The organism is Actinomadura meridiana, from assembly GCF_039537545.1.
Taxonomy (GTDB): Bacteria; Actinomycetota; Actinomycetes; order Streptosporangiales; family Streptosporangiaceae; genus Spirillospora; species Spirillospora meridiana.
Genome location: NZ_BAABAS010000007.1, coordinates 1 through 112,738, shown reverse-complemented (window position 1 = coordinate 112,738; position 112,738 = coordinate 1). Strand labels below are relative to the sequence as shown.

At 71.1% G+C, this 112,738-nt stretch carries 109 protein-coding genes (1 of these 109 cut by a window edge); 49 read left to right on the top strand and 60 right to left on the bottom strand.

The window, feature by feature from the left end; genetic code table 11:
• Positions 1-188 carry the final stretch of an RNA polymerase sigma factor gene (locus tag ABD808_RS18445; RefSeq protein WP_344898224.1) on the top strand. 1,027 nt of this gene lie to the left of the window's left edge, so 188 of the gene's 1,215 nt are visible here — the last part of the coding sequence; its start codon lies off the left edge, out of view; the stop codon is at positions 186-188.
• A 223-nt stretch (positions 189-411) separates the two neighbouring features.
• On the opposite strand, the gene ABD808_RS18440 is transcribed toward ABD808_RS18445, so the two are convergent.
• The gene (locus tag ABD808_RS18440; RefSeq protein ID WP_344898222.1) at positions 412-885 is read right to left on the bottom strand and encodes a MarR family winged helix-turn-helix transcriptional regulator; all 474 of its coding nucleotides are present in this window, start codon (positions 883-885) and stop codon (positions 412-414) included.
• A gap of 161 nt (positions 886-1,046) precedes the next feature.
• Here ABD808_RS18440 and ABD808_RS18435 point away from each other — a divergent pair, with 161 nt between their 5' ends.
• On the top strand, positions 1,047-1,778 hold the full coding sequence (locus ABD808_RS18435; protein WP_344898220.1) for an amidohydrolase family protein: 732 nt from the start codon (positions 1,047-1,049) through the stop codon (positions 1,776-1,778).
• A gap of 210 nt (positions 1,779-1,988) precedes the next feature.
• Positions 1,989-3,047, top strand: coding sequence for a S1 family peptidase (locus tag ABD808_RS18430; protein ID WP_344898218.1), 1,059 nt, complete (start codon positions 1,989-1,991; stop codon positions 3,045-3,047).
• Positions 3,048-3,134: 87 nt separating this feature from the next.
• On the opposite strand, the gene ABD808_RS18425 is transcribed toward ABD808_RS18430, so the two are convergent.
• Positions 3,135-3,632, bottom strand: a complete 498-nt coding sequence (locus ABD808_RS18425) for an FBP domain-containing protein (RefSeq protein WP_344898216.1) — start codon at positions 3,630-3,632, stop codon at positions 3,135-3,137.
• 63 nt (positions 3,633-3,695) lie between these two features.
• On the opposite strand from ABD808_RS18425, the gene ABD808_RS18420 reads away from it, so the two are divergent.
• Positions 3,696-4,280 (top strand): TetR/AcrR family transcriptional regulator, encoded by a 585-nt coding sequence (locus tag ABD808_RS18420; protein ID WP_344898214.1) that lies wholly within the window; start codon positions 3,696-3,698, stop codon positions 4,278-4,280.
• Here the strand turns inward: ABD808_RS18420 and ABD808_RS18415 are convergent.
• On the bottom strand, positions 4,264-5,322 hold the full coding sequence (locus ABD808_RS18415) for a maleylacetate reductase (RefSeq protein ID WP_344898212.1): 1,059 nt from the start codon (positions 5,320-5,322) through the stop codon (positions 4,264-4,266). The genes ABD808_RS18420 and ABD808_RS18415 overlap by 17 nt on opposite strands.
• A gap of 74 nt (positions 5,323-5,396) precedes the next feature.
• On the bottom strand, positions 5,397-6,842 hold the full coding sequence (locus ABD808_RS18410) for an IclR family transcriptional regulator domain-containing protein (protein WP_344898210.1): 1,446 nt from the start codon (positions 6,840-6,842) through the stop codon (positions 5,397-5,399).
• Positions 6,843-6,929: 87 nt separating this feature from the next.
• Here ABD808_RS18410 and ABD808_RS18405 point away from each other — a divergent pair, with 87 nt between their 5' ends.
• Both ABD808_RS18405 and ABD808_RS18400 read left to right on the top strand, forming a co-directional pair.
• Complete coding sequence (locus ABD808_RS18405; RefSeq protein ID WP_344898208.1) at positions 6,930-7,679, top strand: CoA transferase subunit A; 750 nt, start codon at positions 6,930-6,932, stop codon at positions 7,677-7,679.
• Entirely contained in the window at positions 7,679-8,308 is a 630-nt protein-coding gene (locus tag ABD808_RS18400) for a CoA transferase subunit B (protein ID WP_344898206.1), read from the top strand. Before ABD808_RS18405 ends, ABD808_RS18400 begins: the two co-directional genes overlap by 1 nt.
• Here ABD808_RS18400 and ABD808_RS18395 read toward each other — a convergent pair.
• Positions 8,301-10,106 carry a collagenase gene (locus ABD808_RS18395; protein ID WP_344898203.1) on the bottom strand — a complete coding sequence of 602 codons (1,806 nt, stop codon included), beginning with the start codon at positions 10,104-10,106 and terminating at the stop codon, positions 8,301-8,303. The two genes, ABD808_RS18400 and ABD808_RS18395, sit on opposite strands and share 8 nt — an antisense overlap.
• Positions 10,107-10,359: 253 nt before the next feature.
• On the opposite strand from ABD808_RS18395, the gene ABD808_RS18390 reads away from it, so the two are divergent.
• A complete protein-coding gene (locus ABD808_RS18390; RefSeq protein ID WP_344898201.1) occupies positions 10,360-11,127 on the top strand; it encodes a class I SAM-dependent methyltransferase in 768 nt (255 codons plus the stop codon).
• A gap of 1 nt (position 11,128) precedes the next feature.
• On the opposite strand, the gene ABD808_RS18385 is transcribed toward ABD808_RS18390, so the two are convergent.
• Genes ABD808_RS18385 through ABD808_RS18375 form a run of 3 tightly spaced genes read right to left on the bottom strand, consistent with a single transcriptional unit; the run spans position 11,129 to position 12,873 of the window.
• Positions 11,129-11,659, bottom strand: coding sequence for a MarR family winged helix-turn-helix transcriptional regulator (locus tag ABD808_RS18385; protein WP_344898199.1), 531 nt, complete (start codon positions 11,657-11,659; stop codon positions 11,129-11,131).
• On the bottom strand, positions 11,649-12,371 hold the full coding sequence (locus tag ABD808_RS18380) for an SDR family NAD(P)-dependent oxidoreductase (protein WP_344898197.1): 723 nt from the start codon (positions 12,369-12,371) through the stop codon (positions 11,649-11,651). The genes ABD808_RS18385 and ABD808_RS18380 overlap by 11 nt, the downstream gene beginning before the upstream one ends.
• Positions 12,372-12,420: 49 nt before the next feature.
• Positions 12,421-12,873, bottom strand: coding sequence for a VOC family protein (locus ABD808_RS18375; RefSeq protein WP_344898195.1), 453 nt, complete (start codon positions 12,871-12,873; stop codon positions 12,421-12,423).
• Between the two features lie 21 nt (positions 12,874-12,894).
• On the opposite strand from ABD808_RS18375, the gene ABD808_RS18370 reads away from it, so the two are divergent.
• Positions 12,895-13,596 carry a CGNR zinc finger domain-containing protein gene (locus tag ABD808_RS18370; protein WP_344898193.1) on the top strand — a complete coding sequence of 234 codons (702 nt, stop codon included), beginning with the start codon at positions 12,895-12,897 and terminating at the stop codon, positions 13,594-13,596.
• Here ABD808_RS18370 and ABD808_RS18365 read toward each other — a convergent pair.
• The gene (locus ABD808_RS18365; protein ID WP_344898191.1) at positions 13,483-14,040 is read right to left on the bottom strand and encodes a hypothetical protein; all 558 of its coding nucleotides are present in this window, start codon (positions 14,038-14,040) and stop codon (positions 13,483-13,485) included. The two genes, ABD808_RS18370 and ABD808_RS18365, sit on opposite strands and share 114 nt — an antisense overlap.
• A gap of 175 nt (positions 14,041-14,215) precedes the next feature.
• On the opposite strand from ABD808_RS18365, the gene ABD808_RS18360 reads away from it, so the two are divergent.
• Positions 14,216-15,469 (top strand): epoxide hydrolase family protein, encoded by a 1,254-nt coding sequence (locus tag ABD808_RS18360; protein ID WP_344898189.1) that lies wholly within the window; start codon positions 14,216-14,218, stop codon positions 15,467-15,469.
• On the opposite strand, the gene ABD808_RS18355 is transcribed toward ABD808_RS18360, so the two are convergent.
• The 3 genes from ABD808_RS18355 to ABD808_RS18345 all read right to left on the bottom strand — a co-directional run bounded on the left by ABD808_RS18355 (position 15,466) and on the right by ABD808_RS18345 (position 17,115).
• Positions 15,466-16,143, bottom strand: a complete 678-nt coding sequence (locus ABD808_RS18355; RefSeq protein WP_344898187.1) for a dienelactone hydrolase family protein — start codon at positions 16,141-16,143, stop codon at positions 15,466-15,468. The genes ABD808_RS18360 and ABD808_RS18355 overlap by 4 nt on opposite strands.
• Before the next feature lie 9 nt (positions 16,144-16,152).
• On the bottom strand, positions 16,153-16,572 hold the full coding sequence (locus ABD808_RS18350) for a hypothetical protein (protein WP_344898185.1): 420 nt from the start codon (positions 16,570-16,572) through the stop codon (positions 16,153-16,155).
• Between the two features lie 138 nt (positions 16,573-16,710).
• Positions 16,711-17,115, bottom strand: coding sequence for a PGPGW domain-containing protein (locus tag ABD808_RS18345; protein WP_344898183.1), 405 nt, complete (start codon positions 17,113-17,115; stop codon positions 16,711-16,713).
• A gap of 184 nt (positions 17,116-17,299) precedes the next feature.
• Between ABD808_RS18345 and ABD808_RS18340 the strand changes: the two genes are divergently transcribed.
• The 6 genes from ABD808_RS18340 (at position 17,300) to wecB (ending at position 25,844) form a co-directional block, all read left to right on the top strand.
• Positions 17,300-18,442: an acyltransferase family protein gene (locus ABD808_RS18340; RefSeq protein WP_344898181.1), complete on the top strand. Its 1,143-nt coding sequence runs from the start codon at positions 17,300-17,302 to the stop codon at positions 18,440-18,442.
• A gap of 195 nt (positions 18,443-18,637) precedes the next feature.
• Positions 18,638-20,104, top strand: coding sequence for an SDR family NAD(P)-dependent oxidoreductase (locus ABD808_RS18335; protein WP_344898179.1), 1,467 nt, complete (start codon positions 18,638-18,640; stop codon positions 20,102-20,104).
• Between the two features lie 103 nt (positions 20,105-20,207).
• Positions 20,208-22,013, top strand: a complete 1,806-nt coding sequence (locus ABD808_RS18330; protein WP_344898177.1) for a CDP-glycerol glycerophosphotransferase family protein — start codon at positions 20,208-20,210, stop codon at positions 22,011-22,013.
• A 94-nt stretch (positions 22,014-22,107) separates the two neighbouring features.
• Positions 22,108-24,090: a glycosyltransferase family 2 protein gene (locus ABD808_RS18325; protein ID WP_344898175.1), complete on the top strand. Its 1,983-nt coding sequence runs from the start codon at positions 22,108-22,110 to the stop codon at positions 24,088-24,090.
• A 42-nt stretch (positions 24,091-24,132) separates the two neighbouring features.
• Positions 24,133-24,750, top strand: coding sequence for an acyltransferase (locus ABD808_RS18320; protein WP_344898173.1), 618 nt, complete (start codon positions 24,133-24,135; stop codon positions 24,748-24,750).
• Positions 24,747-25,844: a non-hydrolyzing UDP-N-acetylglucosamine 2-epimerase gene (gene wecB / locus ABD808_RS18315; protein ID WP_344898171.1), complete on the top strand. Its 1,098-nt coding sequence runs from the start codon at positions 24,747-24,749 to the stop codon at positions 25,842-25,844. The genes ABD808_RS18320 and wecB overlap by 4 nt, the downstream gene beginning before the upstream one ends.
• Positions 25,845-25,883: 39 nt before the next feature.
• Here the strand turns inward: wecB and ABD808_RS18310 are convergent, their stop codons facing one another.
• From ABD808_RS18310 to ABD808_RS18200, 23 genes are all read right to left on the bottom strand, one after another.
• Entirely contained in the window at positions 25,884-26,456 is a 573-nt protein-coding gene (locus ABD808_RS18310; RefSeq protein ID WP_344898169.1) for a hypothetical protein, read from the bottom strand.
• Complete coding sequence (locus ABD808_RS18305) at positions 26,453-27,946, bottom strand: glycosyltransferase (protein ID WP_344898167.1); 1,494 nt, start codon at positions 27,944-27,946, stop codon at positions 26,453-26,455. Before ABD808_RS18305 ends, ABD808_RS18310 begins: the two co-directional genes overlap by 4 nt.
• Before the next feature lie 5 nt (positions 27,947-27,951).
• Positions 27,952-28,491, bottom strand: coding sequence for a hypothetical protein (locus tag ABD808_RS18300; protein ID WP_344898165.1), 540 nt, complete (start codon positions 28,489-28,491; stop codon positions 27,952-27,954).
• Positions 28,488-29,708, bottom strand: a complete 1,221-nt coding sequence (locus ABD808_RS18295; RefSeq protein WP_344898162.1) for a glycosyltransferase — start codon at positions 29,706-29,708, stop codon at positions 28,488-28,490. The genes ABD808_RS18300 and ABD808_RS18295 overlap by 4 nt, the downstream gene beginning before the upstream one ends.
• Positions 29,709-29,711: 3 nt before the next feature.
• Positions 29,712-31,298: a glycosyltransferase family 4 protein gene (locus ABD808_RS18290; RefSeq protein ID WP_344898160.1), complete on the bottom strand. Its 1,587-nt coding sequence runs from the start codon at positions 31,296-31,298 to the stop codon at positions 29,712-29,714.
• A gap of 68 nt (positions 31,299-31,366) precedes the next feature.
• Positions 31,367-32,674, bottom strand: a complete 1,308-nt coding sequence (locus ABD808_RS18285; protein WP_344898159.1) for a nucleotide sugar dehydrogenase — start codon at positions 32,672-32,674, stop codon at positions 31,367-31,369.
• Positions 32,675-32,677: 3 nt separating this feature from the next.
• The gene (locus ABD808_RS18280; protein WP_344898158.1) at positions 32,678-34,288 is read right to left on the bottom strand and encodes a glycosyltransferase family 2 protein; all 1,611 of its coding nucleotides are present in this window, start codon (positions 34,286-34,288) and stop codon (positions 32,678-32,680) included.
• Positions 34,278-35,294 (bottom strand): Gfo/Idh/MocA family protein, encoded by a 1,017-nt coding sequence (locus ABD808_RS18275; protein WP_344898156.1) that lies wholly within the window; start codon positions 35,292-35,294, stop codon positions 34,278-34,280. Before ABD808_RS18275 ends, ABD808_RS18280 begins: the two co-directional genes overlap by 11 nt.
• Positions 35,291-36,403 carry a DegT/DnrJ/EryC1/StrS family aminotransferase gene (locus ABD808_RS18270; protein WP_344898154.1) on the bottom strand — a complete coding sequence of 371 codons (1,113 nt, stop codon included), beginning with the start codon at positions 36,401-36,403 and terminating at the stop codon, positions 35,291-35,293. Before ABD808_RS18270 ends, ABD808_RS18275 begins: the two co-directional genes overlap by 4 nt.
• 1,193 nt (positions 36,404-37,596) lie before the next feature.
• A complete protein-coding gene (locus tag ABD808_RS18265) occupies positions 37,597-37,959 on the bottom strand; it encodes an SDR family oxidoreductase (RefSeq protein ID WP_344898152.1) in 363 nt (120 codons plus the stop codon).
• 54 nt (positions 37,960-38,013) lie between these two features.
• Complete coding sequence (locus tag ABD808_RS18260; RefSeq protein ID WP_344898150.1) at positions 38,014-39,174, bottom strand: CaiB/BaiF CoA transferase family protein; 1,161 nt, start codon at positions 39,172-39,174, stop codon at positions 38,014-38,016.
• Positions 39,156-40,874, bottom strand: a complete 1,719-nt coding sequence (gene hutU / locus ABD808_RS18255) for a urocanate hydratase (RefSeq protein WP_344898148.1) — start codon at positions 40,872-40,874, stop codon at positions 39,156-39,158. The genes ABD808_RS18260 and hutU overlap by 19 nt, the downstream gene beginning before the upstream one ends.
• 14 nt (positions 40,875-40,888) lie before the next feature.
• Positions 40,889-41,767, bottom strand: a complete 879-nt coding sequence (locus ABD808_RS18250) for an enoyl-CoA hydratase/isomerase family protein (RefSeq protein WP_344898146.1) — start codon at positions 41,765-41,767, stop codon at positions 40,889-40,891.
• A gap of 12 nt (positions 41,768-41,779) precedes the next feature.
• Complete coding sequence (locus tag ABD808_RS18245; protein ID WP_344898144.1) at positions 41,780-43,945, bottom strand: acetate--CoA ligase family protein; 2,166 nt, start codon at positions 43,943-43,945, stop codon at positions 41,780-41,782.
• Entirely contained in the window at positions 43,935-45,080 is a 1,146-nt protein-coding gene (locus tag ABD808_RS18240) for an ABC transporter ATP-binding protein (RefSeq protein ID WP_344898142.1), read from the bottom strand. Before ABD808_RS18240 ends, ABD808_RS18245 begins: the two co-directional genes overlap by 11 nt.
• Positions 45,077-45,934 carry an ABC transporter permease gene (locus tag ABD808_RS18235; protein WP_344898140.1) on the bottom strand — a complete coding sequence of 286 codons (858 nt, stop codon included), beginning with the start codon at positions 45,932-45,934 and terminating at the stop codon, positions 45,077-45,079. Before ABD808_RS18235 ends, ABD808_RS18240 begins: the two co-directional genes overlap by 4 nt.
• The gene (locus ABD808_RS18230; RefSeq protein ID WP_344898138.1) at positions 45,931-46,809 is read right to left on the bottom strand and encodes an ABC transporter permease; all 879 of its coding nucleotides are present in this window, start codon (positions 46,807-46,809) and stop codon (positions 45,931-45,933) included. The genes ABD808_RS18235 and ABD808_RS18230 overlap by 4 nt, the downstream gene beginning before the upstream one ends.
• Before the next feature lie 98 nt (positions 46,810-46,907).
• Positions 46,908-48,038 carry an extracellular solute-binding protein gene (locus ABD808_RS18225; protein ID WP_344898136.1) on the bottom strand — a complete coding sequence of 377 codons (1,131 nt, stop codon included), beginning with the start codon at positions 48,036-48,038 and terminating at the stop codon, positions 46,908-46,910.
• Between the two features lies 1 nt (position 48,039).
• Positions 48,040-49,515 carry an amidase gene (locus ABD808_RS18220; protein ID WP_344898134.1) on the bottom strand — a complete coding sequence of 492 codons (1,476 nt, stop codon included), beginning with the start codon at positions 49,513-49,515 and terminating at the stop codon, positions 48,040-48,042.
• Positions 49,512-49,730, bottom strand: coding sequence for a hypothetical protein (locus tag ABD808_RS18215; protein WP_344898132.1), 219 nt, complete (start codon positions 49,728-49,730; stop codon positions 49,512-49,514). Before ABD808_RS18215 ends, ABD808_RS18220 begins: the two co-directional genes overlap by 4 nt.
• Positions 49,709-50,674: a TauD/TfdA family dioxygenase gene (locus ABD808_RS18210; RefSeq protein WP_344898130.1), complete on the bottom strand. Its 966-nt coding sequence runs from the start codon at positions 50,672-50,674 to the stop codon at positions 49,709-49,711. The genes ABD808_RS18215 and ABD808_RS18210 overlap by 22 nt, the downstream gene beginning before the upstream one ends.
• 19 nt (positions 50,675-50,693) lie before the next feature.
• On the bottom strand, positions 50,694-51,704 hold the full coding sequence (locus ABD808_RS18205) for a TauD/TfdA family dioxygenase (protein WP_344898128.1): 1,011 nt from the start codon (positions 51,702-51,704) through the stop codon (positions 50,694-50,696).
• 144 nt (positions 51,705-51,848) lie between these two features.
• Positions 51,849-53,099, bottom strand: coding sequence for an acyl-CoA dehydrogenase family protein (locus ABD808_RS18200; protein ID WP_344898126.1), 1,251 nt, complete (start codon positions 53,097-53,099; stop codon positions 51,849-51,851).
• Positions 53,100-53,246: 147 nt separating this feature from the next.
• Here ABD808_RS18200 and ABD808_RS18195 point away from each other — a divergent pair, with 147 nt between their 5' ends.
• From ABD808_RS18195 to ABD808_RS18175, 5 genes are read left to right on the top strand one after another with little or no spacing between them, the layout of a single operon-like run.
• Entirely contained in the window at positions 53,247-53,930 is a 684-nt protein-coding gene (locus ABD808_RS18195; RefSeq protein ID WP_344898124.1) for an IclR family transcriptional regulator, read from the top strand.
• Between the two features lie 26 nt (positions 53,931-53,956).
• Positions 53,957-54,715, top strand: coding sequence for a hypothetical protein (locus tag ABD808_RS18190; RefSeq protein WP_344898122.1), 759 nt, complete (start codon positions 53,957-53,959; stop codon positions 54,713-54,715).
• Positions 54,708-55,517, top strand: a complete 810-nt coding sequence (locus ABD808_RS18185; protein ID WP_344898120.1) for an alpha/beta fold hydrolase — start codon at positions 54,708-54,710, stop codon at positions 55,515-55,517. The genes ABD808_RS18190 and ABD808_RS18185 overlap by 8 nt, the downstream gene beginning before the upstream one ends.
• A complete protein-coding gene (locus ABD808_RS18180; protein ID WP_344898118.1) occupies positions 55,514-56,689 on the top strand; it encodes a thiolase domain-containing protein in 1,176 nt (391 codons plus the stop codon). The genes ABD808_RS18185 and ABD808_RS18180 overlap by 4 nt, the downstream gene beginning before the upstream one ends.
• Complete coding sequence (locus tag ABD808_RS18175) at positions 56,686-57,030, top strand: Zn-ribbon domain-containing OB-fold protein (RefSeq protein WP_344898116.1); 345 nt, start codon at positions 56,686-56,688, stop codon at positions 57,028-57,030. Before ABD808_RS18180 ends, ABD808_RS18175 begins: the two co-directional genes overlap by 4 nt.
• A gap of 11 nt (positions 57,031-57,041) precedes the next feature.
• Here ABD808_RS18175 and ABD808_RS18170 read toward each other — a convergent pair whose 3' ends face one another.
• The 8 genes from ABD808_RS18170 to ABD808_RS18135 form a co-directional block, all read right to left on the bottom strand.
• The gene (locus tag ABD808_RS18170; protein ID WP_344898114.1) at positions 57,042-57,260 is read right to left on the bottom strand and encodes a hypothetical protein; all 219 of its coding nucleotides are present in this window, start codon (positions 57,258-57,260) and stop codon (positions 57,042-57,044) included.
• The gene (locus ABD808_RS18165) at positions 57,257-58,996 is read right to left on the bottom strand and encodes an FAD-dependent monooxygenase (RefSeq protein ID WP_344898112.1); all 1,740 of its coding nucleotides are present in this window, start codon (positions 58,994-58,996) and stop codon (positions 57,257-57,259) included. Before ABD808_RS18165 ends, ABD808_RS18170 begins: the two co-directional genes overlap by 4 nt.
• A gap of 9 nt (positions 58,997-59,005) precedes the next feature.
• Positions 59,006-60,052 carry an alcohol dehydrogenase catalytic domain-containing protein gene (locus ABD808_RS18160; RefSeq protein ID WP_344898110.1) on the bottom strand — a complete coding sequence of 349 codons (1,047 nt, stop codon included), beginning with the start codon at positions 60,050-60,052 and terminating at the stop codon, positions 59,006-59,008.
• Positions 60,052-61,527, bottom strand: a complete 1,476-nt coding sequence (locus ABD808_RS18155; RefSeq protein ID WP_344898108.1) for an aldehyde dehydrogenase family protein — start codon at positions 61,525-61,527, stop codon at positions 60,052-60,054. The genes ABD808_RS18160 and ABD808_RS18155 overlap by 1 nt, the downstream gene beginning before the upstream one ends.
• A gap of 100 nt (positions 61,528-61,627) precedes the next feature.
• Entirely contained in the window at positions 61,628-62,719 is a 1,092-nt protein-coding gene (locus tag ABD808_RS18150; protein WP_344898106.1) for an ABC transporter substrate-binding protein, read from the bottom strand.
• Complete coding sequence (locus ABD808_RS18145; RefSeq protein ID WP_344898103.1) at positions 62,719-63,855, bottom strand: ABC transporter ATP-binding protein; 1,137 nt, start codon at positions 63,853-63,855, stop codon at positions 62,719-62,721. The genes ABD808_RS18150 and ABD808_RS18145 overlap by 1 nt, the downstream gene beginning before the upstream one ends.
• Positions 63,855-65,627: an ABC transporter permease gene (locus tag ABD808_RS18140; protein ID WP_344898101.1), complete on the bottom strand. Its 1,773-nt coding sequence runs from the start codon at positions 65,625-65,627 to the stop codon at positions 63,855-63,857. The genes ABD808_RS18145 and ABD808_RS18140 overlap by 1 nt, the downstream gene beginning before the upstream one ends.
• Positions 65,624-66,424 carry an alpha/beta hydrolase fold domain-containing protein gene (locus ABD808_RS18135; RefSeq protein WP_344898099.1) on the bottom strand — a complete coding sequence of 267 codons (801 nt, stop codon included), beginning with the start codon at positions 66,422-66,424 and terminating at the stop codon, positions 65,624-65,626. The genes ABD808_RS18140 and ABD808_RS18135 overlap by 4 nt, the downstream gene beginning before the upstream one ends.
• Before the next feature lie 292 nt (positions 66,425-66,716).
• Here ABD808_RS18135 and ABD808_RS18130 point away from each other — a divergent pair, with 292 nt between their 5' ends.
• Positions 66,717-67,472, top strand: coding sequence for an IclR family transcriptional regulator (locus ABD808_RS18130; RefSeq protein WP_344898097.1), 756 nt, complete (start codon positions 66,717-66,719; stop codon positions 67,470-67,472).
• Between the two features lie 11 nt (positions 67,473-67,483).
• Here ABD808_RS18130 and ABD808_RS18125 read toward each other — a convergent pair whose 3' ends face one another.
• Positions 67,484-68,263: an SDR family NAD(P)-dependent oxidoreductase gene (locus tag ABD808_RS18125; protein ID WP_344898095.1), complete on the bottom strand. Its 780-nt coding sequence runs from the start codon at positions 68,261-68,263 to the stop codon at positions 67,484-67,486.
• Positions 68,264-68,332: 69 nt separating this feature from the next.
• Here ABD808_RS18125 and hmgA point away from each other — a divergent pair, with 69 nt between their 5' ends.
• Together hmgA and ABD808_RS18115 are read left to right on the top strand one after the other, a co-directional pair.
• Positions 68,333-69,619 (top strand): homogentisate 1,2-dioxygenase, encoded by a 1,287-nt coding sequence (gene hmgA, locus ABD808_RS18120; RefSeq protein WP_344898093.1) that lies wholly within the window; start codon positions 68,333-68,335, stop codon positions 69,617-69,619.
• Entirely contained in the window at positions 69,616-70,440 is an 825-nt protein-coding gene (locus ABD808_RS18115) for a GntR family transcriptional regulator (RefSeq protein ID WP_344898091.1), read from the top strand. The genes hmgA and ABD808_RS18115 overlap by 4 nt, the downstream gene beginning before the upstream one ends.
• 142 nt (positions 70,441-70,582) lie before the next feature.
• On the opposite strand, the gene ABD808_RS18110 is transcribed toward ABD808_RS18115, so the two are convergent.
• Positions 70,583-71,044, bottom strand: a complete 462-nt coding sequence (locus ABD808_RS18110) for a MarR family winged helix-turn-helix transcriptional regulator (RefSeq protein WP_344898089.1) — start codon at positions 71,042-71,044, stop codon at positions 70,583-70,585.
• A 98-nt stretch (positions 71,045-71,142) separates the two neighbouring features.
• Here ABD808_RS18110 and ABD808_RS18105 point away from each other — a divergent pair, with 98 nt between their 5' ends.
• On the top strand, positions 71,143-71,814 hold the full coding sequence (locus ABD808_RS18105) for a hypothetical protein (RefSeq protein WP_344898087.1): 672 nt from the start codon (positions 71,143-71,145) through the stop codon (positions 71,812-71,814).
• A gap of 107 nt (positions 71,815-71,921) precedes the next feature.
• Here the strand turns inward: ABD808_RS18105 and ABD808_RS18100 are convergent, their stop codons facing one another.
• Together ABD808_RS18100 and ABD808_RS18095 are read right to left on the bottom strand one after the other, a co-directional pair.
• Complete coding sequence (locus ABD808_RS18100) at positions 71,922-72,509, bottom strand: NYN domain-containing protein (RefSeq protein ID WP_344898085.1); 588 nt, start codon at positions 72,507-72,509, stop codon at positions 71,922-71,924.
• A gap of 338 nt (positions 72,510-72,847) precedes the next feature.
• The gene (locus tag ABD808_RS18095) at positions 72,848-75,562 is read right to left on the bottom strand and encodes an ATP-binding protein (protein ID WP_344898083.1); all 2,715 of its coding nucleotides are present in this window, start codon (positions 75,560-75,562) and stop codon (positions 72,848-72,850) included.
• Positions 75,563-75,677: 115 nt separating this feature from the next.
• On the opposite strand from ABD808_RS18095, the gene ABD808_RS18090 reads away from it, so the two are divergent.
• From ABD808_RS18090 to ABD808_RS18080, 3 genes are read left to right on the top strand one after another with little or no spacing between them, the layout of a single operon-like run.
• Positions 75,678-77,018: an MFS transporter gene (locus ABD808_RS18090; RefSeq protein WP_344898081.1), complete on the top strand. Its 1,341-nt coding sequence runs from the start codon at positions 75,678-75,680 to the stop codon at positions 77,016-77,018.
• A complete protein-coding gene (locus tag ABD808_RS18085; RefSeq protein ID WP_344898079.1) occupies positions 77,015-78,367 on the top strand; it encodes a carotenoid oxygenase family protein in 1,353 nt (450 codons plus the stop codon). Before ABD808_RS18090 ends, ABD808_RS18085 begins: the two co-directional genes overlap by 4 nt.
• On the top strand, positions 78,364-78,804 hold the full coding sequence (locus ABD808_RS18080; protein ID WP_344898077.1) for an SRPBCC family protein: 441 nt from the start codon (positions 78,364-78,366) through the stop codon (positions 78,802-78,804). The genes ABD808_RS18085 and ABD808_RS18080 overlap by 4 nt, the downstream gene beginning before the upstream one ends.
• Positions 78,805-78,956: 152 nt before the next feature.
• Here the strand turns inward: ABD808_RS18080 and ABD808_RS18075 are convergent, their stop codons facing one another.
• The 7 genes from ABD808_RS18075 to ABD808_RS18045 form a co-directional block, all read right to left on the bottom strand.
• On the bottom strand, positions 78,957-80,567 hold the full coding sequence (locus ABD808_RS18075) for a solute symporter family protein (protein WP_344898075.1): 1,611 nt from the start codon (positions 80,565-80,567) through the stop codon (positions 78,957-78,959).
• A gap of 148 nt (positions 80,568-80,715) precedes the next feature.
• Positions 80,716-81,099, bottom strand: a complete 384-nt coding sequence (locus ABD808_RS18070) for a DUF485 domain-containing protein (protein ID WP_344898073.1) — start codon at positions 81,097-81,099, stop codon at positions 80,716-80,718.
• Positions 81,100-81,257: 158 nt separating this feature from the next.
• Positions 81,258-82,988 carry a sodium/solute symporter gene (locus ABD808_RS18065; RefSeq protein ID WP_344898071.1) on the bottom strand — a complete coding sequence of 577 codons (1,731 nt, stop codon included), beginning with the start codon at positions 82,986-82,988 and terminating at the stop codon, positions 81,258-81,260.
• The gene (locus ABD808_RS18060; protein ID WP_344898069.1) at positions 82,985-83,416 is read right to left on the bottom strand and encodes a DUF485 domain-containing protein; all 432 of its coding nucleotides are present in this window, start codon (positions 83,414-83,416) and stop codon (positions 82,985-82,987) included. Before ABD808_RS18060 ends, ABD808_RS18065 begins: the two co-directional genes overlap by 4 nt.
• Positions 83,417-83,448: 32 nt before the next feature.
• Positions 83,449-84,225 carry a LytR/AlgR family response regulator transcription factor gene (locus ABD808_RS18055; protein ID WP_344898067.1) on the bottom strand — a complete coding sequence of 259 codons (777 nt, stop codon included), beginning with the start codon at positions 84,223-84,225 and terminating at the stop codon, positions 83,449-83,451.
• 93 nt (positions 84,226-84,318) lie between these two features.
• The gene (locus ABD808_RS18050; RefSeq protein WP_344898065.1) at positions 84,319-85,503 is read right to left on the bottom strand and encodes a sensor histidine kinase; all 1,185 of its coding nucleotides are present in this window, start codon (positions 85,501-85,503) and stop codon (positions 84,319-84,321) included.
• An 80-nt stretch (positions 85,504-85,583) separates the two neighbouring features.
• Positions 85,584-86,258 carry a response regulator transcription factor gene (locus tag ABD808_RS18045; protein WP_344898063.1) on the bottom strand — a complete coding sequence of 225 codons (675 nt, stop codon included), beginning with the start codon at positions 86,256-86,258 and terminating at the stop codon, positions 85,584-85,586.
• A gap of 550 nt (positions 86,259-86,808) precedes the next feature.
• Between ABD808_RS18045 and ABD808_RS18040 the strand changes: the two genes are divergently transcribed.
• The 20 genes from ABD808_RS18040 (at position 86,809) to ABD808_RS17945 (ending at position 108,054) form a co-directional block, all read left to right on the top strand.
• Positions 86,809-87,042: an acyl carrier protein gene (locus ABD808_RS18040; protein ID WP_344898061.1), complete on the top strand. Its 234-nt coding sequence runs from the start codon at positions 86,809-86,811 to the stop codon at positions 87,040-87,042.
• A 16-nt stretch (positions 87,043-87,058) separates the two neighbouring features.
• The gene (locus ABD808_RS18035) at positions 87,059-87,922 is read left to right on the top strand and encodes a cupin domain-containing protein (RefSeq protein ID WP_344898059.1); all 864 of its coding nucleotides are present in this window, start codon (positions 87,059-87,061) and stop codon (positions 87,920-87,922) included.
• The gene (locus ABD808_RS18030; RefSeq protein ID WP_344898056.1) at positions 87,919-89,217 is read left to right on the top strand and encodes a beta-ketoacyl-[acyl-carrier-protein] synthase family protein; all 1,299 of its coding nucleotides are present in this window, start codon (positions 87,919-87,921) and stop codon (positions 89,215-89,217) included. Before ABD808_RS18035 ends, ABD808_RS18030 begins: the two co-directional genes overlap by 4 nt.
• A complete protein-coding gene (locus ABD808_RS18025) occupies positions 89,214-90,455 on the top strand; it encodes a beta-ketoacyl synthase N-terminal-like domain-containing protein (RefSeq protein WP_344898054.1) in 1,242 nt (413 codons plus the stop codon). The genes ABD808_RS18030 and ABD808_RS18025 overlap by 4 nt, the downstream gene beginning before the upstream one ends.
• A complete protein-coding gene (locus ABD808_RS18020) occupies positions 90,452-91,339 on the top strand; it encodes a cyclase family protein (RefSeq protein WP_344898052.1) in 888 nt (295 codons plus the stop codon). The genes ABD808_RS18025 and ABD808_RS18020 overlap by 4 nt, the downstream gene beginning before the upstream one ends.
• Positions 91,336-92,748 carry a B12-binding domain-containing radical SAM protein gene (locus ABD808_RS18015; protein WP_344898050.1) on the top strand — a complete coding sequence of 471 codons (1,413 nt, stop codon included), beginning with the start codon at positions 91,336-91,338 and terminating at the stop codon, positions 92,746-92,748. Before ABD808_RS18020 ends, ABD808_RS18015 begins: the two co-directional genes overlap by 4 nt.
• Positions 92,745-94,115 (top strand): coproporphyrinogen-III oxidase family protein, encoded by a 1,371-nt coding sequence (locus ABD808_RS18010; RefSeq protein ID WP_344898048.1) that lies wholly within the window; start codon positions 92,745-92,747, stop codon positions 94,113-94,115. Before ABD808_RS18015 ends, ABD808_RS18010 begins: the two co-directional genes overlap by 4 nt.
• Before the next feature lie 77 nt (positions 94,116-94,192).
• Positions 94,193-95,566, top strand: a complete 1,374-nt coding sequence (gene hemW / locus ABD808_RS18005) for a radical SAM family heme chaperone HemW (protein WP_344898046.1) — start codon at positions 94,193-94,195, stop codon at positions 95,564-95,566.
• Positions 95,567-95,583: 17 nt separating this feature from the next.
• A complete protein-coding gene (locus ABD808_RS18000; RefSeq protein WP_344898044.1) occupies positions 95,584-96,807 on the top strand; it encodes a flavodoxin family protein in 1,224 nt (407 codons plus the stop codon).
• Positions 96,804-97,667: an alpha/beta fold hydrolase gene (locus ABD808_RS17995; RefSeq protein WP_344898042.1), complete on the top strand. Its 864-nt coding sequence runs from the start codon at positions 96,804-96,806 to the stop codon at positions 97,665-97,667. The genes ABD808_RS18000 and ABD808_RS17995 overlap by 4 nt, the downstream gene beginning before the upstream one ends.
• A gap of 30 nt (positions 97,668-97,697) precedes the next feature.
• A complete protein-coding gene (locus ABD808_RS17990) occupies positions 97,698-98,996 on the top strand; it encodes an MFS transporter (protein WP_344898040.1) in 1,299 nt (432 codons plus the stop codon).
• Positions 98,993-99,664, top strand: a complete 672-nt coding sequence (locus ABD808_RS17985) for a DNA alkylation repair protein (RefSeq protein WP_344898038.1) — start codon at positions 98,993-98,995, stop codon at positions 99,662-99,664. Before ABD808_RS17990 ends, ABD808_RS17985 begins: the two co-directional genes overlap by 4 nt.
• Positions 99,665-99,699: 35 nt before the next feature.
• On the top strand, positions 99,700-100,779 hold the full coding sequence (locus ABD808_RS17980; protein ID WP_344898036.1) for an LLM class flavin-dependent oxidoreductase: 1,080 nt from the start codon (positions 99,700-99,702) through the stop codon (positions 100,777-100,779).
• The gene (locus ABD808_RS17975) at positions 100,776-101,936 is read left to right on the top strand and encodes an alpha/beta hydrolase family protein (RefSeq protein ID WP_344898034.1); all 1,161 of its coding nucleotides are present in this window, start codon (positions 100,776-100,778) and stop codon (positions 101,934-101,936) included. Before ABD808_RS17980 ends, ABD808_RS17975 begins: the two co-directional genes overlap by 4 nt.
• Entirely contained in the window at positions 101,917-102,183 is a 267-nt protein-coding gene (locus ABD808_RS17970) for a hypothetical protein (protein ID WP_344898032.1), read from the top strand. The genes ABD808_RS17975 and ABD808_RS17970 overlap by 20 nt, the downstream gene beginning before the upstream one ends.
• Positions 102,180-102,554: a VOC family protein gene (locus tag ABD808_RS17965; protein ID WP_344898030.1), complete on the top strand. Its 375-nt coding sequence runs from the start codon at positions 102,180-102,182 to the stop codon at positions 102,552-102,554. The genes ABD808_RS17970 and ABD808_RS17965 overlap by 4 nt, the downstream gene beginning before the upstream one ends.
• Positions 102,555-102,660: 106 nt before the next feature.
• Positions 102,661-103,233 carry a hypothetical protein gene (locus ABD808_RS17960; protein ID WP_344898028.1) on the top strand — a complete coding sequence of 191 codons (573 nt, stop codon included), beginning with the start codon at positions 102,661-102,663 and terminating at the stop codon, positions 103,231-103,233.
• A complete protein-coding gene (locus tag ABD808_RS17955; RefSeq protein WP_344898026.1) occupies positions 103,230-105,722 on the top strand; it encodes an Hsp70 family protein in 2,493 nt (830 codons plus the stop codon). Before ABD808_RS17960 ends, ABD808_RS17955 begins: the two co-directional genes overlap by 4 nt.
• Positions 105,719-106,561, top strand: a complete 843-nt coding sequence (locus ABD808_RS17950; protein ID WP_344898024.1) for a hypothetical protein — start codon at positions 105,719-105,721, stop codon at positions 106,559-106,561. Before ABD808_RS17955 ends, ABD808_RS17950 begins: the two co-directional genes overlap by 4 nt.
• Positions 106,558-108,054 (top strand): hypothetical protein, encoded by a 1,497-nt coding sequence (locus ABD808_RS17945; protein WP_344898022.1) that lies wholly within the window; start codon positions 106,558-106,560, stop codon positions 108,052-108,054. Before ABD808_RS17950 ends, ABD808_RS17945 begins: the two co-directional genes overlap by 4 nt.
• Positions 108,055-108,099: 45 nt before the next feature.
• Here ABD808_RS17945 and ABD808_RS17940 read toward each other — a convergent pair whose 3' ends face one another.
• From ABD808_RS17940 to ABD808_RS17925, 4 genes are all read right to left on the bottom strand, one after another.
• Positions 108,100-108,810 carry a class I SAM-dependent methyltransferase gene (locus ABD808_RS17940; protein WP_344898020.1) on the bottom strand — a complete coding sequence of 237 codons (711 nt, stop codon included), beginning with the start codon at positions 108,808-108,810 and terminating at the stop codon, positions 108,100-108,102.
• Between the two features lie 139 nt (positions 108,811-108,949).
• A complete protein-coding gene (locus ABD808_RS17935; RefSeq protein ID WP_344898018.1) occupies positions 108,950-109,516 on the bottom strand; it encodes a glycine-rich domain-containing protein in 567 nt (188 codons plus the stop codon).
• A gap of 57 nt (positions 109,517-109,573) precedes the next feature.
• A complete protein-coding gene (locus ABD808_RS17930; protein WP_344898016.1) occupies positions 109,574-110,827 on the bottom strand; it encodes a helix-turn-helix domain-containing protein in 1,254 nt (417 codons plus the stop codon).
• 67 nt (positions 110,828-110,894) lie between these two features.
• Positions 110,895-111,098, bottom strand: a complete 204-nt coding sequence (locus tag ABD808_RS17925) for a DUF397 domain-containing protein (RefSeq protein ID WP_344898014.1) — start codon at positions 111,096-111,098, stop codon at positions 110,895-110,897.
• A gap of 109 nt (positions 111,099-111,207) precedes the next feature.
• Between ABD808_RS17925 and ABD808_RS17920 the strand changes: the two genes are divergently transcribed.
• Positions 111,208-111,417 carry a hypothetical protein gene (locus ABD808_RS17920; protein ID WP_344898012.1) on the top strand — a complete coding sequence of 70 codons (210 nt, stop codon included), beginning with the start codon at positions 111,208-111,210 and terminating at the stop codon, positions 111,415-111,417.
• A 46-nt stretch (positions 111,418-111,463) separates the two neighbouring features.
• Here the strand turns inward: ABD808_RS17920 and ABD808_RS17915 are convergent, their stop codons facing one another.
• Both ABD808_RS17915 and ABD808_RS17910 read right to left on the bottom strand, forming a co-directional pair.
• Positions 111,464-111,784 (bottom strand): MerR family transcriptional regulator, encoded by a 321-nt coding sequence (locus ABD808_RS17915; protein WP_344898010.1) that lies wholly within the window; start codon positions 111,782-111,784, stop codon positions 111,464-111,466.
• A gap of 79 nt (positions 111,785-111,863) precedes the next feature.
• Positions 111,864-112,256 (bottom strand): ATP-binding protein, encoded by a 393-nt coding sequence (locus tag ABD808_RS17910; protein WP_344898008.1) that lies wholly within the window; start codon positions 112,254-112,256, stop codon positions 111,864-111,866.
• A gap of 207 nt (positions 112,257-112,463) precedes the next feature.
• On the opposite strand from ABD808_RS17910, the gene ABD808_RS17905 reads away from it, so the two are divergent.
• A partial coding sequence (locus ABD808_RS17905; RefSeq protein ID WP_344898006.1) for a helix-turn-helix domain-containing protein occupies positions 112,464-112,738 on the top strand: 275 nt, incomplete at its 3' end.

Sequence of the window (112,738 nt, the reverse complement as noted above, 5' to 3'; positions counted from 1 at the left end):
ACCTGGACGCCCTCCCGTCCACCGACCGCAAAACCCTGGAGCACTACCCGCTCTACCACGCGACGCGAGCCGAACTCCTCCGCGCCCTAGGCGACCCCAAAGCCGCCCACACAGCCGACCAACGGGCTTTGGCCCTCACCACCAACCCGGCCCAGCAGACCCTCCTCGAAGAACGCCTCACCGAATAGGCGGGTGAAACCGCGCCAGATCGCTCCCGAACCCGACGATCAGGTCACCGTCACGGGTCACGGTCAACGTGTTCGGTCTGCTCGGCAAGAGGAGCGGGCGGCAGAGTTCTTCGCCGGTCTCCAGATCGGTCAGGGCCGGATTGAGCCCTGGGAGCAGCCATACCTACGCCGTTCGCGCCGTCGACCCCTACCGGTCCGCTCGAAGTGAGCCCGTGCAAGCCGGTTAGGGAAGGCCGGGACGGTCGGCGAGGCGGCGAAGTAGGCCGACGAACCCGTCACGTTCTGGCGGGGCGAAATCACCGAAAAGGTGGTCGCCCACGTCGATCGCGACCTGGCGGCCGTTGGTCAGGGCGCGTTCGCCGTCGTTGGTCAGGGTGATGGAGTACGCGCGCCGGTCGTTCGGGGCGCGTTCGCGATGGACCAGGCCGCCGGTCTCCAGGTCGTCGATGACCCGCACCATCGTGGACTTGTCGATGCCGGACAGGTCGATCAGACGGCGTTGGCTGGACGGCCCGTACAGCTCCAACGCGATCAGCATGCACAGGCCGCGCACGTCGATCCCCAGGGGACGCAACCCGGCGTTCATGATCTCGCGGGCGCGGTCGTGCGCGGACGCCAGGAGCATGCCGAGGCCCACGTGCCGGAGGGCCGGGTCGTCGTCCTCGGACAGCACCCGTCCGAGCAGGTCGTCGAGCATGGCTTCCATGGTAGGGCCAACTGATATACTCTCATCTGAGACTTTCTCGTCAGGTCCGAAGTGGGCGGCTTCGACTATCCAGGGGAGACCCATGTCCGAGCTGTCCCGTCGACGCGTCCTCCAGGTGTCCGCCCTGACCCCGGAAGACCGCCGTCACGGGGGTGCGGGTGTGCAACGAGTCGCTGGCGGATCTGGTGCGCGACCACCCGACGCGGTTCGGCTTCTTCGCCAACGTCGCGATGCTGCACACGGATCTGGCGCTGGAGCAGATCGCCCACGCCTTCGACGTTCTGGGGGCGGACGGGGTCATCCTCAACACGTCCGCCGACGGGCTCTACCTGGGTGACCGCCGGTTCGAGCCGCTGTTCGCCGAGCTGGACCGGCGCCGCGCGGTCGTGTTCACCCATCCGTTCGCGCCCAAGGACGCCGCCGAGGTGCCGGGCGTCGGCGACTGGCTCGCCGACTTCCTGCTCGACACCACGCGCACCGCGCTCAGCCTCATCTCCGCCGGGACGCTCGACCGGTACCGGCGCGTGTCGGTCATCCTGTCGCATGGCGGCGGGTTCCTGCCGTACATGGCCGGACGCGCCGAACGCTGGGGCCGCGAGGACGACGGGCCCGACCCGGCGAAGGTCCGGCAGGCGCTGCGGCGCTTCCACTACGACACGGCCCTGCCCATGTCGCCGTACGCGACGCCGTCCCTGCTCGGCGCGGTGGGCGCCGACCGGGTGCTGTTCGGCACCGACTGGCCCGCCAACTCGGCGCGCGAGGTCACCCTCAACACCGTGGCGTTCGACCGTGACCGGGGGCTGGACGAGCGGGCGCGCCGCGCCATCGACCGGGGCAACGCGGAACGGCTGTTTCCACGGCTCGTCAAGCGGGTGGCTCACTGAGCGGAAATTCATGGCCTTTCAGGATGGACTGAAATTTCAGTTACGGCTTGAAATCTGTTGCCAATACTTTCCCCGAAGTACCTTGCTCCCACGCGATGCCTCTGTCACGTGACTGGTACCAGCGCGCTCACGTGACGGGGCCATGCCCCCCGCCAACCCCCGAGAATGCCGCCGCCCCCACAGGTGACCGGTGGCGAAAGGTGGACCAAAGTGAACCGTCGAACGCACCTCAAACGGGTGGTGACCCCACTGTTGAGTGCTGCGGCGCTGATCACGCTTCCCGTGGTCGGGACCGTTCCGGCAACGGCCCAGACCGCTCCCACGGGGACCGTCCAGCGCGCCTACCTCCCCCTCGCACAGCTGGCCGACCGGGTCACCGGCCAGCTGGGCGCGCAGCACGCGGGCTCGTACCTCGACGCCAACGGCAAGCTCGTCGTCAACGTCACCAACGCGGCGGCCGCCAGGCAGGTCACCGCCGCCGGTGCGACGCCCCGCATCGTCAGGTACGGAATCAAACCGCTCACCGACACCCAGACCAAGCTCGACCGGCTCGCCGGGACGTCCGGCACCACCGGTCTGGCCTGGGGCGTCGACGTCATGTCCAACGCCGTCGTCGTCCGGGTGCCGCAGAGCGACAACGACGCCGCCACCAAGGCGTTCGTGAAGCGCGCACGCGCCATCAGCAAGACCGTCCAGATCAAGCGCGTGGCCGGGACGCCGCACGTCGCGCTCGCCCCCGGCGACGCGATCCTGACCGGCGGCTCGCGCTGCTCGGTCTCGGCGATCGCCACCGGTGGCGGCACCGAGTACGTCATCACCGCGGGCCACTGCACCAACATCGGCTCCACCTGGACGGACCGGAGCGGCCAGCAGGTCGGCACCACGTTGACCGGCAGCTTCCCCGGCAACGACTACGGGATCATCCGTAGCTCCGGCCGCGTGCAGCTGGACAACGCCCAGCTCACCCAGGTCGGGCAGCCGCCGGTCGGCAGCCAGGTCCAGAAGAAGGGCTCCACGACCGGCACGACGTCCGGCAGCATCAAGGCCTACAACCAGACCGTCAACTACCAGGAAGGCGCGGTCACCGGACTCATCTCGACGTCCGCCTGCGCCCAGCCCGGCGACAGCGGCGGCTCGCTCCAGGCCGGAAACACCGCCATCGGCATCACGTCCGGCATCGCCACCTCGTCCTGCAGCGACGGCGGCTTCGAGTCGTACTTCCAGCCGCTGGACGAGGCCCTGCAATCGCAGAACCTCACCCTGAAGTGATCTGAGCTCCCCGCTCATGTGGGGCTCCCGGTTCGCCGGGGGCCCCACTTTCTGCCCGGTGATCCTGTTCTGTCCGGTGACCCTGCTCTATCCGATGACCCGGTCGATGAACGCGGTCAGGTTCGTGCGCGTGCGGACGATCTTCTCGTCGGTGGACAGGCTCTCGTCCAGGTCCTGCGTGGCCGCCGTCTGTTTCCTGCCCCGGACGTAGAGGGAGCAGGCGAGGTCGGCGCAGAGGTAGTGGCCGACCGTGTTGCCCTGGCGTCCGGCGTCACCGGCGCGGCGCGCGCTCATCAACGTCACGCCGCCGCCGGAATGCGTGGTCAGGCACAGCGAGCACATGCCGCGGGACGTGAAGCCGCGCGCGGTCCCCTTCACCGCTCGCAGCGCGAGGCCGACGAGGCGCCCGTCGCGGTCGGCGACCAGGTAGGCGCGGTCGGGGGCGCCGGGATCTCGCCAGCCGAGGAAGTCGAGATCGTCCCACGGGCGGGCGTCGAGGTCCTTCGGGACGCCGAGCCGCGCCGCCTCGCCCTTGGAGCAGTTGACGAACGAGCGGCGGACGTCCTTCTCGCTGATCGGTCTCATTGCCCCCAGGCTAGCTCGCCTAATATAATTAGGCAATTGGCTTATTTAGTTAGGAGAGACCGGATGGCGCGCGCTCGCATCACGCCCGAACATCTCGCCCGGACGGCGGCGGAGCTGGCCGACGAGATCGGCTTCGACCAGCTCACCGTGTCGGCGGTCGCGCGCAGGCTGGGCGTGCGTGATCCGAGCCTGTACGCACACATCGAGAACGCGCGGGAACTGAAGGTGCGGGTCACGTTGCTGGCTCTGGAGGAAATGGCCGACAAGGTCGCGGACGCGGTGGCAGGACGCGCGGGCCGGGACGCCTTGGCCGCGTGCGCCGACGCCTACCGCGACTACGCGCGGAGCCACCCCGGGCGGTACGCCGCGGCCAGGTCCGAACTCGACCCGGAGACCGCGGCGCGGAGCGCGGGCCCCCGCCACGCGGCGATGATGCGGGCGGTGCTGCGCGGCTACGACCTCGCGGAACCGGACGAGACCGACGCCGTGCGCTTCCTGGGCAGCGTGTTCCACGGGTACGTGAGCCTGGAGTCGGCGGGCGCGTTCCGGCACACCGCGCGCGAAACGGACGCGTCCTGGTCGTGGACGCTGGACACCGTCGACGCCGCGCTGCGAAGCCGGGGGCCGCAGGTCACCACGCCTCGTTGAGCAGCTCCGTCACCGCGTCGACGGTCGGCTGACGCGGGTTCGGGTACGGCGCGGCGACGACCCGTTCGGCGACGTCCCGCAGTTCCGCGCGGGGAACCCCCAGGTCGGACAGGCGGGTCGGGCCGTCGTGGGCGCGGGCCAGGGCGGCGACGGTCTCGGTCGGATCTCCCCCGGTGACCCGGGCCAGCCGGGACGCGGCGGCGGGCGCCGACGGCAGGTTGAACCTCATGACATGCGGCAGCAGCAGCGTGTGCAGCTCGGCGTGCGGCAGGTCGTAGGCGCCGCCGAGGACGTGCGCCAGCTGGTGGTGCAGGCCGGTGCGGATCTTCGACAGGCAGAGCCCGGACAGCCACGCGGCCGACAGCAGGCGGGCGCGACCGTCCGGTCCGGTCGGGTCGGCGAGCACCTCGGGCAGCGCGGTCAGGATCCCGGCGGCGGACTCGGTGGCCAGCGCGTCGGAGAGCATGGTGGCGTCCGGCGACCACAGGGCCTCGACGGCGTGCGCGAGCGAGTTGACGGCGCTGGTCCTGGTCAGGCCCGGTGGCATGGTCAGGGTGAGGTCGGGGTCGTAGACGATCGTGCCGGGCGCCACCGCGAGGGCGTGGTGGGTCGTCTTCACGCCGTTCTCCGTCTCGCCCACGACGGCGGTCGTCTCGGAACCCGAGTACGTGGTCGGGACGGCGATCTGCGGCATGCCCGTCCGCCTCGCCACGGCCTTGCCGAGACCGATCGCGGACCCGCCGCCGATCTCGATCACGCAGTCGGCGCCGGTGTCCTCGACCAGCGTCATGGCCTCGGCCGTCACCTCGACGGGGACATGTTTCACCGGGCGTCCGAAACGTCCGGCCAGCCGGGCGCCCAGCGCCGCCGAGACCCGGTCGGCGGCCGTGGCGGCGGACGGTGTCGAGACCAGCAGCACCCGTCGGGCGTCCAGCCGCGCGGCCTCGTCGGCGACCTGCCCGACCGCGCCCCGGCCGATCAGCACGCGGGACGCGAGGGTCTCGTTGACGGTGACGGACGGGTCGGTCTCGGTGGTTCCCATGGGGTCAGCCTCCCGGCGAGGTCATACGAGGACGAAACCGCGCAACAGACCGACCGTAACCCGTGTGCCCTTGGTCAGAGCGGGAGGGGCTGGTGGCGGGTGAACGCGGCGACGTCCGTTTCCAGGGCGCGGGCGGTGGCGAGCAGTTCGGGCAGGAGGCGCTCGGTCATGCGCTCGACCGTCTCGCGGGCGGCGGGCGCGGCGATGTTGAGCGCGGCGACGACCCGTCCGGCGGCGTGGATCGGCACCGCGATCGACCTGAGCCCCAGCTCCAGCTCCTGGTCGACGACGGCGTGCCCCTCGTCGCGGGCGACGGCGACGGCCTGTTCGAGTTCCTCCGCGCCGGTCATCGTGCGGTCGGTGAAGGTGCGGCGGTCGGAGCGGGCGATCAGGTCGGACGCCTCGTCCGGCGACAGTCCCGCGAGCAGGACGCGACCCATCCCGGTGGCGTAGGCGGGGAAGCGCGTGCCGACGGTGATGTCGACCCGCATCAGCCGGGACGCCTGGGCGCGAGCGACGTAGCGGATGTCGGTGCCGTCCAGCACCACGACGGACGCCGAGTCATGGACCCGCAGCACGAGATCGCGCAGGTGCGGGCGGGCCAGCTCCTCGAACGTCAGCCCGCTGACCTGCCCGTATCCCAGGTCGAGGACGCGCGGCAGCAGCCCGAACCGGCCCCGGCCCTCGCGCGCGTAGCCGAGCGCGGTCAGCGAGAGGAGGGCGCGGCGGGCGGTGGCGCGGGGCTGTCCGGTCGCGGCGGCGGCCTCCGAGATCGTCAGGCCCTCGGACCGGGTGCCGATCGCGTGCAGGACGGCCAGGCCCCGGTCCAGCGACTGGAGGAACTCCGCTCCGAGCCGGACCTTCGCGTCGCCGTCCGCGCGGGCGGCCGGGCTCTCGACCGGTTGCGAAGGCCGTGACGCGGCTCGCTCCATGTCGGCGACGCACGCCAGCACGGACGGCCCCGCCCGCTCCCGCAAGGACACGGCCGTGTGGCGGCTGGTGTGGCTGACCACGACCAGGTCCAAGGGCCCGGCCGCGGCCCGGACGGGGCGCGCGACCGCGACGAGGCCCGGCTCGATGAACTCCTCGTCGAGCGTCCAGCCGGACGTCTCGAAGGAGCATCGCAGCAGGTCACCGACCCTGAACGCGATCGCGAGCGAGCCTCGGGGCCGGGCCTGGCCGACGATCCTGACACCGTCCCGGTCGGGGACGGCGAGCACGACCGACTCGTCCAGGTCGTCGGCGAGCCGGGCGATCAGTGCTGCCAGCAGCCCGTCCGGGTCAAGGCCGGAGAGGTAGAGGTTGCCGACGTCCATCGTCCGGGGCGTCGCGACCACGTCCCGGCCTCGCCAGCGCAGACAGCCGGTCTCGGTGAGCGTGCTGAGCACACGGTCGACGGTCGAGCGGGCCAGTCCGGTCGCCCCCACCAGGTCGGCCGGACGCAGCGGACCGGCGCGTCCGACGGCCTCCAGCACCGCCAGTCCGCGCTTCAGCGGGCCGACCGGGTCCGCTCCTACCATGGGTACTCCTGTTGACATCGTCGACACGACCACCGACACTTCATCTGCGATTATGAAGCAAAGTTCACTAGGCGAACAGGATCCGGCATGGACAAAGTGGTGACGAGCGCCGCGTCCGCCGTCGCGGACATACCGGACGGGGCGTCGCTGGCCGTGGGCGGCTTCGGGCTGAGCGGGGTGCCGAACGTCCTCATCGAGGCGCTGCACAAGGCCGCGCCCGGCGGGCTGAGCGTGGTGTCCAACAACTGCGGCGTGGACGGCGGCGGCCTCGGCATCCTGCTGGAGGCGGGCCAGATCGTCCGGGTGACCGGGTCCTACATCGGCGACAACAAGACGTTCGCCCGCAAATACCTGGGCGGCGAGGTCGAGGTCGAGCTGATCCCGCAGGGCACGCTCGCCGAGCGGCTCCGCGCGGGCGGCTGCGGCATCCCCGCCTTCTACACGCCCGCCGGTGTCGGGACGCCCGTCGCCGAGGGCGGCCTGCCATGGCGGTACGCCGCCGACGGGACGATCGCCGTCCCGTCCCCGGCCAAGGAGGTCCGCGACTTCGACGGCACCCCCTACGTCCTGGAACGCGGCATCCACACCGACTACGCCCTCGTCAGGGCGTATCGGGGCGACCGGCACGGCAACCTGGTGTTCGCCAAGGCGTCCCGCAACTTCAACCCGCTCGCCGCGATGGCGGGCCGCGTCACGATCGCGGAGGTCGAGGAGCTGGTGGACGCCCTCGACCCGGACGAGGTGCACCTTCCGGGCGTGTTCGTCCAGCGGGTCGTGGAGCTGACGCCCGAGCAGGCCGCGGCCAAGGAGATCGAGAAGAGGACGGTGCGCGCCTGATGGCCTGGACCCGCGACGACATGGCGGCCCGTGCCGCGACCGAGCTGACCGACGGTTCGTACGTGAACCTCGGCATCGGGCTGCCGACCCTCGTGCCCGGCCATGTGCCGCCCGGGGTGCGGGTCGTCCTGCACTCGGAGAACGGGATCCTGGGCGTCGGCCCGTACCCGCTCGACGACGAGGTCGACCCCGACCTGATCAACGCGGGCAAGGAGACCGTCACCGTCCGTCCCGGGGCGTCCTACTTCGACTCGTCGCTGTCGTTCGGGATGATCCGCGGCGGCCACATCGACACCGCGATCCTCGGCGCGATGCAGGTGTCGGCCGGGGGCGACCTGGCGAACTGGATGATCCCCGGGTCGCTGGTCAGGGGCATGGGCGGGGCGATGGACCTCGTCCACGGCGCGCGGCGCGTGATCGTGCTGACCACGCACAACGCCAAGAACGGCAAGCCGAAGATCGTGGAGCGTTGCGACCTGCCGCTGACCGGCCGGGCGTGCGTCGACCGGATCATCACGGACCTGGCCGTCCTGGACGTCACCCCGTCCGGCCTGACGCTGGTGGAGACGGCCCCCGGCGTCGCCGTGGACGAGGTCGTGTCCCGCACGGGCGCCAGGCTGATCATCTGAGGTCGGCGGATTCCGCGCAGCCGCCCGAGGCGCACCTGCCGAGCCATTTTCGCCAGTCGTCGTCGTAGCGGCTGCCGATGGTGGTGGTCAGGAACGTCCGGGCGGCGTCCCATTTTCCGGTCCGGTAGTAGCCGAGCAGTGTGGCGATATCGTCGCGGTGCTCCTCGAACAGGTACCGGACGGCGAGGTAGCCCCACGAGTAGATGCGCGCGCCGTCGTGCTTGGGCGTGGTGTTCCACAGCGTGCTCAGCGCGTACGTCTTCTTGGCGGCCTCCGCGATGGCCGAATGGTTTGTCACCTTGCGAAAAGAGTAAGAGGCGTACTCGGCGAACCCTTCGACCCACCAGAAGGTCGGCGTACTGAGGTCGTAACCGCCGTACAGGTCGAACCGGCCGTCAAGGTAATGCGCGTACTCGTGACCGAGGTTCCGAATCTGGAATTCGGGACGCGCCCCCTCCGCCTCGTACGCGATGAACCGCGCCTGGTTCCCGGGCGCGGACGGGTCACCTTCCAGGTACATCCCACCGCTGTCGGTGTCGATGCCGAAAATCACACCCGCGTAGGTCTTGTAGTCGCCGCTGGAGTCGAAGACGCAGATCTCGACGGTGGTGTTGTTGTCGTTGGCGACGGGCTTGTTGTCGTCTTTCACGAGGCTGTGGAAGTGGGCGTCCTGCTTCTCCAGGCTCGCACACGTGTCGGACGCCTGGTCGGCGGTCATGTCCTGCGCCCGAATCCTGACGGCGGAACCACACGCATGGTCGACGGTCAGGACACCTTTCTCCAACTGCTTCTTCAAATCGCACGTGCCGTAATACCCGCAACCACCACGGTCATAGTGGTCGGCCATCTCGGCGACACCGACCCACAGCCGCGCCGTCCGCCCGGTCATGCTGCTCTTGCCGAGCAACCCCTTGAGTAACGGCCTCATTTTGACTCGTAGCGATCCATGCTGCAAGAAGCGCCCAAGCTCGCGCCCCGCGTTAACCGTCAGGGACCCACGATCTGTACCGAGCAAACCAAGATGACCGGAAGCGAACGATTCGAGCGAACCAAGCACCCGCGAATCGGACTCGACCGCAGACACGAACTCCGGCAACTGATGCCCGCGAAACAAGACCTGGTAGACGTTGTTGACCGCGTCGAGCATCGACCGGTACTTGTCGTAGGAACTGCCATAACCGTCCAGGAGCCTCCGGACGACATACAGATAGCGGGCGTTCTCCTGCGCACTGTCCACCAGTGTGACCGCCTCCGCCAGAACCTCCCCGTTCGCCTCACTCACCACCGACGACTTCGGGTTCTCAAAGAAGGCGTCCAGCGCCGACCGCATGGCGTCCTTCAACACGGCCCCATAAGCCCCCACAGCGGACGGGTGATACCACTGGACGTAGTACCCAGCACGCAGATAAAGCACAATCTGGACAGTGTTCTCCCTATTGGCCCCCTCATAATGGACGCCGTCATCGCGCAACGCCCGAGCGACCGTGACCATCTGGCTTTCACTGAACACCCGATGGGCGTCATCCCCGCTCAAGTCGAACAACGTGCCAATACACCTCGTCGACGCCCCTCTGACCTGCTGGACCAGCGCGTCCCCCGACAGCCCCGCGAAGTCGCCCGGCTCGCATGTCTTGACCGTCCTCGACACATGCGTCCCCGGCACGACATTCGCAGGCGAGACCAGGAACCCGACCGCCAGCAACGTCGGCGCCCACAGAAATTTCACGAAATGACGTCCACGCGCATGGCCACCCACCCCGTCCCCATGCCCTCTCGCATTTCCTGCACCACGCCACACGAAACCCGCCGACTATCAGGGTGAAGTAGCGGGAAGCGCCAGGTTTGGGAAGATTTCGCGACCCTCACCACGGCCGTCATTTGCGCTGCCGCCGCCGTTTTGCTCGCCGCGAACGCGATGTCGGTCACCGCGACCGCGGCCGGTCCACATCTCGTTCGCGGGCCGGACCGCTCAGCGGTGGTTCGTCGCCGCCGCGACAGCGCCATGTCACCCTTTGTCGGTGACGTGCGTCACGGCACTATTGTTGATCATTATGGCGACTCCTTCCGACTGGCGCGCGGTCAACCGGGCCAACTGGGACGAGCGCGTCCCCGTCCACTCCGCCGGGGCGTTCTACGACCTGCCCGGATTCGTCGCGGGACGGGACACGCTCCGGGGCTTCGAGGCCGCGGAGGTCGGCGACGTCGACGGCCGGACGCTCCTGCACCTCCAGTGCCACATCGGGCTCGACACCCTGTCGTGGGCGCGGCACGGAGCCGCCGTCACCGGCCTCGACTTCTCCGAGCCCGCGCTGGAGACGGCCCGCGAGCTCGCCGCGCGGATCGGCGTCACCACGGCGCGCTTCGTCGCCGCCGACGTGTACGACGCCGTCCACGCGCTGGACGCGCGGACCTTCGACATCGTCTACACCGGCATGGGCGCCCTGTGCTGGCTTCCGGACATCAACCGTTGGGCGCAGACCGCCGCCGCGCTGGTCGCGCCGGGTGGTTTTCTCTACGTGGCCGAGTTCCATCCGGTCGCCGACGTCCTCGGCGAGGACGGCCACACCGTCGAGCACGACTACTTCCTGCGCGACCCGATCGTCGTGGACGAACCCGGCTCCTACGCCGCCCCCGACGTGCCGACGACCGAGACCCTGACGATCGAGTGGCGGCACGGCGTCGGCGACGTCGTCAGTGCCGTGGCCGCCGCCGGGCTGCGCGTCGAGTTCCTGCACGAGCATGACAACGGACACTTCCGCCTGCCCGCCGGGCTGGACGTCCCGCTGGTCTACTCGCTGCGCGCGCGGAAACCCGCGTAGGTCAGTCGCCGACCTGGCCGGACGGGGCGGGGCCGCCGAGCCCGGCCAGCAGTTCCCGGAGCAGGTCGGCCAGTTGCTCGCGGCGTTCCGGGGCGAGATGCGCGATGAGGTCGTCCTCGGCCGCGAGCAGATCGGCGACAACGCGATCGAGCAGGTCGTTGCCCGTGGCGGTGAGGGTGACCGCGCGGGCGTGGTAGCCCGTCCCGGCGGTGGTCCGTTCGACCAGGCCCGACGCGGCCGCCCGCTCCACGCGCTGGGTGATCGCGCCGCGCGTCACCATGCAGGCGTCGGCCAGCTCGCCCGGGCTCATCCGGTACGGCGGGCCGGAACGCCGCAGCGTGGACAGCAGGTCCAGGGTGGCGACGTCCACGCCCAGGCGCGCGAGACGGCGGCGGCGCTCGTCGCCGAAGACCTTGGCGGCCCACCAGATCCGGGTGATGACCCCGATCGACTCCACCGAGACGCCCGGCAGCTCGCGCCGCCAGGCGTCCTGGATGGCGTCGGCGCCGTCGCGCGGCGGCTCAGCGCCCACGCTCGGCGCCGCCGTTCACCTGGACGATCTGCGCCGTGACATGCCCGCTGCCCGGCGAGGCGAGCCAGTGCACGGTCTCGGCGACGTCCTGCGGCGTCCCGGCCCGGCCAGTGTGGGTCTGCGCGACGAGCAGCGCGCGGCGTTCGTCGTCGAGGGTGGCGCCGAAGAACTCGGTGTCCTGGATCAGTCCGGGCGCGACCACGTTCACCGTGATGCCACGCGGCCCGAGCGCGGCGGCCAGATCGAAGGCGTACGGGTGCAGAGCCGCCTTCATCGGCCCGTACGAGGTGCCGCCCGAACCGCGATACGCCGCGACCGACGAGATGAACACGACCCGTCCGGACGGGTTCAGCAGATCGCGAAGCGCCTCGGTCGGCAGCACCGCCGTCAGGACGTTGGCCCGAAAGTTGCCCGTCCACCGCTCCGCGACGCCCCCGCTCACGCCATGCCGTTCGACGTTGCCACCGGCGTTGTTGACGAGCACGTCGACCGTCCCAAAACGCTCGGCCAGCTCCCCGCGCACGCGCTCGACCTCACCCGGATCACTCAGATCGGCCTGGATCGCCGTCCCGCCGATCTCCTTGGCCGCCGCCTCCAACGGCTCGGCACGGCGTCCGATCACCACGACCCGCTCACCATCCGCCGCGAACCGCGCCGCCACCGCCTTCCCGATGCCGGTCCCCCCACCACTGACCACAACCGTCCGCGCCACGCCGACCCCTAACTTTAGACCTAAAGTCAGCATAACCCCCGGACCGAGGTCAGGCGGCGCAGAATTCGTTGCCTTCGGGGTCGCGCATTACCCACCAGTGGCCCGCCGGGCCCTTGTTGACCTCGTTGACGCGGGTCGCGCCGAGGGTTTCCAGGCGGGAGACCAGGTCGTCCAGGCCGCCGGGGTCGCTGTGGACGTCGATGTGCAGGCGGTTCTTCACGGTCTTGGGTTCGGGGACGTCCTGGAAGAGGAGGCGGCGGCCCTTGCCCACGCCGCTGGTCGCGTCGAACGGGTCGTCGGGGTGGCGGATCGCGGCGAAGCCGCGGAAGTTCTTGCGGCCTCGATGTTCGATGACCGCCTGGTCGGGGAGGTGGCCCGCGGCGAGCAGTTGTTCGATGAGCGCACTCGGATCCTCCACCTCGTAGCCGAGGGCCTCGGCCCAGAAGTCGGCGAGCGTGGGCGCGTTCGCGCTGTCTATGACGAGTTTCCATCCCAGTGCCATGTAACCCGTTATATTGGTTACATGGCCTCCACCGCAAGCAGAGGGTTGGTGCTGCGTGCTCGTTCCGGTGCCACCTACCGGTTCGATCCCGGGGCGTTGTGCCTGGAGCTGCTGACCACCGGCGGGCCGGGGGTGTACCGGCACTACGAGGTTCTGCACCAGCCTGCTGATCTTGTGGCGTGGGCGGAGCGGTCCCGGTTGGAGCCGACGCCGGAGTTGGAGGTCAGCGACGCGGAGGTCAGTGAGGCGCGGAGGTTGCGGGACGCTCTGTTCGGGGTTGTGCTCGTGCACTTGCGCGGGGAGCCGTATCCGGGCAAGGAGTTGGACGTCATCAATGCGGTGGCCGCTCGGCCCGCGCTGGCTCCGGCTGTCGGGGTGGACGGGGAGCGGGCGTGGGCCGGGGTCTCCAGCGGCACGCAGTTGTTGGCGACCGTCGCGCGGGACGCCGTCGAGTTGCTGACCGGGCCGTTCGCGCATCGGATCCGCGCCTGCGCCGCCGACAACTGCCAGCTCGTGTACGTCGACACGTCCCGGCCCGGACGTCGCCGGTGGTGCTCCATGGAGCACTGCGGCAATTTGCACAAGGTGCGGGCCATACGGGCGCGGCAGTCATCGGCGAGTGCGGCGGACGCGGCGGATTCGACCCCAGGGCTTGGCGACCGCGAGGACGGTCGCCAGCGTCAGCGCCGTCAACGAGACGGCGGGCGGGAAGACCAGGTCTGAGATGACGGCCGGTTCGGACGCGCCGTTCGCCAGGTCACGGCCGTAGTCGCCGACCTCGTCCATCCCGGGCTGGAGCGCCACCAGGATGAGCGTGCACAGGACGAGGTTGAGCGTCAGCTTGACGAGCACCCACCAGTAGCGCAGCAGGCCCCAGCGGGTGCCGAGGCCCAGTGCCAGGCCGGTGACCAGGCAGAGGAGGCCGCTGACCAGCATCGGCCACACCACGAAGGTCGCGAGCGCCTGGTAGGCGAGGCCGCGCACCTCGTCGGTGGTGCCGAACCTGCCGGTCAGCACCAGGATCGCGACCATCACGTCGATCCCGATCCACGCGCCGGCCGACACGATGTGGATGACCAGGACCGTCCTGCGCCAGCGGCGTCCGAGCCGGAACCAGCCGTCCCCCTCCCTGGATCTCGGTACGGGGTTCGCCTCGCGCACTGCCATGTCGTCACGTCCTTCTCGGCACTGGAAACAGCACCAACGACGATCCCGGCTCGCAGCGCGGATGCCGTCCGCCGCGCGGCTACACCGGGGGTACGACGACCGGCGCACGCCACCGTCCCGCGGCTACGCCGGGCGCGGTACCCGAGGCGGGCGCGAATCCGGCGGGGATGCCAGGATGACGATCATGTCTTCCGCCGAACGCCCAGGCCAGAAGCCGACGACGAGCCACTGGCCGATCCGCGTGCCCGACGCCGTGCTCACCGATCTGCTCGCGCGGCTCGACTCGACCCGCTGGCCGGACGACGTCGGCAACGACGACTGGTTCTACGGCGTGAGCCGCGCCTACCTCCAGGAACTCGTCGACTACTGGCGGACGGCGTACGACTGGCGCAAGGCCGAGGCCGCGATCAACGCCTACGAGCAGCACCGCGTCGAGGTCGACGGCGTGCCGGTGCACTTCATGCGCAGGGCGGGCAAGGGGCCCGCGCCGGTGCCGCTGGTCCTCACGCACGGGTGGCCCTGGACGTTCTGGCACTGGTCCAAGGTCATCGACCCGCTGGCGGACCCGGGCGCGCACGGCGGCGACCCGGCCGACGCCTTCGACGTGATCGTCCCGTCGTTCCCCGGGTTCGGGTTCTCCGGGCCGCTGCCGAACAACCCGGACATGAACTACTGGAAGGTCGCCGACCTGTGGCACGTTCTCATGACCCGCGTCCTCGGCCATGAGAAGTACGCCGCCGCCGGATGCGACGTCGGCGCCCTCGTCACCGGGCAGCTCGGGCACAAGTACGCGGACGAGCTGTACGGCATCCACATCGGCTCCGGCCTGCGGCTCGACTTCTTCAACGGCGACCGGGCCTGGGACATCAGCCGTGGCCGGCCCATCCCGGACGGGCTGCCCGCCGACGTGCACGCCCGGATCGTCGAGCTGGAGAAACGGTTCGCCGTCCACCTCACCGCGCACATGCTGGACCCGAGCACCCTCGCCTACGGGCTGTCCGACTCCCCCGCCGGGATGCTCGCCTGGATCCTGCGGCGGTGGGCGAGCTGGAGCGACGACGGCGGCGACATCGAGTCGGTGTTCGGCAAGGACGACCTGCTCACCCACGCGATGATCTTCTGGGTGACGAACTCGATCGGCACGTCGATCCGGACGTACGCCAACAACAACCGCTATCCGTGGACGCCGTCGCACGACCGGTGGCCCGTCATCGAGGCGCCCACCGGAATCACCTTCGTCGGCTACGAGAACCCGCCGGGAGTGAGCACCGCAGACGAGCGCGTCCGCGATTTCATCGACAGCGACCGCGCCGCCTGGTACAACCACACGAATCTCACGGCGCACGACCACGGCGGCCATTTCATTCCGTGGGAGATCCCCGGCGAATGGGTCGACGACCTCCGCCGGACGTTCCGCCCCCTGCGTTAGGGAACGGCGGCGTGCTGCGTCAGGTAACGGTCGAACCAGCCCACGGCCAACATCGTGACCTGTTCCAGCGCGCCGGGTTCCTCGAAAAGGTGCGTGGCTCTCGGCACGACCTCCAGGCGGTGGACGGCGCCGCCCGCCGCCAGAGACAGGCGTCCGGCCGCGTCCTCGTTCAGGCGCAGCACCTGCGGGTCGCGGGCGCCCACGATCAGCAGCACCGGCGCGGCGACCCGTCCCAGGGCGTCGCCCGCGAGGTCCGGGCGGCCGCCGCGTGACACCACGGCGCCGACCCGTCCTGGACGTTCCGCCGCGGCGGCCAGCGCGGCGGCGGCGCCGGTGCTCGCCCCGAACAGGCCGATCGGATATCCGGACGTCTCCGGCGCGGCGGCGAGCCAGTCGATCGCGCCGACGAGCCGCCGCGTCAGCAGGTCGATGTCGAAGCGGAGCTCGGCGGTGCGCGCGTCCCGTTCGTCCTCCTCCGCCGTGAACAGGTCGAACAGCAGTGTGCCGAGGCCCGCCTCGGCGAGGCCGGTGGCGACGGCCCGGTTGCGGGGGCTGTGCCGGGAACTCCCGCTGCCATGCGCGAAGAGGACCACGCCGCCCGGTTCGTCCGGCAGGGCGAGGTCGCCCGGCAGCGCCGCGCCCGGGAGGTCGATCGTCACTCGCGCGGTGTCCATACCGCGTGGTTACCCGTCCTCCCGCCCGCCATTCCGGGACCGGTGGACGGTGAAGAACCCGACCAACGAGGCGAGCGCGGCGACGAGTTCCCCCGCCAGGCTGATCGACTTGTCGGCGTACCAGGACGGGTCGTACATCCGGGGAATCGGCCCGAGCCGCCCGAAGTCGACGGAGTAGTAGAGCAGGACGGCCCCGGCCGCGCTCGCCGCGACCACGAACGCGATCGCATAGGTCCACCTGCGCGCCCAGAAGAGCACGAGCAGACCCGCCACGGCGGCCGCGACCGCCTGTCCGCGAAAGAGGTCGTCACCGGCGATGGTCCCGCTCGGCGTGTGGGGCCCGGGCGCCATGTCGGGCGCGAACCGCCAATGGACGACGGCGTCCGCCGCCAGCCCCCCGGCCACAAGAAGACGAAGAACAATGCCCATGACCATGGCACGGGAGTACCCGCTCCACGGATCAAATCCGCCGAACGAATCCCCGAAATAATTTCGTTCCGTTCAGAACGGCCGTTTCGCGCGGAACCCTGTGTGCCACGTGCGTCTCATGGCGGCGTAAAACGGCCGTCAGGTGGTGCGGGCGGATTTCACTCGGCGGTAGCTCCAGTAGAGGAGGGCGAAGAGGATGATTCCCGAGAGGATGAGGCCGGAGCCCGTGCTCCAGCCGGAGAGCGGGAGTTCCTCGACGACGCCCCAGGCGACGCCCGCGGCGAGGAGGGCCAGGCCGGTGAGGATCGAGCCGGTGAGGCGCCACCAGGAGGTCACGCTGTCCTCGGCGGCCTGGACGGCGCGCTCGCGGACGGGTTCGACGTAGCGGTCCAGGGTCGGGAACTCGCGGGCGAGGATGAGCAGGCCCGCGAGCACGAGCAGCAGCCCCGGGCCCGGCAGGACGAGCAGCGCGACGCCGGTCAGCAGCACCGCGCCGCCGACGACGATCATCACGCCGCGCTTGGCGTGCCTCGTGTACCCCATTGGTCGCCCTCCGTCCGATCCGGCCCCCAAGCGTAGATCCACAACGGCCCTGGACGGGCGTCCGGGGTGGCGGCGGTGCCTCGTGTCGCGCGCCCACCGCCGCCCGGGGTGACCGGCGGATTCACGGAATGCGGCGAATTTGGTCCTATATGCTCCGGGTTGCCCCTCTCAGGATCAGAGGTCGATGACACAGACACCCGAGACGTCCGTCGCGGGCCCGGCGTCCGGCACGGGTCCGGCGTCCGGCACGGGTCCGGCGTCCGGCACGGGCCCGGGGACGGCGGAGCCCTCGTCCGGACGTCCGCCGGAGACGCGGCGGGCGGCGGGCGGCGCACCGTCACGGGGACGCGACCCGCACCTGGACAACGTGAAGTTCGTCGCGATCCTGCTCGTCGCGACCGGGCACGGGATGGCGGGGCTCAGCGACGTCCCGCTGGCCGCCACGGCCTACTACTTCTTCTACATGTTCCACATGCCGGTGTTCGTGATGATCAGCGGCTATCTGGCCAAGCGGTTCACGCTCACCGACGACCGGGCCGTCAAGCTGGTCGGCGCCACCCTGGCCCCCTATGTGATCTTCCAGACGGCGTACAGCCTGTTCGCCTGGGCGGCCAGGGACCGCAAGTTCGAGATCGCGCTGCTGAACCCGTACTACATCACCTGGTTCCTGCTGGCCCTGTTCGTCTGGCGGCTGCTCACGCCGGTGTGGCGGCGGGCGCGGTTCCCGGTGGCGGGGGCCGTGCTGGTGGCGCTGCTGGCGTTCATGGGCGACCTCGGCGGGACGCTCGACATCTACCGGATCCTCGGGCTCATGCCGTTCTACGTGCTCGGGCTCACACTGCGGCCGGAGACGCTGGCGCTGGTCCGGCGGCCCGCCGCGCGGATCGCGGGCGCCGTGATCCTGGTCGCCGGGTTCGCCGCCACGTACGTCGCGTACCCGCACATGGACCCGCGCTGGGTGCGCTGGACGGACTCCAACGCCGACATGGGCGTCGGCGAGGTGCCCGGCACGCTGATGCGGATGGGGCTGCTGCTCGCGGGCCTGGTGCTCATCGCGGCGTTCCTGGCCGTCGTCCCGTCCCGGCGGACCTGGTACACCGACCTCGGCGCGGCGACCCTCTACACCTACCTGTTGCACGGGTTCCTCACCCGGTCGTTCACGTTCTCCGGGTGGAACGAGGCCGGGTGGCTCGACACGATCCCGGGCGTCCTCGTCATCGCGGGGGTGTGCTGCGTCGTCGCGACGCTGTTGAGCACGAGCCCGGTCCGGCGGGTGACGCGGTGGGCGGTGGAGCCCGATATCCAGCGACTTTTCACCAAACAGTGACTCTTCGGTCACCAACCGTTCTCGCCGGTAACGCGCAGATCACGGCAAACCGCAAGATCGCTGAAACCGTCACATAATCCTACAGACCGGGTACAGTTAAGCCGCAGTTCATCCCCGTGTGCATCCATAGCCCTGCTCTGCGCCGCGGCCCCGTCGCTCCCATGGATCTCACCCGGTGACTGCGCGGGTGTCACGATGGCGGTCGATACGACCGTCAAACGGAAAAGGATGGTCGTATTGGTCATGGCGCCGCAGGGCGAGCAGCGCACCGTTGCCGTCATCCTTGCGGGTGGCAGCGGGCAGCGAATGGGCCTCAGTACTCCCAAGCAGCTCCTCAAGATCGCCGGGAAGACGATCCTGGAGCACACGTTGTGCGTCTTCCAGGAGGCGCCCGACATCGACGAGATCCTCGTCCTGATGAACCCCGGCTTCCTCAACGACGCCGCGGAGTGCGTGAAGAAGGCCGGCTGCTCGAAGGTCACGGCCGTCCTGCCCGGCGGGACGTCGCGCAACGCCACCACGCAGCTCGCGCTCGACGCGCTCGCCGACCACCCCGCCGACAGCACCAACGTGCTGTTCCACGACGCGGTGCGCCCGCTGCTGTCGCAGCGCATCATCCGCGACTGCGTGACCGCGCTCCGCGAGCACCTCGCCGTGGACGTCGCCATCCCGTCCGCCGACACGATCATCCAGGTGGACGAGGACGTCATCGTGGATGTCCCGCGCCGCGCGAACCTGCGCCGCGGCCAGACCCCGCAGGGCTTCCGGCTCGCCACCATCCGCGCCGCCTACGAGAAGGCCTGGCGGGACGACGGGTTCGAGGCCACCGACGACTGCTCGGTCGTGCTGCGGTACCTGCCCGGCACCCCGATCTACGTCGTCCCCGGTGACGAGCACAACATGAAGGTCACCGAGCCGGTCGACATGTTCGTCGCGGACAAGCTCTTCCAGCTCGCGTCGTCCGACGCCCCCGACCTGACCGAGGACCAGTACGCCGAGGCGCTCACCGGCAAGACCGTCGTCGTGTTCGGCGCGAGCAAGGGCATCGGCGCCGCCGTCGCGAAGCTGGCCCAGCGGTTCGGCGCCCGCGTCTTCGGCTACAGCCGGGGCGCGACCCGTACGCACGCCGAACGTCCCGACGACGTCGCCGCCGCTCTCGCGCAGGCGTACTCGGCGACCGGACGGGTCGACTTCGTCGTCAACACGGCGGGCGTCCTCCGGATCGGAAGGCTCGACGCGATCGAGCCCGAGGCGATCGAGGAGGCGCTGCGGGTCAACTACCTCGCGCCGATCCACATCGCCCGCGCCGCGTTCCCCTACCTCGCCAAGACCGGCGGGCACCTGCTGCTGTACACGTCCAGCTCCTACACGCGCGGACGCGCCGACTACAGCCTGTACTCGTCGGCGAAGGCCGCCACCGTGAACCTGACGCAGGCGCTGGCGGACGAGTGGTCGTCCGACGGCGTGCGGATCAACTGCATCAACCCGGAACGGACGAGCACCCCGATGCGGACGAATGCCTTCGGGCAGGAGCCGCCGCACACGCTGCTCAGCGCCGACCAGGTAGCGCGAACGTCGCTGAACGTTCTGCTGTCGGATCTCACCGGCCAGGTCATCGACGTCCGCCGCGACGACCCGCTCACCGGCGCACGCACCGGCTGACCGGGCCCCGCCCTCGCCCCTCGCGCACCCGCCGTCCCCGGCCCGGGTGCCCCCGACCCCTCGCCGCCGCCCCAGGGCCGCGCTGACAAGATGGAGGTGTACCGTGCGGCGACTCGTCACCCGGTACTCGAAGCTCCTGCGGTTTTCCACGGTGTTGCCCCTGCCCGTCACGCACGCGCTGATGATCCTCGCGGCGGTGGCGGGAGCGCCCGGCTGGTTCCTCGGCGCCGCGGTCGCCTCCTATGTCGCCGAGCCGCTCGTCTACCGGTACTTCCAGGACGCGGACCGGCCGCTGCGCCTGGGCGAGCTGGGCGCGGCCGCGCGGGTGCTGATCCGGCAGGGCTCGTTCGTGCTGCTGCTCGTCGAGGCGGGGGGCGTCGGCGACGCGACCGTCGCGACGGCCGCCCTCGGGTTCTTCCTCCTCAACGGGCTCCGCGCCGGGGCGCTGATCGGCTCGGCCGTCCTGCGCCGCGCCAACTCGCTCCCGTACGCCACCCGCAACCTCGGTGCGGGCGAGCCCGCCCACCCCCCGGCCGAACCGGCCTGGCACGTGCGGCTCGTGACGCTGATCGAGGGGTACGCCGACCTCCCGCCGCTCGCGCTCGGCGCCGTCGGGCTGCTGGCCGACGTCCCCGCGCTGGTGATCGTCGGGCTGCTCGGCTCGGCGGCGGGCACGCTGGTCTCCTACGCCGCGCAGATCCCCCAGCTGCGCCAGATGCGGCGCCTGTTCAACGGCAGGCGCGTCGGGAAGGACGTGCAGCGCCGCGTGGCCGGCTACGGGCCCGAGGTCGTCCTGTACTTCACCGGCATGGCCGTGAACTGCTACCAGGCCAACATGTGGCTGGAGACGCTGGAGCGCCTCGACCGCAAGGCGCTGGTGCTCGTCCGGACGCCGGAGGTCGTGGCCGCGCTCGCCCCCACGCGGCTGCCGATCGTGTGCGTCAGCCGGGCGGAGGACATGATGAACTTCGACTGGTCGACCGTCCGCGTCGCGCTCTACACCGGGAACACCGGCAAGAACCTGCACCTGCTCCGCGAGCCGGACATCAAGCACGTCTTCGTCGGCCACGGCGACAGCGACAAGGACTCCAGCTCCAACCCGGTCAGCAAGGTCTTCGACGAGGTGTGGGTCGCGGGCCCCGCCGGACGCGACCGCTACCGCAACTCCGACGCGGGCGTCCGCGACGAGGCCATCATCGAGGTCGGCCGCCCGCAGCTCACGGGCATCACCACCGGGCCGACCGGGAACGACGTGCCGACCGTCCTGTACGCGCCGACGTGGGAGGGCTGGGACAGCGAGCACAGCTACTGCTCCCTGCTCACCATGGGCGACAGGATCGTCAGCAGGCTGCTGGAACAGGGCGCCGGGCTCCGCGTCATCTACCGCCCGCACCCCTACACCGGGACCCGCATGGCCGCCGCGCACGCGGCGCACAACCGGGTGATCGCGATGATCGAGGCCGCCAACCAGGCGGGCGGCGCGCACCGGGTCGTCACCGGTGCCGAGGCGTCCCTGCACGACTGCTTCAACCAGTCGGACATGCTCATCACCGACATCTCCAGCGTCATCTCCGACTACATGCCGAGCCTGAAGCCGTACGTGGTCACCAACCCGCACGCCGCCAACGACGTGACGTTCCGCACGGACTTCCCATCCGCGTCCGCCGCCTACCTGCTAGGCCCCGACTGCGCCGAACTGACCGACATCATCGCCGTCGCCGCGTCCCCCGGCGCCGACCCCCTGGCCGACGAGCGCCACAGGCTCCGCGACTACCTGCTGGGCCCCGAACACCCGGACGCCATGACCCGCTTCGCCACCGCCGTCGACACCCTCGCCGCCGCAGGCCCCCGCTCAACCCTCCACACCCACGGCGACCCACGGCGAACCGCTCCCGCCGAACCCGCCTAGTTCCTCTCCTCGGGCTAGGTACATTTCGGGCACGGTGGGTACTCGATCCCGCTTAGAGTGTCGGTCGATACTCGAACGACTCTGCTGAGGCATTATGACGCAACCGTTGGTCAGTGTGATCACCGCGGTCTACAACTGCCGGGAGACGGTGGCCCGGGCGGTGGACTCGGCGTTCGAGCAGTCGCTGTCGCCCGAGCTGGTCGAAGTGATCGCCGTCGACGACGGCTCGACCGACGGCAGCGGCGAGGTGCTGGACGAGCTGGCCCTCGTCCACGACCGGCTGACCGTGCTCCACCAGCCGAACTCGGGGGGTGCGGGCGCGCCGCGCAACCGGGGCCTGGAGCTGGCGACCGGCACGTTCGTGTTCTTCCTGGACGCCGACGACCGGCTCGGTCCGGAGGCGCTGGAGCGGATGACCGCGATGGCGGAGCGCAACGACACCGACATCGTCATCGGCAAGCAGGTCGGGACCGGCGGCCGCAGGACGCCCCAGATCTTCGACGAGACGGTCGAGCGCGCCCACGTCCTCGAACCGGGCTCCACCCTGTTCTGGCGCATGTCGATGGCCGCGTTGCAGCTGTTCCGCCGTTCCCTGATCGAGGACGCCGGGTTGCGGTTCACCGAGGGCCTCCTGTCGCACGAGGACCAGCTGTTCACCGCGGGCGCCCACCTGCGCGCCCGGGGCGTGTCCATCCTCGCGGACTACGACTGCTACTACTGGGCCGCCCGTGAGGACGGCACGAGCAGCACGCAGGTCGGTGGCGCCCGCGCCGCCGACGTCTACGCGATCACCAGCGAGGCGCTGGAGCTGACCGCGCGGTACGCCGAGCCCGGCGAGGTCCGCGACCAACTGCACCGGCGGTACTTCGACCAGGAGGTGTTCGGACGGCTGCAACGCCGCTTCGTGGACGCCCCCGACGACGAACGCAAGATCACCTACGCGGCCTGCCGCGATCTGCTGGAGCGGTGGCTCACCCCGGGGCTGCGGGGGCATCTCCCGCCGCTTTACCGCGTGGCCGCTCATTGTGTGCTCAATGATTTCGCCGAAGAACTCGATACTGTGCTCCGGCATTTCCAGGAGTTCGGGCGTCCGCGCCTCCATTTGGAGGACGGGCGGAGTTACCAGAAGCTTCCGTTCTTCCGGGACGCGGAGGCGGCCATTCCGGACGACTGCTACGAGGTCGAGACGCCGCCGACGATCGTGCACAACCTGAACCGTCCCGAGTGGACGGACGGCGTGCTGGAGATCAGCGGCCTCGTCACGGTGCGCGGGACGGACGAGGGCACGCCCGAGCTGAGCCTGACCGTCACGGACGGCGACGGCGTCCAGCGTCGCGTCGCCTGCGAGGTCGGTCTGTCGGAGCTCACCGACGCGGGCATGGCGACGTCCTACACCGCCGGGCTGCGCCCGGTGTCCGAGGAGTGGCCGGACGGTCTCTGGGCGGTCGCCGTGGACGTCGCCATCGGCGGGTACCAGCAGACCGTCACCCTTACCAAGCCTGCGGGTATGGAGATCCCCACCGTGATCAACGCCCGTGCGGCGGGCGGCGCGCGGCTCGTCCGGGCGCTGCCGGTTCACGGTCGGGGCGATCTCGTGCTGGAACTGGGCGGCGAGCCGGAACCCGCCGATTTCCCGGCCGCCGAGGCCAGTCTGGAGTCCGGGAACCGGCTGCGGGTGCGGATCGCTGCCCCGGCCGTCTTCGGGGCCGGGTCCGCGCCTATCATGAGCGTCGTCCTTTGCCACCCTGGTAAGGGGAGCGCCGAGATTCGCGCTGTGCTGGAGCCGGACGGGGCGTCCCACCTGCGGGCCGATCTGCCCGTGGCACGTGCCCGCACCGGGCGGTGGAAGGGGTTCCTGGAGGTCGACGGGGTGGGCGAGCCCGTCCGGCTGCGGCTTCGTGAAGGGGCGGGTGCGCTGGGGCCGGTGACGGTGTCGTGGGTGCCGCCGCGCCGTCTGCGCGTCCGGCTCGACGACAAGTGGCTGGCGGCGGTGGTCACCAACCCGGTGCGGCAGCGGGCGGGCAGGCTGCTGCGAGTGCGGGGCCTTCCGCGACGGCGGTCCGCGGACCCTCGATAATGGTCGAACGCCAGACCATCGAATCCGCCAGGAAGGCACCGAATGACGCACCGTATCCTCCCGAGCGCGCAGGTGGACTCGTCCGCGCGGCTCGGTGACGGGACGACCGTGTGGGATCTCGCCCAGGTCCGTGAGGACGCGACCCTCGGCGCGAACTGCATCGTGGGCCGCGGCGCGTACGTCGGCGCGGGCGTGCGGATCGGCGACAACGTCAAGCTCCAGAACCACGCGCTCGTCTACGAGCCAGCCGTCCTGGAGGACGGCGTGTTCGTCGGCCCCGCCGTCGTCCTCACCAACGACCGCGAGCCCCGCTCCGTCGACCCGGACGGCAAACTGAAGCGCGGCGGCGACTGGGAGGCGGTCGGTGTGCACGTCGCCGAGGGCGCGTCCCTCGGGGCCCGCAGCGTCTGCGTCGCGCCGGTGCGGATCGGGCGCTGGGCGATGGTCGCCGCGGGCGCCGTCGTGACCCGCGACGTCCCCGACTTCGCCCTGGTCGCGGGCGTCCCGGCCCGCCGCCTCGGTTGGGTCGGCCGCGCCGGGGCCCGCCTGACGCAGGGTCCGGACGGAACGTGGGAGTGCCCGCGCACCGGTGCCCGCTACGTCGAGACACCCGCCGAGAACGATTCCGAGAAGACGGTCCTCATCGAGAGGGAAGCATGAGCCTGAAGGTCCTCAGCGTCGTCGGCGCGCGCCCGCAGTTGGTGAAGCTCGCTCCCATCGCGTCCGCCCTCGCCTCGGCGGGCCAGCGGCACGTCATCGTGCACACGGGCCAGCACTACGACGCCGACCTGTCGGACGTGTTCTTCTCCGGCCTCGGCATCCCCGACCCGGACGTGCACCTCGGCGTCGGCTCCGGCAGCCACGGCGTGCAGACCGGCGCCGTGATGGCGGCCCTCGACCCGATCCTGGAACGTGAACGCCCCGACTGGGTCCTCGTCTACGGGGACACGAACTCGACGCTCGCGGGCGCCGTGTCCGCCGTGAAACTGCACCTGCCCGTCGCGCATCTTGAGGCGGGACTGCGTTCGTTCAACCGCCGGATGCCGGAGGAGCACAACCGCGTCCTCACCGACCACGCCGCCGACCTGCTCCTCGCCCCGACGGAGGAGGCGATGCGTCACCTCGCCGCCGAGGGGCTCGCGGAACGGAGCGTCCGCACGGGCGACGTGATGGTGGACGTGTGCCTCCGCGTCCGTGACGCCGTCCGCGCCGGGAGCGTCGACGCCCCCGTCCTGCCCGACGGGATCGACCCCGAACGGCCCTACCTGGTGGCCACCGTGCACCGGGCGGAGAACACCGACGACGCGGCACGGCTCGCCTCGCTCGCCGACGCGCTCGCCGACCTGCCCGTCCAGGTCGCGCTGCTGGCCCACCCCCGGCTGGTCGCCCGCGCCGAGACGCACGGCATCAAGCTGGGACGCGGCGCCGTCCGGGTCGGCCGTCCGCTGCCCTACGCGGGCCTGGTCGCGGCCGTGCTCGGCTCGCAGGGAGTGATCACCGACTCCGGCGGCCTACAGAAGGAGGCGTTCCTCCTCGAACGTCCGTGCACGACGCTGCGGACCGAGACGGAATGGCCGGAGACCCTGGCCGGGGGATGGAACGAACTGGTCGCCGACCCCGCCGTCCTCGGCCCCGCCCGCTGGGCGGCGACCGCGACCCGGCCCGCGCCCGACGCCCCGCGCGGCACCCCGTACGGTGACGGGCACGCGGCCGAGACCGTCGCGGCGATCCTCGCCGAACGCGCGAGCCGGTAGACCGAATCCTTCCGCCCGCCGGTAGGCCGGGCCTTCCGTCTAGGGCTGGAGCGTCCGCTCCTGCCGCGTCGTCACGGTGAGGTCCGGGTACCGGCGGGCCAGCCGCCACGCGAACGGCACCGACGTGTAGTCGATCACGATGACGCGGCGGACCTCCGCCATGTCGATGTCGCGGTCGACGCACCGCCGGACGATCCGCATCAGCAGAAGCGGCCGGACGTGCCGGTAGAAGCGCAGGAACACCCGCTTGTGGACGATCCCGGACACGCGGGTCTGCGCGCGGTCGAGAAACCTGCCGACGGGTCCGAGCGGCTTCAGCGGCCGGACGAGGAGCCTCGGCACCCTGCTCACGACCGTGCGCTCCAGCCAGGGCAGCGGATGCCTGGCCTCGGCCTTGTCGAGCATGTGCAGGCGCGCCCGCTCGTCCAGCAGGTCCCAGCCCCGCGGCTCGGCGGTGACCACGTCGACGTTGGCGCCCTCCTCGTCCAGGAAGTGCCTGGCCAACCCGTCGACCCGCTTGAAGCTGCGCTTGTGGCTCCTCGGGTCGAGGACCAGGATCAGCACCCGGGGGGCAGCCCCGTCGTTCACGTCTTCGTCTCCCAGCTCGGTCATTCGACGTCGGCACCTCTGCGAGCGGCCAGTTCGTTCAGCCGCCGCACCAGCGGCTCAAGCGACGCGGTGCGTTCGAACCGCTTCGCGTACTCGTACGCCTCGGCGATCTGGCGCTGGTCGAGCCCCGCCGCGGCCTTGGCGGCCTCGACCATCGAGGCCGCGATGGCCTCCGGTTCGAGCCCGCCCGGGTTGAACCACAGCGGATAGTCCCGCAGGACCTCCTCCGCCGCCGACCCGGACGCGTGGACCGACACGATCGGACGTCCCGCCGCCATGTACTCGAAGATCTTCCCCGAGGTGACGTACCGCGCGCCGCCCGCCAGGAACACCAGCACGTCGGAGTTCCGGTAGACCTCGAACAGCTCGGTCTTGGACACCGGTCCGCAGTAGTTCACTCCCGGCGCCAGATCCTGCCCGCCCTGCTCGCTCACCGTTTCCTGCTTGTCCGGCGAGACTGGCGCCGCTTCCTGGCTCTGCGCGGCTTCCTGGCCTTGTTCGGTCTCTTGGTTCTGCTCGCCCTGCTCGCTCTGTTCAGCTTCGGCCGGTTCGTCGGGACGGGACGTGAGCCGGTGGAGGAGGTTGACGTCGGCTCCCTTGAAGAAGCCGAGATACCCGTGCAGGTCGAGTTGCGCACCGGCGAGGTCCGGGTGTTCGCGGGCGCGGCCGAATCCGTCGATCATCGCTTCGATGGGCTGCTTGCCGGTCAGCGTGCCGACGTAGGAGAAACGGGGGCGGCGCTCCTCCTGCCCGTCGCGGATCTTCGCGGGCGGCTCGGGCGCGCCGACGAGGGTGTCGGAGTCCCAGCCGTTCGGGACGACCAGCATCCGGTCCGCCACGCGCGGATAGCGCTCGGCGTGCCAGGACCGCAGCGCCTCGTTGACGAAGACGGCGTTGGACGCCGATTTCAGCACCCGCCGTTCCCAGGAATAGGCCGGGTGCCCGTCCTCGAACGCGGGTTCCTCGCTGAAGAGGTCGAGTGTCCAGGCGTCGCGGTTGTCGACAATGTAGGGAGTCCGGGTCAGCCTGTTGAAAAGGTAGGCGGCCGCGAACGACGCGAACGGATTCCCCGTCGCCAGCACGACGTCGAATCTCTTCCGGGCGTGCAGGCGCAGCGCCCGCCGGACGCTCGCACGGGCCCAGGACGAGTAGTTCTCGGGAAAGACGTGCTTCTGACCCCAGTTGTACATCCAGTGCGCGAGGTGCGGGAACGTCCCGCGGAACCTGCTGAAGTCGCGCACGTCCCGCTTCCACATGAACTGGTTCAGGTTCGGCCGCACCACATTGATCCGCGGATCGACCGAGTCGAGGAGCTTCTCGTCGAACGAGCCGATGGCGTCGCGCAAGAACGGCAGCGGCGCCGCGAAAACGGTGACGTCCCATCCCTTCTCGACCAGCAGGTTGGCCGTCGCCCGGGGACGGTAGACACCGCTGGCCCTGGACGGCGGGAAATAGAAGGCGAGATACAGCAGGCGCGGACGGCGGTTGCCCATGCTCTTCATCCTTTAGCGTGGCCGGCCGGAGACAGTTCGTGAGCGACGGAGTAGGCGAGCCTGGCGCCCGAGTCCACGAACACGTCCCGCAGTTCGGACGCGGTGACCATCGACTCCGCGTCACCGACGACGACGAGGTCGACCGGCCGCCGGGCGAGGACGTCACGGCGCATGGCGCGCTCGCGGATCTCGGCGGGGTTCCGCCGGTAGAGGCGGCCGAGGCGGCGATGGATCGGGTTGGCGACGCGGCGCCGGTAGAACGACTGGAGGCGCCGCCCGAACCCGCTCAGCGGGCCGCGCAGGCAGACGCGCATCAGGAACAGCGGGATCCGGTCGATCAGCAGCCGTACCGCGGCGGGCCGGTAACGGCGTTCGAACGCACTCCAGTCGACCATGTCGGCGCCCTCGGGCAGCGGGTCGTTGTTCCACTTGGCGGGTTTGCCGACGAGCACGGTCGCGGTTCCGCCCGCGTCGATGACCTGCCGGGCCTCGGCCACGATCACGTGCCGCCGGGAGCCGCCGATGGCGAGGAAAAGGACGTTCACGAATCCCCCTCTCCGTTCGCACCCGTCTCCGGGAACCAGTGCCGGTAGTGGGCCTCGGCCACGGTGCCGTAGCCGAACCGCGACTCCAGCACCCGCCTGGCCTCGGGCAGATCGAGGTCGTCCGGGAACCGGTCACGCAGCCGCCGGTACCCCTCGATGATCGAGTCCGCGTCCTCCCTGACCTCGATCATCTCCCCCACGGCGCTCTCTATGCCGGCGAGGGTGCGTTCGGGGCCGCCGCAGCGGGTGACGAGCAGCGGCAGGCCCGCCGCCACCGCCTCGATGATCGACACGCCGAACGTCTCCCAGCGGGCCGCGTGCACGAGGAGGTCGTGCTCACGCATGAGCCGGGTGCACTCGTCCGGCGGGACGGAGGGCAGGAACGTCACCGCGTCCATGACCTGGAGTTCGGTGGCCCGCTCCGCGAGCCGCTCGGCCAGCTTGCCCTCGCCGACCATCGTCAGCGTCAGCTCGGGGTCTTCGGCGTGGCACTTGGCGAACGCCTCCAGCAGCCAGTCGACGCCCTTGCGCTCGATGAGGCTGCCGACGTACAGCCAGCGGCGCAGTTCGGTGACCGGCCGGGGACGGGTCTGGGCGAACGAGATCGGGTTGGAGATCACCTCGATCTTGTGCGCGTGCGCCGGGAACGCCTCCACCAACTGCTCGCGGAGCGCGTCCGTCACGGCGAACAGGCCCGTGCAACGGTCGAGGACCTGCTCGTACAGTTCACGCGAGTCGGGCTGTTCGAGGACCTGGTGCAGGTAGGAGGCGTGCTCGGTGATGAACACGCGGGCGTCCGGGCGGGCGTTCTCCAGCGCCGTCCAGCCGCCGCGCAGGCCGACGTGCGCGTGCACGACCTTCGCCGGGATCGGCTCGCCGTTCAGGGCCCAGCCGAGCCCCCTCGCGTGTTCGACGGACTGTGACCCGAAGGTGCGCCCGCGCATCAGAATCGGGACGCGCACCAGCGAGGCGCCCCCAACTGTCGGAACGGGACGCAGCAGCTCCGGCAGGAGGCGCCGGTGCGCGTCCTCGGCCGCGTGGTCGTCCTCCGGTGCCCGCAGCCGCCAGCCGTCGGTGTGGTAGAGGGTGACGTCGCCGCAGCCCGGCGCGATCGCCTCCACCATCGCCTGGACGAAGGCGCCCGAGAACTTGTGGTGCGGAGAGGGGTACCAGGGCGTGAGGACGGCCACGTCCCTGTCGGCGGTTTCGCTCATCATCACCTAGACCTTCTCCGGAGCCGGCTTCGCGGCGGCGGGCAGCAGCTCGGTGTAGACGCCGTCCAGGATCTCGGCCTGCGCCTCCCAGCTCCAGGCGCGCAGCAGGTCCGGCCGGTCGTCGTACACGGCGCGGTACCGCTTCGGGTCGGTCAGCACCGCCTCGACCGCGCGCACGTAGTCGTCCTCGTCCTCGGCCCGGAACACCTCGCCCTGCCCGGTGTCCCGCACCACCTCGCTCATGGCCTTGACGTCGCTGACCACGATCGGCAGCCGCGCGTGCGAGTACTCGAAGAACTTCGTGATCAGCGCGATCTCGTGGTTCGGCCAGTGGTGGATCGGGATGACCCCGAAGTCGGCGGCCGACAGGAACGGGACCACATGGTCGAACGGCACGTACGACAGGATGTGCACCCGGTCGCGGACGCCGAGTTCGTCGGCGCGCCGCAGCAGCCGCGCCATCTCGGAGCCGTCCGGCCTCGGCACGACCAGGGCGACGTGCAGTCCGGGCAGCCGGGGCAGCGTGTCGATCATGATGATCAGGCCGCGGTGCTGCGGGGAGCCGCCGCTGTAGACGGCGACGGGCGTGTCCCGGTCGACGCCGCACAGCTCCCGCAGGTCCGGGACGCGATCGCCGCTGGACGGCTCACCGTCGATGATCGGGGCGTTGAGCACGACGGCGGGCTTGTGCCTGAGGCCGTGGTGCTCGACGAGCATGTCGCCGAGCGGTTCGGAGACGGTCACCACCGCGTCGGCCGCGCCCGCGTACTCGCGTTCGTACGCGCACACGGCCGGATGCCAGCGCACCTCGTCATGCCAGGGGCGGATGCCCGGCAGGAACTCGTGCGCGTCCCACACGAGCTTCACCTCGCGCCCCTTGGCGCGCGCCCGCCGCACGGCGCGAGCGCCGACGCCGAGCATCCGGAAGTCGTTGGCATGGATGATGTCCGGTTCGAGCTTGTCGATGGTGCCGCGGTAGGCGCTGTCCCAGTCCCACAGACCACGGTCGAGAACGCGCCAGGACCGGTCGCCGAGAAGCTTCTGCCAGAACGCGATGGTGAACCGTTCCAGGGGGGAGTTCCGGTTCAGCCGGGCTTTGGCCAGGGACTTCGTCTGGCGCCCGCGCAGCCTGACCCAGAACCACTGGGCCTTCGCCGTGACGCGCCGTGCCGCCAGCCAGGCCGTCCGCGCCGGTCCGCCGAAGCCGGGCGCGAGCCGGGCCGCGGCGATGTCGGCGCGCCGGTTCTGGACGAGCCGCCGCCGGTACGCCGCGACCTCCGGGTGCGGATACGCGAGCGGGCGGCGGAGCGTCGACCGCACGATGCTGAACCTCGGCCCGACATGGCGGGGCGGCTGCGGGACGAGCACGACGTTCGCCCCGCCCAGCGTCCAGCGCTTCTTCCTGCGGGCCTGGACGCAGCCGACGAGGTGCACCTCCCAGCCCGCGGCGGCGATGGAGGCCGCCGCCTTCTGCACCCGGGAGTCTCCGTTGACGCCGTTGTCGACGAGCATGACGATACGGCCGCGCGACTCCGCGGCACACCCCTCGCCGGGACCGCCCTCCTGGGGGCCGCCATCGTCTTCGGTCTGCATTCGGTCTTCTCCACTCGGTTCTGACGAGGTCATCCGGGATCGAGGCCGGTCGAGCGTGCGGCGGGGGGTCAGCGGGTGGTGCCGCCCTGGTCGGGTGCGCCGATGACGGTGTGGGCGACGCCGGCCCAGCGGGCGGGGTCGGTGATACGGCGGCCGTCCACCATGGCCTTGACGCCCGGGAGGGCGTCGGGGGTCAGGTCGCGGTACTCGACGTGGTCGGCCTGCACGATCGCGGCGGTCACCGGTTCGCCGCGGTGTGCGGGGAGGCCGAGCGCCTCCAGCTCCTCGGGCGTGTACATCGGGTCGGAGACGTACGGGACGGCCCCGCGCTCGCGCAGCGCCTCGACCGTGGGGAAGACGCCGGAGAACGCCGTCTCCTTCACGCCGCCCCGGTAGGCGGCGCCGAGGACGAGGACGGGCGCGCCGGTGAGGTCACCGTACGTCCCGGCGAGGAGGCCGACGGCGTAGGCGGGCATGGCCACGTTGGCGTCGCGGGCGGCGGCGACGACGGTCGCGGCCGGGTCGTTCCACAGGTACATCCGCGGATAGACCGGGATGCAGTGGCCGCCGACGGCGATGCCCGGCCGGTGGATGTGGCTGAACGGCTGCGTGTTGCAGGCCTCGATGACCTTCATGACGTCCACACCGACGCTACCCGCGTAGCGGGCGAACTGGTTGGCGAGGCCGATGTTCACGTCGCGGTAGGTCGTCTCGGCGAGCTTGGCGAGTTCGGCGGCCTCGGCGGAACCGAGGTCCCAGACGCCGTTCGGACGGTCGAGGTCGGGCCGCTCGTCGAAGTCGAGGACCTGCTCGTAGAACTCCACGCCGTGCCGGGCGGACGCCTCGTCCACGCCGCCGACGAGCTTCGGGTAGCGCCGCAGGTCGGCGAACACCCGGCCGGTCAGCACCCGTTCGGGGCTGAACACCAGGTGGAAGTCGGTGCCCGAGGTCAGGCCCGAACCCTCGGCCAGCATCGGCGCCCAGCGCTCGCGGGTGGTGCCGACCGGCAGCGTCGTCTCGTAGCTGACGAGGGTCCCCGGACGCAGGCCCGCCGCGATCGAGCGGGTCGCGGCGTCCATCCAGCCGAAGTCGGGGGTGCCCGCCTCGTCCACGAACAGCGGGACGACCACGACGACCGCGTCGGACTCGGCGACGGCCGCCGGAGTGTCGGTCGTCGCCGTCAGCAGACCCTCCCGGACCGCCTCCGCGAGGTGGACGTCGAGATCCGCCTCGCCGGGGAACGGTTCGCGACCGGCGTTGACGTCGGCGACGACACGTTCGTCCACGTCGGCGCCGATCACTCGGTGGCCCTTGCGGGCGAACTGCACCGCCAGCGGCAGACCGATCTTGCCGAGCGCGACCACGCAGATCCGCATGTGCTACTTACCTCCAGGGAACGTCGCGCGCCGGAGCCGCCTGGCGGCGGCCCGGACCGGAACGGACGGGCGGGTGTCGATCGCCATGGTGCCGCGCCCGTCGCGCCGCACCGACAGCCGGAAGGGCCGGGCCCCGCGCCAGACGAACGCCTTGCACGGGCCGGACAGGTCGGCCGGTACGGCGGCGTCGTGCGTCTCGCCGGACGCCCGGACGACGACTCGTAAAGTCCGTCTGTCCTTGCCGGACGCGAACAGCCGTGCCGTCGGGATCCGCGCGGTCAGGGTCACGCCGTCCTCGCCGAGGGTGCGGTGGACGTCCGTCACGGGGACGCGCTTGTCACGTCCGCGCACGGCCAGCGCGAGGCCGACCTTCTCCGCGTCGGGACCGATGATCTGCGTCTGGACGGTGATCGCCAGGGCGTCGCCGTCGAACACCGCGACGACCGCGCGGGACGCCTCGGTGAGGCGGCGGCGCAGGCCCTTGGTGATCTCGTAGAGGTCGTCGGGGAGGCCCTGGCCGTAGCCGTGGTAGGCGTAGTAGACGCGGTCGTCCTTCAGCACGACCGGGTACTCCTGGCCTGCGGCGTCGGCGCGGATCGACTCGCACAGGGCGTCCGCCTCGCCGCGCTGCGCCAGGCGCAGCCGGACCTTCCGCCGGATGGGGAGCAGGTCGAGCACGTGGTCGGGCACGTACCGGTCGACGAGGGCGCCCACGCGGTCGCACACGTCGCGGCGCCCGGCGTCGTCGAGGTCGAGCAGGCTCTCCCTGATCGGCTTGGTCAGCTCCCACTTGGCGTGCCGGTGGACGATGGCGTCCCGCTGGGGGCCCGGCTCCAGCAGCCCGGCGACGAACTCGAACAGCCGCTCGGCGCACTCCAGCCGGGTGTAGATCTCCACGGTGCCCTGGGTGATGTTGCCCCCGTCGTCGCGGAGCCGCGCGTAGTAGCAGGTGTAGTCGGCCAGCACCGAGATCCGTTCGGCGCGGACGCACGCCTCGATCGTGAACGGCTGGTCGCTGCCGATGCGCATGTCCTCGGGGAAGCGGAGCTTGTGCCGTTCGACCAGTTCGCGGCGGAACAGCTTGCAGTTCGACAGCAGCCACGGGAGCGGCGAGTCGTACAGGTCGACCTCGGGCTGGTTCGCGGCGAACAGGTCCTGCTGGACCTCGCGCCCGTTGACGCCCTTCATCCTGCCGACCAGGACGTCCGAGCCCCACTCGTCGGCCGCCGCGACCATCCGTTCCAGGGCCTCCCGGCCGAGGTGGTCGTCGGCGCCGACGAAGTACACGTAGCGCCCGGACGCGATGTCCAGGGCGCGGTTGCTTGGCACGGCGGGGCCGCCCGAGTTGGCCTGGTGCAGCACCCGCACGATGCCGGGATACTCCTCGGCGAACCGGTCGAGTTCGGCGCCACCGCCGTCGGTGGAGCCGTCGTCGACCGCGACGACCTCCATGCGCTCCGCGCCGATGCTCTGCTTCACCAGCGAGTTCAGGCAGTCGGTCAGGTACGGCATCGTGTTGTACACGGCGACGACGACCGTGACGTCGACGCCATCCCGCTCCCCGGTGGGGGGGCGACCCCCCACACCCCCCGGGACGTCCGCCTCAGACGGCACCCAGCACCCCTGAGGGCCGGAGCGAGACTGTTTCGCCGCGCTTCGCTGATTCCAGGACCGCCGCCGAGACCTCGACCGTCCGCAGGCCCTGGCGCAGCGTCACGATGTCGCCGCCGCCGTCCCTGAGCGCGTCGCGGAACCGTTCGTGCTCGACCAGCAGCGGCTCCCGCTTCGGGATCGCGTAACGGATCATGTCGCCCTCCGAGACGCCGCGGAACGCCCGCAGCGCCTCCCATTCGGTGCTGACCTCGCCGTTGGCGTAGAACGTCAGGTCGGCGGTGAGCGTGTCGGCGACGAAACAGCCGCGCTCGCCCGTGACGACCGTCGTGCGCTCCTTCAGCGGGCTCAGCCAGTTCACCAGGTGGTTGACCATGGACCCGTCGGCGAGACGCCCGACTGCGGCGACCATGTCCTCGTGCGGACGGCCGCTGCGCGCCACGGTGTGCGCGGTGATCGACACGTAGTCCTGGCCGGTGACCCACGCGGTCAGGTCGATGTCGTGGGTGGCGAGGTCCTTGACGACGCCGACGTCGGCGATGCGGTGCGGGAACGGGCCCTGGCGGCGCGTGACCACCTGGAACACCTCGCCCAGCTCGCCCGCCTCCAGCCGCGTCCGCATGCTCTGGAGCGACGGGTTGTAGCGCTCGATGTGCCCGACCCCGGCGACCAGGCCGCGCGACTCGAACGCCGCGACCAGCCGTTCCGCCGCCGCCACCGACTCGGCGAGCGGCTTCTCGATCAGCGCGCTGACCCCGGCCTCGGCCAGCGCCAGCCCGGTCTCCTCGTGCAGCGCGGTCGGGCAGGCCACCACCGCGTAGTCGATGCCGAGCTCCAGCAGGTCCGGCAGGGACTCCAGCAGCGGGACGCCGTGCGGCGCGCGCTCCGGTTGCCCGGCGGGGTCGACGACGCCGACGAGCTCGACGCCGTCCAGCCCGGCCAGGACGCGGCCGTGGTTGCGTCCCATCACGCCGAGCCCGATCAGGCCCGCCCGCAGCGGCGCGCTCACGACCCCGCCTCGTTCACGGCCTCGTTCACGGCGTCGGCGACCCGCGCGAGGTCGTCCTCGGTGAGCTTCGGGTGCACCGGCAGCGACAGCACCTCCGCCGCGGCCCGGTCCGTCTCCGGCAGGTCCCAGCGGGGGTCGGGCGCACCGTCCTTCAGGAACGGCCGCAGCCGGTGGACGGGCGTCGGGTAGTAGACCGCGCAACCGATCTCGCGCTCGACCAGGTGCCGCTCGACGGCGTCCCGGTCGGGCACGCGGACGGTGTACTGGTGGTAGACGTGCCGCGCGCCGTCCGCGACCGGCGGGGTCACCGCGCCGGTGATCTTCGCGTCCAGGAACCGGGCGTTGGCGATGCGGCGCTCGGTCCACTCCGCGAGCCGCTTGAGCTGCTCGCGGCCCACGGCGGCGGCGACGTCGGTGAGCCGCATGTTGGCGCCGACGATCTCGTTGGCGTAGCGCTGCTCCATGCCCTGGTTGCGCAGCAGGCGCAGCGTCCGCGCCGTCTCCGCGTCGGCCGTCGTGATCATGCCGCCCTCCAGGGCGTGCATGTTCTTCGTCGGGTAGAAGCTGAAGCAGCCGACCGTCCCGAGCGCGCCCGCCGGGACCCCGTCCACGGCGGCGGCGTGCGCCTGGCAGGCGTCCTCGACGACGGCGAGCCCGTGCCGCTCCGCGAGCGGCCCGATGCGGTCCATGGCCGCCGGGTGCCCGTACAGGTGCACCGGCATGATCGCGGCGGTGCGCGGGCCGATCGCGGCGGCGACGGCGTCCGGATCGAGGCAGAACGTCGCGGGGTCGATGTCGACGAACACCGGGTCGGCGCCGACCAGCCGGACGGCGTTGGCGCTGGCCGCGAACGTGAACGACGGGACGATCACCTCGTCACCGGGTCCGAGGTCGAGCGCGAGCAGGCTGAGATGCAGGGCCGACGTTCCCGAGTTGACCGCCACGCAGTGCCGGCCCGCCACGACCTCGGAGAACTCCTCCTCGAACGCGGCGACCTCCGGCCCCTGGACGACCCGTCCGCCGCGCAGCACGCGCACGGCGGCCTCGATCTCCGCCTCCCCGATCACGGGACTCGCCGCCGGGACGAGCCCTTGGGATTCCACGGGCATGCACAGACTCCTTAGCGAAAACGGTGAACGTCAGGCTTCCTCACGGGAAACGGAGCGCGACATCATGCTCACAAACGCGGAAGCCCCCGCCTAACGGACGAATTCTAGCCAAGTCAGACCGTTGCGAAGACGTTAGTCGATCATATGCCGCCGCGCGCCAGGACTGGCGGAACACCCACGTTGTCACGATTCATCTCCGGTTGGACAAACCGTTTCGGGCGACTGACGAACGTGGCACAGATCATGCCGCGCCCCAGCCAGGGCCGCCACCGGCGCCCCCCACGGCCTCTACGGCATGAGCGCATGCGCCAACAGCACCCCGGACAGGCCCCGCGAGAAGGCCCCCGAGCCCGTCATGGGCCGACCTGCGGCCAGCAGCGGGACCCCGACGCACATACGGGCGCCGTCAGGTCCAGCAGTTCGGGCCAGCCGAGTCCGCCTCGGCGGCGGTTCGGCGCCTGGGGGTGGCATGGACCAGCCAGCCATCTCCGTCGGGACCCGCGCGCAGGGTGCCGTCGGCCCCCGGCCACGCGCTCGTGCGTGCCCCCGTCGAGAAACGCGGCCAGGCTGGGCCCCACGAGAACCTGGCTCATCCGGAGGACGGGGGCAGGACGGCGTCACTCACCAGTGGCCGCCGTCGCGCCGCCGTCCGGCGTAACAAGAGCGCTGAACATTGGATGCCCATCGGTCGGCCCTAATCTCGGGCCACTCGGGTCGATATCGGCCTTGAGAAGGCAGATGTCTCCGCCCGGGGGCGAACCTTTGCTCGCCCCCCGGTCCGATTATGGTCCGTTCCAATTCGGGGGCACGGACGACCCCCGCCCGATTACGGATTTCGGCGTACCACCTGATCAGGATCGGGGCCTCCGTGGAGACCACGGCCGAGGCGGGCCCCCGGCTGCCACAGCGCCGTGTGACCCCAGATCGGGCACGGCGGGCCCGATCTGGGGTGGCCCCGCACGACCCGACGCTCGTTCGTTCACCGCCGGAGAGTTCAAGAGCGGAGTCAGGTTGTCCACCAGGTCGTACTCGGCCTTTGGCAAATGAATTCGGGGCCGGAGACCGGGCTCGGGATCGCGAAAGGAATCAGGGAATCCATGGAGTGACTGCCAATGAATGTGGAACGGGACGTGAAATCAGCCGGGGCCGCGTATCGGTGATCGTCCTGCCGATTTCGGGGGTTCGGTCAAGGGTCACAGGGCCGCGCCGCCGCTGACGTCGACGACACGGCCCGTCATCCAGCGGGCGTCGTCGGAGGCGAGGAAGGCCACGACGCCGGAGATGTCGTCGGGGCGTCCGACGCGGCCCAGCGCGTGCAGCGCGGCGGCGTGGGCCTCGGCCTCGGGGTTTCCGCGCAGCCAGTCGCCCCGCAGGACGCCGGGATCGCGACCTTCCTGCGGGGCATCCGCGCCGCCAACCTCCGCGACTTCGAGGCGCGGCTGGAGGCGGCGCGTGACCGGGGTGAGTTGCCCGCGGCGACGGATGTCCGCGCCCTGGCCCGCTTTGTCGGCACTGTCATCCAGGGGGATGTCGCAGCAGGCCAGGGACGGCGCCACCGAGCAGGATCTTGTCAAGGTCGCCGACCAGGCCATGAATGCCTGGCCTGAGGGCTAGTCGGGCTGGGACGCGAGGTCGGCCGGGACGGGGTCGGTGCCGAGGATCTCGCCGGTGTGCTGGCCGACGGAGGGTGGTCCGGCGGAGTAGGCGGTGTCGATCACCGGGAGGGGGGAGCCCGGCACGAAGACCTCGCCGGGGCCGCTCTCCAGGGGGATCGACCGGACCATTCCCCGGTGCTGGACGTGCGGGTCGACGGCCAGGGCGTCCACGGTGAAGATCGGGCTGCACGGTACGCCGACCTCGCCCAGCCGCGCGACGATGTCGGCCACGGGGTGAGCGCGGGTCCATTTCTCGATGACGCGGTCGAGTTCGTCGCGGTGGTCCAGGCGGATGTCGGTGTCCGGGTCGGTGAAGTACGGCAGTAGTTGTGGGGCTTCGACGACGTTGGTCAGGGCCGTCCACATGCGCAGGGTCATTGGCGCGAGATACACGTAACCGTCGGACGCCGTGTAGGTGCCCGCGTAGGAGCGCCGGACCTTGCTGCCCACCCGCATGGGGCTCACGCCGAGTTGGAGCGCCTCGGCCAGGCAGGGGCCGAGCAGCGACATCATGCTGTCGAGCATGCTCAGGTCGGTGAACGAGCCCTCGCCGGTGCCCTCGCGACGGCTGAGCCCGAACATCGCGGCGAGCGCCGCGTAGAGGCCGGTGACGTGGTCGGGGACGAACAGGCCCGCCTGCATCGGCATGCCGTCCGGTTCGCCGGTCAGGTGCACCAGGCCCGACATCGCCTGGATGATGCCGTCGAACGCCGGGCGCTTGGCGTACGGGCTGTCGTTGCCGAACCCGCTCACGTGGACGTAGACGAGGCGCGGGTTGATCTCCCTGACCTGTGCATAGCCGAAGCCGAGGCGTTCCGGGATACCGACCGCGTAGTTGGTGACCAGCACGTCGGCCGTGCGGAGCAGGGTGACGAGGGCCTCCTGGCCGCCGTCCGACTTCAGGTCGAGCATGACGCTGCGCTTGTTGCGGTTCAGCGCGTGGAAGTAGACGTCGTTGTACGACAGGGTCTCGGTGCCCCGGCTGGCGTCGCCCTCCGGCGGCTCCACCTTGATCACGTCGGCGCCCTGGTCGGCCAGGATCTGGCTGCAGAACGGTCCGGCGATGTAGTGGCCGAACTCCAGGACGCGGATGCCGCTCAGGGGCGCGTCGTCCATGACTCCTCCTCCGTCGCGGCGTCCAGGCTCGGCATGCGGATGCCCTGCTCCGCGGCGAACTCGACGGCCCGCTGGTATCCGGCGTCGGCGTGCCGGACGACGCCGCTGCCGGGGTCGTTGGTCATCACCCGGTCGAGGCGCAGCGCGGCGAGGGGCGTCCCGTCGGCGATCACCACCATCCCGGTGTGGACGGACCGGCCGATCCCGGTGCCGCCGCCGTGCTGCACGCCCACCCAGGTCGCGCCGCTGGAGGCGTTGAGCAGCGCGTTGAGCACCGGCCAGTCGGCGATGGCGTCGCTGCCGTCCAGCATGCCCTCGGTCTCCCGGTAGGGGGACGCGACCGAACCGGAGTCGAGATGCTCGCGGCCGACCGCGACCGGGGCCCGCACCTTCCCGTCCCGGACGAGGTCGTTGATGATCCTGCTCGCGCGGGCACGTTCGCCGTAGCCGAGCATGCAGGTGCGCGCGGGCAGGCCCTGCACGCGGACGTGCCGCGCGGCGAGCCGCAGCCACCGGGTGACCGACTCGTTGTCGACGAACTCCTCCAGCATCGCGGCGTCGATCACGGCGATGTCGGCCGGGTCGCCGGACAGCGCGATCCAGCGGCAGTGCCCCTTCGCCTCGCAGAACAGCGGGCGGATGTAGGCGGAGATGAAGCCGGGGAAGTCCATGGCCCGTTTGAATCCGCCGAGGTCGGCCTCCACGCGGATCCCGTTGCCGTACTCGAACACCTCGGTGCCCCGGTCGAGCAGCTCGCAGAGCGCCTTCACGTGGTCGGCCATGCTCGTGCGGGCGTGCATCACGTACGTCTTCGGGTCGTGGACGCGCAGGTCCGCGGCGTCCTCCGGCGACAGGTCGGGGACGGCGTACAGCAGCGGGTCGTGCGCCGAGGTCTGGTCGGTGGCGATGTCGACGGGCACGTCCCGGGCGACGATCTCGGGCAGGGCCTCGGCGGCGTTGGCGAGCAGCCCGACCGACAGGGCCCGGCGCTCGTCCCGCGCCGCCAGCACCAGGGACAGAGCGTGGTCGAGATCCTGGGCCTGGACGTCGAGATACCCGAGCCGCATCCGTCTGGTGATCTTCGCCTGGTCGACCTCCAGGCACAGGGCCGCGCCGCCGTTCATGGCGATCGCGAGGGGCTGCGCGCCGCCCATCCCGCCGAGCCCGGCGGTGACGGTCAGCGTCCCGGCGAGCGTCCCGCCGAAGCGTTTCGCCGCGACGGCCGAGAAGGTCTCGTAGGTGCTCTGGAGGATGCCCTGCGACCCGATGTAGGCCCACGACCCGGCGGTCATCTGGCCGAACATCGTCAGCCCGGCGTCCTCCAGGCGGCGGAACTCCTCCAGCGTCGCCCACTCCGGGACGATCATCGCGTTGGAGATCAGCACCCGGGGCGCCCACTCGTGCGTGCGGAACACCGCCACCGGACGGCCCGACTGGACGAGCATCGTCTCGTCGTCGTCCAGCCGCCGCAGCGTGGCGACGATCGCGTCGAAGTCCGCCCAGGACCGCGCGGCCCGGCCGTTGCCGCCGTAGACGACCAGGTCGTCGGGACGTTCCGCGACGTCGGGATCCAGGTTGTTCATGAGGAGCCGCAGCGCCGCCTCCTGCGCCCAGCCCCGGCAGGTCAGCTCCGTGCCGTGGGGCGCCCGGACAGGCCGCGCCCCCGCCCTGCCAACCTTCGGCTCCGTTTCGTCCGCCATCGGATCTCCCCCGCTCACTTGGTGCCGTCGTCTGGTTTCGCGGACTTCGGCCCGAACGGCTCGGGCCTGAACGGCTCGTCGCGGGCGTTGAGGAACGCCCGCAGCCCGCCCTCCGCCTTCGCCGCGTTGAGCCGTTCGCGTTCCGGCCCGTAGGACGAGTGGGCCAGCGCGTTGAGCGCGCCGTTCAGCAGCAGTCCGCTGTCGATCCCGGCCGCGCGCAGGCCCTGCATGGCGATCGCCTTGTTCAGCCGCACCGACGCCTCCGGGACGAGCGCGATGCGACGACCGAGGCGACGCGCGGCGGGCAGCAGATCGTCGGGCTCGACGACCTCGTTGACGACGCCGATGCGCAGCGCCTCGGCGGCGTCGAAGTGGTCGCCGGTCAGGGCGTAGCGGTTGGCGTTCTTCCATCCGCACAGCGCCGCGAACAGGAAGATGGAGCTGGACGTCATCCGCACCTCGGGCTGGGCGAAGACCGCGCCGGTGGAGGCGATCGTGATGTCGCTGGCCAGGGCGTACCAGAAGCCGCCGCCCATGCACCATCCGTTCACCGCCGCGATCACCGGCTTGGACAGGCTCCAGATGTCGCGGAGGTGTTCGAGTTCGTCCTGGTTGCGCTCGTACCAGGTGGCGATGACGTCCGCCGGATAGCGGTCCGCCTGGTCGGGCGCGTTGCCGCCCTCGACGGCGCCCATGTCGTAGCCGGAGCAGAAGGCCCGTCCGGCACCCGTCAGGACGACCGCGCGCACTCCCGGGTCGGACCCGGCGCGGCGCAGGGCGTCGTGCAGTTCCCGTTCCATGTCCGCCGACAAGGCGTTCATGACGTCCGGCCGGTTGAGGGTGAGGGTGGCGACGGCGTCGTCCACCTCGTACAGGATCGTTTCGTAGTCCACTATGGAGCGTTCCTAACGTTTCTGTGGTTCGGGGACGTCGGCGGGGACGATCCGCAGGTCGAGCACCCGCACGCCCTGCCCTCGCGGGAGCACGGCGACCGGGTTCAGGTCGATCTCCACCGCCGCCTCGCGCAGGTCGGCGGCCAGCCGCGCGACCCGCTGGACGAGGTCGGCGAAGGCGTCGGCGTCAGCGGGCGGGGAGCCGCGATACCCGGCGAACAGGCGCGCGAGCGGCGTGGCGTCCACCAGCGTGCGAACGTCGTCCGGCGACACCGGTGGCAGCGCCAGGGCCGGGTCGGGTTGGAGTTCGACCAGCGTCCCGCCGACGCCGAGGGCCAGGACCTGGCCGAACACGGGGTCGAGCCCGCATCCGACGAACGCCTCCACGCCGCCGGTGACCATCTCCTCCACCACGACGCGCGGGGACGGCTCGCCGAGGTGACGTTCCACCGACGCCGTGACGGCCGTGTAGGCGTCCCGCACCTGCGACGGCGTGGACAACCCGACCGCGACGCCGCCAACGTCGCTCTTGTGCACCACCCGTGGTGACGCGGTCTTGAGCACCACGGGGAAGCCGATCGACTCGGCCGCCGCGACGGCGCGGGCGGCGGACGCGGCGGCGGCCCGGCGCGGCAGCGGCAGCCCGTACTCCTCGGCCAGTTCCGCCAGCACGTCGTGCGGGACCTGCCCTGCCGGTGCCTCGTCCAGCGCTCGCCGTACGGACTGCGCCGACGTCACGTCCGGCCGGGATTCGTCCTCGCGCGGGACGTGGGCGTGCGTCGCGACCGACGTCACGGCCGTGATCGCGGCCATTCCCGCGCGGGTGCCGTGCACGACGGGGATGTCGGAGCCCGCCAGCGCCCCGGCGGCGAACGGGTGCAGCCCGCCGCCGTAGTTCGACAGCACCATGATCGGCGTGCCGCTCCGCTCCCGGACGCCCGGCAGCGTCGCCAGCAGGCGGGTGTAGGACGTGGCGAGCCGTCCGCCGAGCGCGGGCGGCGCGTCCAGGACGACGGTGAGCAGATCGACCCCGGGATCATCGGCCAGGGCCGCCGCGAGCCGCCCGAACCGCTCGGGATCGCCGACCAACTGGCCGGTGCCGTCGAGCGGGTTCGCGACGGTGGCGAAGTCCGGCAGGATCCGCGCGATCTCGTCCCGGGTGCCCGGCGACAGGTCCGCGAGCCGCACCGCACCGGCGGCGTCGGCGACCAGCCCGATCTCGCCGCCGGACAGGCCCACGAACGCGACGCGGTCTCCGCTCGGCAGGTCGCGCAGGGTGGACAGCGCGGCCAGCGCCTCGGTCAGCTCGTCGAAGTCGGTGACCGGCACGATCCCGGCCCGGCGGCAGAACGCCTCGTAGGCCCGCGCGTCCCCGGCGATGGCTCCGGTGTGGGACGCGACGTTGCGCGCACCCAACTCCGTCCGCCCGACCTTCAACGCCACGACCGCGACGCCGTTCTCGTGCCCTTTCCGGACCGCGTCCCTGACGGCGTCGGCGTCCCGGAGCCCCTCGATGACGAGCCCGACCGCCCGGGTGGAAGAGTCCTGGACGAGATAGTCCAGATAGTCGGCCAGCCCTGTCACGGTCTCGTTGCCACTCGAAATGACGTAGGAGAACCCGAGCCGTCCGGAGCCCGCGAGCAGAATGCACCCCGACCCCGACTGCGACACCACGGCGACCGGCCCGGGACGCAGGTCCGCACCGAAGTCGGTACCGGCCAGCCACAGTTCGCGCCCCGGGTTGAACACGCCCAGGCAGTTCGGCCCGACCACGCTCATGCCGTACCGGCCCGCCAGTTCGCGCAAACGGTCGGCCCGCGCCGCGCCGTCCGAGGTCTCCTCGAACCCGGAGGCGTAGACGACCACGCCCCGGCACCCCTTCTCCCCGGCCTGCTCGACCAGCCCCGGCACGGTGTCGCCGGGCGTGCAGATCAGCGCGACCGCCGGGGTGTCCGGCACGTCGGCCAGCGACGGATACACCGCGACCGACTCAACGTTCCGCCCGCTCGGGTGCACGCCGTAGACCGCGCCGACGAAGTCCGACCGCCGCAGGTTCTCCAGGATCCGGCGGCCCGTCGACCCGGCGCGCGCCGACAACCCGACGATCACGATGCTCTTCGGGTTCAGCAGGTCGTGCAGCGCGGGCTGGCGGTACGTCCGGTCCTGATCACCGGTCATGGGGCACCGCCGCCACCAGCGTCGTGTCGAGGTAGGCGGTCACGGTGCCGCCGTGCCGGATCGCCTCGCGGGCGTCCCTCGGCAGGATGGCGCGCAGCGTCACGCCGTCGTCGGTGCGCACGGTGACGCGCACCCCGTTGCCCAGGTACAGGTCGTCCAGGACGTGCAGCTCAAGGCGGGCGGGTGCCGCCCCGGCCGGTTCCAGGCTCAGCGCCTCCTCGGGGATGCTGAGGCCGACCCGTTCGGCACGTTCCAACGGCTGCCCGCACGCGACCTCCATGTCGCAGCCCGCGAACCGGGCGCGGGCCCGGTCGCCGGTGAGCCCCACCATGGTCGCCTCGGCGACGTTGTGCCCGCCGAAGAAGCTCGCGACGAAGCCGGTGCGCGGACGGGTGTACAGCTCCTCGGCGGTGCCGACCGCGTCGATGCGGCCGTCGTGCATGATGACGATCCAGTCGGAGAGGGTCAGCGCCTCCTCCCGGTCGTGGGTGACGTAGACGGTCGTCGCGGCGGCCTCCTGGTGCAGGCGGCGCAGCTCCACGGCCATCCGCATGCGCAGCTCGCGGTCGAGGGCGCCGAGCGGCTCGTCCATCAGCAGGAGCTGAGGTCGGAACGCCAGCGCCCGCGCGACCGCCACCCGCTGTTGCTGCCCGCCGGACAGCTCGCGCGGCAGGCGTCCGCCCAGCTCGTCCAGGCCGACGAGGGTCAGCATCTCGGCCACCCGGCGGTCCCGGTCGGCCTTCGGCCAGCGGCGCATCTTCAGGCCGTAGGCGATGTTGTCGGCGGCGGTCATGTGCGGGAACAGCGCGTAGTTCTGGAACACCATCCCGATCTCGCGCGCGGCCGGGGGCATCCGGGTGACGTCGCGGCCGTCGATGAGCACCTCGCCCAGGTCGGCCGCGAGGAAGCCCGCCACGACCCGCAGGATCGTGGTCTTGCCCGAGCCGCTCGGGCCGAGGACGGTGACGAAGTTGCCCCGGTCGGCGACCAGGTCGATGCCGCGCAGCGCCTCGGTGCCGCCGAACCGTTTGATCAGCCCGCGCAGTTCCAGGCCCGCCGGTGCGGCCGTTCCGGAAGCGGGGTCGGGCCGAGCCGCGGCCTGCTGCCGCGGCTCCTTGCGTGCCCTGACGTTCATACCTTCCTCCGCAGCATGAATGCGAGCGAGCCGACGACTCCGGTGCCCGCCATGAGCAGGGTCGCGATCGCGGTGATGTTGGGATCCAGTCCGGTCTTGACGTTGTCGAAGATGGCCTTCGGGAGCGTCACGGTCCCCGGTCCGCCGAGGAAGTTGATCAGCACGGCCTCGTCGAACGCGGTGATGAACGCGAAGATGTAGGACGCGCCGATCGCGGGCAGCAGCTGCCGCAGCGTGATCCCGACCATGGCGCGCGGCCGGGACGCGCCCAGCGTCATCGCGACCAGCTCGGTCTCGGCGGGCAGCCGCGCCATCGCCGACCCGAGGATCAGCAGGACGAACGGCAGCCCGTGCACCGCGTACGTCAGCACCAGCGCCGCGAGGTTGCTGGTCAGCCTGAACTGCACGAACAGCGTGTACAGCGCGACCGCGTACGCGACGCCCGGGATCACCAGCGGGCTCAGGCCGATGGCCTGGAGCAGCCCCTTCAGCGGCAGCCGCGACCGGTGCAGCGCGAACACCGCCGGGATGCCGATGAGCAGCGCGATCGCCGCCGACACGATGGCCAGCTTGAACGACAGCAGCATCGCGTCGATCCAGACGTCCGAGCCGAAGAACGACCGGTACTGGCGCAGGCCCCACTCCTTCGGCGGGAACTGGAGCACCTTGGCGTTGGAGAACGACAGCACGACGACGCACAGGATCGGCACGCCGAGGAAGAGCACCGCCGCCACGCGCACGACGAGGTCGGTCACCCGCGCGCCATGGGCGAGGACGCGGCGTCCCACCGTGTTGGGCACGGCCCGCCGAGCCGTCTCGGGCGGGACGGACGTGTTCAGGGTGTCGGTCGTCATCCGAGGGCCCTCCGCATCCGCTCCTTGCCGACCAGGCGCCATCCGATGAGGATGACCAGGCCCGCGACGACCAGCAGCAGCACCGAGGCCACCGCCGCCTGCGCCGGGTCGAACAGGTTGAAGATGTCGTCGGCGATGAGGCTCGCGGTGAACGGGGCCGTCGCGCCGCCGAGCAGCACCGGCGTCAGGTAGTAGCCGATGCAGATCACGTAGACGATCACCGTGGAGGCCAGCAGGCCGGGCAGGGCCAGTGGCGCGACGACGTCCCGCAGCGCCCGGATCCGGGACGCGCCCATGCTCTCCGACGCCTGGATCAGGTTCAGGTCGATGGTCACGTACACCGCGTACATCGGCAGTACCGCGTAGGGCAGCATCTGGTACGTCATCCCGGCCACCACCGCGAACTGGGTGCGCAGCAGTTGCATGGGCTCGTCGATGACGCCCAGCCAGGTCAGAGTCCGGTTGACGACTCCGAACCGCTCGAACAGGACGGTGAAGGCGTAGATCTTCATCACCGCGCCCATCCACAGCGGCATGAACACGGCCATCGCGATCACCATCCGGACCAACCGGCTCCTGGTGGTGCGCAGCGACCAGGCCAGCACGGCGCCGACCACCACGACGATCACCGTGACGATCAGCGAGGTGAAACAGGTCGTCCACAGCGTCTTCCGCGCCGCCGGGCTGTCGAAGAAGTCGCCGACGTTGCCGAGGCCGTTCGGCTCGCCGAACGCCGTCCGCAGCAACTCGACGAACGGGTAGCCGATGAACACCACGGCGACGGCGAGGAACGGCGCGATCAGCGCCAGCCCGACCGGGCCGGAGAACGTCGACTGCCAACCCTTGTTCCGTGGTCGGCGCCTTATCCGGGGCATGCGCTCATCTCCTGCTCATCTCCCACCGTGCTAGTTCCGCGCTCGTCGCGGGCGGGCGTGCCGGTGGAACCCGCGGGGGCCCACCGGCACGCGCCCCGTCAGCCGACGAGGACCTCGCGTAGCCTTTTGCCGAGTTCCAGCTGCTGTTTCGCCCCCGACTTGCCGTCGACGAGCGTGACTCCGGTCTTGTTGATGGGCAGGTTCTTGACCACCTCGGGCGACAGGTACTTCTGCATGTCGCGCCCGCCGGTGCCGCTGTAGATCTTCTCCGTGAACTTCGCCTGGAGTTCCCGGTGCTCCGCGTACCACTTGACGAACGCGAACGCGGCTTCCTTGTTCTTCGCGCCCTTCGGCACGCACCAGCCCTCGTCGAAGAGCAGGCCGCCGTCCCAGAAGAGCTTCAGCTGCGGGACCTCCTTCATCGCGGAGATGAGCACCGTGTTGGGGGCCTGCATGATGCCGACCTCACCGTCCACGACGGCCTGCTGCATCTGCGCGGGGCTGGTGGACCAGACCTGCACGTTCGGCTTGATGCGCTTGAGGGCGTTCATGGCGCGGTCCACGTCCACCGGGAAGTACTGCTGGGGCTGGACGCCGTCGCCCGCCAGCGCGAACAGGCTGGTGAAGATGGGGTTGTTCGCCGTGATGCCCCGCGTCCCGGGGAAGTTCTTCACGTCGAAGAACTCGCGCGGGTTCGTCGGACACTTCTTGATCAGCTTGGTGTTGCAGCCGATCAGGTTCACCGTGCCGCCGTGGTCCAGGTAGTAGGGCTCGGACGGCCCCGGCCTGATCGCGCCGTCGGCGACCAGCGGCGTGATCTGCTGGACGAGCGACGCCGGGAACTTCTCCAGGTTCCCGTCCAGGACGAGCTTCGAGGTGTCGCCGCCCGGCGCCTCCAGCAGGTCCCACTCGATGTTGTTCCCGGCGCGCTGCGCGGCGACCTTGGCGGCGAACCCGCCGCCGGGCGTCGCGACGGTCACCTTGATGCCGGTGTCCTTCTCGAACTGGTCGTAGAAGAACTCCTTGTTCGCGGCCGTGAACGAGCCGCCCCATCCGGCGACGACCAGGGACTTGGAACCGCCCCCCGAGCCGGAACCGGAGTCGGAGTCGGACCCGCAGGCGGCCGCGGTGGACGCGACGGCCAGGGCGAGCGCCCCGACCATCAGGGCCGCGAGCCGCGCAGGTCGCTGACGCCCGCCGCCGCTGGCGTGCGTTCTCTGGGAAGACATGTCATCCTCGCCCTTCTCGTGGATTGTGCGATGACCGTGCGACCCTCTGGTGTGCGGGCTCGTGCGATGGCGGCACTCTGAGATGCCAGTCGGTGTGGTGCTGGTAGGTGTCGGCGGCGCGCAGCACCGCGCTCTCCGCGAACGGCGGGCCCACCAGTTGGAACGACAGGGGGAGCCCCGCCTCGGTGAACCCGCAGGGCACGGCGGCCGCCGGGAGTCCGGCGGCGTTCCACAGGCCGTGGAAACCGGGCCGGAGCAGTGCCGCGGCCATGTCCGCCGACGCGATCGGCGCGGGAGGCATGAGCGCGACGGGGGTGAGCAGCAGGTCCACCCGGTCGAAGACCTCGGCGAGTTCCCAGCGGAACAGTGCCCGGACCCGCTGGGCCTGGACGTAGTCGGCGCCGGTGAAGAACGCCGCCCGCGCGAGGAGCTCGCGGGTCGTCCTGCCGTAGTCGTCCCACCGGTTCGTCAGGTTCGCGCGGTGGTAGGCGTACGCCTCGGAAAGGAACGTGATGTTGTTGGCGTCGTTCGCCTCCTGCGCGTGGGGCACGGTGACGTCGGTGACCGTCGCGCCCGCCTGTGCCAGCACGTCGGCGGCGCGCAGGACGCCGTCGCGCACCTCGGCGTCGAGCTGCGGCGCGTCCAGGAAGTACCGCGTCGGCACGCCGATCCGCAGCCCCTCGACGCCGCCCCGGCGCGTGTCGTCCGCGTAGTGGTCGGGCGCGACCGGCGAGGAGTACGGGTCGCTCGGATCGTGGCCCGCGATGGCGTCCAGGATCAGCGCGCAGTCGTAGGCGCTGCGGGCGATCGGGCCGACGGTGTCGGCGCTGAACGCCAGGGGGACGACGCCGCTCTTCGGCACCCGGCCGAAGGTGACCTTCAGCCCGGTGACGCCGTTCGCGGCGGCCGGTCCGCGCACCGACCCGCCCGTGTCGGTCCCGAGACCGCCGAGTGCGAGGCCCGCGCTGGTGGCGATGGCCGTCCCGGAACTGGACCCCATCGGCGTGTGGTCGGGGTTCCACGGGTTGCGCGGGAACGGGAAGCGCGCCGTGCGGTCGGGCAGGCCACAGGCGAACTCGTTCGTCGTGGACTTGCCGAGCAGGACGCTTCCCGCCGCGCGCAGCCGAGCCACGGCGGGCGCGTCCGTACCGCCGCCCCAGCCCGGATCGAGGACCTCGCTGTTGGCACGGGTCGGGGCGTCGTGGGTCGCGATGATGTCCTTGACGACCAGGGGGATGCCCTGGAGGGGTGACCTGTCGTGCCCGCGCGCGAAGTCCGCGTCGGCCTTGGCCGCGGCGGCGAGCGCGCCCTGCTCGCAGACGGTGACGTACGCGCCGAGGTCGCCGTCGAGCCGGGCGATCCGGTCGAGCACGGTCCGCGTCAGGGCGGCCGAGGTCACCGCACCGGCGCGCAGCGCGGCGGCGGCGTCCTCGATGGTCAGCGGCAGCGTCGACGGCCGGGACAGGGGCAGGGTCATCGTGGGACTCCCCCGCTGGACAACACCGTGGTCAGGGACATGGCGACGGGGTCGACCGGCGGGTCGTCGCGCAGGTCCAGCGCCGACAGCGCGTCGGCCTTCGCGCGCAGCACGGCGTGGTCGGCGGCGAGCCGGGCGATCTCGTCGGCGGACAGCGGCAGGCCCGTCGCGCGCAGCGCGCACTCGGCGGTGTTCACGAGACCCCGGCCCGCCATCGGCGCAGCGCTGGGACGAGCGGACGCCCGGCGGCGCCACGGCTGATCCACAGCCGGTGCAGGCGGCGCCGGTGGTCGGCGTCGTCGACGAACCCGGTGCGCGAGTGGATCACCGCGTGGTTGTTGACGAACTCCATGTCGCCGGGCCGGGGCTCGACGTGCACCGCCGTGCCGGGACGCCGCAGCAGCGACTCCAGGTACATCAGGCACGTCATCTCCTCGGCGCCGAGCCGGGGGACGTCCTCGAACCGCATCGCGCTCATGATCCGTTTGGGCGACAGCGAGCAGGTCAGCGCGTCGTCGACGTAGGAGAAGATCGGGCGCGGGCTCCAGCCCGGTTCGCCGGTCGGCTCCTGCCCGTCCCAGTCGGTGGCGTACTCGCGGTAGACGAGGTCGAGCCATTCCGGGTGCTCGCGCACCAGGGCGTTGTAGACCGTCGCCGCGCTGACCAGGACCCGCGCGCCGCCGCTCGTGGGCGTCGCCAGGCAGAGGTAGCTGACGATGTCGGTGGGGTCGGTGTGGAACGGCGCACCGGCCTTGCTGGCGTACGTCCCGCCGGGCTGGGCTGGGTGGTGGGCGTCCTCCAGGACGCTGACCAGGTCGCCGTCCCGGTTCTGCGGGACGATCTCGCCGAGCCGCCGCGCTATCGCCTGGTGGACGCGCGCCGCCCGCTCGGGCGTGTGGCGCGTTCCAAGCGGCAGGCCGCGCAGGACCGCATAGCCGACACCGTTCTCCAGCCGCTCGACCAGGTCTTCGACCACGCCCTCCAGGCCGGAGTCGGATGCCTCGTCGGCCGCGTCGTCGGCCGCCTTGTCCGCGGCCGCGTCGGCGGCGTCGAGTTCGGCGGCGGTGAGGTGCCGCACGTACGGCTCGCCGGACTGGAGGTCGGCGGCCGTCCACGCGCTCGGGCCGCTCACGGGCCGGGTCAGTATCTCCGTCGTCACGATGAACTCCTCCCGGGCCTCAGGCGGACCGCGCCCAGTCGAGGCGGGCGATGCCGCCGCGCCAGTAGTGGTATTCGGGGCACACGACCCGTCCGGTGTCGGGACGGCTGACCCACAGCCGCAGCAGGTGCCGCTGGTACCACGGGTCGTCGGGGTCGTCCTCGAAGCCGGTCCGGCTGTGCACCGTCACGAAGTTGTTGACGAACTGGATGTCGCCGACCTCCAGCGTCATGTCCAGCGAGATCCCGGGACGGGTCGGGATCTCGTCCAGGAACAGCAGGCACGCCACCTCCCGCGCGGTGAGCCTCGGCACGTCCGCGAACCGGGTCGCGCTGAGGATCCGGCCGGTGCGGTACGCCGCCGACAGCTGTCCCTCCACGGCGGAGTAGAGCCGCGAGTAGTACCAGCCGGGGCTGCCGGGCGGTTCCTCGCTGACCCAGTCGGTCGGGAACCGCTTGTAGAGGATGTCGAGCCATTCCGGGTGCTCGTCGAGCACGATGTTGTAGGCGGTCATCGCGCTGGCGACGAGGCTGATGCCGCCGCTGCGGGCCTGGTTCAGGCACATCAGGCCGACGATGTCGGTCTGGTCGGTGTGGAACGCGGCGGCCGAGGCCGTCGCGAACCCCCGCGCGTTGTGACCCTTCGCGCCGAGATTCTGGATGTGCCCGATCAGGTCGCCCCTGCGGTTCTGCGGCACCAGTTCGCCGAGGTGCAGGCCGATGGCCCAGTAGATCTTGGTGGCCTCCTCGACGCTGTACCGGTCGTGGATGGGCAGGCCGCGCAGCAGCACGAACCCGGTGCCGTGTTCGAGCTCGTCCAGGGTGTCCTGGATCTTCTCGGCGAAGGTCGGCAGCGGGAAGTCGCGCTTGGACAGCTCCTGCGCCGACCTGTCCCGGACGCCCCCCAATGCCCGGTCGAACTCCTCAAGGTCGTCTTCGGTGAACCTGCGCGCGTAGGAGTCCTCGCCGCCGATGTCGGTCGCCGTCCACACGCTTCGGCCGGTTATCGGTTCCGTCAGTTGCTCTGCCATTACGCGAACTCCAAGTGGAACGGTCGCCAAAGTCACGAGCCGACCCGCGTCGCCCCTGGGACGCGCTCGGTCTCGTCGCTTCGGATGGGTTTCGTAGAAGTGGCCGTCGCCTCGCGCACAGCCGGAACCGGTGGTGGCTTGTGGCTACACCACGGTTCCGTGCTTGTCGTGGAGACGGGCCAGGAGTTTCGCGATGGTGAGCAGCTGGATCTGCGAGGTGCCTTCGTAGATCCGGAAGATCCGGCAGTCTCGGTAGAGACGTTCGATCTCGCTCTCCTTCACGTAGCCGTAGCCGCCGTGGATCTGGAGTGCCTTGTCGACGGACTGGAAACAGTTCTCGCTCGCCACGTACTTGGCGATCGACCCTGCCCGCCGGACGTCCTCGGACCGGTCGCGCAGCGCCGCCGCGTGGTAGGCGTGCAGGCGCCCGGTCTGGACGAGTGTGTCGATCTCCGCGAGCATCATCTGGATCGCCTGGAGATCGCGGATGGGACGGCCGAACTGGACGCGCGTCGCCGCGTATCCGGTGGCGAGGTCCAGTGCCCGCATCGCGACCCCGTTGGCCAGGGCCGCCACGTCGATGCGGGCGCTGTTGAGGACTTCCAGGGCGATGCGTCCGCCGCCGCCGATTTCGCCGAGCACGGCGTCACGTCCGATCCGGACGTCGTCGAGGGAGATCTCGTAGGCGTGCTCGCCGCGGATGCCCAGCTTCTCGATGGGTGCGGAGAAGCCGAGTCCGTCCGCGTCGGTCGGGACGAGGAACGCGGTGATCCCCTTGATCCCGGCGTCGGGTTCGGTCATGGCGAACACGACGAGCGCGTCCGACTCGCGGGCGTTGCTGGTGAAGGTCTTGCCGCCGGTCAGGGTCCAGCCCTCCGAGCCGTTCCGGGGGGCGTGGGGGGTCGTCCCCCCACAAGAGAGGGGCCCGGCGGTGGCGCGGGTGCGGATGCGGCTGATGTCCGAACCGGCGTCGGGTTCGGTGAGCGCGAACGCGAGCCGGAACGACCCGGCGGCGAGGCCGGGCAGATACCGTTCGCGCTGCTCGGACGAGCCGAACACCCGCAGGGCCTCCATGCCGAGGTAGTGCCCGGCGAAGACCGACCCGAGCGAGGCGTCGGCGTAGGCGACCTCCTCCATGGCGAGGACCTGGGTCACCATGTCCAGACCCAGCCCGCCGTACTCCTCGGGGACCGTGATCCCCATCAGCCCCATGTCGGCCAGCCGGGCGACCAGCGCGGCCGGATACTCGGCCTCGGCGTCGCGCCTGGCCGCTCCCGGAAGCACTTCCTTGCGGCAGAAATCCCGCAGTGTGTCGCGGAAATCCCGCCTCTGCTCATCGAGCAGAACCGGTGCTCCGGTGCTGGACAGCTCGCCGCTCATCTGCAACCCTGTCATCTAGTAAAAATCGAAGGTCACTAGATGAAAGCACACGACCGAGGGCCTGGCAAGACTCGGTCGACCACGACCGACACAGCGACAGACACAGCGACAGACCCCGACAACAGGCACGACAACAGGCGACGACGACGGAGGACGAAGAGGGTGTCGACAGACAACGGTCCAGCACCGACGCGCACGGTGGAGCGGGCTCTCACGCTGCTGGTGGAGGTCGCCACGAACGACGGCCTCGGCCTGGTGGACCTCGCGCGACGGGTCAACCTGTCACCGGCGACCGCGTCCCGGCTGCTGCGCACGCTGGAGGCGACGGAGTTCGTCCGGCGCGACGACGACGGCGCGTACCACGGCGCGAGCAGGCTGATCCAGGTGGCGGTGACGTTCATGGGGAGCGTCCCGCTGTACCGGGTCGCCGAACCGCACCTGGCCGCGCTGCGCGACGAGGCCGGGGAGAGCGCCTATCTGGGCGTCGCCGGTCCGCAGGAGACGGTGCTGTACGCGCGGATGGCCGAGAGCGACAAGTCGATCCGGCACAGCGGCTGGCTCGGCCGGACCGTGCCGATGAAGGACACCGCGATCGGCACGGCGCTGCTCGACCGCTGCGGCGAGCAGGGCTACGTCACCGCGAGCCACGCGCTGGAGGACGGCGTGACCGCCATCGCGGCGCCCGTGCACCGGGCGGACGGCGGCGTCGCGGCCGCGATCAGCGTCGTCGGCCCGACGTTCCGGATCTCCGACGAGCAGGTCGAGGTGATCGGGAAGCTCGTCGTCGCCCGCGCCCAGACCATGTCGCGCGAACTCGGCACGCCCGACTCGACCGCCGACGTCTAGCCGTCCCGACCCCCGAGGGGAACCAGATGTCCGAGGACGCCGCGCCGCCCGTGGGCACGCGCACCCGAAGCGCCCGCCACACAATGATCAAACCCGAACTCCCGGAGTTGCTGCCGCTGCTGGAGCAGGTGCGCCCGCCCGGCGCAGCGGAACTGGTGGCGCTCCACTGGGACCGTGAGGGCCCACCGCCCGACGCGGGTTCCGTTCACTTGGAGGCCACGGTCACCAGGCGGGTGCCCGGCGGCGGGCGGGCGCACGCGACGATCCACCAGTCGGTGCACGTCGTGGACGACGACGACCGCGTCCGGTCGCGGACGTCGGTGGCCTGGCGGCTGCCGGTCGCGCTCACCCCGAGCGCGGCCGCGGAGTGGGAGGCCGCCGACTTCGCGTCGGTGCGCTGGGGCCAGCGGCTGCGCGACGGTCTGACCGACGACGCCCGCTTCGCCCGCGCCACGCGCGGCTTCGACGGGACGATCGCGTTCGAGGCCCGGGACCGCCAGGTCCATTTCCGCATCTATCGCGGCGCGGTGATCGACGTCGCCCGCAAGTCGTTGGACGGCGCGACGTTCACGGTGGAGGGCACCGACCTCGCATGGGTCGAGCTGCTCGCCGCCGACTCCAACGACTTCGTCCGCCGCACCAGCGACGGCAGGTTCCGCGTCCGGGGCAGCGGCTACCAGTACCTGCGCATGATCAAGGCAATCATGATCATGATCGACCATGCCCGTGAGCTGGCCCGCGACGGCGCGGGCAAGCTCGAAGGCGGGGAGGCCACCCGTGCATAGCGCCGACTACCTCGAACTCGACGGCGGTCTCGCGTTCGTCGAGACCTGGCCGGGACGACGCGAGACCGTCCTGTGCATCCACACGGCCGGGCAGAGCGGGGTGCAGTACCGGCGCGTGGCGTCCGGCCTGGCCGAGCTGGGCTTCGGCGTGGTCGTGCCCGACCTGCCGGGCCACGGCCGGTCCGAACCGGCGCGGGGCGGGCCGATCAGCGACCTGTCCTGGTACTCGAACTGGTGCATGCGGCTGATGTCCGAGCTGAACCTGGAGCGTCCCTATCTGCTGGGCTGCTCGATCGGTGGCAGCATCGCGTTGGACATCGCGACGCGGATCTCCGACGAACTGTCGGGCGTCATCGCGCTCGACCCCTCGGGGGTGCTGGGCAGCGACGGCAGCTCGCCACGGCCGCCCGTCCTGGAGGACTCCGGCTCGCCGAGCATGCGCGACCGCACCTACTTCGGGACGATCGAGGCGTGCGGACGGTCCGTCCCCGCCGAGCGGGCCGAACTGATCGCGCAGATGCACTGCCGCGAGGACTGGCACATCACCGTCAGCGACGTGCACGGCGCGCTCACCCACGACATCCGCGCTGCCCTGCCCGACATCACCTGCCCGGTGCGGATTCTGACCGGCGAGGACGACTACTTCGTGCCGCCGTCCCGCGTCCGGCGCATCGCGGACCTCGTCCCGCACGCCGCGTTCGAGCTGCTGCCGGGCATCGGCCACTACCCGATGGAGGAGATCCCGGACTTCGCGGCCCGCTTCGACGGCTGGGTGAAGGACTTCGCCGGAGTCGCGTCATGAGCGCCATGACGATCCGGCGCAAGGCGTTCATCGTCGGGGCCTACGAGCATCCGCGCCGCGAGATCCCCGACCTGTCGGTGGCGGAGATCCAGGCCGAGGTGGCGTTGGCGGCGCTCGCCGACGCCGGGCTGCGGCCGTCCGACGTCGACGCCTACTTCTGCGACTCCGACGCCCCTGGCGTCGGGGCCCTGTCGATGGCGGAGTACCTGGGGCTGCGCTGCCGGTACATCGACACGACGGAGACCGGCGGGGCGTCGTATCTGTCCCATGTGGGCCATGCGGCGGCGGCTATCGCGCTGGGCAAATGCCAGGTGGCGCTCTGCGTCATGGGCGGACGCCCGCGCAGCCTGCGCCAGGCGTCCGGGCCCGACCTGTCGGGTGCGCCGGAGACGCCCTACGAGACGCCGTGGGGGATCACGGACACCGTCCACAACTACGCGCTGGCGGCCATGCGGCACATGCACGAGTTCGGCACCACGTCCCGGCAGCTCGCCGAGGTGAAGGTGGCGGCGTCGCTGCACGCGCGGCACAACCCGAACGCCTTCCTGCGCACGCCGGTCACGGTGGACGACGTCGTGAACTCCCCCATGATCAGCGACCCGCTGCACCGGCTGGACTGCTGCGTCATGACGGACGGCGGCGGCGCGGTCGTCATCGCGTCCGCCGAGGTCGCCCGGCGGCTGTCCCGCCGGTCGGTCGCGGTGCTGGGGCACGGCGAGGCCGCCAAGGGCACCGGCAACGGCCGTCCCGACGTGACCTACACGGCGGCGGTGTGGTCGGGCCCGGCGGCCTTCGCCGAGGCGGGCGTGACTCCCGCCGACATCGACTACGCCTCCATCTACGACTCGTTCACCATCACCGCGTTGATGGCGCTGGAAGACCTCGGCTTCTGCGAGAAGGGGAAGGGCGGTTCGTTCGTCCAGGACGGCGCCCTTCTCGCCCCGCACGGCCGACTCCCCATGAACACCGACGGCGGTGGGCTGTGCAACAACCAGCCCGACAACCGGGGAGGGATGGCACGCATGATCGAGGCGGTTCGTCAGCTGCGCGGGGAGGCGGCCGCGCCCGTCCAGGTGCCCGACTGCCGCCTGGCGGTCGTGCACGGCTCGGGCGGCCGACTCGCCACCCGAAGCTCGGCGGCCACCCTGATCCTGGGCCGGGAGGACGCATGAGGGAAGAGCAACTGCTGCTGTCGCGCTGCGAGTCCTGCGCGACGGTGATCTGGTACCCGCGGCCGTTCTGCCCCCGCTGCGGTGGACGCGACGTCATGCGGTTCCCGGCGTCGGGTGAGGCGACCGTCTACACCTACACGGTCGTCCGCAAGGCACGCGGCGAGTACCGCGACCGGACGCCCTACGTCGTCGCCTACGTCGAGCTGGCGGAGGGCCCCCGCGTCCTCACCAACATCATCGACTGCGACCCCGCCGAGGTCCACATCGGCCAGCCCGTGACCCTGACCTTCGACACCCCCTCCGATGGGCCCGGCCTGTACCGCTTCCGCCCGAGCACCTGAGACGCGTCCGCTCAGGCGTGCGGGAGGGTCGGCGGCGGCGCCTCGGACGGACGTTTCAGGGCGGCCGGCTCGGGTGGACGGGCCCGCCGCACGCAGTCCAGGGCGGCGGGCAGGTCCAGGCGCTGGGCCAGGAGCAGGATGAGCCGGTCGCGGAACAGGTCGGGGTCGTCGCTGCCGGTGAGGCCCCTCGCGATCGCGAGATACACCTGGTCGAACTCGTCGGGACTCATCGGCTCGTCAGCTCCTCTGCGCGTCCGGCGAGCATGCCCGTGAGGACGGCGGCAAGTTCGGCACGGCCGGGACGGGCCCAGCGCGCGGCCACCACCCCGTCCGGCCTGATCAGGTAGACGGCGCCGCCGGTCGCGCCGTAGTCGGCGGCCACGGCCCCGCCGGGATCGTAGAAGCAGGAGTCGTCCTCGCACCCGTCGGCGGAGTGGACGACCAGCAGGCGCACCGGGCCGGGCGCCGTGTCGGCGATCTCCTGGGCCGCCGCCAGCGAGGACGCGGCGTCCGGGTGGTCGAACACCAGGAGCGTCAGCCCGCCGCCGAACAGGTCGGGCAGGTGGCGCACCTCGCCGTCCGCGCGTGTGAGGCGGCCCCGTCCGGCCCGCTCCCCTGGCGCGTATCCGCCGTCCATCGCGTCGTCGCCGGGGACGCAGACGATCGACGGCCCGTACCGCATCGGCCGGAACGGGCGGTGCCTGCCGAGCCCGGCCGTGAGCGCGTCGCCCTCGGCCGCCAGCGTGAGGGCGGCCCGCCGCAGCTCCTCCGACTCGGGCGAGGTCGGCGTCATGAACTCGGCGGCCCGGGTCACCAGATCGAGGTTCACCCGGACGGCCGCGACCCGCTCGTCGGAATAGGTGTCCAGCAGCTCCACACCGGCGAGCCCCTTGCTGACCAGGGCCAGCTTCCAGTGCAGGTTGTCGGCGTCGTCCACGCTGGAGTTGAGGCCGAACCCGCCGAAGATCGGCACCAGATGGGCGGCGTCACCGGCGAACAGGACGCGGCCGTGCCGGTACCGGTCCAGGGACAGCGCCCGCGCCTGGTAGGTGCTGATCCAGATCGGCCGGACCTCGTCGGCCTCGTGCCCGATCGCCTCCAGATGCGCGCGGACGAGGGCCGCCACGGCGCCGGGTTCGGTCGCCCGCTCCAGGTCCGAGCCGATGGGGAACTGGAAGTCCATGCGCCAGATGCCGTCCGGCGACATGTGGCGCAGCAGCAGCCCGCCGGGCAGGTAGTCCGGGTCGAACCACACGCGGCGGATCGGCGGCGGGTTCGGCTCCGGGCCGTCCACTTTCACATCGACGATCACGAAGGTCACGTCGTAGGCGAGGCCGTCCATCCGCAGGCCGCAGGCGCGTCGCACGGCGCTGCGGCCCCCGTCGGCGGCGACCACCCACGGCGTGCGGAGACGGTAGGGACCCTCGGGCGTCGAGACGGTGAGTTCGACCTCCTCGGGCCCCACCGCGACGTCGGTGACCGCGTGCTGCCACCGCACCTCCGCCGCACCGGACGCCTCGACCTCCTCCACCAACCCCGCCTCGATGTGCCACTGCGGAAGGTAGTTGTTCGGCGCGAACCGCGCGTCACCGGACACCTTGGGCGGCGACTGGGCGAGCACGAGCCGCTCACCGAAGAACGACTCGCTGCCGAGCGTCGGGATGGACCTGGCGGCCAGCAGGTCGCCGCGCCCCGGCGCCACCCGGTCGATCGTCTCGAACGTCCGGTCGCTGATCCCGCTGGCGCGGCTCGCCCGGCACACCGTGTCGCCGGACTCCAGGACGACGGTCCGCACCCCGAACCGGGCCAGCCCGGCGGCGACGGTCAGACCGGTCGGCCCCGCACCGACCACCACGACGTCGGGACGGGACGGGTCGGCCCCGTCCTCCCCGAGCGGCGGCCGAGGCGTCTCGTGCACGACCCAGGTGAAGTCGATGCCGTAGTCGGGCGCGGTCTGTTCCCCCATGGTTCCTCCTCAGCCGATGTCGAGGACGATCTTCATCGCCCGGCGGGCGGCGAACAGCTCGTAGCCGTGCGGGCCCTCCGCCAGCGTCATCCGGTGGCTGATGACCGCGCCCGGCGCCAGCCGTCCCGCCTCGACGGCCGCCATCACCTCGCGCCAGACCCCCTGGACGTTGCACGGCCCGCACATCTGGAGGTCGATGCCGCGCCGGAACATCGCGCCGGACGGGATCTCCATCGACTCCTCGCCGTGCACGCCGATAACGGAGACGGTGCCGCCGTCGCGGACACACTCCAGCGCGTCCAGCAGCGCGGCGGGCAGCCCGGCCGACTCGATCACCACGTCGGCCCTGGACGGCACGAGCGCGCCGAACGCGGCCGGAAGGCTCTCCGGACCGACCGCGACGGTCTCCGCGTCGACGATCTCGCGCGCCTGGACGAGGCGGTCGGGCACGGTGTCGGCCAGCACGACCCGGGCGGCGCCCTGGGCACGAGCCGCCATCGCGCACAGCACCCCGACCGGGCCCGCGCCGACGACCAGCACGACGTCTCCTTCGGCGACGCGGCCACGACGGCAGGCGTACCAGGCGGTGCTCATGATGTCCCCGACGAGCAGCGCGTCATCATCGCTGACACTCGCGGGCTTGGCGAGCAGGTTCACATCAGCATCCGGGACGAGCACCAGCTCCGCCTGAGTACCGCCGCAGTCACCGAACAACGGCCCGAACCCGTACCCACGACCCGACGCACAATGGTTGAACCGCCCAGCGGCGCAATGCTCACAGCTCCCACAGGCGAGGGTGAAAGAACCCACCACCTCGTCGCCGGGACGGACGGACGCGACGTCCTCCCCAACCGCGACGACTTCGCCCATGTACTCGTGCCCCATCGGCATCCCCGCGTAGAGACCCGGCACATGGTCGTTGTAAATGTGCAGGTCGGACCCGCAGATCGCGGACAACCTGACCCGGACGACCGCGTCACGCGGCCCGCCGACCCGAGGGTCGTCGATGTCCTCCACCGCGACCGAGCCCGGCCCCTTGAACACGAGCGCCTTCATTAGTTCTCCCGTCCGGTGGTGTCGGCACGATCGAGCAGATGCGTCCAGACGCCCTTGACCTCGGTGTAGGCGTCGAGTGCGTAGCGGCCCATCTCGCGGCCCCAGCCGCTGGCCTTGAACCCGCCCCACGGCGCCGCCACGTCGGGCACGTGCAGCATGTTGATGAAGATGGCGCCCGCCCGGATGCGGGCGGCGAGCCGGTGCGCGGTGGAGAGGTCCTGCGTCCAGATGGACGCGGCGAGCCCGTACTCCAATGCGTTGGACCGCTCCACAACCTCGTCGTAGTCGTCGAACGGCATGATCGGCACGACCGGCCCGAAGACCTCCTCGCGGGCGAGGGTCATGTCGTCGGTGACGCCCGTGACGACCGTGGGCTCGTAGAACGACCCGGCCGCGAGGGCGCCTCCCGCGCGCTGCCCGCCCGTGACGACCTCGCCGCCCTCGTCGATCGCGGTGCGCACGTAGCCGTCCACCCGCGCCAGATGCGCCTCGGAGATCAGCGGGCCGAGCCGGGTACCGGCGTCCATGCCCCGGCCGAGCGGCATCGCGGCGGCGGCAGCGGCGAACTTCTCGGTGAACTCGTCGAGGCGCCGCCGGTGGACGTAGAGGCGGGCGAACGCGGCGCAGACCTGGCCGCTGTTGAACATGGCGCCCGCGACGTTGCCCTGGACGGCGGCGTCCAGGTCCACGTCGTCGGTGATGATGCTCGGGGCCTTGCCGCCGAGTTCGAGGGTGAGGCGCTTGAGGTTGCCCGCCGACGCGCGGACGATCTGCCGTCCCACCTCGGTGGAGCCGGTGAACGACACCTTGTCCACGCCGTCGTGCTCGACGAGCAGCCGACCGGTCGCGGGGCCGCCGGTGAGGATGTTGACGACGCCGTCCGGCAGCCCGGCCTCGCGGACCAGCTCGCCGAGCCGCAGCGCCGACAGCGGCGTCTGCTCGGCGGGCTTGAGGATCACCGTGTTGCCGCAGGCCAGCGCGGGCGCGAGCTTCCAGCACGCCTGGAGCAGCGGGCCGTTCCACGGGACGATCAGCGCGCACACCCCGACCGGTTCGCGGCGCGTGTAGTGCAGGGTGTCGGGGAACGCGACCGGCGCGACCGCGCCCTCGATCTTCGTGCACCATCCGGCGAAGTAGCGCAGGTGCTCGGCGGCGGCCGGGACGCCGAACGCCCGCGCGTCGCCGACCGGCATGCCGTTGTCGCGCGACTCGATCTCGGCGAGTTCGGCGCAGTGCTCTTCGAGGAGGTCGGCGAGCCGCCACAGCATGCGCGCGCGGGCGGCCGGGGGCAGGTCGCGCCAGGCCGGGTCCGCCAGCGCGGCGCGGGCGGCGGCGACCGCCGCGTCCACCTCGGTCGCGCCCGCCTCGACGCAGACGGCCAGTTCCGTGCCGTCCGCCGGATCGGTGGTGACGAAGGTGGCCGCCGACGGCGGGGAGACCCACTCACCGCCGATCAGCAGTTTGGTGTCGTCCACAGGATTCCTCCGATGTAGGTGGTCTGGCGTTGGTCGGCGGCGTGCCGGGTCCGGACACGGCCGGACGAGCCCGGCCCGGCACACCGCGCCTCGGCGCGGCTCAGCCGCCGTCGCCGAAGATCGACGTCAGGTTCTTCTGGGCCGAGGAGAGATCGGCGGCGGGCAGGTCCATGTTGATGATCTTCAGGTCGGGCAGTCCTGGCAGGCCGCCCGCCGGGGCCGGGGCGTTCGGCGTCGTGCCCTGGAGGCCCAGCTCACCGATGCCCTTCTGCGCCTCGGCGGTCAGCAGCCAGGCGCTCAGCAGCATCGCGGCGTTCGGGTGCCGCGCCTTGGCGAGGACCGCGTAGCCGGTGCCGGTCGCGGGCGTGCCGTCGTCCAGCGTGAAGTACTTGACTGGGGCGCCGCTCCCGCTCGCGTTGTTGATGAGCTGGTAGGCGGCGAGCAGGCCGATCGGCTTCTGCCCGGTCGCGACGGCCTGGATGGCGGCGGGCACCGTGGCGTACTTCGTGGCGTTGTCCGCGAGGGACTTCAGGCCCTTGTCGTCGATGACGCCCGCCTTCTGGGCCGCCGCGAGCGACTGCGAGGACAGGCCGGGGATCGCCGGGTCGGGCAGCGCCAGCTTGCCCTTCCACTTCGGGTCCTGGAGGTCGGCCCACGTCTTCGGCAGGCCGGCGGGCTGGACGGCGCCGGTGTTGTAGAACATGGTCGCCTCGGCCAGCAGCGGCTCGACGTAGAAGTTCCCGGCGCCGACGTACTTCTGGTGGAGCGCGGCGGAGCCGTCCGGCTTGTACGAGGTGAGCCAGCCCTTCTGCGCGTAGAGGCCGAGGTCGACGGGGCCGGTGGCGAGCAGGTCGGCGCCCACCTTCCCGGTCGCGGTCTCGGCCTGGAGACGCGCGGTCAGCGGCGGCCCGAACAGGTCGGTCGTCTTCACCGTGACGCCGGGGTACTTCTTCGTGAACTGGTCGTACAGCGGCTTGTACGTGCTCTGGAACGGTCCGTACACCATGACGGTGCCCTCGGACTTGGCCGCGTCGTACAGCTCAGAGGCCGCCTTCGCCTGCGCCGTCCTCACCGTGGCGGGCCCGCTCGGACCCCCGCCGCACGCGGTCATCGCGAACGCGCTCGCCACGCCGATCACGCCGGCCGCCCACCGCAGTCCTGTCCGGCGCCGCCCCATCCGTTGTCTGCCCATCAGTGGCTCCTGTTCCTTGATCGGGCTGATCCCTCTTCGGCGGGGAGCACGACGAGTTCCGCACAGCTCACGTGGACGTGCCGTCCGCGTTCCATCGGTGTGTCCTGGTCCAGGCCGAGCACGGCGACGACCGTCCCGACGCCGGGAAGGTCGACCTCCACCTCGACGCCGTCGCCGAGCCGCGAGACCGCAGTGACGCGGCCGGTGCCCAGCACCCCGGCGTCATCGGCGTTGGCGTCGTCATCGGCGGCGGGTCGGACGGTCAGCGCCCGTCCGCGCGCCGCGACCAGCACCGGACGGTCCGGCCCCGTCACCCCGACGTGGGGGGCGCGGACGCGCCGGTCGGCGACCCGGACCTGGCAGTCGGCGCCGTCCACGGAGACCGCGACGCCCGGAACGAACACGTCGAACCCGACGAATTCGGCGACCTGCCTGGACGCGGGCAGCGTGAACACCTCGCGCGGGGTGCCGAGCTGCGCGACGCGTCCGCCCGCCAGGACCGCTACCCGGTCGGCGAGGCCGCCGATCTCGTCCTGGTCGTGCGTGACGTACAGGGCGGTGGTCCCGGTCCGCTCGTGCAGGGCGCGGATCTCCCGGCGCAGCAGGCGTCGCAGGTTGGCGTCCAGGTTCGACAGCGGTTCGTCGAACAGCAGGACGCTCGGCTCGGTGACGATGGCGCGGGCGATCGACACGCGCTGCTGCTGACCGCCCGACAGTTGGCCGGGACGGCGTTTCGCGGCGTCCGGCAGTCCGACCAGCGCGAGCGCCTCGGCGACCCGTCCGGTCAACGCGCTGCCGCGCACCCCGCGCCGCCGCAGCGGGTAGGCGACGTTCTGCGCGACGCTCAGATGCGGCCAGAGCGCGTAGTTCTGGAAGACCATGCCGAGGTTGCGGGCCTCCGGCGGGACGAAGCGGCGGGCGGACGGGTCGGTCATCGTCCGGTCGCCGATGGAGATCCGGCCCGCCTGGGGCCGGTCCAGCCCGGCGACACACCTCAGCAGGGTCGACTTCCCGCAGCCGGACGGCCCGAGCAGGCCGAGCAGCTCGCCCTCCTTGACGTCGAGGTCGATCCGGTCGAGCACGACGTTCGCCGCCGAGTACGCGCGGGTGAGCGCGGTGATGCCGATCTGCGCCACTAGAGCCTTCCTTCGTCCGGGACGGTCGCGGACGTGCCCCGCCGCGCCGACCATGTCCTGATCCCGACGACCACCGCCCCGAGCGCCCCCGTCAGCAGCAGGAAGAACGCGAGGGCCGTGCAGTAGAGCGCGGCGGCCGGGGCCAGCCCGCCGTTCTGGAACAGCGAGTAGCTCACGGTCGAGACGGTGCCGGTGCCCGTCTGGGCCAGCAGCAGCGGGACGTCGAGCGTGCCCGACATGACGAACACGACCAGCACCCACGCGGACGCCAGCGCGGGCCACATCAGCGGGACCAGCACCCGCCGGACCTCCCCCGCGAACGAGTCGCCGCTGACCCGCGCCGCCTCCTCCAACTCGCCCGACACCTGGACGAGCGAGCTTTCCAGCGCCCGCACCGCGAACGGCACCACCGAGACGAGCAGGCCGATCAGCAGCGGGAACGGCGTGCCGAACAGCTGGTTGAGGCCGGGCACCACGGCGTAGACCCACAGCAGCGCGAGCCCGAACACCAGCCCCGGCATCGTCGCCGGAACCCACGACCCGAGTCGCGCGAACAGCGCGAGCCGTCCACGCCCGCGCACGAAGACATAGGCGAGGCAGAACGACAGCAACACGCTGATGGCCCCGCCGACGGCCGATCCGACAACGGTGACCAGGATCGCCTTGCGCGTCGCCGGGTCGGCGAGCACCGAGCGGTAGTTGCCGATCGTCCAGCCGTCGAAGACGCCGAAGTAGGACTGGAACGATCCGACCAGCATCTGCGCGAACGGCAGGGCGATTGTCACGACGATCCAGGCCGCGATGACAGCGGTCAGCGCCCACCGCCACGGGCTTCGCGTGGCCGTCCGGTCGGCGGCTGCCCGGCCCTGCACGGTGGCGAACGCGCGGTCGCCCAGCATCCGGATCTGCGCCGCGACGCACAGCAGCACCAGCAGGACGAGGATCATCGACGCCGTCGAGGCGGCGCTGTAGTCCGGGCCGAGCGGGTCCTGGAGGTAGGTGTAGATGGTCGTGGAGAACACGCGGATGTTCGCGCCGAGGCCGAGGATCGCGGGCACCTCGAACTCCTGCATGGTCAGCACGAAGCCCAGCAACGTGGTGCCGAGCAGCGCGGGTGCCAGGCTCGGCACCTCGATCCCGAGGAACGCGCGGACGGGGCCCGCCCCGCACACCCGGGCCGCCTCGACGCTCGACCTGGCCGCCGCCCGCAGCGGCCCGAGCAGCAGCAGGTAGGCGATCGACGCCGTCTTGATCGTCGAGACCGCGATCACGCCGTACCAGTTGTGCGTGGAGAAGCCGTGCGCGAGCCCGTCGGCGCCCGCCGCGGCCAGCCCCTTGTTCACCAGGCCGCCGTCGCCCGCGCCCGCCATCGCCCAGGCCAGCGCGTAGTACGACTTCGGCACGGCGAGCAGGATCACCATCGACGGCGTGATCGCGCGCCGCATCGGGGCCAGGCTGCGTTGGGAGATCAGCAGAAGACCGATGGCGGCGCAGGTTCCGAGCGAGGCGACGGCCGCGCTGTAGGCGACCGTGATGCCGAGGATGCGCCAGATGTAGGCGCGTCCGAAGACGCGGGTGACGCCGTCCAGCGTCCAGTCCGCGACGGGGAACGGGGAGGTTCGGACGGCGCCGTAGGCCAGCATCAGCAGCGGCAGCACGAACAGCCAGACGGTCACCACCGTGATCAGCACCGACGGGACCCACGCCGCCCAGCGCCGTAGATCGCGCCCGGACGTCCGCGTGGACGCCCCGGCGATGGTGCCCTCGGTCATCGCGCCGCTCCGATCGTCCCGGACAGGAAGCTCGCGACCGCGTCCAGCACGAACGGGCGGTGGAACGCCGCGTCCTCGTGCCCGGCGTCGCCGAGGAGCAGGAGCGTCGACTCGACGCCGTGGGCCCCCAGTTCGCGGTGCATGGCGGCGCTCTGGTCCGGCGGCACCATCCGGTCGCGGTCGCCGTGGACGAACAGGAACGGCGCCGCGCCGGAGTGGACCGCCCAGCGCGGGCTGGCCTGCCGTCCGCGCGGGTCGGCGCGGTCGAGTTCGGTGACGCCCAGCAGGTCCAGCTCGCGGGGAGGCGGGAGCAGCCTCGCCTCCAGGTCGCTGCGGCGGGCGAGGTCGATGATGTCGGTCGGGGCGAACCAGGCGACGACCGCGTCCGCGCGGTCGCGCGGGTCGCCGGTCGCGGTCCCGAGCAGCGCGGCCAGATGACCGCCCGCCGACGCGCCCCACGCCCCCACCCGGTCGACCCGGAGCCCCAGTTCGGCGCCGTGCTCCCGGATCCAGCGCAGCGCCGCGCGGGCGTCGTCGAGCTGGGCGGGGAACCGCGCGGACGGGACGAGTCGGTAGTCAGCGGTGGCCACCGCGATCCCACGCCGGGCCAGGGCGAGCGCGCGGTGGTCGGCGTGGTCGGCGCGCGTCCCGGCCGCCCAGCCCCCGCCGTGCAGGTAGAGCGTGACGGCCGGGCGTTCCACCGTTTCCGGGACGTACAGGTCGAGCAGCAGGCGGTGCCCTCCGGGAGCCGCGTACTGGAACGTGGAGACGGCGACCCCGTCACCCGGCACGACCATCTGCCACCTCCGCGACGTTCCGAAAACGTCCGATTAAAGGAACCAAGCTGTTCGATTAACGGGTAACTTAGGTCTACGATGTCGGGATGTCAACGGTGCGGACGCGACAAAATCGGACGATACCAGCGGGAACACGCCACTGGCCCCGGAGCGAGCGGCGTTCTATATTCGGACGGATCGCACCGAAGTTGATCCAATGTTGCGCCGGGACACCGGTGACGCCAGGGTCGGAGAGGCGCGGCGCCCCTCGCCGCCCCCGGACACGAGGAGGCACCGGACGTGAGGCAGCGCGATGAGTGAGATCTCCAAGACCGCGGACCTGGCTCTGCGCACCCTGATCGTCCTCGGCGAGGGCGGTCCGGCCACCGCGGCCTCGCTCGGCCGCGAGCTGGGCGTCAACCGCACCGTCGTGCACCGGATCCTGACCACGCTCCAGGGCCGCGGGTTCGTCGAGCGCCGCGACCGCACCTTCGCGCTCGGCGGGACGCTGCGCTACCTCGCCAGGAACGCGGCCCCCGACCTGCGGGCCATCGCCCGTCCCGCGATGACGCGGCTCCTCGAGACGGCGGGCGAGACCGTGGTGATGCACGCGCCGGAGGGCTCCGAAGCGGTGGTGATCGAGCAGATCGTCGCCGACCACCACGTGCTGAGGGTGGACCATCCGTCCGGTTCGCGGCACGCCCTGCACCGGGGCGCGAGCGGCCGGGCGATGCTCGCGTTCATGGACGACAAGACGATCGACGCCGTCCTGCGCGACCAGCCGGACGCCGACCGGACGCGGACGCGGCTGCGCGAGGTGCGCGACCTCGGCTACGCCCTCTCGTTCGACGAGTTGCAGCACGGCGTCCACGGCGCCGCCGCGCCGGTGCTCGACGGCGGCGGCACGGTCGTCGCCAGCGTGGCGATCCTCGTCCCGGCGACCCGCACCGCGAACATGACCGCGCACCTGGACGACCTGCTCACCGCGGCCGCGGAGATGGGCGTGCTGCTGCGGGCGGCGTCCCAGCCCGCCGGCATCCCGCCCGCCTCCGACTCGGTCGCCGGTTGACGACCCCGGGGTTAGAGGTGCCGACCGCCGTCCACCACGATGCTCGTGCCCGTCGCGAGCCGCAGGTGCGTGACGGCGCCGAGCACCGACAACGCGATGTCCTGCGGGTCGGCGACGATCCGCAGCGGCGTTCCCGCCGCCTGCCGTTCGATGGCCGCCGCGTCCCGGCCCGGCACGAAGTCGGTGTCGACGGCGGCGGGCGCGACCGCGACCACCCGGACCTCGGGTGCCAGGACGCGCGCCAGCGACACCGTCATCACGTCCATGGCCGCCTTCGACGCGCAGTACGCGATGCTGCTGCCGAGCCCGGTCGACCCGGACACCGAGGAGACGTGCACGACCACCGCGTCCGCGTCGGGCCGCGCCTTGAGGACGTCGGCGAACTCACGGACCAGCGCGAACGAGCCGCGCACGTTGGTCCGCAGGATCTGGTCGAACGTCTCGTCGTCCAGGGCCCGCAGGTCGGAGTGCGGAACCGCGGCCGTCACACCGGCGGCGTTGACGAGCACATCGCACCGCCCATGTCGTTCCGCCACGAAACGGGCGGCCTCGGCCAGCGTCGCGCTGTCCTCCAGCGGCAGCCGGATGATCTCGTGGCCCGTCCCGGGAAGATCGTCCCGGACCCGCGCGGCGCGGTCGGCGCCGCCGTGGTACCCGACCACGACCGTCGCCCCGGCCTCCGCGAACACCCGCGCGCAGGCCGCGCCGATCCCACCGCTGCCGCCCGCCACGACGACGATCCGTCCCGCCACCTCGTAGCGGCCGAGGCCGCCCCGCCTGAGCTCCGCCATGGGCCCGTCCTCCTCAATGATATGTTTGAGCATATCAATCAGATGTAACCGTCGTCCGGGAGGGACGCCATGGGTCTGAGCTACCTGTCCGGGTTCGGGAACGAGCACGTCAGCGAGGCGGTGGAAGGAGCGCTCCCGAAGGGGCGGAACTCCCCGCAACAGGCGCCTCTGGGCCTCTACGCCGAGCAGATCAGCGGCACCGCGTTCACGCAGCCGCGCGCGGTCAACCGCCGCACCTGGCTCTACCGCATCACCCCGTCGGCGAAGCATCCGCCGTTCCGCCGCGTCCCCGACGGGCTGCTGCGGACCGCGCCGTTCACCAACGCGGTCACCGGCCCGAACCGCCTTCGGTGGGATCCGATCGCCCTCCCCGACGCCCCGACCGACTTCGTCGACGGCCTGTTCACCATCGGCGGCAACGGCGACGCGCTGACCCACGCCGGGATCGGCGTGCACTGGTACCGGGCCGACACGTCCATGACCGACCGGTACTTCGTCAACGCCGACGGCGAGTTCCTGATCGTCCCGCAGCTTGGCGACCTGCACCTGCACACCGAGCTTGGCCGCCTCCGGGTCGCGCCGGGAGAGATCGCGGTCGTGCCGCGCGGAATCAGGTTCCGCGTCGAAGTCACGGGCCCCGTCCGCGGCTACATCTGCGAGAACTACGGGGCGCCGTTCACGCTGCCCGAACGCGGGCCGATCGGCTCGAACGGGCTGGCCAACGAGCGCGACTTCCTCGCCCCGACCGCCGCCTACGAGGAAGGGGCGCGGGACGTCCAGGTCGTCCAGAAGTTCGGCGGCACCCTCTGGGCCGCCGACTACGACCACTCACCGCTGGACGTCGTCGCCTGGCACGGCAGCCACACCCCGTACAAGTACGACCTGGCGAACTTCATGGCGATCGGGACGATCAGCCACGACCATCCCGACCCGTCGATCTTCACCGTGCTGACCTCGCCGACCGACTCCCCCGGCCTCGCCAACGCCGACTTCGTGATCTTCCCGCCGCGCTGGCTCGTCGGCGAGAACACGTTCCGTCCGCCCTGGTACCACCGCAACATCATGAGCGAGTTCATGGGCCTCGTCCGGGGCGTGTACGACGCGAAGGCCGAGGGGTTCCTGCCGGGCGGCGCGAGCCTGCACAACAGCTTCACCTCCCACGGCCCGGACGCCGACACCTACGCGCGGGCCAGCACCGCCGAACTGGTCCCGCAGAAGCTGGACGATACGCTGGCGTTCATGTTCGAGAGCCGATGGATCATCCGGCTCACCGAACACGCCGCGTCCAGCCCCACCCTCCAACCCGACTACGACGCCGTCTGGAACGGGCTGCGCCCGCACTTCACCCGCCCATGACGCTCGAAGGCCTCCAGCCGCTCTCGCAGGCGGCCGACCACCGGCTCCCGCTGTGGGTCCAGGTCGCCGAGAGCCTTCGCGAGTTCGCGGCGCGGAACACGTCCAGCGCCCCGGTCCGGCTGCCGACGGAGATCCAGTTGGCCCGGCACTACGCGGTGAGCGTGTCGACCGTCCGGCAGGCGCTGACCGCTCTGGAGACCGAGGGCCTGCTCACCCGCAGGCGGCGGCACGGCACGTTCCTGACGGCCCGCGACGTCCAGTCAAGGCCACTGCATCTGACCGGTTCGCTGGACGACGTCGTCCACCAGCAGGCCAGCGACGAAACAACGATCCTGTCCCGGGCCATCACGTCGGTACCGGACGACCTGCGCGACGCCTACCCTGGCGCCAGCGAGGTCGTCGAGTTCCAACGCCTCCGCCTCGCTGACGGCGCGCCCCTGAGCTACGCGAAGAACTACCTTCCCCAAGACATCGGCACGCGCATCTCGCCCGCGAGCCTCCAGACGGGCTCGATGACCCAACTCCTCCGCGACGATCTCGGCCTGAAGCTCAGCCGCATCGACAACGAGATCCAGGCGACCGCCGCCAACACGCAGATCGCGGAACTCCTGGACGTGGAACCGCGAACCCCCGTCCTGCTGTCCCGCAACCTCACCTACGACGCCCACGGCACCGTCGTGGACGTCGCCCTCATCCACTACCGCGCCGACCGCTTCCGCTTCGCCCTGACCCTCACCCTCGGCCCGCCGGACGAGGAACGGACGATGGAGGAGCCGGCCCCCGCCCCTCCATCACGCCCCCGTAACCCTCGTCAGAAGTAGACGGTCTCCGTCTCCTTGGTGCTACAGAACGGCCCCCAGGCCGCCTCCCACTTGCACGCCTTCACGACGACCACCAAACCCACCACATCCCCTAACAACTGGCTTGACCGCAGGCGTTGTCCTCGGCGCGCGTCGAGCCGGGTCAGTGTTGTGGGTTGATGAGGCGGGAGAGCAGGGTGATGAGTTGGCGGCGTTGGGCGGGTGTCAGGGGTGCGAGGAACTCGTCCTGGACGCCGTCGATGACCTTGTCGAGTTCGAGGAGCCGTTGGACGCCGTCCGCGGTGATCGTGACGATCTTCCGGCGTTTGTGTGCGGGGTCGACGGAGCGCTCGATCAGGTGGTGTGACTCGAGGTCGGTCAGGGCGGCGGTCACGTCACTGCGGTCGATGCCGGTCTTGCGGCCGAGGTCGGCCTGACTCGCGGGCCCCCATTCCTCCAGGGCGGCGAGGAGTCGGTAGTGGTAGCTGCGCAGGCCTTGGCCGTGGGTCTCGAAACCGGAGCCGAGGAGCCCCGAGGAGCGCGCGTACGCGCGGCTGACGAGCCAGGTCGCGCGTCCGTCGAGCCGCGTCGGAACACGGCCGCCGTCGTGCTGGGGCGTGGGCACGCTCCAAGCATAGCCATTGTGGGTCGAGCCAACACTCGCTATGTTGGTGACACCAACATTAATCGGCCGTGGTCCACGGCCCGTCAAGGAGACTCACAATGAACACATCGCCAGGATCCGCGCGGGTCCTGATCGTCGGCCGCAGTCCGAGCGTGCTTCTCGCCACCGTCGACATTCTGCGGGCCAAGGGCTTTTCCGCGGACGCCACGAACCAGTTCGACCAGGTTCTCGGCGACTATGACGTCGCCGATCTCGACCTGCTGGTCTTCGGCGGGATGGTCCCCGCTGACACGAAGCGACGGCTGCGCGAGGACATCTCCCAACGCAATCCGCACGTGAGCTTCCTCCAAGGGCTCACCGGGATCGCGGGCCTCATCGCCGCCCAGGTCCAAGCCGCCACCTCGCCTGAACGGCCCGGCGGTGGCGAAGTCGTTTATGACGCCGTACAACGCTCGGTGCAGTTGACGCTCGACGGGCTCGTCAACGTCGCCGTTGAGGCATGGTGGATGACCTCCTTCGTCCCGCCGGAGCCCAAGAGTGCGTCGACGCGCGTGTTCGACGGCCGACTCGACGCCGGGTCCCACGCCATTTCGCTTCCAGATCAGGTGCCGTCCGAAGCGTCCTTCGCCGGTGTCACCGTCGGGTCGTCCGTGCGCGTGTTCACGGTTGGTCCCGTCCCGGATGCCGTCAGTCGGATGGCACCGACCTCGCCGACGGACCAGCGGCTTCCCCAGGTCAGCCGGGTCACGACGCACGGCGATGACCGTTAACGCGAGGACGGCGGGCCTCTCGTGGCGCCGGACGAACCTCCGCCGTGTCGGACGCACTCGTCCACGGGCACAGCGAGCGTGACGTCTTTCGGCAGGCCTAGCGACGCTTACGAGCGAAAGTCGCTCCAGTCGTCGACGACGTTGGTCCAGTCGTCCCTGCTGAGGAAGTGGCAGTAGGGCAGTCGCGAGTTCGGGAACCGTAGCGGTCTGTGGCCCGCCCAGCAGACGACCTCTACATGGCACAGCCGGAGTTGCTTGATCGCCTCGATGGCCGGCATGAGGTCCGTATCCCCGGAGAAGAGCACTAGAGCGTCGTGCTCCCCGCGGAAGGCGAGGTGCATGAGATCGACGGCGATGGCGACGTCGATGCCCTTCTCGTGCGGCGGCTCCTTGGGCCAACCGCGATAGTTCAGCAGGCGACGGATCACATCGACCCGAGGATCACGCGACCACTCTGCGGCCTGGGCGTCGTTGGCCGACGATGGCGTCGGTTGGTGATGAGGATCAGGTCTTCCCCGGTAGACGCGGACGTCGGTGACCTGGCTCGTCCGAAGACGACGTTCCTGGATGATGGCCGCGAGCCGCACCGGATCGGGGACGCAGCAATAAGGCGGAGTGCCAAAGCTCTCAAAAAGCCCATGTCCAACCAAGTGGACGTTCTGGAAATCGAGGAACAGAGCTACTCGCTCGCTCACCGAGGCTCTCCAAAAAAGAAAGCCCCGCCGTCCCGGAGGATCGGCGGGGAGTAATGGTTAGAGTCTACTGGGCTCAGTCGCTAGCGTCAAACGCTGGCTTCTGGGGCCCACCACCCCTACGCGGGCGGGCCCAGCGTAGCCGTCGACACCGTCTGTTGTCTGGCACTTACGTAACGTCGCCGATGGGGGCTCTGTCTGCGAGGGGCTGCTTACTATTGCTTAGGCACCTACTTTTCGTGCTGCCCGTCCTGGTCACGGTGCGGCGGGTCCCGGTCGTCGAGCCCGCGCCGGGACGGCTTGACGTCGAGCCGCTCCCCATGGACGACGCCCTTCGCTGATCAGCGGGGGCGGTCCTGGAGCTCGGGAAGGTTTCGCAGTTCGCGCCGGGAAGTGATGTCCAGCTTGCGGAAGATGTTGCGCAGGTGGGCGTCGATGGTGCGGGGGCTGAGGAACAGGCGGGCCGCGACGTCCTTGGTGGTGGCGCCCGTGGCGACCAGTTGGGCTATGTGGACCTCCTGCATGGTGAGGCGGTCATAGCTGTGTGGGGCTCGGGCCTGGGCGCGTTCGCCGGTCGCGCGCAGTTCGCCCGCGGCACGGGCGGCGAAGGCCTCGGAGCCTATGGAGGAGAGGCTTTCGTGCGCGGTCCGCAGGTGGTCGCGGGCGTCGCGGCGGCGGCCCTCGCGGCGGAGCCATTCGCCGTACAGGAGGTGCGCGCGGGCACGTTGGACGGCGGTGCGGCTGCCGTCCAGGCGGTCGATGGCCTGGCGGTAGGCGTCCTCGTCGCCGGTGACGAGGGCGCGGGCGCAGCATTCCACGCCGAGGCCCCACGGGGTGGCGGCGGCTCGGGTGCGTTCGGTCAACGAGTCCAGGGCTTCGGCCGCTGTTTCGGGCTCGTCGCAGCGGACGGCGGCTTCGACCAGTTCGGCCAGCGCCAACCCGGTGAGGCCGAGGTCGTCGTCCACGATGGCTTGGCGGGCTGACTCGAACGCCGTGCGGTAGTCGCCCAAGCCGTTGTGGACGACGGCGTTCGCCCAGTGCACGCTCAGGGTCATGCGCTGGTCCGCGGCGAGGACCTCCGCGAAGAGTTGGGTGGCCTCGTCGCGGCGTCCGCGCAGGGCGGCGAGGTGGACGCGCGGATACACCAGCGGCGCCGCACCGGTGACGTCCGCGACCGTCTCACCTTCGGTGATCATGCCCATGGCGGTGGCGAAGTCGCCCGCGTGCGCGGAGGCGGCGCCCAGCATCGCCAGGCCGATGGGGAGGGCGTGGAACGAGCCCGTTTCCCGGCCCGTGGTGACGGTGTGGGACGCGAGGCCGATCATGGCGTCGAAGTCCCACAGTTCTGTCGCGAGCAGCATCCCCAAGGAGGGGTGGCGGCTCCACACGGGAGCGTGGACGTCGGCGACGACCGACCGCAGTGCCGAACGGCCGTCAGAGTTCAGGATCAGCGCGACCGTGGCGTCCAGGACGGTGTCGGTGCTGTGGTGCGGGGCCGGTGGGAGTGCCTCGCGGGCGGCGGTCGCGATGTCTCGGAGGCCGCCGCCGATGAGGACGCCCATCTCGATGGCGTCCAGGTAGCAGGCGCGGGAGCGGGCCGGGTCCACGGCGGCGAAGCGTCGGGCGGCGCGCAGCACGTGGGTGGTGGGCGTCTCACCGCCGCGATGCAGGACGAACGACAGGCGGCCGCGCAGCAGGTCGATCCGGGCCAGGTGGAGTTCGGTGAGCGGGCCCGTCTGGATGCCGGTGAGCAGGTCGGACGCGACGTCGAAGGCCCCCGCGTCGAACTTGGCGTGGGCGGCGTCGAGACCGCGTTCGACGCGCGACTCCGCGTCGATCGACAGCGCGGCGGATCGTTCGAGGAACGCCGCGGCGGCCGCCACTCCCCCGCGGGCCCAGGCCCGCGCCGCGGAGCGCTGCAACTCGGCCGCCACGTCCGCGTCCGGTCCGGCGGCGGCCAGGGCGCGGTGCCAGGCGAGGCGGTCGGGGTCGGTGTCGGGGTCGGTGGCCGCCGCGAGGGCGCGGTGCGCGGCGCGGCGCTGTTCGGGGTCGGCGGCGCGGTACACGGCCGAGCGGGCCAGCGGGTGCGGGAAGCGGACGCGGGCGCCGAACTCGACGAGGGACGTCGCCTGCGCCGGTCCGGCGGCCGACGCGTCCAGGCCCAGGATCTCGGCGGCCCGCCACAGCAGGGCCGGGTCGCCGGTGGGTTCGGCGGCGGCGACCGTGAGCAGTTGGCGGGCCGGTTCGGGCAGTTGTTCCAGGCGGGCCTGGTAGCCGCGTTCGATCCGTCCGGTCAGGGGCGCGGCGTCGGGCGGGACGAAGCCGCCCGCCATGCCGGTCAGGCCGACACCGCGGGGCAGTTCCAGCAGCGCCAGCGGGTTGCCGCGCGCCTCGGCGAGGACGCGGTCGCGGACGCGCTCGTCCAGCGGGGCCCGCACCTCGGCCGCCAGGAGGGCGCGCGCGTCGTCCTCGCTCAGTCCCGCGACGGTCAGGCCGGGGAGTCCGTCGAGGTCGGACGGCCCGTCCAGCGGACGCGTCGCGGCGAGCACGACCATCTCCTCGGCGCCGACCCGGCGGGCGAGGAAGGCGAGCGCCCGCGCGGAGGCCTGGTCCAGCCATTGGGCGTCGTCGATCGCGCAGAGCAGCGGACGGTCTCCGGCCGCCTCCGCGAGCAGCCCCAACGTGGCGATGCCGACCAGGAACGGGTCAGGAGTACCGGTGTCCAAGCCGAACGCGACCTCCAGGGCCCCTCGGTGCCGGACGGGCAGCGCTCCGAGATGCTCCAGCACCGGCGCGCACAGCTGGTGCAGCGCGGCGTAGGGCAGCTCCATCTCGAACTCCGCCCCGGACGCCCGCATCACCCGGAACCCGGACGCCATGTACTCCGCGTGCCGGAGCAGGGCGCTCTTGCCGATGCCCGCCTCTCCGCGCAGGACCAGCGCTCCGCCCTCGCCACGGCGTCCGGCGGCGATCAGGGCGGCCAGCCGCCGGGTCTCCTCCCCCCGGCCGAGCATGGGGGTGCTCTCCCAGGGTGGTCGCCCGATTCCGCCGCGCATGACCCAACAGTGTCATGATCGCCTCCCTGCCGCCGCCTCACCTAGGCGGGATCGGCGGCCGTCTAGGTGATTTCCACCGACGCGAACGACGACGTCCCGGCGCGATCTTTGCGTTATGAGAAGCGCGCAGACCGTGGCCGCAGGACGGTCCAGCCCATGGCTGGCACTCGGGGTGCTGGCGACCGCCCAGTTCCTCGTGGTGCTGAGCACGTCGATCGTCAACGTGGCGCTCCCGCAGATCAGGACCGGGCTCGGGCTCGGCTCGGCCGGGCTGTCGTGGGTCGTCAACGCCTATGTGCTCGTGTTCGGGGCGTTGCTCCTGTTCGGCGGACGGTCCGGGGACGTCTTCGGGTTGCGTCGCGTGTTCCTGTCCGGCGTCGCGTTGTTCGCGGTGTCGTCGCTCGCCGCCGGACTGGCGCCGGGCGCGGGCACGCTGATCGCGGCGCGGGCCGTGCAGGGTGTGGGAGCCGCGTTGCTGGCGCCGACCGCGCTGGCGCTGGTGCTGACCCGGTTCACCGACGCGAGGGGACGCGGCGCCGCCCTCGGCGTGTGGGGCGCGGTGTCGGGGGCGGGCGGCGCGGCCGGGGTCCTGCTCGGCGGCCTGCTGACCGGGGCGTTCGGGTGGCGCGCGGTGTTCTTCCTGATGGTGCCCAGCGCGGTCGCCGTGCTGGTCGCCACTTGGCTGCTGCTGCCCGCCGACCGTCCGCGCGGTGGACGCCTGGACGTCCCCGGCTCGGTCACCGCGACGGCCGGGCTCGTCGCCCTGACCTACGGGCTGTCCGACGGGAGGTGGGTCGCGGTCGCGGCGGGCGTCCTGCTGCTGGTCGGGTTCGTGGTGCTGCAACGGCGGGCCGCCGATCCGCTGCTGCCCGCGCGGATCCTCCGCGTCGGGTCGGTGACCGCCGCGAACGTCCTGATGACGCTGCTCGGCGCGGTGTGGCTCGGCCTGTTCTTCTTCCTGCCGCTCTACCAGCAGCGGACGCTCGGCTACGGCCCCGTCGAGGTCGGCGCCACCCAGCTGCCGCTCGCGTTGATGATCACCGTGTCGTCGTGGGCCGCGCCCCGGCTCGCCGGACGGTTCCCGCCGCGCGTCGTCCTCGCCACCGGGTTGCTGCTGCTCGCGGTGGGGCTGGCGTGGCTGTCGCCCGTCCCGGCGGACGGCTCGTTCCTGCCCACCCTGCTCGGCCCGTCGCTGCTGATCGGCACGGGGGTCGGGACGGCGTTCGTCCAGCTCACCGCGCTCTCCACGGCGGGCGTACCGGCCGCCGACGCGGGGCTGGCCGGGGGCCTGGTCAACGCCACCCGGCAGATCGGCGGGGCGGTCGGGCTGGCCGCGCTCACCGCGATCTCCGACCGTGGCGGGTACGGGCCCGCGTTCCTGACGACCGCCGCACTCGCCCTCCTGATCGCACTGCTGTCCATCGTCGCCATCTCCCGAAAGGAACCCACGTCATGACACCCGCGCCGTACATCAGCGGCCACTACACCCCGGTGACCGACGAGACGACCGCGACCGAACTCCGGATCAGGGGCGACCTCCCGCCGGAGCTGGACGGCCGGTACCTCCGCAACGGCCACAACCCGAAGCCGGGCATCACCCCGTCGCACTGGTTCCGGGGCAGCGGGATGCTGCACGGCGTCCGGCTGCGGGACGGCCGCGCCGAGTGGTACCGCAACCGCTGGGTGCACACCCCGGCGTTCGAGGACGACGCGCCCCTCATCCGCGCGGACGGGTCGCTCGACCTGACCGCCAGCGTGGCGGGCACCCACGTCATCGAGCACGCCGGACGCTACCTGGCCCTCCAGGAGGCGAACCTGCCGTTCGAGGTCACCAGCGAACTCGACACCGTCGGCCCGTTCGACTTCGGCGGCAAGCTCAAGACCGCGATGACCGCACACCCCAAACAGGACCCGGTCACCGGTGAACTGCACTTCTTCGCCTACTCGCCCGTCCCGCCGCACTTGGTGTACTACGTCGCGTCCGCCGCCGGTGAGCTGGTCCGGACGGAGGTCGTCAACGGCGCCGGACCCTCGTTGATGCACGATTTCGCCATCACCGAGAACCATGTCGTCTGGCTCGACCTGCCGGTGGTGTTCGACCCGTCCGAGCACTCCGGCATCCCGTACAGCTGGAGCGACGACTACGCGCCGCGCATCGGCGTCATGCCCCGCAAAGGCCCGGCCGTCCCCGTCTGGTTCAGCGTCAATCCCGGTGCGCTCCTGCACGCCTCCAACGCTTTCGAGGACGCCGACGGACGCATCGTGCTCGACGGCCCGCGCTACGACCGCGCGTCCTGGGAGTCGAGCTGGAAATGGTGGACGGGCACGCCCGGCTACCCCACCGTCCCCGTCACCGGCGCGATCAACTATCGGTGGACGCTCGACCCGTCCACGGGCACGGCGACGGAGGAGGCGCTCGACGACCTGGTCACCGAGTTCCCCACTATCAACGAGGACCACCTCGGCCGCACCAACCGCTACGCCTACGCGCTCGCGTTCCCCGGCACCGGCCTGGACGAGTTCGCGCTGGTCAAATACGACTCCGCGACGGGAACCCGGCAGCTCCGCCGGGCCCACCAGGACGTGATGCCGGGCGAGGCGGTCTTCGTGCCCGCCGAGGGCGCCACCGCCGAGGACGACGGCTACCTGCTGACGATCACCAGCGACCTGAGGCACGACTCGTCCGAACTGCTCGTGCTCAACGCCGTCGACCTGAGCGAGGTCGCCGCGGTCGAACTGCCCCGCCGGGTGCCGTCCGGCATCCACGGCTCCTGGATACCCGCCGAGCGGGAGGACCAGTCATGATCACCGGGATCGACACCGAAGCCCCGGTCATCGTCCGCCGCGCCACGACGATCGACGCCCCGATCGGACACGTCTGGGCCCGGCACACCGACATCAACGCCTGGCCCGCCTGGCAGCCCGAGATCACCGCCGCCCGCGTCGACGACCCGCTGCGGCCGGGGACCGTCTTCCGGTGGACCACCGCGGGCCTGGAGATCGCCTCCACCGTGTACGCCGTGGAACGTCCGCGCCGCATCCTTTGGGGCGGGGACGCGCACGGCATCACCGGCATCCACCTGTGGACGTTCGACGAGCGCGACGGCGTGGTGCACGTCCACACCGAGGAGTCGTGGGACGGCGGACCGGTCCGCACCGACGTCGAGGCCATGCGGATCGCGCTGGACGGCTCCCTCGCCTCCTGGCTCGACCACCTCAGGAAGGCCAGCGAGGGCGGCTGACGGCGCTGCCTCCAGACCGCCCCCATTCGCGTCCCCCTGACGTCCGCTGTCGTCAGGGGGACGCTCGTGGGAGGCGGCCCCGTCCAGGGAGGTGGGCGGACGGGGCCGCGGGGGCCGCGCGGGGACGGGGGACGGTCCCCGCGCGGCAGGTGTCAGTGCTCGGTCGCGGCCTCGGCGCCCGCCCCGGTGAGGGAGCGGACCTCGATCTCCGCGTACTTCTCGGCGTTGTGCTCCTTGCTGAGGATCGTCCCGAGGAACCCGCACAGGAACCCGAACGGGATCGAGATGATCCCCGGGTTCTCCAGCGGGAACCAGTGGAAGTCCACGTCGGTGAACAGGGCCTTCGGCGTCCCGGACACGACCGGGGAGAACGCGACCAGGAAGATCGCGGAGCCGAGCCCGCCGTAGATGGCGGCGACGGCGCCCGCCGTGTTGAACCGCCTCCAGAACAGGCTGTAAAGGATCGCGGGCAGGTTCCCGGACGCGGCCACCGCGAACGCCAGCGCCACGAGGAACGCGACGTTGAGGCGCTGCGCGTAGATCCCGAGGACGATCGCGACGGCGCCGATGACGAACGCCGAGATACGGGCGACGCGAATCTCGTCGCGTTCGGTGGCCTTGCCCCTGCGGAACACGTGGGCGTACAGGTCGTGGGCGAACGACGACGACGAGGCGAGCGTCAGCCCGGACACGACCGCGAGGATCGTCGCGAACGCGACCGCCGCGATGACCGCGAGCAGGATGGTGCCGCCCGCGTCACCGAAGACGAGGTCTCCGATCTTCTCCGCGAGTTGTGGCGCTGCGGTGTTGCCCGCCGGATTCTCCTTCGCGATGTCCTTGCTGCCGACGAGGGCGGCGGCGCCGAAGCCGAGGACCAGGGTCAGCAGGTAGAAGCCGCCGATGAGGCCGATGCCCCACAGCACCGACTTGCGGGCGTCGCGCGCCGTCGGGACGGTGTAGAACCGGATCAGGATGTGCGGCAGGCCCGCCGTGCCGAGGACGAGCGCGAGCCCCAGGCTGATCAGGTCGAGCTTGCCCTCAAGGCCGCTCGCGTCGGTGCCGTAGCGCAGCCCCGGCTCCAGGAACTTGTCGCCCTTGCCGCTCTGGTCGGCGGCGTCGTTCAGCAGCGACGACAGGTTGAAGTTGAACTCGCCCAGCACGAGGATCGTGATGAGGATCGCGCCGGTCAGCAGCAGGCACGCCTTCACGATCTGCACCCAGGTGGTGCCCTTCATCCCGCCGAACACGACGTACACGATCATCAGCACGCCGACCAGCGCGATCGTGGCGCCCTTCGCGAAGTCGCTGTGGAACCCGAACAGCAGGGACACCAGCGCGCCCGCGCCGACCATCTGCGCCAGCAGGTAGAAGATCGACACGATGATCGTGGAGACCCCGGCGGCGGTGCGGACGGGACGCGGGCTCATCCGGAACGCGAGCACGTCCGCCATCGTGAAGCGGCCCGAGTTCCGCAGCAGCTCCGCGACCAGCAGCAGCGCCACCAGCCACGCGACGAGGAACCCGATCGAGTACAGGAACCCGTCGTAGCCGTAGAGGGCGATGAGCCCGGCGATGCCGAGGAACGACGCGGCGGACATGTAGTCGCCGCCGATCGCGAGCCCGTTCTGGACGCCGGTGAAGGACCGTCCACCCGCGTAGAAGTCGGTGGCGTCCTTGGTGTTCCGGCTCGCCCAGACGGTGATCGCGAGCGTAGCCGCCACGAACGTCAGGAACAGAATGATCGACAGAGTCTCGTTACTCATCGGACCCCACCCTTCTGGGGGACGATCCCCAGACCCCCGGACAGGACGCCCGAAGATCCTCGCTCCGCTGCGGTCATCGGGCGTTCCTTCTGGGGGGCGACCCCCAGACCCCCGGACAGGACGCCCGAAGATCCTCGCTCCGCTGCGGTCATCGGGCGCCCTCCGCCTCGGGTTCACCGGCGTCGTCGGACCCGGTGGCCGCCGTGCCGTCGCTGAGGACCTGCCCGCGGATCTTGTCCGCGAGCGGGTCGAGGCTGCGGGCGGCGTGCCGCGAGTACAGCCAGGCGATGACGAACGTCGACAGGAACTGGAGGAGCCCGAACACCAGCGCGACGTTCACGGCACCGAACAACTCGGTGCCCATGAAGCCGCGCGCCCACCCGGACATGACGACATAAAGCAGATACCAGCTGAGGAACGCCGCGGTCATGGGGAATGCGAATCGGCGGAATCTCCGCCGGAGTTCCTGGAATTCCGTGCTGCCCTGGAACCGTTCATAGACGGTGCCGGAGGCGCCCTTATCGACGGACACGACCGCCCCTCCTCTGTTGTGACGGTAGTCACGCGCCACGGTAAGGAGGGTGTCCCGGACGGGCGAAGAGGGCTGGCCGAGGGGTGCGGTCAGCTGCCGCTCATCGTCGCCGGTCTGCGTGCCGTGTCGGTGAACGGTCCATTTGACGCGACGAACGGTCAGACCCTTTTCGGGCGCCAGGTGCCCCGGTCGACGTCCAGCGACTCGGGAGTGTGCAGGCGCACCATCATCCGCGCGACGCCCGGCGGCACCCGGCCCGGCGTGCACCACGACACGACGATCATGACGGCGAACGCGACGGGCACCGTCCAGGCGGCGGGCTCGGCGAGCATCGCGCCGAGGAAGCCCGCCGGTGGCCCGGCCGCGATCGTCACGATGACGGCGGTGCCCGCGAGGATGCCGCCGACGGCGAGCCCGGCGAACGCGCCCGGCACGGTCAGCCGCCGCCACCACACGCCGAGGACGAGCAGCGGGCAGAACGTGGACGCCGCGACCGCGAACGCGAGACCGACGACGTCCGCGACCGACAGGGACCGCGCCGCGATGGCGAGGGCCAGCGGGACGATCAGCGCGAGCACCGTCCCGGCGCGGAACGAGCGCACCCCGCCGCGCAGGATGTCCTGCGCGAACACCCCGGCGACCGACACGGTGATCCCGGACGACGTCGACAAGAACGCCGCGACCGCGCCACCCGTGACGAGCGCGCCGAGCAGGTCACCGCCGACGCCGCCGATGAGACGCCCCGGCAAGGTGAGGACGACGGCGTCCGCCCGTCCCGTCATCAACAGCTCAGGCGTGTAGAGGCGTCCGAGCACCCCGTACAAGGCGGGAAACAGATAGAACGCGCCGAGCAGCGACAGCACCAAGACGGTCGTACGCCGCGCGGCCCGCCCATCAGGGTTCGTGTAGAAGCGGACGAGCACATGCGGCAACCCCATCGTCCCGAGGAACGTGGCGAGAATCAGCGAGTACGTCGCGTAGAGGGAGTGTTCGCGGCCGTCCAACGGCAGCGCCCACTCATGGTCGGTAGTAACGGGCCCGCCACTCACGTGCGGGACTTGAGCACCCGCCGGGAAGGTGACGGACGTGTCCTGGTCGATGTCGTACTGCCCGACGTTCAGGGTGAGCGGGACGTGGTCGTAGTCGCGGCCGTCGACGCGCCCGTCCACGACGACCTGGACGGGCTCCGTGACGTCCACCGTGACCGCCATCCCGACCGCCACCGTGGTCCGCTTGTCGAACGCGGGCGGGGCGTCCGACGACAGGCCGGGCGCGCCGTCGTACCGCCACGCCAGCAGCAGGAACACCAGCGGGACCGTCAACGCCGTCAGCTTCATCCAGTACTGGAACGCCTGGACGAGCGTGACACTCCGCATCCCGCCGACCAGCACGTTCACCGCGACGACGACCGCGATCAGGACGCCGCCCGTCCACACCGGCGCACCCGTCACCGTCCGCAGCACGAGCCCGGCGGACTGGAACTGCGGCAACAGATACAGCCAGCTGATCAGCACGACGAGGACGCTCGCCGCCCGCCGCACCAGCATCGACTCCAGTCGCGCCTCGGCGAAGTCCGGCAACGTGTACGCGCCGGAGCGGCGCAGCGGCGCCGACACCAGCACCAGCAGCACGAGATACCCGCCCGTCCAGCCGACGGGCAGCCACAACATGTCGGCGCCATAGACCAGAATCAGGCCCGCGATACCGAGGAACGACGCGGCCGACAGATACTCGCCACCGATAGCCGACGCGTTCCGCAGCGGCGTGACCGTCCGGGACGCGACGTAGAAGTCGGACGTCGTCCGGGAGATGCGAACCCCGAGCACCCCGATCAGGACGGTGGCGACCACCACCAGCAGAACGCCCGCGAGCCCGTACGCCGCGCTCACGGCGCGTCCGCCCGGTCATCAGACGACGGCGACCGGTCATCGGACGACGGCGACCGGTCGACGAGTTCGGCGAAGTCGTCCTCGTTGCGTTCGGCCTGCCGGACGTACCACCAGCCGCAGGCGACGAACCACGGGTAGATCAGCCCGCCGAGCACGAGCCACGGCAGTGGCACGCCCAGCACCTCGCGCTCGCGGATCTCGGGGAGTGTCGCGAACAGCAGCGGCAGCCCCGCGACCACCACCGCGAGGACGAGGCACAGCCGCAGCGCGAGCCGCAGTTGCGTGCGCACCAGCGACCGCATGTACGCCTCGCCGAGCCCGGTCTGCTCGTCGATCTCCCGCGTGACCGGGTAGCGGGGGCGGCGGACGGCGCGCGTCCGCGGCCCCGTGACCAGCACCCGGCCCCTGCCCGTCGACCCCTTGACCACGGGCGGCCGGGTGCCCGGTTGCTCGCCCGGACTCAGGGTGACCGCCTCGCCCGGCGCACCAGCAGGTCCCGCAGTTCCCGGACGTGCCGTCGACTCACCGGCAGTTCCACCTCGCCGACGATGACGGTGCAGCGCCCCGAGTCCAGCCGCAGCTCCCGGATCGCCGACAGCGCGACGAGATGGCTGCGATGCACCCGGACGAACCCGGCACCGTTCCACCGTTCGCTCAGCGCGGCCAGCGGAATGCGGACCAGATGGCTGCCACCGGACGTGTGCAGCCGCGCGTAGTCGCCCTGCGCCTCCACGTACAGCACCTCGGCGGGCGTCACGAAGCGGGTGACGCCGCCCAGCTCGACGGGCATCGGCTCCGGCTCGTCCGATGACGACGGCGAGGGCGGCGGGCCCGTTCCGCCGTCGTCCATCCATTCCTCCGTCGCCTCCGACACGCGCCGGATCGCCTCGTTCAGCCGCTCGGGCCGCACCGGTTTGAGGATGTAGTCCGTCGCCTTGATCTCGAAGGCGTCGACGGCGTGGCCCTCGTACGCGGTGACGTAGACGATCTGCGGCGCCCGCGCGAACTGCGCCAGGACGCGGCCGAGGACGGTGCCGTCCAGGCCCGGCATCCGGATGTCGAGGAACACGGCGGCGACGGGCCGCCCCTCCGCGAGGGCCCGGTCGAGCTTGCGGAGCGCCGCCGCGCCGTCCCGCGCCGTGTGGATCTCGCCGATTCTGGGGTCGGCGCGGAGAAGGTGGACGAGGTCGTCCAACGCGGGCGCCTCGTCATCCACCGCCAGGACACGCAGGCTCACCGCAACCCCGCCCTTCGTGTGCCGCCCGCCACATTCCAGTAAACAGACGTCCACGAGTCAAGGGGTCAGCCCCGGGACTCGTGGGATCGGAGTTCAGGACGCGGTCACTCCGTCCCGGTATTTCGGGACCCGGACGGTCACCTTCGTGCCCGCGCCAGGCCCGGTTTCCACGGCGAGTCCGTACTCGTCGCCGTACACCTGGCGCAGCCTCCCGTCGACGTTGGCGAGGCCGATCCCGGCCGCCTCGCCGTCGTCGCCGACCCCGCCGCGCATCTCCCCGGCCAGCAGCCGCCGGACGTCGTCGGGGTCCATCCCGATCCCGTCGTCGTCGACGCTGATCACGCAGTCCGACCCGGCGTCCTCCGCGATGATCGTGATGAGGCCGGGCGCCGACCTGTCCTGCAACCCGTGCCGGACGGCGTTCTCGACCAGCGGCTGGAGGCACAGGAACGGCACCGCGACCGGCAGCACCTCCGGTGCGATCCGCAACGTGACCCGCAACTGCTCCCCGAACCGCGCACGCTGAAGAAGCAGATACCGGTCGATCGACCGCAGCTCCTCCGCCAGCGTCGTGAAGTCACCGTGCCGCCGGAACGAGTACCGCGTGAACCCGGCGAACTCCAGCAACAACTCCCGCGCCCGCTCCGGGTCGGACCGGACGAACGACGCGATCGTCGTCAGCGAGTTGTAGATGAAGTGCGGCGAGATCTGCGCCCGCAGCGCCCGCATCTCCGCCTCCATCAGCAACGTCCGCGAATGGTCGAACTCGGCCAGTTCGAGTTGCGCGTCCACCCACTGCGCGACCTCGTCGGCGGCGCGGATCAGCCCGGCGGGGACGTCCTCCCCGTACGCGGCGAGCGTCCCGACGACATGGTCGTCGGTGGCGAGCGGCACCACCACGACCCGGCGGATCAGGCAGTCGAGCCGGTCGCACGGGACGTCGTGCACCTGGGTGCGGCCGCTCGCGAACGTGACCTCCGCGTGGCGCGGACCGTCCACGGCGTGATGGTCGTGCTCACCGTCCCAGGCGAGCAGCCGCTCCCCGTCGGTGATGGCCAGCGCCGAGCAGCCCAGCAGCGTCCGCAGATGCCGCGCCGCCTTCTGCGCGCCCTGCTCGGTCAGCCCCGCCCGGAACGCGGGCGCCGCCCGCGACACGGTGTGCAGCATCTCGAACGTCGCGCGCCGCGCGGGCCCGCCGAGATCACCTCCCTGACCGCGTCGCCGCCACCACACCAGCGCCGGAACCCATGTCAGCACCAGCGTGCCGAGAACGGCCATCCCCACATTCATACGGCGAAAGCTACGCGGTACCCCCACCACGCGGGAGGGCGCGTGTGTCACTCACCCGTTCAGCCGTGTCACGAACATCGGGAGTGGAGGGGGAGGCCGTGTTCGTGGGCGTAGATGACCAGTTCCGTGCGGTCGCGGACGTCCAGCTTGTGGCAGATGTTGCGCAGGTGGGACTTGGCGGTGCTCTTGCTCAGGGTGAGCCGGGCGGCGATCTCGTCGTAGCGCAGCCCGCGCAGGAGTAACTCCAGGACGTCGCGTTCGCGCGGGCTGAGGACGTCGAGACACCCGTTGCTGGTCGCCGCGCTCGCGCAGGTGCGGGAGAACTCGCTCACCAGGCGTGTCACCGCCCCCGGAGACAGGCCCGCCTCACCCCGGTGGACGCGGTGGATGCAGTTGATCAGTTCGTCGGGAGAGGCGTTCTTGCGAGCGAAGCCCAGGACCCCCGAGCGCAACGCCCTGAACAGGTGCTCATCGGAGTCGGACTGTCCGTACATGACGATGCGGACGCCGGGGACGCCGCCCGGTCCGCAGATGGCCTCGGTCGCCTGGAAACCGTCCATGACGGGCATCGAGGTGTCCATGAGCACGACGTCCGGACGCACGGACCGGCACAGGGCGAGGGCCTGGGCCCCGTTGGACGCCTCCGCCACGACCGCGATCGAGGAGCGCCGACACAGGGTCGTGCGCAGACCGGCGAGGACCATCGGTTCGTCGTCCGCGACCATGAGTCTGACCAGGCTCATCTGTCACCACCACTCTCCGCGCCACCGAAGGTGCGCTGCCGCCTTGCCCCGGGCACCGCGGCCGGTGAAGGGATTGGCGTGAAAACGCCATCTGAGCCGCACGGAGGTAGCGGGAGTTCCTTCCCGTTTCGGGAGAGTGATCGGCCGCGTTCGGCCCCCCGTGTGCGCCGTGCCCGCTTCCTCTGAGAGTTTTCTTGATCGTCTTTTTGGAAACAAGATCGTTGTCCAAGGTTGGACACAAGCGGACCGGGTCACCATTTTCGGACCGGCACCATTTCGCGGCGACACGCCTGGCATCGCGGTTATCCGCATTCGTCCGGCGTCCCCGAACCGGCCGAAGGCCAGCACTTATCGCGCAGCGTGCCCGTCACATCACGCTCCGAACGCGAGCCCGGGGGCGGTTACCGGGATGAGGCGCGCCTAGCCCTGAAGACGAGCCGCGCATGAACCAGATGGGCAGGGCACTTCCGGCTTCCGGGCGATGTCGCGGCCGGGGACCCGAACCTACGCTCAACTGTGCGAAACGGCCCACTCGCCAAAGGAGGGTCAGTTGTCAGGTATCAGCGGGTCGGAGGCAGGCAGGCTACTGGTCGCGGTCGGCGTGGAAATTACCGACGCCCAATGCGAGACGGCCTTTGAGGAACTCGGCGTCGACTCCCTGGCGCGGGCCGAGATCGCCGCGCGTGTGCAGGAGCGATTCGGGGTCGACATCGAGGATGAACTGCGGGAAGAGACCACGCCCGCCGATTTGATGAGGTTTCTTTCCGGCGTGACGGCTGAATGAACGAGGGGCGACGGTCATGGGACACACCGACAACTGCGTGGAGATCGAGGCACCGATCGGATACGTCTGGGAACGGACGAACGATCTGAACTCCTGGCCCGAGCTGTTCACCGAGTACGCCAAGGTCGAGATCCTCGCCCAGACCGAGAAGCGGGTCGAGTTCCGGCTGACCATGCACCCCGACCGGGACGGTCACGTCTGGTCCTGGGTGTCCGAGCGTCTGCTGGACCGCGCCGCCTGGACCGTCCGGGCGCGCCGTATCGAGACGGGCCCGTTCGAGTTCATGAACCTGTGCTGGACGTACGAGCCGCTCGGGCCGGACCGGACCCGGATGCGCTGGGTCCAGGACTTCCGGATGCGTCCCGACGCGCCCGTCGACGACACCGGCATGGAGGCACGCCTCAACAATGGGTCGCGGGAACAGATGCGCGTCATCGCCGGGCGGATACGCGCCGACCGGTCGACGGTGCGGTCGTTCGACGCGACGCGGTCGAACAGGCAGCGTGGCGGTGACATGCGGACCATGCTCAGCCCGGTGACGGTGGGCTGCTCGACCGGGATCTCCGGAGCGGTCGAGCTGATGCCGGGCGAACGGGTCGGCGAGCACTACCACCCCTACTCCGAGGAGCACCTGTTCCTCGTGGAGGGGACCGTCAGGGTCGACCTGGACGGCGTGCCGCGCGAGTTGCGCCCCAGGGACGCCGTGCTCGTCCCGCGGAACGTGCGCCACCGCGTCACCAACGTCGGGTCCGCGCCCGCGCTCATCGTGTTCGCCCTCAGCCCGCTGGCGCCCAGGCCCGAGCTCGGGCACGTCGTCACCGAGACCGACGACGAGACCGGCGCCGAAGCCGAGGACGCGCGGCCGGGAGGGGCCAGGTGACTCGGCGCACCGCCGTGACGGGGGTGGGCGTGGTGGCGCCCGGCGGCCCGGACCGGGAACGGTTCTGGGCGCGGCTGCTCTCCGGACGCCCCGCGATGCGTGTGATCAGCACGTTCGACCCCGACCCGTTCCGTTCGAGGATCGCCGCGGAGTGCGACTTCGACCCGCGCACGCGTGGCCTGACGCCACGGGAGATCCGCCGGAACGACCGCTTCGCGCTCCTCGCGATGGCCGCCGCCGACGAGGCGGTCGCCGACAGCGGCCCGGACGCGCCGGACCCGGACCGCACCGGCATCTGCCTCGGCAGCGCGGTCGGGGCCACGATCCGGCTGGAGGAGGAGTACGTCGTCGCCAGCGACGGCGCCCGGGACTGGACGGTCGACGCCAGGCACCGCGCCCCCTTCCTCTACCAGGCGCTGGTGCCGTCCTCGGCGGTGGCCGAACTCGCCGTCAGGTTCGCCGCCGCGGGGCCCGCCCAGCTGATCTCCACCGGCTGCACGTCGGGCATCGACGCGATCGGCGTCGCGCACGAGATGATCGTTGACGGCGAGGCCGACGTGATGATCGCGGGCGCGGCCGACGCGCCGATCTCCCCGATCACGGTGGCGTGCTTCGACGCGATCCGCGCGACGACGCCGTCCGACGACCCGGAGACGGCGTCGCGCCCCTTCGACGCGACCCGCGGCGGGTTCGTCCTCGGCGAGGGCGCCGCCGTCCTCGTGCTGGAGGAGGCCGAGCGGGCCCGTCGGCGCGGCGCGCGGATCTACTGCGAGGTCACCGGCTACGCCGGACGCTCCAACGCCTTCCACATGACCGGGCTGCGCCCTGACGGCAGGGAGATGGCCGAGGCGATCACGGACGCGATGGGCCAGGCGGGGCTCGACCCGTCCGACATCGGATACATCAGCGCGCACGGCTCGGGCACGAAGCAGAACGACCGGCACGAGACGGCGGCCTTCAAACGGTCGCTCGGCCCGGCGGCGACGGCCGTGCCGATCAGCTCGATCAAGTCGATGGTGGGGCATTCGCTGGGCGCGATCGGCGCCATCGAGATGGCCGCCTGCGCGCTGGTGATCGAGCGCGGGACGGTGCCGCCCACCGCGAACCTCACCACCCCCGACCCGGAATGCGACCTGGACTACGTGCCGGTCACCGCCCGCCCCCGGGACGTCCGGCACGTCCTGTCGGTCGGTAGCGGGTTCGGCGGCTTCCAGTCCGCCATGATCTTCTCCGCCCCGGGAGCCGCCCGCGACGACGCCGTTGACGACACCGCCCCCGGGGAGGCCGCCGCATGACACCCCGGTTCGCGATCAGTGGTGTGGGTGTCGCCGCGCCGACCGGCATCGGCGTCGGGGCGCACTGGAAGAACACCCTCGGCAGGCGCGGCGGCCTGCGCCGGATCGCCCCGGAGGTCCACGGCGGAACCGGCCTGCGCGTGGCGGGGTCGGTGCCCGACTTCCGGCCGGAGGAGTTCGTGTCCCCGCAAATACGGGTGCAGACGGACCGGTGGACGTGGCTGGGCATGGCCGCCGCCGAACTGGCCCTGGCGGACGCCGCCCTCCCCGAACCGGACGCCGACCGGTCCCGCCTCGCGGTGCTGACGGCCGCCGCCACGGGCGGGAACGAGTTCGGCCAGCGGGAGATCCACGCGCTGTGGGGCAAGGGCCCGCGCGCGGTGAGCGTCTACCAGTCGATCGGCTGGTTCTACGCGGCGCTGTGCGGGCAGACGTCCATCCGGCACGGCGTCACGGGACGCTGCGGCGTGACGGTCGCGGAGGGCGCGGGCGGTCTCCAGGCCGCGGCCGCGGCGCTGCGACTCCTGCGCCGCGGTGGCGCCGACCACGTCCTGCTGGGCGCGGCGGAGGCGCCGCTGTCGCCGTTCGCCCTGGTCTGCCACCAGCACGACACGCTCAGCACCGGCGCCGAGCCCGCGGCGGCGTACCTGCCGTTCACGCGCCGCGCCCGGGGCGGGGTGCTCGGCGAGGGCGCGGCGATGGTGGTGGTCGAGGACGCGGACCTGGCCCGCCGCCGCGGCGCACAGGTCTACGCCGAACTGGCCGCCGTCGCGTCCACCCACGACGCCCACCATCCCGAGGAGCCGCCGCCGGACGCGGGACGCCTCGTCGCCGCCGTCCGGTCGGCGCTCGACCGCGCCGACGTCGTGCCCTCGCAGGTGGACGTCGTGTTCGCCGACGCCTCCGGCGACCCGCGCTGGGACCGGCTGGAGATCGAGGCGCTGGAGGCGGTCTTCGGCACGGCGGCTGCCCCGCCGGTCGCCGTGCCGAAGACGCTCACCGGGCGCCTCAACTCGGCCGGGGCCCTGCTCGACCTCTCCTGGGCCGCGCTGTCGCTCTTCCACGACGTCATCCCTCCCGCCGCCGACGGCCTGGACGGGATCCCGTTCCGCGGCGCGCTGGACGTGGTGCGAACCCCGCGCCGCGACACGGGACTGGGCACCGCCCTCGTCATCGCCAGGGGAGCCGGCGGCTTCAACGCGGCCGCCGTCCTGCACGCGCCGGGAGGCCACCGATGAGCATGACCGACCCCCACGCCCGGGCGGTCCCCGCCCTGCCCGCCGGTGCCGCGCTGATCGACCTGAGCATGCCGATCGAGCCGAACCCGTTCGACCCGGCGGTGCTGCGCAGGCAACTGTGGCGGCACGAGGACGGCGGTCGGCGGATCGGCCGCAAGGCGGCGTTCAACCGCCGCCTGCCACTGTGGACACGGCTGTCACGCGCCGCCGCGTACGTGACGCGCCGCCGCAGGATCGACGCGGGTTGCTTCCCCGACCACAGTTTCCTGGGCAACGAGCTGTTCACCCTCTCGGTGCACGCCGGTTCCCACATGGACGCGCCCTTCCACTACGGGCCGCTCTGCGAAGGCCGGGACGCGCTCCGCATCGACCAGATCCCGCTCGACTGGTGTGTGGGGAACGGCGTGCTGCTGCGCCTCACGCACAAGAAGGCGTGCGAGGAGATCAGCGCGGAAGACGTCGCCGCCGAACTCGACCGCATCGGGCACGTCCCGCGGCAGGGCGACATCGTCCTCATCCAGACCGGATCGGACGAGCTGTGGCCGGGGCCCCGCTACTTCGGCGCGCATCCCGGCATGAGCGTCGGCGCCGTCCGCCATCTCACCGACCACGGCGTCAAGGTCATCGGAATCGACACGGCGGGGTTCGATCTGCCCGCGCCCGTGATGATCGAACGCTTCTACGCGACCGGCGACCCGTCCTGCCTGTGGCCGTGCCACCTGTTCGGCCGGACCCGCGAGTACCTCCAGATCGAGCGGATGGGCGGTCTCGCGCGCCTCCCGCGCCAGACCGGCTTCACCGTCCTGTGCCCGCCGATCCGGGTGACGGACGCGGGCGCCGCATGGGTCCGTCCCGTGGCCGTCGTCCCCGAGGAGACCCCATGAGAGTCCTGCTCATCGCGACCAACCGGGAGGCACGGCCGTCGTACGCGGTGCCCGCCGGTGTCGCCTACCTCCAGACCGCGCTGGTGGAGGCCGGGCACGAGGCCCGGATCCTCGACCTGTGCTTCGAACCGGACGAGCGGCTCGCCCCCGTAGTGGCCGAGGCGGTCGCCGGGTACCGGCCGGGTCTGATCGGGATTTCCGTCCGCAACATCGACAACGAGACCTACCTGCGGTACCGGGGCAACCTCGGCGACGTGAAGCTGGTCGTCGACACCTGCCGGGCGTCCTCGTCCGCGCCGATCGTGCTCGGCGGGTCCGCGTTCTCCCTGATGCCCGCCGAGATCATGCGGCTCCTGGACGTCGACCTCGGCGTCAACGGGGAGGGCGAACCGGCGATCGTCGCGGTCGCCGACGCCCTCGCCGAGGGTCGCGCGCCGGACGGCGCGCCCGGACTGTTGCGGCGGGACGGCGACACCGTGACCACGGCGCCCGCCGCCCGGGTCATCGACCCCGGCTCGATCGTCGCGCCGCGCTACTTCGTCCCGGACGAGCGCTACTTCAGCACCAAGGTCGTCGGCCCCCAACCCACCTACGGCATCCAGACCAAACGGGGGTGCGCGTTCCGGTGCTCGTACTGCCCGGTCCCGTCGATCGAGGGCAAACGGTTCCGGCTGCGCAGCCCGAAGCACATCGTCGCCGAGATGCGGCAGGTGCGCGACCACTCCGGCGTCACCCGGTTCTTCATCACCGACAGCATCTTCAACCTGCCACGACGGCACGCGGTCGCGGTCTGCGAGGAAATGGTCGCCGCCGACCTCGGCGTGACGTGGATGGCCTACACGAACCCGCTCCAGTACGACGACGGCCTGACCGCCCTGTTCAGGCGGGCCGGGTGCGAGACCCTCAACTTCGGGCTGGACGCGGGCTGCGACGAGATGCTGACCAGCCTCCAGAAGGACTTCACCGAGGCCGACATCGTGAACGCCACCGCGTGCGCGCGGCGCTCCGGGGTCCGCATCGTCCACTCGCTGCTGCTCGGCGGCCCCGGCGAGACGAAGGACACGGTGGCACGGACGCTGGACACGATGCACCGCTGCCCGCCCGACGTCCTCACCATCGCCTTCGGCATCCGCGTCTACCCCCAGACACCCCTGTGGGAAAGCCTCGGCGGCGACGGTCAGCGCGCCGACGTCGACATGCTCCAAGCCCTGTTCTACGTGGACGAGGCGCTCGGCCAGGCCGACTGCGAGGCGATCCTCACAATGATCGAGCAGTTCATCGCCGACCACCCGCGGATCCTCGTCCGGATGAACTTCGACCCAGAAAGGCTGGCCGCGGAGGTGGCCGGCAGCTCGCTGCGCGTCTCGGCGCAGGACCGCGTCTCCGCTCAGGAAGGACTGCTGGGATGACCACCGTTTCGGCACTGCCACGTGAACTTCCCTATACCTCCCGCGACCGTCAGCCCGTGATGTGCTACCCGATGCCGTGGGCGTCCCCCGTCCACGGGGAGATCGCCGCGAACATGGGCCTGGACGCGCCGAGCCACGCGCCCCAGCCCGCGGCGATGTACATGCACATCCCGTTCTGCGAATACCTCTGTGGCTTCTGCCCCTTCGTGAAGTACCTCAAGGACGAGGACCGGGTGCGCGCCTACGTCGCGGACCTCAAGCGCGAGATGACGTTCTACGCCGAGACGCCGTACTTCCGGAGCACCTCGTTCGGCTCGCTGTACATGGGCGGCGGCACGGCGAGCTCGCTGTCCCCCGAGCAGCTCTCGGAGGTCATCTCCCACGCCCGCGCGGTGTTCCGGTTCCTTCCGGACGCCGAGATCACCCTGGAGACCAGCCCGATCACCGCGACCCCGGAGAAGTTCGCGGCGGTGCGGGCGGCGGGCGTGAACCGGGTCAGCTTCGGGGTGCAGACGTTCGACGCCGAGGTCGGGGCCGCGTCCGACGTCGCGCAGGACGGCGACACCTCGCTCCGCGTCATCGGCTGGGCGCAGGAGGCGGGCATCGACAACGTGAGCATCGACCTGATCTACAACCTGCCCGGCCAGACAACCGCGCACCTGCTGACCGACCTGGACATCGCGCTGGACGCCGGGGTCGGGCAGATCACCCTGTTCCCGCTGTCGGTGATGCCCCACACCAAGCTGTTCCGCGAGGTGAACGACGGGAAGGTCGCGGGCATCGGCGACCTGCCCCACGAGCTGGACCTGTGCAGGCGGGCGGGCGAGCGGCTGGCCGAGCTCGGGCTGCGGCAGACCTCCGTCCCGGACTACTCGGTGCCGGACGCCGACTACCGGCACGCGCGGATCCACTTCCGCGACTTCGGCGACCTGCTCGGGCTCGGCGCGGGCGCGATGGGCACCGTCAACGAGTACACCTACGTCAACGTGGCCGAGCTCAAGCGCTACACCGAGCTGAACGGGCGGCGGGTCCCCCCGATCAACGCCGGCCAGCTCACCCCGGCGGAGGAACGGCCGCGGGCGACCATGGCGATGGGGCTGCGGATGCTGTCGCTGAGCCGCCGGACGTTCACCGAGCGGCACGGTTGCGGTCCCGAGGACGTCTTCGGCCCCCTGCTGGACGACCTCACGAGCCGCGGGCTCATCGAATGCGGACCCGACGAGATCCGCCTCACCGAGTTGGGGGCGTTGTTCGGCTACGACGTCGCCAAGGAGTTCTACTCCGACGCCATCCGCGCCCGCGGGCAGAAGCTCGCCGAGGCGCTGGCCCGTAAGCGCGACGTCCCGCAGGTCAAGCCCGCGTCCTGACGTCCGTGCCCGAGGCGCGCACGTCCCGCCTCCCCCACTCCACTCCGAGACCCACCTCCGAACGAAGGAGCCCGGCCGTGTCGATCGTCGTGACCAATCCGTACGAGAAACGGGAACGGATCTGCGTCTCGCACTACCCGCTTCCGGCGGAACCACCTGACCCCGCGGCGGTTCCCGGACTGATGAGCCTGGACGCTCCCGCCCGCCGCGGCGGCGAGAAGGCGATGTACATCCACATCCCGTTCTGCGACAAGATCTGCAACTTCTGCCCGTTCAACAAGCAGCTCATGGACGAGGAGAAGCTCAACCGGTACGTCACCCGGCTCAAGCGGGAGATCGACGACTACGCTCGGACGCCGCTGGTGTCGTCCTTCACGTTCGGTTCGCTGGCGATCGGCGGCGGCACGCCGAGCTGCCTGTCCGCCGACCAGATGCACGACCTCATCACCCACTGCAGGACCGTGCTGAGGTTCGGCCCCGAGGCCGAGATCGGCATCGAGGGGAACCCGTCGAACTTCGACGCCGAGAAGCTGGCCGCCGCGCGTGAGGCCGGCGGCAACCGGATCAGCTTCGGGGTGCAGACCTTCAACGACGACTTCGCGTCGATGCTGGAGATCCCGCAGGAGCCGGAGACGTCGCGGCTCGCCACGCGGGTGGCGCGGGACGCGGGCTACGACAACGTCGGCATCGACCTGATCTACAACCTGCCGGGCCAGACGCTGGAGCAGTGGCGCGCCGACGTCAGCGAGGCGATCGACTGGCGCTACGACCACGTCACCCTGTTCTCGCTGATCATCCCGCCGTTCACCCGGCTGTTCTCGAAGATCGACAAGGGTCGGCTGGACCCGCCCGGCGAGCACGACCACGAGATCTCGATGTACCGGATGGCCGCGCAGATGCTCAGGGAAGCGGGCTACGAGCAGTACTCCGTCTACGACTTCGCACTGCCCGGAAAGATCAACAAGCACGCGGTGCTGTACTTCTCCGACCAGGCCGACCTGCTCGGCGCGGGCGCCGCCGCGTTCGGCTACCTCGGCGGCTACATGTACGTGAACAAGGGGCCGCTCACCGAGTACCAGGAGGCCGTCGACCGGGGCGACAAGCCCGTCCTCATCGGCTCGCCCGCCGACCGCGACGAGGAGATGTGCGGCGCGATGGCGAAGGGCCTGCGGCTGTTCAGCGTGCGGCGGCCCCGGTTCCGCGAGCTGTTCGGCGTCGATCCCACCGATGTGTTCGGCGAGAAGATCGAGCGGCTGGCCGACCAGGGGCTGCTGGAGGTCACCGACGAGGAGATCCGGCTGACCGAGGACGGCGTGTTCTGGGGCAACAACGTGTGCCGCGAGTTCTTCTCCGCCCGGTACGCCGAGATCGAGGCGATCCCCCGCGAGGTCCTGGCGCGCGGACGGCTGATGAAGGCCGGGCAGGCCCCGCCCCGCCGAATCCGCGACTGATCCGGAAGGTGAGCGCGATGCGAACCAAGAATGTGCTGGGGATCTGCGGATCCCCGAAGACCACGGCCAAGAGCGCCAGCGAGTTCCTGTGCCGCCGGGCGCTGGACGGCGCCGAGGAGGTCGGCGCCGAGACCCGGCTGGTGCGGCTCGTCGACTTCCCGATCGCCGACTGCGACGGCTGCGGCGACTGCATGAACCGGACCCAGTGCCACCTGTTCAAGCGGCCCGACGACCGTTACACCCGGCTCTACCGGGAGATCCGATGGGCGGACGCGTTCGTGTTCGCCTCACCCGTCTACGCTCTCGGGCTGCCCTTCACCTGGAAACAGTGGCTCGACAGGTGCGAGCCCGCCGACGAGGACGACCTGGAATACCAGTACTACAACTACGAGGTGGCCGCCGACGTCAAGGGCAAGGCGTTCCAGGGCAAGGTGGCGGGCCAGATCGTCACGTCCGGGGGGATCGGCCAGGAGTGGGCCATGGCGAGCCTGATGCCGCTGTGGACGAACGTGAAGCTGTCGATGGTCGCGAGCGTCGGGCTGAGCCTGGTGGAGTTCGACGAGCAGCCCGGGATACGCACCAAACCCTGGGGCGTCGGCGTCGACAAGGCCGACTTCGCCATCGAGATCGCCCGGCAGGTGGGCAGGCGCGTCGCGTCCGCCATCGGGTTCTCGACATTCAACCTGCACGGAACCTCCCCGCGCCTCGGCGGCGGGACCGAGGGACGCGACTGCCGGGACGAGCTGGCGCTGCTGTCGGACCTGTCCGACCGCCCGATCGACACGACCACCGGGACCGGGCCGATCGTCCTGGTGGTCGCCGGGCAGCACAAGAGCGAGGAGGCGGCCCGTCGAATCGAGGCCATCGCCAGGCGCTCGCCCGGCATCGACCTGCGGCTCGTCGCGGTCGTCGACCAGTTGCCGCACTTCATCACCCGCGACTTCGTCAAGGAGAAGATCACCGAACAGCGGCATCCGGTGCCGGTCGTGATCGACTGGGACCGCCGGTTCGGGGAGGCGCTCGACCTCGCCGCCAACGTCGACCCGCACGTGCTGGTCCTGACCCGCGAGGCGCGGCTGCGCCGCACGATCACCGGCACCAACACGACCCGCGACATCGTCACCGAGATCGAAGAGATCGTCCGCGAACTGGGCCCGGCGGTCACGACGGACCCGGCGCCCACCGTCGAACCCACCGCCGAACCGGCGTCCACCGCCGAACCGGAAGGGGCCACCCGATGATCCCCGTATGGTCAAGCGACACCATCGCCCCCACCTCGACCTGCGCGGTCGTGCCGCTGTCGGACGGCGCGCAGCTGTTCTGCCGCATCTCCGGAAACGGCGATCCCGTCCTGTTCCTGCACGGTAACCGCGACAACCACACCCACTTCGCCGAGCTGACGTCGATCCTGGACTCGGCCATGACGTGCGTCGCGGTGGACCTGCGCGGGCACGGGCTCTCGTCCAAAGAGGACCATCCGCTGTCGGCGGTCCAGTGCGCGTCCGACATCATCGAACTGCTCGACCACTTCGGCTGGGGACGGGTGACCGTCGTCGGACACTCCCTGGGCTCGGTCACGGCGATGCTGCTCGCCCTCGACCACCCCGAACGGGTCTCGCGGCTCGTCCTGATGGGCTCGGCCGCCCACTACGAGATGAAGTGGAAACGGCCCGAGGTCACCGAGGACACCTACCGGCAGGTCATCGAGGAGTCCAACAAGCGCGCCGCCCCGTTCTTCTTCCAGCCGGACCACCCGGGCGTGAGCGACCGGGTGATCGCGAGCTGGTCCTGGGTGCCGTTCTCCGTGCACCGCAACCTGATCCGGCTCATCCATCCCGACCTCCGCGAACGGGTCGCGAAGATCGACGCGCCGACGCTCGTGGTGGCGGGCTCGGACGACCGCAGCACGCCCGTCGACCGGGCCCGGTTCCTTGCCGACACGATCCCCGACGCGGAACTGACCGTCCTGGCCGGGACCGGTCACTTCATGTTCATGGAGAGGCCAGAGCAGGTGGCTTCGGAGATCGCGCGATTCACCGGCGTGTCCCTTGGCGGTACCGGCTGCGGAGGGGGCTGCGGTTGCGGACACTGGTCAGGCTGATTCTGACCAGAGGAGACCACGGAGGTCAACGTGTCCACGAGTGGACCTGCGCGCAAGGATCCCGCACCCAAGGGCCCCGCACCCAAGGACGGAGGGGAGGCGGAGCCGCCGACAGTGTTCGGCGGCCCGCACGGCCGCGCGCTGCTGACGCTGGCGACGGGAGTCCTGCTCCTGTGGGCGACGATGATGTCGGTGTTCCCGGCGCTGCCGGACATCGCCCCCGCCATCGGCGTCAGCGCGGGCACCCTCGGTCTGGTGTTCGCGGGATCCGCGGTGCTCATGACCGCGTTGAGCGTCCCCGCGGGCGTCCTGTCCGACCGGTACGGGCGCCGCCCGCTGGTCCTGTCCGGTCTGGCGGTCAGCACCGTCGGACTCGTGCTCACGGCGGCGGCCGGGCACTCGGCGGGGGTGTTCGTCGGCGGCTGGATCGTGTTCGGGTTCGGGCGCGGGCTGTTCCTGTCACCGGCGTTCACCGTCCCGGCGGACCTGTTCCCGCCGCAGCTCCGGGGACGGGCGATCGGGGTCCTCGCGGGCGCGATCGGCATCGGATCCGTGGTCGGCTACGTCGGCGGCGGTGTCCTGCTCGCGGCGGGAAGCTGGCGGACGATCCTGGTCGTCGACGCCGTCCTCATCGCCACCGCCACCGCGCTGACCACGGCGCTGCTGCGGGAGAGCATCCGCGAGCGGCTCCAGACCCGGCTGACCGTGGCGACGGTGCAGACGTTCGGCTGGTTCCGCCACCGGGTGGTCCTGCTGTCGGGAGTGGTGGCGGGCGCCGCGTTCGCGGTGGGCGTGGCCGCGACCTTCCTCGTCCCGTTCAGCCTGACCGCGCTGGACGCCTCCCCGTTCCTGCTGGCGGCCGTGTTCGTCCCGTACGAGGTCGTCGCCTCCGTCGGCACGGTCGTCACCGGACGGGTCAGCGACGCCGTCGGCCGCAAGCCCCCCATGCTCGCGGTGATCGGCCTGCTGGCCGTGGCGCTCGCCGCCCTGCCGCTGCTCGGGGTGTCGGTGTGGAGCATCGCCGTCATCTACTCCTTCGTCGGGCTGGCCGAAGGGCCGGTCGTCTCGCTCGCCACCACGATGGTCAGCGACGAGGTCATCAGGCTGGACCCGCGGCGGCTCGGCTCGGCGCTCGGCGCGAGCCGGCTGGTGACCGGGATCGGGCCGATCCTCGGGCCGGTCGCGGGCGGCCTGCTCGTCCAGCACGCCTCCGCCGGGACACGGTTCTGGGTCCTCGCGGCCGTGACGGCCGGGACGCTCGCGCTCGGCCTGCCGCTGCGCGAGACCCACCGGCCGCGCCGGGCCCAGGCGGCGGAGGTGACGGCATGAGCCTCACCGACGCGCTCGGCGCGGCGACCCGGGTCCAGGGCGTCCCGAAACTGCGGCAGAGCATGCAACGGTTCTGGAAGGAGCACTCCGCCGAGCCCGGGGCGGTCGCCGAGGCCGCCGCCGGAGTGTGGCGCGCCAACCCCGGCGACGACGGCGAGACGTCCCGGATGGGCGCCGCGATCATCCTCGGCCCGGCGGCGGTGACGGTCCCGGACGCCACCGAATTCCTGCTCGACACGGTGGCGGACGACCCCGGTTGGCGAGTTCAGGAAGCACTCGCCAAAGCCCTCGACTGGCGCTGCGAAGTGCAGGGCTGGAACGCCTCGCTCCCCACGCTGGAGCAGTGGCTCGGGCATCCGGTGGCGAACGTCCGCCGCGCCGCCGCCGAGGGGCCACGGGTCTGGACGCGCCGCCCGCACTTCAAGGACCACCCGGGCGAGGCGCTGCGCCTCCTCGGGCTGGTGCGCGGCGACGACAGCGACTACGTCCGCAAGTCCGTCGGCAACGCGATCAGCGACATCAGCAAGTCCGAGCCCGACCTCGTCCTGGAGACCCTCGAACGCTGGAAGGCCGAGGGCGGGACGGCCCCCGCGGTCCTGCGCGGCGCCTGCCGCAAACTTCGGGACACCCACCCGGACCGGACGAAGGGCCTGCTCGACGGCAGTTAGCAGTCAGACCATCGAAAGGATGCGAGGGACCAGGCATGAGATTCGACGTGTTCAACCTGCCCACCTTCGACCCACGGGTCGATGGGGAGGACGAGGGGATGTTCGAACGCATCCGGTCCCTCGCCGCCCTCGCCGACACCCTCGGCTACGACGGCCTCTGGCTCGCCGAGCACCACTTCCAGACGCACGGCGGCATCCTGTCGGCGCCGGACGTGGTGCTCGCCGGGCTGGCCGCCGCCGCGCCCCACATGCGGCTCGGGCTCGGGGTCGTCCAGGTCCCCTACCACCATCCGCTGTCCATCGCCGAACGGATCGCGACCCTCGACCAGGTGTGCGGCGGACGGCTCGACGTCGGGCTCGGGCGCGCGTTCCTGAAATGCGAGTACGACGGGTTCGGCGTCCCGATGGACGAGAGCAGGGCCCGGTTCAACGAGGGCGTCGAGATCGTCGTCGGCGCGCTGCACGGTCCGCTGGAAGCCCGCGCGGACGGCTTCACCAGTTACCCGGCGCTGTCGATCCAGCCGCGGCCGCGGCAGCGTCCCGTCCCGCCGCTGTGGGTGGCGGCGGCGACGACGCCCGCGACCTTCGAGTGGGCGGGCCGCGAGGGGTTCAACCTCATGGTCGCGCCGATGCTGTCGGCGGACCGGCAGTCGCTCGGCGAGAAGATCGACCTTTATCTGTCGACGCGCCGGGACGCGGGGCATCCGCCCGGCGAGATCCTCGTGAACGTCCACGTGCACGTGGCCGCCACCGACGAGGAGGCCCGCGCGGACGCCGACGACCACCTCGACCGGTACGTCACGGAGACCAAGGCGGCGGGCGCCTCGGCCATCGAGGCGTTCCACCGCGACGGCGTGCCCGCCGACTTCGCGCTCTACCCCGAACTCGGCCGCCGCTGGGCGACGTTCAGCGTGGACAACGCGATCGCCCGCAACAGCGTCGTCATCGGCTCGCCGGAGACCTGCGTGCGGGCGATGGACGAGCTCATCGACTCCACCCGCGCCACCGTCGTCGCGGGCACCTTCGATTTCGGGCAGCGGCGCGCGTCGGTGGAGGAGTCGCTGCGGCTGTTCGCCTCCGACGTGATCCCCAAGCTGGCCGGGAACGTGCGATGACGTCGTCCCATCCCCTGCCGTTCCGGCTGGCGCTCCGCCGCTTCGGCGCGTTCAGGATCCTCGGCACCCGCCGCCGGGAGCCGCTGCTGCCGCGCCTGGTGTTCATGGGCGGCGACCCCGGCGAATGCGTGGACGCGCTGCGGTCGATCAGGTCACCGGAACAGTGGGTCGCGCGGTGGAGCGCCCTGGCGGACGAACGCGCCGCCCTGGGCGCGGAGTGCGCGGCGCGAGGTGACCGGCGGACGGCCGCCGAGACGCTCCGCCAGGCGGTCGGTTACCTGCGCGTCGCCGAATACCTGGAGACGTCCCCGGATGCCAGGGCCGACCTGTGGCGCCGACTCGTGGCGCTCGCCGAACGAGCGAGCGCCCAGGACGACGCGCCGTGGCGCCGGTACGAGGTGCCCTGGGAGGGATTGTCGATCCCGCTTTCCGTCCGCACCGTCCCGGGCGAGCCCGAGGCGCCGTGCGTGCTCACCCTCGGCGGCGTCGACGGTGTCAAGGAGGAGTTCCACGGCATCTCGGAGGCGTACCTGCGGCGTGGCTGGTGCACGGCCGCGCTCGACCTGCCCGGCCAGGGCGAACTGCGTCGCCTGAAGGACGTCCGTTGGCGGCCGGACGCGGAAGGCGTGATCAGCGCGCTGCTCGACCGGCTGACCCGGCTGCCGGGCGTGGACCCGTCCCGGATCGCCATCGTCGGCGGGAGCGCGGGCGGCTACTTCGCGCTGCGGGCCGCCGCGTCCGACGCCAGGATCACCGCCTGCGGCCTGATCTCCGTCCCGATCTCCCTGCTCGATGTGCACCGGGGCGCGCCCCGCCCGATCCCCCAGACCATGCGGTACAACCTCGGTGCCGCGACGCGCGCCGACGCCGAACGGGAACTGCGCCGCTACGACGCGACCGAGCACGCCGGCCGGGTGACCTGCCCGGTGTTCCAGGTCCACGGCGGCGCCGACACGACCGTGCCGATCGAGCACGCCCACCGCGTCGCCGGACTGGTGAAGGGCCCCGTCACCGGCGTCTTCTACGACGACGGAGACCACATGTGCTTCAACCACCGCCCGGACTGGGAGGCGAAGCTGCGCGGATGGCTCGGCGACGTCTTCTCCCGGGGCGCCGCGGGCGAACGGAAGGTCGGGCATGGCGAAGTCCCCGCGTAACCGGCGCTGTGCCTGCGGGGCCGGCGCCCCTCGCGGGCGCGGCGTCGTCCGGGCCCTGACCGCGATCCTGCGGTGCTGCCTCGAAGGCACCACCCTGATCGGCCTGTACGCGATGACACCCGACGCGGAGACGATCCTCGCCGTCCGCGCCCGGTTGTCCCAGGCCCACCCGCCCGGCCCCCCGTGCTGCACGGGCGCCCTCCCGGACGACCTCCGCGCCGACTGGGCGGACGTGGCGGACCGATGATCACGCGACTGTCCAAGGTGAGCGTCGCCGTCCACGACCACGCCCGCGCCGTCGCGTTCTTCACCGACGTCCTCGGGCTGACCGTCCGCTCCGACGAGCCACTCGACGGCGGCGCCCGCTGGACGGAGTTCGTCCCCGCCGGATCGGACGTCGCGATCGTCCCCTACACCTGGTGGCAGGCCCTCGGCGACCACCCCGGCACCTTCACGGGGATCGTCCTGGAATGCGATGACATGGCGGCCACCTACCGCCGGCTCACCCAGCGGGGAGCGACCTTCGACGGACCCCCCGAGGCCGGAACCGGCGGCATCTTCGCCACGCTGCTGGACCCGTCCGGCAACCGCTACACCCTCGTCCAGCCCACCGACTGAGGCCGCAGGGCGGAATGCCCGTTCCGGGAGGGGTCCCGTAGGGGCGCTGTCACTGTGTCAGCGATCGGTGACAGCAGGAGCACCGCGGACGGGGAGGCTCACGGACATGGGGCGTGTCTTCGCGCGGACGGGGGCGGCCTTCCGGCAGTGGCGCCACCCGGCGGAATTTCGGATCAGGGCGTCGGCGTGGCCGGAGGGCGCGCTCACCGAACTGGCCCGCGCGATCACCGCGTACGGCGCCGCCGACGGTGCCGCCGAGACCGACCACCGCCTGGAGGTCGCCGACCTCCCGGCGGACGTCACCGGCCTCTCGGACAGGTCCCTCGCGGAGCTGGCGACGAACCTGTGGCGGCTGCGCACGCGGATCGAGCGGATGGACGACCCGCCGCGCCCGCTCGTCCGGAGTCTGGACGCCGCCTGGGACGTCCTCACCGACACCGGAATCACGATCAAGGACCACGTGGGGGAGCCGTTCGACCCGGGGCGCGCGATGTCCGTCGTGGCGTACGAGCCCGCGCCGGGGCTCACCCGGGAGCGGATCACGGAGGCGGTGCGGCCGGGCGTCTACCTGGCGGGACGCTCCATCCAGATGGCCGAGGTGATCGTCGGCACCCCGGAACCCGCCGACACGCCCGACGAGCACGCGACCGCAGCGACGGAGGAAGCACCCAAGCGATGAACAGGACCACGATCGACTTCGGCATCGACCTCGGCACCACCAACAGCGCGATCGCGCGGCTCGACGGGGTCGAGACCGAGATCGTCAAGAACAACGAGAACGCCGACACGACCCCGTCCGCAGTGCTGGTCGACCGCCAGGGGCGGCTCACCGTCGGCCGGGCCGCCAAGGAGCGCGGCGAGTACGACCCCGACAACACGTGCGTCGAGTTCAAGCTGCGGATGGGGACCACCGGACGGCCCAAGCTGTTCACCGCCGCGCAGCGGTCGATGGAGCCGGAGGAGCTGTCGGCGGAGGTGCTGCGGTCGCTGCGCCGCGACGTCTCGGACAAGACCGGCGAGGAGATCAGCGCGGCCGTCATCACCGTCCCGGCGGCGTTCGAGCTGAGCGCCTGCGACGCGACCCGCCGCGCCGCCGAGCTGGCGGGCATCGCGCACGCGCCGCTGCTCCAGGAGCCGACCGCGGCGGCGCTCGCCCACGGCTTCCAGTCCGGCGACGACAACGCCTTCTGGCTGGTGTACGACTTCGGCGGCGGCACCTTCGACGCCGCCGTGATCCAGATGCGGGAGGGCGAGTTCACCGTCGTCAACCACCGGGGCGACAACTTCCTCGGCGGCAAGCTGCTGGACTGGGCGATCGTCGAGGAACTGCTCGTCCCGGCGGTGACGGACGGACGGCGCGGGTTCACCGACCTGCGACGCGGCAACCCCCGCTGGCGCAAGAACATCACCAAGCTGAAACTGGCCGCCGAAGCGGCCAAGATCCAGGTGTCGCGGGCGGAGTCGGCCGAGCTGCGCCTCGACCTGGAGGACGACTCGGGACGCCTCGTCGAGTTCGAGTACGACCTGCTGCGCGCGGACGTGGAACGCCTCATCGAGCCGTTCGCCGTCCGGTCGATCAACCTGTGCCGCAAGGCGCTGGAGGAGAGCGGGCTCGGGCCCGGCGACGTCCAGAAGGCGCTCCTCGTCGGAGGCCCGACGCTGTCGCCGTACCTGCGCGACCGGCTCGCCGACCCGCGCGACGGGCTCGGCATCCCGCTGGACCACAGCCGCGACCCCATCACCACCGTCGCGCGCGGCGCGGCGGTCTTCGCGGGCAGCCAGCGGATCGACCCGGCGATCTTCGGCGGTCCACCGCCCCCGAGCGGCGAATACGGGGTCGAACTGGAATACCGTCCGGCCGGACCGGACATCGAGCCATTCGTGGGCGGCAAGGTCACGGGCCCCGACCCGACCGGCTGCTCGATCGAGTTCGTCAACCCCGAGACGCAGCCGGTGTGGCGCAGCGGCCGCATCCCCCTGTCCGCCGACGGGACGTTCACGACGACCCTGTGGGCGGAACGGGGCCGCGCCAACACCTTCCGGATCGAGTTGACCGACGCGACCGGGGCGGTCCGTCCCATCACGCCGAGCACGCTCACCTACACGGTCGGGGTCGTCGACACCCAGCCGCCGCTCACCCACTCCATCGGCGTCGGCCTGGCGGGCAACGAGGTCGCCTGGCTGTTCAAACGCGGCACGCCGCTGCCCGCCCGGCGCCGGAGCCTGCTGAACACGACGATCGGCGTCCAGCGCGGTTCGGGCAAGGGCATGATCCGGATCCCGGTGCTGGAAGGCGAGCACTACCGCGCCGACCGCAACCACCGCATCGGCCGATTGGAGATCAACCCCGAGCAGGTCAGGCGGGACGTCCCCGAGGGCAGCGAGGTCGACCTCACCATCGTGATCGACGAGTCCCGGATGGTGGTGGCCCGCGCCTACGTCCCGATCCTGGACGAGGAGTTCGACTGCGTCCTCAACCTCCAGACGGAGACCGTCCCGGACGCGGCGGAGCTGGCCAGGGAGGCCGCCGCCGAGAAGCGCAGGCTGGAGTCGGCGCGCCGCCGGGCGTCCGAGCTGGGCGACTCGCGCGCCGCCGAGGTGCTGGCCCGCATCGACGCCGAGGGCATCGTCGCGAACCTGGACGCCGAGGTGAACGCCGCCGAGGTCGACCCGGACGCGGCCGTAGCGGGCGGAAAACGGCTGCTCGACCTGCGCGCCGCCGCCGACGAGGTGGAGGACGAACTCGAATGGCCCGGCCTGGTCAGCGAGGCGCGCGAGCTGCTGCCCGCCGTCCGCGAACTCGTCGAGGACCGCGGCAAGGCACGGCACTCACGGGAACTGGACGCCGCCGCCGACGCGACACAGGAGGCCATCACCGCGCACGACGCCGACCTGCTGCGCCAGCGCATCACCGAACTGCGGCGCCTGGCGACCCGCGTCCTGGACGCCTCCGACGACCTGCCGTTCATCGCGTTCCACGAACTGTGCTCCCTGCAACCGGAGATGAGCGACCAGCGGGAGGCCAGGCAACTGATCGCCACGGGCCGCCGCGCGGCCGACGCGGGAGACGCGCGCACGCTACGGGACGTCAACGCGGCCCTCAGCGACCTCCTCCCGACCGCGCCGCCCCCGCCGGACCCGTTCAGCACGGTCAGGATGGGCCGGTGACCGCGATGCTGGAGGCGGTCCAGGAGGTGACGATCGCGCAGGCCCGCGAACTCGCCCGAGCAGGCCGCTACGCCGAGGCGGAGCAACTCCTCCAAGAAGAGCACGGCCCAGCCGCACTCGACCTGAAGGCCCGCGTCTACGCACAACAGGGACGCCTCAACGAGGCCGACCGCTGCTGGGCCGAGGTAGCCGCCCACTCCCCCGGCCACCCGGGAGCCACCGCGGGCCGCCACCGCATCGCCAAAATCCTGGCGAAAGCAGCGTCCCCCAGACGGTTCCTCATCACCCGCACAGTGCTCCGCCTGGGAATCGCTGCCGCCATAGTCCTCGCGTTCGTGATGCTCGTGGACGTCTGGCAAGACAGAGACACACCCCCACCGCCACCAAAGGCCGTCCCGTCCAGAAGCACACCCACCAACCCACTAGCAACCCTGAACCTCGAAACCCGAGGCGTACACGTCGAACGCCGAACCGGCGAACTTGCGGTCACCTTCGACCACGAACTCTTCCGCCGCGACGCGAACCTCACCGCCCAGGGCCGGGCCCTCCTGGAGGACCTCGGCGAGCGGCTGCGCCCGTACGGCGACCAGCTCACCGTCGCCGTGCTCGGCCACACCGACCGCAAGGCCGTCCATCCCGGCGGCGGCTACGCGAGCAACGCCGAACTCGGCCTGCTGCGCGCCACGGTCGTCCGGGAGGTGCTGCGCTCTTCCGCACGCATCCCGACCTCCCACTTCTCCATCTCGACACTGGCGGCCCTACTACCTCCGCACTCCGGAAAGGCCGACGCCCGCAACCGGACGGTCAGCCTGCGCATCTCCACGGCAGGTGGACGATGAACACCACGAAGACGCCGTTCTTCCACCAGATCAGCCCGGACGTCTACCGGGAGAACCCGTTCCGGATCACCGGCCTGCCGGTGGACGCCACGTCCCGAGACATCCGCCGCCGCTCCGAAGAACTCAAGGTCAGGGCGAAACTCGGCACCACAGCACCGACCGCCACACCCCTGGCGCTCGACCCGCCGCCCGACATCGACGCCGTCCAGCAGGCCATCCAGCGCCTCCGCGACCCGGTGCGCCGCCTGGAGGACGAACTGTTCTGGTTCTGGCCCTCGGGCACCGACGACCCGGCCCTGAACGCACTCCGCACCGGCGACGTCTCCGAAGCCGAACGGCTCTGGACCGACCCCGGCCCCGGCCGTCCCGCCGCCGTCGCCGCCCACAACCTCGCCGTCCTCGCCCACGCCCGCGCGCTCGACGCCGACGACCACGCCCTGTGGGAACAGGCCCTGCGCAACTGGCGAACCGCCCTGGACACCGAACCGTTCTGGGACCTCGTCGCCGCCCGCGCCCGCACCGCCGACGACCCCCGCGTGGGCCCCCGCGCGGCGACGGAACTACGCGAACGGCTACCCGCCGCGCTCCTGTCGATCAGCGCCAACCTGGCCGTCCAGGAGTCCCAGGCGGGCGAGCCCGAGAAGGCGTCCGCCCACCTCGCCCTGATGCACAGCTCCGGCTTCGCCGCCGCCCTCATCGACGACACCCTGCGCGAAGCCATCGCACCGGAGGCGTCCCACCTCAGATCCCTGAGCCAGACCGCCCTGGAACGCGCGAACGCCACGTCCGCCGATGGCTACGCCGAGGCGACCCGCCTCCTCGACAGGGCCGAACCCGTCCTGAGCGGCTTCACCGCGATCCTGCCCGACGACCACACCACGCTGCTCGGCCTGCGCGACGAGATCGCCGACTCCGCCATGCGCTGCACCGTCCTGTTCATCAACGAGACCAGCGAATGGACAAGGGCCGAGGGCCCGCTCCTCCGCGCCGAATCCGTCGCCGCCTCCCCCAACGTCAAATCAAGAATCACCGACAACCTCACGATCGTCCGCGACAACAAGGTGTACGACACCTGCTGGTTCTGCCACGGCGCCAAACCGGACAAGCTCGTCGTCCACAAAACAAAGATGTACGGCGACGTCCAGCGCGTATACCCGCGCATCACCTGGAAACGCCTGACAATAAACGTCCCCCGCTGCACCCCCTGCGCATCGGCCCACCGCACCCGAGGCGCCAAGGTCTGGGCCTACGGCTCCGGCATAGCCCTCGCGATCTTCGGCCTGGCCCTGATCCTCCTACTGACAGGCTCCACCGCCCAAGGCATCGTCCTAATGATCCTGGACGCAATCACATCCCTCATAACCCTAGGAATAATCTCCAACACCAACGGCCTCCCACCCGCCGCCCACCGCAGCCTGAAAGAATTCCCCCCGATCACAGAACAGTTCCAAGCAGGCTGGCGCTACGGCGACGGCCCCCCAAACGTCCAATGACCAGCTTGGCGGTCGTCGCCGACACCAGAGCGGCGGCGAGCCGGTTCAGACCTTGCTCGACGTGAGATCGTCCATGCGATGCGGTCGTGATTTGCGGCTTTGGACGATGAGAGTTCCGAGCAGGCCGGGCTCCGGAGCGGGCTCGACGCGGGCATGGATGTCGGTGAAGCCGTGGTCGGCCAGGATGCTCGACCAGGTGTCGGGTTCGTAGGCCCACCGGTAGATCCAGACTTGTCGGCCGGTGAACCCGCCGCCGTACATCCCCTGGACGCCATAGGCGCCTGGAACAGCCGGAGCGTGGGCGAAGACCAGCCTGCCGCCCGGTGCCAGGCGGTCGTGGACGCGGGGAAGCAACTCGCCGGGATCGGTGAACCACACCGCGCCCCAGATGGAGTAGACCGCGTCCCATTCCTTGTCGGTCTGCGTGAGGTAGTCCATGGCATCGCCGTGGACGAACTGCGCACAGGGCAGATCGCGCCAACGCTCGCGGGCCCGGGCGTAGTGCACGGGAGAAAGATCCAACCCGGTCGCGGCGACCCCTCTGGCGGCCAGCGCGGCAACGGCGTCGCCGCGGCCACAGCCCAACTCCAGAGTCGTCGCGGGGTGACCGAGAATTTCGTCGCCGGGGCCGTGGCCGGGGTACTGGGTCCACCCGAACGCGCCCTTCAGCGCCTCTTCGCGGCTGGCCTGGTGGTCGGATCTTCCTTCGGCATAGCGATCCCAGTAGCCGGTGCGATCACTGACGCTGGTCGGCATAGGCGGGTCCCAGGGTTTCGACTGTGGCGGAACCCGCGTCACGCTAGCGCTGATCAGAGACCCACATCGGTCGTTCGATGACGAACGCGGAGCAGGGCCGGAGCTCGTCGGCTCCGGCCCTACTCGTGCGTGTCAGTCCCTAGTGGCAGTTGCTTCCCGGATGGCACGGCGTGCACTTGGCGAAGTCGGCCTCCCACAAGGGTCGGTCGATCGCGAAGCCGTTGCCCTCGATGATGTGCACGGTCCGCTCGACCGAACCGTCATACTTGAACTCGACTGCGGGAACATGGTCCAGGAACCGACCGAAATGTTGCTCGCAGAACTCGCGATAGTTGCGCGTGTCAAGAATGAACCCGTGAACGGCGATGTCGACCAGCGGGCCACAGCCGATCTCCAGTTCCTCACCCCACTTCTCCATGGCGGTGATGAGGTATGCGATGGCCTGGCCGAAAAGACGTTCGGCCATGACGGCGTCGAAGGGGTGGTCGCGGACGAGGAGGGCGATCTGCCGTTCCCACACTTGCGAGGTCAGGAACGAGCGCGGGTCGCGGTGACGGGCGCCCGGCGGAGCGACGGTGGCGGTGGACATACGCGTCTCCCTTGTGGTGGACGGCGCGGCCCCCTGAATTGGTGCCGCAGCCGTTGCAAATCCCACCGTGCGCGCCGCTTCGGGAGCCGGGAAGAAAGGTGTGCGGGTCGTGCACATCGTGTGCGGATTCCGCACGTCAAGTGGTGCGGGGATCCGCGATGTGCTTACGGCGAGCTATAGGACGTTGCAGCGCGCGGCGAGGCCCCGAAGGTCGGGAGTGGTGCGACCCGAGGCCAGCAGGACGCCCACCAACTGCCGGACCGCCGGTCGTGTCCGAGTCTCCTGGGGCGCGGCCCGTTCGGCGGCCAGAAGTGCCCGCAGCGTCTCGTCCCGGCGGCCCCACATTCCGTACGCCCGTGCCACATCGGTGAAGTAGCGGGCCTGTCGTTCGACGGTCGGCAGCGCCCTCGGCCGCAATGCGCGGGCCGCTTGGACCGCCGCGGCCGGGTCTCCCGCGGCATACTCCGCCGAGACCAGATGTAGCCGGACGGCAGTGACGCCGAACCCGCCTCCGTTGCGGCGCAGAAGGGTACCGCCGTCAAGACGTGCGGCGAGAGCCATCGCCTGGCCGGTCAGTTCACGCATCCCGGTCCGGTCACCGGCGTGCGCCGCCGTGTAGGCCGCCGACATCACCAGTTGTCCCCGCGCCGCTGTGTGCGCGGGTCCACCGTCCTTCAACTCCTGCGCGTCGGCCGCCGACAAGGCGATCTCGGTGGCCTGGTCGTGCCAGCCGCCGCGCCGGGCAAGCACCGCCAGTTGCCGGGCCGCCTCGGCGGCCGCGAGCACGTCGCCGCTGGACTCGGCGAAGGTCCGCGCGCGGTCTGCGGCGAGCCATCCGAGCGGCTCGTCCAGCTTGACCGTCAGCCGCGTGATCAGGTTGTAGGTCTGGGCCAGCACGGCGGCGCCGCCCGGTTCCCCGACGGCGGCGTGGCCTCCGGCCAGCAGGCGCGGTAGACCTTCCGCAAGGCGGTCGTACTGGCACGCGTCGTAGTCGTGGCAGGACGCGGTCAGCGCATCCGCCAGGCGGGAGGGTGGGATCGGTTCAACCCGGGCGCCGGTGCCCAACAGCGCGTCCCGGACTCGCCGGACCACCGCTCCACCTCGTGCGTCCGCCCGTCCCCCACCGGCAGGGCTGGTAACGGTGGCCCCGGCAGTGATGACGAGATTGGCCAGCAGGTCGCGGCGCCGCACATCATCCTCCCCGGGTGAGTCGACTGTCACCGTAGCGGTCACGCCGAGCATCCCCGGAGGTATCTCCAGGACCTCGGCGAGGCGCCGGAGCGTGGCCACGTGGTCCAACGGGCGTACGCCGGTCTCCAAACGGGAAATGGTGGAACGAGAGCAGTGCAGGCGTGCGGCCAGTTCTGCTTGAGACCAGCCGCGAACGACACGCGCGGACCGCACGAGCGCCCCGGTCCGATCTTTCATCGCCGCACTCCACACTGCCGAAAGGGCGAGCCCTCGGCCATGCGCGGCCGAGAGCTTCGGAGGGACATCAGGGCCGGTGGTACATGCCGAACCTGATGTTTGTGATCACCGCCTCCCAGGCCGCCGGGGCGAGCGTCAGCACCGGCCAGCCCGGCTCCCTGGAATCGCGTATGCCGATCACTGGGACGAGATACGCGACCTCAACACAGTGGCCACCACTGTGGTCGCTGTGACTACTCTTACGCCAGTGAACGCCGAGCTTTTCCTTCATGGACCCTCCACCAAAGTTCTTATCATGGCTTGCGACTCCACAACGGGGAGTCCGTGGCCTCGGAGCAGATCCCAGCGCGAGTGGAACGAAGAATGAGCAAGCAAGGGCAATGGGAAAAATTAAGAACCTGACCACAAACATAATGATCGGAATCGTCTTCTCGATCATTATCCCGCTACTTGCCGTGGGAATAGTTCTGGGCCTCATTGTGCTCTTCGTCGACCTGGACCCCGAGCATGGGTGGCCAGCCCCCGATGGGTCCGAACCGGCCGAGTCACCGTCGATCGACTGGTCGCCGTTCCCCTCGAACAGCCCCTGAGCACAAAGAACAAGCACGACCAGGCCGTCCCACCGCCGGTCTTTGGTCACGTGGAGTCGTAGGCGGAGGCGAGGACGATGGCGAGATGCTTGATCAGCATGGTCAAACTCGCTGGTTCGTCCTGGGCTTCAGCGAGTTGGGTGATGAGTCTCAGCTCGTCGAGGTAGTAGTGGCTGTGGTGGCCCGGGTCGCGGATGACCGAGATGACGCCCCGCTGGGCCCATCGACGCAGGTTGGCCGTGGAGACTCCGACCATTCGCGCCGCGTCTCTGGCGGGGACCCATGGCCCACCGCTTTCGAGGTGAATGACGGCGATCCAGCCCCACCGTTGCCGCTGGCGCTCCTCTTCTGCACTGAGTAACGACACTCGTAGTTCCCTTCATAGTTTCGACGGACTGAGGCTTGGCGCGGAGGGACAGCCCCCTCGACTGTCCCTCCGCTGGTCTTCAAGTGGGGTCGAGGACGGCGAAGACGACCTTGCCGACGTCGCCCGCGAGCGGACGGGCTCCCCAACACCGGGTGAACTGCTCGACCACGAACAAGCCCCGACCCGACTCACCGTTGAGGCCCGCGTCCTCTAGCCGCGGCATGTCACAGGTGGCGTCCTGAACCTCCACCCACACCACACCCGCGTCGGTACGGCCGATGCGGAAGATCACCTCGTCGTCGGCCGTCGTCGCGTACCGGAGGGCGTTGGTGACCAGCTCGCTGGCGATGAGGCACGGGACGAAGTCGTCCACCTGCCAACCGCCCGCCACCAGCCGGACGAACGTCCGCACCTCCGCCACCGCCCGCAGGTCCCGCTTGACCACCATCTCGCTCTGCACCGCCTCGCCCATGACCTCTCCTCACCGTGTGTGGCGTACAGCACACAGTGCGCTACTTTCGCTTTACGATGTGGTTGCCGCCAGAAGGTGGCAGGCACAGGAAGATCACTCCCCGTCACCAGGCACCTTCCACTGAAAGGCAGGGCCATGTCTCCCCGACGCCAGCGACGTCCCAGCGAGTCCCCCGCCCTTATCGCTTTCGGACGGCAGATGCGCCGGATGCGGGAGGCCAAGGGCGTCAAGCAGGAGACCATCGCTCACCTGACCCAGGTGAGCGGCCCGCAGGTGAGCAAGATCGAGAACGGTAAGAAGCGTGCCACGCGGTCGTTCGTGGAACTGGTGGACGAGTATCTAGAGGCCAACGGCGCGCTCATCAACCTCTGGGAAGACCTGAACAAGGATGGTCACCCCGTCCCGCTTTGGTTCGACTGGCCGGTGCGCCACGAGGCGCTGCACAACCGAGTGGAGATTAGAGAAACGCTCCACCAATACCC

What these genes read in the sequence shown, in the direction of transcription:
- ABD808_RS18440 (WP_344898222.1), bottom strand. Translation starts at nt 885, where the DNA reads ATGCTCGACGACCTGCTCGGACGGGTGCTGTCCGAGGACGACGACCCG.
- ABD808_RS18425 (WP_344898216.1), bottom strand. Translation starts at nt 3,632, where the DNA reads ATGAGACCGATCAGCGAGAAGGACGTCCGCCGCTCGTTCGTCAACTGC.
- ABD808_RS18420 (WP_344898214.1), top strand. Translation starts at nt 3,696, where the DNA reads ATGGCGCGCGCTCGCATCACGCCCGAACATCTCGCCCGGACGGCGGCG.
- ABD808_RS18415 (WP_344898212.1), bottom strand. Translation starts at nt 5,322, where the DNA reads ATGGGAACCACCGAGACCGACCCGTCCGTCACCGTCAACGAGACCCTC.
- ABD808_RS18410 (WP_344898210.1), bottom strand. Translation starts at nt 6,842, where the DNA reads ATGGTAGGAGCGGACCCGGTCGGCCCGCTGAAGCGCGGACTGGCGGTG.
- ABD808_RS18405 (WP_344898208.1), top strand. Translation starts at nt 6,930, where the DNA reads ATGGACAAAGTGGTGACGAGCGCCGCGTCCGCCGTCGCGGACATACCG.
- ABD808_RS18400 (WP_344898206.1), top strand. Translation starts at nt 7,679, where the DNA reads ATGGCCTGGACCCGCGACGACATGGCGGCCCGTGCCGCGACCGAGCTG.
- ABD808_RS18390 (WP_344898201.1), top strand. Translation starts at nt 10,360, where the DNA reads ATGGCGACTCCTTCCGACTGGCGCGCGGTCAACCGGGCCAACTGGGAC.
- ABD808_RS18375 (WP_344898195.1), bottom strand. Translation starts at nt 12,873, where the DNA reads ATGGCACTGGGATGGAAACTCGTCATAGACAGCGCGAACGCGCCCACG.
- ABD808_RS18370 (WP_344898193.1), top strand. Translation starts at nt 12,895, where the DNA reads ATGGCCTCCACCGCAAGCAGAGGGTTGGTGCTGCGTGCTCGTTCCGGT.
- ABD808_RS18365 (WP_344898191.1), bottom strand. Translation starts at nt 14,040, where the DNA reads ATGGCAGTGCGCGAGGCGAACCCCGTACCGAGATCCAGGGAGGGGGAC.
- ABD808_RS18360 (WP_344898189.1), top strand. Translation starts at nt 14,216, where the DNA reads ATGACGATCATGTCTTCCGCCGAACGCCCAGGCCAGAAGCCGACGACG.
- ABD808_RS18355 (WP_344898187.1), bottom strand. Translation starts at nt 16,143, where the DNA reads ATGGACACCGCGCGAGTGACGATCGACCTCCCGGGCGCGGCGCTGCCG.
- ABD808_RS18350 (WP_344898185.1), bottom strand. Translation starts at nt 16,572, where the DNA reads ATGGGCATTGTTCTTCGTCTTCTTGTGGCCGGGGGGCTGGCGGCGGAC.
- ABD808_RS18345 (WP_344898183.1), bottom strand. Translation starts at nt 17,115, where the DNA reads ATGGGGTACACGAGGCACGCCAAGCGCGGCGTGATGATCGTCGTCGGC.
- ABD808_RS18340 (WP_344898181.1), top strand. Translation starts at nt 17,300, where the DNA reads ATGACACAGACACCCGAGACGTCCGTCGCGGGCCCGGCGTCCGGCACG.
- ABD808_RS18335 (WP_344898179.1), top strand. Translation starts at nt 18,638, where the DNA reads ATGGCGGTCGATACGACCGTCAAACGGAAAAGGATGGTCGTATTGGTC.
- ABD808_RS18325 (WP_344898175.1), top strand. Translation starts at nt 22,108, where the DNA reads ATGACGCAACCGTTGGTCAGTGTGATCACCGCGGTCTACAACTGCCGG.
- ABD808_RS18320 (WP_344898173.1), top strand. Translation starts at nt 24,133, where the DNA reads ATGACGCACCGTATCCTCCCGAGCGCGCAGGTGGACTCGTCCGCGCGG.
- wecB (WP_344898171.1), top strand. Translation starts at nt 24,747, where the DNA reads ATGAGCCTGAAGGTCCTCAGCGTCGTCGGCGCGCGCCCGCAGTTGGTG.
- ABD808_RS18310 (WP_344898169.1), bottom strand. Translation starts at nt 26,456, where the DNA reads ATGACCGAGCTGGGAGACGAAGACGTGAACGACGGGGCTGCCCCCCGG.
- ABD808_RS18305 (WP_344898167.1), bottom strand. Translation starts at nt 27,946, where the DNA reads ATGGGCAACCGCCGTCCGCGCCTGCTGTATCTCGCCTTCTATTTCCCG.
- ABD808_RS18295 (WP_344898162.1), bottom strand. Translation starts at nt 29,708, where the DNA reads ATGATGAGCGAAACCGCCGACAGGGACGTGGCCGTCCTCACGCCCTGG.
- ABD808_RS18290 (WP_344898160.1), bottom strand. Translation starts at nt 31,298, where the DNA reads ATGCAGACCGAAGACGATGGCGGCCCCCAGGAGGGCGGTCCCGGCGAG.
- ABD808_RS18285 (WP_344898159.1), bottom strand. Translation starts at nt 32,674, where the DNA reads ATGCGGATCTGCGTGGTCGCGCTCGGCAAGATCGGTCTGCCGCTGGCG.
- ABD808_RS18270 (WP_344898154.1), bottom strand. Translation starts at nt 36,403, where the DNA reads ATGCCCGTGGAATCCCAAGGGCTCGTCCCGGCGGCGAGTCCCGTGATC.
- ABD808_RS18260 (WP_344898150.1), bottom strand. Translation starts at nt 39,174, where the DNA reads ATGGACGACGCGCCCCTGAGCGGCATCCGCGTCCTGGAGTTCGGCCAC.
- hutU (WP_344898148.1), bottom strand. Translation starts at nt 40,874, where the DNA reads ATGGCGGACGAAACGGAGCCGAAGGTTGGCAGGGCGGGGGCGCGGCCT.
- ABD808_RS18245 (WP_344898144.1), bottom strand. Translation starts at nt 43,945, where the DNA reads ATGACCGGTGATCAGGACCGGACGTACCGCCAGCCCGCGCTGCACGAC.
- ABD808_RS18240 (WP_344898142.1), bottom strand. Translation starts at nt 45,080, where the DNA reads ATGAACGTCAGGGCACGCAAGGAGCCGCGGCAGCAGGCCGCGGCTCGG.
- ABD808_RS18235 (WP_344898140.1), bottom strand. Translation starts at nt 45,934, where the DNA reads ATGACGACCGACACCCTGAACACGTCCGTCCCGCCCGAGACGGCTCGG.
- ABD808_RS18230 (WP_344898138.1), bottom strand. Translation starts at nt 46,809, where the DNA reads ATGCCCCGGATAAGGCGCCGACCACGGAACAAGGGTTGGCAGTCGACG.
- ABD808_RS18225 (WP_344898136.1), bottom strand. Translation starts at nt 48,038, where the DNA reads ATGTCTTCCCAGAGAACGCACGCCAGCGGCGGCGGGCGTCAGCGACCT.
- ABD808_RS18220 (WP_344898134.1), bottom strand. Translation starts at nt 49,515, where the DNA reads ATGACCCTGCCCCTGTCCCGGCCGTCGACGCTGCCGCTGACCATCGAG.
- ABD808_RS18215 (WP_344898132.1), bottom strand. Translation starts at nt 49,730, where the DNA reads ATGGCGGGCCGGGGTCTCGTGAACACCGCCGAGTGCGCGCTGCGCGCG.
- ABD808_RS18205 (WP_344898128.1), bottom strand. Translation starts at nt 51,704, where the DNA reads ATGGCAGAGCAACTGACGGAACCGATAACCGGCCGAAGCGTGTGGACG.
- ABD808_RS18200 (WP_344898126.1), bottom strand. Translation starts at nt 53,099, where the DNA reads ATGACAGGGTTGCAGATGAGCGGCGAGCTGTCCAGCACCGGAGCACCG.
- ABD808_RS18190 (WP_344898122.1), top strand. Translation starts at nt 53,957, where the DNA reads ATGTCCGAGGACGCCGCGCCGCCCGTGGGCACGCGCACCCGAAGCGCC.
- ABD808_RS18180 (WP_344898118.1), top strand. Translation starts at nt 55,514, where the DNA reads ATGAGCGCCATGACGATCCGGCGCAAGGCGTTCATCGTCGGGGCCTAC.
- ABD808_RS18175 (WP_344898116.1), top strand. Translation starts at nt 56,686, where the DNA reads ATGAGGGAAGAGCAACTGCTGCTGTCGCGCTGCGAGTCCTGCGCGACG.
- ABD808_RS18170 (WP_344898114.1), bottom strand. Translation starts at nt 57,260, where the DNA reads ATGAGTCCCGACGAGTTCGACCAGGTGTATCTCGCGATCGCGAGGGGC.
- ABD808_RS18165 (WP_344898112.1), bottom strand. Translation starts at nt 58,996, where the DNA reads ATGGGGGAACAGACCGCGCCCGACTACGGCATCGACTTCACCTGGGTC.
- ABD808_RS18160 (WP_344898110.1), bottom strand. Translation starts at nt 60,052, where the DNA reads ATGAAGGCGCTCGTGTTCAAGGGGCCGGGCTCGGTCGCGGTGGAGGAC.
- ABD808_RS18150 (WP_344898106.1), bottom strand. Translation starts at nt 62,719, where the DNA reads ATGGGCAGACAACGGATGGGGCGGCGCCGGACAGGACTGCGGTGGGCG.
- ABD808_RS18140 (WP_344898101.1), bottom strand. Translation starts at nt 65,627, where the DNA reads ATGACCGAGGGCACCATCGCCGGGGCGTCCACGCGGACGTCCGGGCGC.
- ABD808_RS18135 (WP_344898099.1), bottom strand. Translation starts at nt 66,424, where the DNA reads ATGGTCGTGCCGGGTGACGGGGTCGCCGTCTCCACGTTCCAGTACGCG.
- ABD808_RS18130 (WP_344898097.1), top strand. Translation starts at nt 66,717, where the DNA reads ATGAGTGAGATCTCCAAGACCGCGGACCTGGCTCTGCGCACCCTGATC.
- ABD808_RS18125 (WP_344898095.1), bottom strand. Translation starts at nt 68,263, where the DNA reads ATGGCGGAGCTCAGGCGGGGCGGCCTCGGCCGCTACGAGGTGGCGGGA.
- hmgA (WP_344898093.1), top strand. Translation starts at nt 68,333, where the DNA reads ATGGGTCTGAGCTACCTGTCCGGGTTCGGGAACGAGCACGTCAGCGAG.
- ABD808_RS18115 (WP_344898091.1), top strand. Translation starts at nt 69,616, where the DNA reads ATGACGCTCGAAGGCCTCCAGCCGCTCTCGCAGGCGGCCGACCACCGG.
- ABD808_RS18105 (WP_344898087.1), top strand. Translation starts at nt 71,143, where the DNA reads ATGAACACATCGCCAGGATCCGCGCGGGTCCTGATCGTCGGCCGCAGT.
- ABD808_RS18095 (WP_344898083.1), bottom strand. Translation starts at nt 75,562, where the DNA reads ATGCGCGGCGGAATCGGGCGACCACCCTGGGAGAGCACCCCCATGCTC.
- ABD808_RS18090 (WP_344898081.1), top strand. Translation starts at nt 75,678, where the DNA reads ATGAGAAGCGCGCAGACCGTGGCCGCAGGACGGTCCAGCCCATGGCTG.
- ABD808_RS18085 (WP_344898079.1), top strand. Translation starts at nt 77,015, where the DNA reads ATGACACCCGCGCCGTACATCAGCGGCCACTACACCCCGGTGACCGAC.
- ABD808_RS18080 (WP_344898077.1), top strand. Translation starts at nt 78,364, where the DNA reads ATGATCACCGGGATCGACACCGAAGCCCCGGTCATCGTCCGCCGCGCC.
- ABD808_RS18075 (WP_344898075.1), bottom strand. Translation starts at nt 80,567, where the DNA reads ATGAGTAACGAGACTCTGTCGATCATTCTGTTCCTGACGTTCGTGGCG.
- ABD808_RS18050 (WP_344898065.1), bottom strand. Translation starts at nt 85,503, where the DNA reads ATGGCCGTTCTCGGCACGCTGGTGCTGACATGGGTTCCGGCGCTGGTG.
- ABD808_RS18045 (WP_344898063.1), bottom strand. Translation starts at nt 86,258, where the DNA reads ATGAGCCTGGTCAGACTCATGGTCGCGGACGACGAACCGATGGTCCTC.
- ABD808_RS18035 (WP_344898059.1), top strand. Translation starts at nt 87,059, where the DNA reads ATGGGACACACCGACAACTGCGTGGAGATCGAGGCACCGATCGGATAC.
- ABD808_RS18025 (WP_344898054.1), top strand. Translation starts at nt 89,214, where the DNA reads ATGACACCCCGGTTCGCGATCAGTGGTGTGGGTGTCGCCGCGCCGACC.
- ABD808_RS18020 (WP_344898052.1), top strand. Translation starts at nt 90,452, where the DNA reads ATGAGCATGACCGACCCCCACGCCCGGGCGGTCCCCGCCCTGCCCGCC.
- ABD808_RS18015 (WP_344898050.1), top strand. Translation starts at nt 91,336, where the DNA reads ATGAGAGTCCTGCTCATCGCGACCAACCGGGAGGCACGGCCGTCGTAC.
- ABD808_RS18010 (WP_344898048.1), top strand. Translation starts at nt 92,745, where the DNA reads ATGACCACCGTTTCGGCACTGCCACGTGAACTTCCCTATACCTCCCGC.
- ABD808_RS18000 (WP_344898044.1), top strand. Translation starts at nt 95,584, where the DNA reads ATGCGAACCAAGAATGTGCTGGGGATCTGCGGATCCCCGAAGACCACG.
- ABD808_RS17995 (WP_344898042.1), top strand. Translation starts at nt 96,804, where the DNA reads ATGATCCCCGTATGGTCAAGCGACACCATCGCCCCCACCTCGACCTGC.
- ABD808_RS17985 (WP_344898038.1), top strand. Translation starts at nt 98,993, where the DNA reads ATGAGCCTCACCGACGCGCTCGGCGCGGCGACCCGGGTCCAGGGCGTC.
- ABD808_RS17980 (WP_344898036.1), top strand. Translation starts at nt 99,700, where the DNA reads ATGAGATTCGACGTGTTCAACCTGCCCACCTTCGACCCACGGGTCGAT.
- ABD808_RS17975 (WP_344898034.1), top strand. Translation starts at nt 100,776, where the DNA reads ATGACGTCGTCCCATCCCCTGCCGTTCCGGCTGGCGCTCCGCCGCTTC.
- ABD808_RS17970 (WP_344898032.1), top strand. Translation starts at nt 101,917, where the DNA reads ATGGCGAAGTCCCCGCGTAACCGGCGCTGTGCCTGCGGGGCCGGCGCC.
- ABD808_RS17965 (WP_344898030.1), top strand. Translation starts at nt 102,180, where the DNA reads ATGATCACGCGACTGTCCAAGGTGAGCGTCGCCGTCCACGACCACGCC.
- ABD808_RS17960 (WP_344898028.1), top strand. Translation starts at nt 102,661, where the DNA reads ATGGGGCGTGTCTTCGCGCGGACGGGGGCGGCCTTCCGGCAGTGGCGC.
- ABD808_RS17955 (WP_344898026.1), top strand. Translation starts at nt 103,230, where the DNA reads ATGAACAGGACCACGATCGACTTCGGCATCGACCTCGGCACCACCAAC.
- ABD808_RS17945 (WP_344898022.1), top strand. Translation starts at nt 106,558, where the DNA reads ATGAACACCACGAAGACGCCGTTCTTCCACCAGATCAGCCCGGACGTC.
- ABD808_RS17940 (WP_344898020.1), bottom strand. Translation starts at nt 108,810, where the DNA reads ATGCCGACCAGCGTCAGTGATCGCACCGGCTACTGGGATCGCTATGCC.
- ABD808_RS17935 (WP_344898018.1), bottom strand. Translation starts at nt 109,516, where the DNA reads ATGTGCACGACCCGCACACCTTTCTTCCCGGCTCCCGAAGCGGCGCGC.
- ABD808_RS17930 (WP_344898016.1), bottom strand. Translation starts at nt 110,827, where the DNA reads ATGAAAGATCGGACCGGGGCGCTCGTGCGGTCCGCGCGTGTCGTTCGC.
- ABD808_RS17925 (WP_344898014.1), bottom strand. Translation starts at nt 111,098, where the DNA reads ATGAAGGAAAAGCTCGGCGTTCACTGGCGTAAGAGTAGTCACAGCGAC.
- ABD808_RS17920 (WP_344898012.1), top strand. Translation starts at nt 111,208, where the DNA reads ATGGGAAAAATTAAGAACCTGACCACAAACATAATGATCGGAATCGTC.
- ABD808_RS17910 (WP_344898008.1), bottom strand. Translation starts at nt 112,256, where the DNA reads ATGGGCGAGGCGGTGCAGAGCGAGATGGTGGTCAAGCGGGACCTGCGG.